This window comes from Pedobacter sp. NJ-S-72 (assembly GCF_053890575.1).
Genome location: NZ_CM132681.1, coordinates 844,388 through 957,987 on the forward strand (window position 1 = coordinate 844,388; position 113,600 = coordinate 957,987).

Consider the following 113,600-nt stretch of genomic DNA (forward strand, 5'->3'; position numbering starts at 1 on the left):
AGGTTACCCAGATAAAAATTGTCTTTCTGTCCAAGCCATTCGGGTAGCATGGTAAATTCATCGGCATAACCGATAAAAGTTCTGCCGGCAAAATCCCCGATCCACATGCTGTCTTGTTTGATGTGAACAGCTCCAATGATTTTGTCATGCCATGAGCCTTCGAACATTAACCTGTCAGGGACTTCCAGACTGCTGGTTTTCCCGGAGTTAATCTTTGATTTGATAAATGAAGATTCTTGCAGCCAGCTGTTGAAGGCATTGAGTGAACCACTGTTAATACTTACATTACTTCCCTCCGGGGATTTTAAGGTAATATTCTGATCAGCGTTTTTGATGTTAACTGTCTGCTTCTTACAGGAAGAAAAGACGATAATGAATAAAAATAAAGTAGAGAATAATTTCATAGAATTAGATGTGGTAAGTGATGTTAAAACCCGGAATATTTATTCCGGGAGTATTTTTTATCTGATAATATCCCAGTCACCAGAATTGGGTGCTCCGGTTTGCAGACCAGCTGTTGTAACAGGTGCACTAAAATAGGCTGGGCTTTGGGCTTTCAAGTAATTGAGTTCTGTCTTTGGAGGCAGATAATTAAACTTCAATTCAACAGAAGTGAGATGATTCGTATTGTATGTGGCCCTGATTGGAGCGACCATGAGTGGGTAGGGGATTCCCTGTGGTGGAAACTGGCCGTATAAATAGGTAAGGCAAATTACTCTGTAGCTAAAATTAATATTTGCCGGAGCGATGATAGGAATGGTATAGTCCTGATCTGCATAGAAGGACAGCAGTGATTTTGCTGTCTTTTTATTACCTATTGACTGAATATCATAAGGCTCAGAAACTTTTGCCCATAATTTTTCTACCGGCACATCAATCCTGAAATTATTATTGATGGTTTTGTTGTCCTTCAAAGATTTCATTTTAAAAGATATCGGTACTCCAGGAGATTGTGCAGAGAAATTCGCTCCTTTTTTAATGTAATCCAGCAATTCGTCGACGGTAAGAATTCTTTTGACAACCTCAGCACCATTCGGACCTATAAAATAGATCTTCATCATAGATTTTTGATCGTAGCTATCTCAGAAGAACTCAGGTCGGAAGTTCCGGAAACCAAACCTCCCAATACCCTGAATGCTTTTGTAAATGTGCTGTTGACCACTTGTCTGTCTTCATCACTTTCAATAGCCAGTATACCGGTAGAGCCATAAGTAACCGTACTAATATAAGCTGGCCAGTAACCGTCAACGGCATTTAAATCCAGGTTCGCATAAAGCTCACCTTGTTCCGGAACATCCATGTCAAGGGAGAAATTCTTTTGTACAAATTTGGCCACAAGCCCTGTTTTTCCGGCTATTTTCATTACACCATTAGTGGATGTTGATCCGGAACCATAGAATAAGGCATTAACTTTTACATTAGAACCAAAGACTGTTCTTAACTCATCGTAATACGTGAATTCCTGAAGGCTGTAGCTATAAGATGCTGTTTGCATACTTGCCATCCCATTGTCCTGAAGCAGCTTACTGTAAAATTGAGTGGCTGCCATATCATTAGGATTAAACGACGTTCCTGATACCACCTTTCCTGGTAATGAAATTGAAGCACTGATGGGTCTTGACTCATAATGGCCCAGACGTTCAGATAATGGAGTCATGTCTAAAGAGGAAATCGTGTTTCCCCTGATCAGGTTCCCCAGGTAAAAATTGTCTTTTTGTCCAAGCCATTCAGGTAGCATAGTAAATTCATCAGCATAACCAATAAATGATCTGCCGGCAAAATCACCAAGCCACATGCTGTCTTTCTGGATATGGACAGCACCAATTATTTTGTCTTTCCAGGAGCCACCAGACATAAGTTTGTCGGGTATCTCACTGGTTTTGCCAGAGTTTAAATGTGATTTTACAGCAGATGAGCCCTGAAGCCAGTTGCTAAATGTAGTTATAGACGCGTTAGTAATGCTCACATTACTTCCTTCCGGAGACTTTAATAAAGCCTTTTGATTATTGTCTTTCATAACTACGGCTTCCTTTCTACAGGAAGCCGCGATTATTAAAAACATTAACAGAGTAGTTAATCGTTTCATTAATTTCTAGTTAGGCATATTAATATTCACCTTAAACAAAGAGTAATCCTGTAATCTTCTCAATCTGAAACTGATCGGATAACCTGGATTATCGGCAGAAAAATCACCTAAAGAAGTTACATAGGTAATAAATGAATTATATCCATCTATGGCCATTGGGCTTCCAGAATTTGGTCCGCCAACTAAAAATAAGGTAATTGTAGACTCCTGGATCAGATGCTTTTCATATTCCGTCATTGTCTCCGTAGTTTTCTTGAAAATTTTACTCGTTACTTTAGTAAAAGCCTTATTTGTTTCTTCCATATTCAGATTCGTTTCTACCGACAGAATACCCTTCTGGCCATATGAAATAGAGTTGATATACAATGGGTCCTGACCTCCGGCGATTAATGTGGCAAGATCGGTTACCCCAATCAATTCTGTTTTTTGAGGCAACGGCATATCAACAGTGAAATTTTCAATCTGGAAACTGGCTACAAAACCAAACTTCTTCTTTTTGATCGTAGTCACATTATGCATCAGACTTGAAGAAGAAGAAGAAAAGAGGCCTCTTACACTTAAGTTGTAACCAAAATCTTTTCTTAGCTCATCATAATCATAAAACGGTCTGTAGGTATATGCGAACGCTCCGATCTGAGTATTTTGAAAACTATTTCTCCTTAAGATATTCTGTAAAGTCTGTCTGAAAGAAGACATTCTTGGCGTATTAATCACGTCTCCAGTGTTTGTCCCAGGAAATGAACAGCTGATTCTGATCGGTAATTTCTGGTAGCCGTTCAGGCCCCAGAACTGTGCCGAATCTGTGAGCAGTTTACCTGAGAGTACATTACCCAGGTAAACTATATCAGCGTTATTATCCATCACTGTGAAATCAGAAGACTCAACAAAACCATTGGTTTGACGCGATCCAGCATCTTTGTTTACTGAATTTTGACCAGCTGTCAGGGATTCATTTTTTTTTTTTGCATCCATATATACTGATCATCAGCAAAGTACAGACACTCAATGAAAAGATCCTCATTCTGCTTAATTGAGATACATTCATGTTTTCTAATGTTTAATTAATTTGCAAGATTAATTTTGAAAATTGTTTTAAACAAAGCGAAGTTTTTCAAGTTTCTCATTCTGAATGAAATTGGTCCTCCATAGCTTTCACTTGTTACTGAAGCACCAGCTAAGATTGCATTTTTGAATGCTTCATAACCATTTACTGTAGCAGTATAAGCCTGCCCCGGGCCAAATTTCATATAAATAGTAATTTTAGCTTTATCCAGTAATGCTTTCTGAGCACTTGTTACATTAATATCAGATTTTACAATACCAATATTTAAACCTGCTTTAAAAGCCACGTTAAAATCCTGATATGACGCATCAGTTTCAGCCATAAACATCCCGAATCTACCATAGGTTACAGAGTTTACGTATACTGGCGCATACTCATCCATCACTGCGTTAGCATCAGCAGGACTGATTAACTCAGTTTTTTTTTGTAATGACATATCTACAGTAAAGTTTTCCTGAACAAATTTCGCGATAACCCCGGTACGTGATTTAATTTTTGTTCCACCACCGTTAACACCGATACTTACAATTTTACCTATGTCTACGTTCGCACCGAATGTATATTTAAGTTCATTGTAATCAGTGAACTCACTTGAAGTGTAAGAAAAACTGTTGATTTGAGGAACAGTACCTTGTCTGGCAACTACCTGACCTACAAAATCACGCATGGTAACAATATCGGGGTTTTCGATTACTCCGCCAACGTTAGTACCAGGGATAGAAAGACTGGCTCTGATTGGTAAAGCATCATAATCTCTCACACTTAATGGGTTAAATAAATAACCGTTTACGATAGATTTACTGTTGAAAATTGCACCTGGGTAGGCAAGGTCCCAGTTCTCGTTTGAAACCATAACATCATCAGTTTCTACAAATAGTGTTTTTCCGCCACCGCTTGTCCATGCGCTGTCTCTTACAATTCCGCTGCTGGTTTTCTGGCTGTTCATTAACTGGTTGAAATTAAGCAGAGAACCTTTTCCTATTTCAACCAAAGGATTTGGGATAACTTTTCTGTCCTGGAACACACTTAATTGAGCGTCTTTAGACTGATTAGTTTGGTCATCAGAAGCAATTTTTGCTTCTTTTTTACAGGACACGGCAAGTCCGATTACTACAATAGAGAGTAAATTTAGTTTTTTCACTTTAGATAGATTTTATGGTTTTTGAATAATTAAAATTCTTTAGAAATTTGTCACTTGAATAAGCACTGCTTAGTTCAAATGCTATTGGAACTCCATGGTCTTCATAGTTAAATGTTCCGCTATTGACAAAATTGGATGGTGGATTAGTGATATCTGTAAAAGTCTTGATTGTTGCTAAAGCATTACCTGAACTTTTGAGTAATTGAGCTTGGTTTTCAGGGCTATATCCCCTGAGGTAAGTATGTATTTTTGCTGTATTTAATGTTTTCAGCTCATCATCAGAGACCGGCTTGTTGTTTTCAGTGATATTAAGGATGATTTTATTCATTTCCCGCCAGCCCAGTTTAGAGTCAATTGTCATGATCGAGATCTTACCATAGGTAATACTATTGACAAAACCACTTTCATCACTCTTAAGTATATCAAGATTGTATGGCTGCTGGAAAAAGTTCTTCTCACCAGATGTGATGCGCAATGTGAATGTTTCTTTCCTGTTATAATAAACTAATCCATTTTCTACTTTTCCTAAATCATCATTACCGATCTTAAACAAATCCAGTATAGTTGAATTTTCAAAAAAAAAAATAATTTCAATTCATTGTAATTAGAAAATGGATAGTGTTCGTAACGTGAGAAACCAAAGAGACTGGGCTTAGCGCCCTGTAAATATTCCCTTACAAGGCTATCCATACCCGCCAGATTATTGACTGGTACATCCAACCTGATATGCGGAGCATTAAAATTATAGGCATTTGTCGTAACTAAACTGAGCGGATTTCTTTTGAATTTTGTATACCCCTTAAATGCTCCCTTATTTTCTATAAAGTGTCTTCCGTCAATAGGAGAGCCAAGGTAAAGATCCTTATAATCACCATTAATCGGGTATGAAAACTCTGAATCGAAGCTTTTTCTGATGATAAAGTCTGATATTTTATCTTTAGCCCAAATGGTATCTGTTATGTAGTAACCCGACGCAGCCGCCATGCTTTGAAATTGGTAATCTTTATAATCTTTTTTTGTGATTATTTCCGGGGCCGGAGGGTTAGGAGCTGGTGTTTTTTTTTTTTGCAGGAGATAAAGCAAAAAGCGAATAGAATGACCAAATAGTGACGGGGAATAGCTATAAAGTTACTTTTAAACATAGTAACTAGAAATAAAGTTGAAGTATGAGGACATTTTTTAGCGAATAAATACTTAGGGTTAACTTTTGTTTTTTATTTTTTCAAAATTAATGCTTTGTAATTAATTTATAAATTTTTTACGTGAACGTTGTTATTCGCTAGGTGAAATTAGAGTTGGGGGGAGGGAAAACGACGAATGCTTATTTAGATAAATTCAAAATAAGAAAATAAATATAGTTAAAAAAAAAAAGGACTTCCCTGATTTTAACAGGAAACGTCCTCTTTACTATGCCTTTAATCAATAAACTTAGTTCTTCTTTACGGGGCTTTCCTGGGGAATAATGGCTAATAATGTTTCATAATAGCGGAGAAATGCTTCGGGATAGTTGTTGAGAAATAAATAGGGCTCAATAAGTTCTAACTCCATCAAATGGAATACACCGTTTACAATCAGGCCATCCACTCTTGCGTACAGACACCCAGCTGCAAACTTTTTTACATACGCTTGTGCAGTTAAAATATAGTCCCGGGTGTTCTTTTCTGTAGCCCGGATTGTTCCTCCATGATAATGTTGTACCCGGAAATCACCTTCACCCGGTAATTTAAGTACGCTATGACTAAACTCACCACCCAAAAATATATAAGATAATTCGCCGTTCTGAATCTCTTTCATATAAGGCTGAACTGAACGATATAGCTTTCTACTTGTAGAAGTGCGTCAACAACATTTTGACTGGTAGCAATATCTTCTTTAGTTAATATTAATGTGTTTTTGGCACCCGCACTCACGCAGGGTTTGATAATTAGTTTTTCTACTGCTAAGCTATCAAAGAAAACCCGCAATGGTGAAGTTGATCCTTGTTCGAGAAACAGGGAAGGTATAATTTTAAGACCAGCATCTGCAATTTCCTTTAAATAATGTTTATCACTATTCCACCGAATAATATCATATGGATTTAATAAGCTTACGCCCAATGCTTCCAGCTTATTGAGCCAGGTATTAAAGTCTGCAAAATGATCGTGATAGTCCCAGGGAGTTTTAAGTATGGCTAAATCATAATTTCCCCAGTTAACTTCCGGATCGTTCCAAATCACACTTTCGATATGAAGTCCTTTAGCTAATAAAAAATCCAGTAGACTAGTATGTTCATCCTTATCGGTGCCAGCCGTATATTTTTTTCCTGTGTATGGTAACTAATTAATGCAATGTTCATGATATTTTTCTGTTAATAGCCTTTTGATAATACAAAAATGCTGTTATATTGGTACACATAAAAGATCCATTTTTATTATAATAATAGTACCATTATTAATAATCTAAACATGCCAAAATCATCTCCCGACATATTACTTACATTTCTCAAACTGGATATTCATTCGAAAAAACCGTTATACATTCAATTGTACAACGAAATCAGGGATGCTGTACATCAGGGAATGTTAAAATATGGAGACAGGATGCCGTCAACAAGAGCATTGGGAAAGTATCTTGGTATCTCCAGAAATATTGTGATTCTGGCTTTTGAACAGTTGATCCTTGAGGGATATCTGATCAGTAAAACGGGAGCGGGGACTTTCATTTGCGAAGAAATTGAATTGGCAAATAAAAGTACGCGTCAAAAGACATTAGCGATAGCTGAAGAAAAGAAAGAGCATACCGGGTTTAATCCACATATAATTTGCCGGGACATGGGAAATATCTGATCAATGATGACCGGATAGAGCCCATAAAAGCTTTCCAGACCTCAATACCTTCTTTTGAACATTTTCCTTTTGCCATCTGGTCAAGAATTGCTGCAGATATTTACCGGAATATTCATTTGCTGCATTTGGGGTATGATGACATTCAGGGGCATCTGCCGTTAAGAGAAGTGCTGGCAGATCATTTACGAATTAACAGGTCTATTGACTGCAAGGCCGACCAGCTGGTCATTGTTAATGGCTCCAGGCAGGGCATGCATCTTCTTGCCGAAATGTTCTTGAAAAAAGGTGATCAGTGCTGGATGGAGGATCCTGGATATGCATCTGCAAAATGTGCCTTTGAGCGTTTTGGTGGTGTACTTTGTCCTATACCTATAGGTAATAAGGGGCTGGATATTGATTATGCACTGAAAAATTATCCCTCTGCAAAGATTGCTTATGTGACACCTTCTCATCAATATCCTTTGGGTATAACGATGCCGCCGCTGGCAGAACGGATCAGGTTATTACAGCATGCTAAAAAGAAGGGAATGCTGATTATTGAAGATGATTATGATAGTGAATTCAGGTATAATGGCAGGCCACTTCCTGCATTGAGAGGGCTTGACAACAGCGGGCATGTAATTTATCTGGGTACTTTTAGCAAGATCTTATTTCCAGCACTTCGCATTGGCTATGTCGTTATGCCAACTGCCGAAATGGCCCGGCAACTTTCCTTTATCAAGATGATTACTGACCGGCAGAATCCTGGTATAGATCAGGCAATATTATGTGAATTTATTCGCTCAGGGCATTTTGCGAGACATCTGAGACGGATGCGCCTCCTTTACAAAAAAAATCAGGACTACCTTGTTTTTTTGCTGAAAAAATATCTGGGGGATCATATTATCATTAATGCCGGAGATGCCGGAATGCATTTTGTAGTAAGTTTCGTTAAAGACTGCCATGCAGAAGCAGTAAAAAAACAGCGGGATTCCAAGGTATTATTCTAATTCCAATTGAGGAATTAGCTATACACTTCAAACATAAAAATAGTTTTCTACTGGGTTTTACCGGCTTTACAAATCAGGAGATGGAAAGGGCTGTCCATCTCCTGAAAGAGATTATTTTTTTTCAGTAGCATATTTGTCACTGAATTTTTTATCCAGTTGTTTATGCAGGTTATCAAGATTAATATCTCTTCCCTGGATAAAAGCCTGTTCAACTTTATTAGTTTTCATGTCTAAGGCATCACCAGCAGAGATGAAAAAAGTAGCATCTTTTCCGGCTTCAATACTGCCTGTAATTTTATCTACACCCATTGCTTTTGCTGCATTCAATGTAATGGTAGATAATGCTTTTTCTTTATCCAGTCCCCAGGCAGTAACTGTGCCCGCCATAAAAGGCAAATTACGCTGTTGCCAGTACCCATCGATACTTAACACAACATTCAAACCGGCATTAGCCAGAATAGCTGCGTTTTTGTAAGGCATATTCACATCATCATCATTGTTATTTGGCAGTGCATGTGGCTGTTTAACCACTACCGTAATGTTGTTTTCTTTTAAAAAGCCGATTGCTAAATAAGCTTCATCAGCACCCGTAATTACTGGAGTAATCCCGAATTTCTTTGCAAAGTTAACAGCGGCAGTGATATCTTTCTGACTATCAGCCTCAATAAATAGCTTTTCTGTACCTGAGAAAACTGATTTCATAGCTTCGAAACGAGTGTTTATGACTTCTGGTTTTCCCATTTCTGAGTAGGCTTTAGCCTCGGCAAAGAAAGATGTTAATTGATTAATAGCTGACTGGTTACGTTCTGTAAGCACTTCTGGTGAAGTTTGCGCTCTGCCAAAACCTCTGAAACGAGGAGTAGCGGGCCAGCTCATATGCATGGCATCATCAGTTTTAATTGCTGCATCTTCCCAGTTCCATGCATCTAACTGCACCACTGATGAACTGCCAGAAATTGTTCCGCCTTGTGGTGTCGGCTGCGCCATAGTAAGTACACCATTACTGCGCAATGTTGCAGGTACTTTTGAATCTGTATTGTAAGCTACAATTGAGCGGATGTGTGAATTATAATCACCAATTTCTGAAAAATCGAGCGTAGCTTTTACGGCCTCAATCTCTGTTAACCCTAAATTTGTTGCAGTGGCAATAAAACCCGGGTAAATATGTTTTCCGCTGGCATTAATACGCATGAAATCATCTTGTGGAACTTGTCCGCCAGCTATTACCGAAATGATTTTTCCATTCCCGAAAAGGATAGTCCCGTTATCAATAATTGTCCCATCTCCAATATGGATTGTAGCACCTGTAATGGCTATGGTTTTGCTTTGTTTTTTTGCGGGTGAGATGTTAGCTTGCGCAAAGGATATCAGGCATGATGCCGATAGGGTCAGGCTAAGTAGATATGTTTTTAGGTTAGTGTGCATGTTCTGATTCGTTTAATTCTGCTGAATAATCTTCTAAAGTTTCACAATTGTAAAGACGGGGAGAATTTCCCAGTGGACGTTGTGTACTGGAACCACTGCTTTTGCTGTCTAACATTTTCTGAATTAAACGGGCTTTTTCCGTTTGCTGAGCTTTGATCTGCTGTGCATCTTTATCAATATCCCAATAGGCAACACCATCCACAAAAGTTTTCTCTGCTTTTGCATAAATAGAAAGCGGGTCGGCTGACCAGATCACTACGTCTGCATCTTTACCTGCTTTTAAACTACCAACTTTATCAGCTATATGAAGCATTTTTGCCGGGTTCAGGGTGACAAATTTAAAGGCATCTTCTTCAGGAACATTACCATATAAAACTGCTTTTCCTGCTTCTTGATTTAAGTGACGAGCCATTTCTGCATCGTCAGAATTGAAAGCTGTTGTAATACCTACATTATGCATGATCTTGCCATTGTAAGGAATTGCTTCTGCAACTTCGTTTTTGTAAGCCCACCAATCTGAGAAAGTTGAACCTGCAATACCATGAGCTTTCATTTTGTCGGCAACTTTTATAACCTTCTAAAATATGTGTGAATGTATTGATCTTGAAACCAAGACTATCAGCAACATGAATTAACATGTTGATTTCACTTTGCACGTAGGAGTGACAGGTGATGAAGCGTTTATTCTTCAAAATTTCTACCACTGCATCTAATTCTAAATCACGGCGAACGTTATTTCCTTTTACTGCAATAGCTTTTTCATATTCTTTTGCACGGGTAAATTCATCAACAAATGTCTGTTCAACACCCATACGTGTTACCGGAAAACGTGCACCAGAACCGAAATTACTTTGTTTAACATTTTCACCCAATGCAAATTTGATAAAGCCGTCTGCACCAGCGAACTTTAATTCTTCGGGTGCTTTGCCCCAGCGTAGTTTGATGAGTTGAGACTGGCCGCCAATTGGGTTTGCTGAACCATGTAAAATATGTGAGGTTGTCACACCACCTGCCAGCTGTCGATAAATATTCACGTCTTCTGAATTGATAATATCTGCGATGCGAACTTCTGCCGAAACAGATTGTGCGCCCTCGTTAATACCACCAGAACCAGCAATGTGCGAGTGTTCATCAATGATACCTGCGGTTACATGTTTGCCTGTCGCGTCAATAACTTTTGCATTGCCTGCGGATAGGTTTTTACCAACTGCTTTGATTTTTCCGTTCTCCAGCAGGACATCTGCATTTGGTAATATGCCTTCCTTTTCATTCGTCCAGACTGTGGCGTTTTTAATCAGAACGCTTTCTTGTTTAGGTATTTCTGCATTTCCGAAAGCACCAAATGGATAAACCAGCGTACCCATTGCTAAACTGGTTTTTGGCTCTTCTTTTTTAGGTGTTTCTTTTGCAGTTTCTTTATAAGCAGCAGTAAATCTTCCGGATGTTCCATCAGGAAGTATTGCATCCCCTTTGATTAATAAAGGGGATGCAGCTGTTAAATATCCGCTTAAACGAATATTTCCTTTAGGGTTTTTCTTTAAATTGAAGTTGATGTTTATCCAGTCACCATTTTTCTGGTAAAAGTAGCGGTAGCTTTCACACTGTCAACGCCGGTTCTTTCAATTGCTGCTACTGAACCGCCTGATGTACCAGTGATTTTTAAGGTTAACGGACCAACGCCATCAACATTTAAATTGTAAAGGCCACGTATATCGGCAACATCTATTTTGTTGACGATAAAGCGTTTTCCCTGTACCCAGTTTTCGAAGATGATATTGCCATTTTTAAACAGGTTTTCAGAAGAGATCAAAAAGTTGGCTATTTTGCCTTTTTCCAGTGAACCAACTTTATCGCTGATACCAAGGAGTGAAGCTGGAATTTCAGTAACTGCTGATAAAGCTTGTTTTTCAGTGAGGCCGTTTTCAATTGCACTTCGGATATTAGTCCAGAAATCGCGTGTGTTCTCTAAACCGAAAGAGGTGAGTGCAAATTTAATTCCTGCTTTTTCTAATGCAGCTGCATTGGCAGGTGCCATTTCCCAGGCTTTCATTTGAGCTAAGGTTATGTTCTCTGGCTTCTGCCGGATCTTCTACATCATAGGCTTTAGGGAAAGTTAAGGGAATGATCAGGCTTGCTCCGGTAGCTTTAACTTCGTTAATGCGCTGATATTCGTCGCCATTAGACTTGATGATATATTGTTTGCCAAATTCTTTACCAATTTTATCGGCACGAAGGATATTGGCCCAGCCATCAGCTTCAAAAATCTGAGGGATACTTTGCTGCTTTGCAAATTCTTCCAACGAGATGTTGTACTCGTCTTTTTGTTTACCATACCATTGTGAATCATAATAGGTTTGACGTAACAGCGCGATTGAACCCATTAATGAGGTCGGATAATCGTTTGATGAGGTACCTTTGTTGAAGGAGTAATTTGCAGCGGTCTGATCTTTCAGAAATACATTGTTATCCGCACTTTCATTCAACGTTACCGCTGCTGAAATTCCACGTGCAATTCCATCACGGCTAATTACGTTTACACTTCCGAAACCTGCTTTTCGCAAATCATCATCGCTTTTTTGCTGTCAATAGAGAAGATATTTTTTACCTGGATTTCTGGTCTGATAGCTTCATTCCATCCGTACGCACCTTTTTTGGTAGATACAAAAACAGACTGACGGGCTGCGCGGGGTTGAGCAGCAGTTTCAGCTAAACCATAACTTGAAAAAGCATCAATTAATGAAGGATAAATGAACTTTCCTTTTAAGTCGATGACGACATAGCCTTTTGGTACAGTTAAGCCTGAGCCGACAGCTTGTATCAGCTGGCCTTTTACTAATAATGTAGCGTTGGATAGGGTTTGGCTGGAATTAACTACAATTGTTGCATTGGTAAAGGCAAACATACCTGGTCTGGTGTCAAAAGAGCCGTTAACAGGGTAGGTGGTTTGCTGTGCAAATAGAATTGTAGTAGAAAATACCAGCACAATGGCAAGTAAAGTTTTCTTCATAATAGGTTCAAGGGTTAATTTATCTAAAACTAAAACAAATTAGTATAGAAGTACTTTGATAAACTATTTTTTACAATGAAAATTACATGTGTTTTTATTGATATGCTAAAAAAAGCTCAAGTTCAAAAATGACTAGTTCAGGATCAACTTAGCCTACATAGCGTATTTCGTGATTGATTTCGGGCTGGCGCATCTTCATGTAAGTCTGCCGGGTTGGGGCGTGAGGTTGCCCAGGCTTTGACAGAAGCTGCACATCAGACCTGCCCGTATTCTAAAGCCATCAAAGGTAATATTGATGTAGTCATTAACCTTATCTAAAAACCGTATAGCCCGTCGTATTTATCAGACAGGCTATTAATTCTGGACTGTTTTAAAATAAACTGTTCCTTTTTTGAATGCTAAATAACAATCTTTAATCGGATTTTAGTAAATTGATATTCCTGATTTTTATAAATTAATACAATTAAAAGATGAAACTTATATATTATGGACACTCGTGTTTCTCCGTAATTGCAGGCGGCAAGCACATTCTATTTGATCCCTTTATTTCGGGAAATGAATTAGCGAAAGACATTAGAATAGAGGAGGTTAAAGCTGATTATATTTTTGTCTCTCATGGTCATTTTGATCATATGCTCGATGTGGTCGCTATTGCAAACCGGACAGGCGCAAAGGTATTAGGTATTTGGGAGTTGTACGAATACTTTAAAAAACAGGGAGTTAAAAATGTACATCCGATAAATCCTGGAGGCAAAGCTACTTTCGATTTCGGAACGGTGAGATCTGTTATCGGACAACATTCAAGTAGCTTTCCGGATGGCAGTTATGCTGGTGTGGCTTGTGGATTCGTTTTAGATACCGCAGATGGTAATTTTTATTATAGTGGTGATACCGGTCTTACTTTAGATATGACATTAATCCCAAGATGGATTGATCTTGATTTTGCTGTATTTCCGATAGGTGATTTGCTAACTATGGGAGTAGAGGATGCGATTGAGGCGGCGCAATTTGTTAAGGTAGATAAAGTGGTTGGGGTACATTATGATACATTCGGATTAATTAAAATTGATGATAAACGTGATGCGATAATTGAATTTGAAAAATCAGATTTGACATTGTGTTTGCCTGAAATAGGTGAAAGCATTGATGTATAATTCTTAATTATAACGATATTATGTTTATATTTATTTATGAAAGTTTCCAGCAATGATCCGTTTGATTTAAATCTTTGTATAAGAGGGTTAGGTGTATTAACCACTTATATGCATTCTCATATTTATGAATTCGTTTACTACATGACCTTTAAAAGGTCGATGAAATCATATGCTAAGGATTTTAAGCATGCATGGGAACAATATATCGCTGATAATGAATTTTTTGAAAAAATAGAAGACCCTTTTGTTCAGAATTTTCTTAAAACCCAGAACACACTCGTTGAGTTTAAACTGGAGCTGATTCGAAGATTCGGGATAGATGAGGATGACGATTTGGAGAATGAAATGTTTATTGCGCAGGCAGAACGTTTCAGGCCGTATTTGATGAGGCATAAACGTTCTAAGAGTTATAAAAAATTAACGCTCTATTATGAGAGAACTTTAGAGGGGATTATCGAATGTCTATATCTTTATGCCAGCGCTGTAACTGTACAGAGTTATAAGATTCCTTTGGTATTCAAAAGGCAGTTTCGATTGGAAGATAAAGCCTGGGGAAGGCTACTGAACCAGGACGATAATAGTGTTGAGTTAATAACGGAACTGATTACTGAATTAAAAAAGGATCTGGTTAGTCTGAAAGTGTTGATGATCGTTAAGCCGAAGAGGAAAAAATCAGTGTAATATATTTATTATTTAATGATGAAAGTAATATCAGTAAGGGAAAATCCAGAATATAAAGATCGGGCTATAGCGTACTTGCAAAAAATCTGGGAAGAAATGCCTCCGGTTATATATGAGGATTGTGTCAGTCATTGCATCGTTGCAAAAAGTGATTTGCCTCAATGGTATCTGCTGGAAAACGAAGGAGAAATAATGGGCTGTGCCGGACTTGTTCCAAATGATTTTATTAGCAGAATGGAATGGATTTGTATCCCTGGGTTTGTGCAGTATTTGTTGATGAAAGATACAGAGGGAATTCTTATGGTTCCTTGTTACTTGAAAAAGCGAAAGCTGATACTAAGAAGGCCGGATTTCAGCAGATGTATCTTTGTACTGATCATATCGGGTATTATGAGCGATATGGGTTTAAATATATAGGGCAGGGGTATCATCCCTGGGAAGAAGAATCAAGGATTTATGGGGTAGAAGTATAAATTTTTTAATTCATAATGAGGCGTTTAAACGTCTCATGCATATTATAATTTGTAAAAACCCTCTTTTTTCGTACTTTTGTCGCGGAGAGTTGGCAGAGTGGTCGATTGCGGCAGTCTTGAAAACTGTTGACTTGTTAAAGGGTCCGCGGGTTCGAATCCCCCATTCTCCGCCAAACAAAAATGCTACCCTCTTCGGGTGGCATTTTTTGTTTTAAACCGGCCTGAGCTCTTCAGCTCAAGGGCCAGATTAAAAACAAAAAATTCCAGCGCGCAGCGACAGCATTTTTGATTGAGGCCTCCCCCCACAGGGATCAGCGAGCTAATCCCTCTAATTCAATTTCAGTCTTAAATACCGCTATAGCCTTCCCTTTTATCTTTATTAATACAGGTAAATCATTTTCAATCTCAACGCTAACACCTATTACCCCGGGTCTATTTATTTTCTCCCCTTGTTTACCATTGAATCCGAAGGTATTTCCCTTAAAATCAACGATTTTATTCTGTATCAGATATCCCCCTAAGGGTCCGTTTGCATTACCTGTAACCGGGTCTTCATTTATTCCAATTGCCGGTGCAAACATTCTCCCATATGTTAATACGTCATCATCATCTGAGTCAAATGTGAACACAAAATACCCATTGCAATTGATCTGTTTACTTAGTGTAATCAAACTACTATAATCTGGATTCAAATTGTTGAGTTTTTCTCTGCTTTTTATCCCTATCATAACTTTTGAATGCCCAGTAGAAGCGATCTGAACCGGGCATCTTTCATCAGTATCATCATAACCTAGCCCTAATGCAGCTAATATTTGTTGCGTCGTCGTCGTATCAAATGCAGGACTAAGTTCAAATTTACCCTGGGTCATTATGACTTGGTAATCCTCATTTTCCTTCACTATCTCGAAAGGAAGTGTACCAACCTTGGTTTTTATATCTTAAAATACAAGAATTCAAATTGTGTTCAATAGCTTTTGCGTACATCGCGGCAATTGTAGCGTGCCCACAAATCGGAACTTCTGATGTTGGCGTAAAATATCTGATTAAGCCGTCAGAATCATTGTCATCAGGAGAGAAAAGAAAAGCCGTCTCAGAATTGTTTAATTCTTTTGCGATCTGTTGCATTTGAGTATCATTTAATCCGTCGGCATTTACAACTACTCCTGCCGGATTTCCACTAAATCTCTCTTTTGTAAAAGCATCTATTTGATATATTTTAAAAGTTTTCATAATTGCTTCGGGTTTATTGTGAGCTTTTGTCACTATAGATATTTTGCTTATGGTGCATAAACTAATCAAATTTTAAATATATCCAATTTTATACTCAGGATAGTGATACTTGAATATTTTATCAGCTTATTAACGGTTAACCCTATTCTCTTCTTCACTTTTTTTATCTTCTTTAGCCTTATAAGTTGATCGCCCAAAATTATAAGTAAGACTAAAAACAAGGCGCCTTGTACCATTGTCATGGTAAAAATCATTATCAATAATCTTCTTCTCTCTAAAAATAAGTCTTTGTCGCCCTTTATTAAACACATCCTGTACAGACAATTTGGAACTGAGCCTGCTATTTAACCATGACCTCTGCAAGCCAAGATCAAAAGTATAGACAGGAGCAATGATGTAAAGACTGTTGCCGCCTCTGGATTGATAATAATAGCTAAGGTCAACAAGCCATTTCCTTAAGGTGAAGACCTGACTGCCATTCAATATATAGTTAAAGACAGGTATCTTGTAAGTCTGACCTAAATAGGGCATAAGCTCCCTGTTGTAATATAACCCCAGGCTGTTGTTCATTCGCCACCACTCATTAATAGTAATCGGTGAACTCGCCACAATATTTGCAAAACCCCTGTAAAGCGAATTAGTACCCATATAAGCAAGTATATTAGTGACCGGGTCATATTCCGGGTAGCGTACCATTGGGTCATTTTCACGTCCTGCATTGATTGATATATTTAAAGCTTTTTTACTGTAAGACAGGGAGAAAAGGTTAGTTGTTGAAGGCTGGAGATAAGGATTTCCGATCCAGTAATTGCGCGGGCTGAAGTAGAAACGGAAAGGGTTCAGTGCATTGAATGTCGGTCTGGTTAGTCTTCTGCTATAACTGAAGCTAACCTGTTGATCCTTTGCGACTTCATAAGTCAGGCTGGCACTGGGCAGCCATTTCAGATAACTTCTTTCAGTTAAGGTACCTTCCGTAATCGAATTTGCCAGAGTACGTGTATGTTCTGCTCTAAGACTGAGGCTATAAGAGAATTTTCCAGAAAACTTTAAATAAGATAAGTAACCAGCAGCAATATATTCCTGATAGTTGAAGAGATTGCTGCGTTTAGGATCGAGGTTAAAGGATTCGTTCCCAAGCGTATCATAACGTAAATTATTAGCAGTAGACGTATAAGCGTATTTACCTCCCAGTTCCAGTTTTCCAGAATTCAGATCCTGAATATAATCTGCCTGTGCGGAACGGATCACGATATTGTTCCTGGATTTGGTTTTCCAATAGTTCACAAGCACATTACTGAGTTGATTAGTATTTTGGATGTCTTCGGTCTGGCGGTTATCGATCTGTGCTATTGCAGTGAGAATATGGAATTCTCTGGTTTTGAACTGTGCATCATAATTAATTCCACCTGAGTAGTTATGCTGCTTTGGAAAGCCATTGTTGTTGCTTTGCAGGATAGATAAGGTGTTGTTCAAATCATTAGTTTTAGTGGTCAGCAGATTGCCAATCATTGCATTTCTGTTAATCTGATAAGTCGAAGAAATGCTTCCAGGCTTTGTCCCTTTTTAGGTTCAAAGGCTATTCGTGCCTGAATATTATAGTTTTTCTGAGCAGTAATAGTGCGGGTATCGGTAATCATGGCATTGGTATTGGCCAGATACTGTAATGCATGGTACTTATAATAGGTACTGCCTATAGTTTGGCCAAGACTTAACCCATAAAGGAATCGCTCAGTTTTATAACCCAGTGCCAGATTATTGTCAAGCAAGCTGTTGTTATTCTGCTGGAAACGCAGGTTATAGGTGCCTTTTAACCCCATAGATTGGCTGCGTTTTAGTTTGACATCAATGATTCCCTTGTATTGGCCATCATACTTGGAAGAAGGCTGGCTGATCATTTCGATAGATTCCACCATGTCCGGCGAAAGGCTGTTCAGGTAAGTTTGAATCTCATCTCCATTCATATTGACTGGTCTGCCATCCACGAAAAGTGTTGGGCTCGAACCATTTCCAAGCAGCATTGTTCCATCCGGGTTACCTGTAGCCCCGGAAGCTTTCTGAACACATCCATCAGGTTAGCTGTAGATTTAAAGAAGGTATTACCAGCAATACCAATATTGATCTGGCCATTTCTGGTGGCAAAAGCGGGTGTCCCTCCATTAATAGTTACAGTTTGTAATAAGTTGGGATCTTCGGTCATGCCCATATTCCCAAGGTCCATTACCTTCATACTATCTGCGTTAATGGTAAATTTCATCTGGATTTTTTGATATCCTATCAGGCTGGCTGTTAATGTGTATCTGCCATTTGGAATTTGCCTGAATTCGAAATTTCCCGATGTATCGGTACTTAAGTATCTGATGCCGGATGGATTGACTTGTCCGGCAAGTGCAAGGTTCGCAAAAGGAATACTCTGGCTGGTTCCGGCATCGGAAATTCTGCCTTTAATAACCTGAGCCTTTGAGGTCAGCGTTATCAATAAACAGAGGTATAACAGGAATGTGGTTCTCATCTTCTGGATAATTTTTAATAATATCCAAAACTAGCAGAGAAGATAATTGAGGGGGAGGGGAAACTGAGATTTCGGAGTTCGGATTTATAAATCCGTACAGATTTGAGTACTTGGGGCAGCTTCCAGTTGTTCTCTGTAAAGCGTTGGTGTGGTACCTTTATGCTTTTTGAATGCTTCGTAGAAAGTAGATTTCGAGTTGAAGCCAACTTCATAACCAATCTCCTCCAGCTTGATGGACTTGTTGTCAGCAATCAAACAACATGCCTCATTAATGCGGAATTCATTGACATAGCCAGCAAAGTTTTTGCCCATATTATCGTTGAGCAATTGGGAAAGCTGGTGTCCGGAGATATTGATTATTTTGGCAAGGTCATTCAGTTTAAGGTCTGCGTTTTTATAGAGCCGTTGCTCCATCATGAGTTGCTGGAGCTTTGCGCTCAAGCTAATCACCCGGTGGTCGGTGATTTTTTTATTCGCATACCGTTCCAGTTCTTCATTGCCACCAAGAAATGTAGTGCCAGACTTTTGTCCGTTAACAAAAAAAAAGTGGGATATTCAGGTAAAGCAGGAGAGAGAAGAAAACTGCGCCACTGATGTATACACCACCCGAAGAAGTCATGAAGACGATCATATAGGTGATCAGGATAATCGTATTTCCGGCAAAAATTGATAGTATCGGTTTTTCGTGGGAGGAAAGCGTTTCACCCGGTGAAAAGAGTTTGGCAATCATATCCCTCATCAGCCACCCGGTCAGTATAAAATAAGCCGCCCATTGCCCATAAATAATATGTACAATATAATGGTTCCAATCCCACGGATGGGTTTGATAAGGAACAATCACACCAATAGTCACGATAGCGGCAATCCATGTGATGTAAGTATATTTCCAGCTGGCCGGAGTCTTTTGGATATTCTTTAGGGCAGCCTTAGTAAAATAATAAAGGGACGGCCCGATTAAAAAACAACCCGAAAGACCGATCTGCAAGTAGATCCGTGGAATATCCGGATGAAAATAAGATAGGGTTTCTTACTTACCGATCCTTAAGCTTAGTGCAAGCAGCAGCAGCCCTAAAAAATAGGATGCTGACGATTTTAACTTCTTGAAGAACAGTAGGTATAAACTGAGTGCAAAGCCATTGAATGCACCAAGGGCACTAAAAAAAAAAAAAATAAGATTTGCTGGCCTATGCTCATCTAGTAAAAATAATAATATTATACCTTTATTAGCATATTAAATGCTCCGTAAATCAAATTTAATACACTACTGATTTATAAAACTCCCACAATATACACTTTTGGAAACCTCATCACTCATGACATCTTTAAAGGCTATAAATACTTCATAAGTTCTATCGTACGTTTCAATAGGAATAGAATCGAGACAGAAAGTATCTTTTAATTCGTCTCTGCGTGCACCACTGTAATTGGCATGGAAATGTTTATAATCCCTATTATATAACAGGATAATTACCCTGTCGTTTGGAGAGCCGATACCTGTTTGATCTTTGCTCCAGGTGAAATTAAAAGTGTTGTTTGCTAGTGTAACCGTTACATTTTCAGGTTTGACCAGCTCTCCGTCTGCAACCAATATCTTATCCCAGTTGATCTCTTGCTCAGGAAATTCTCCTTTAATGGCATTTTTCATGTTGACAGACTTAGCAGCATTGTGCGCAGACATATCCTGACCTGCAACTATTTGCTTGAAACCTACCTGAAGAAAAGGGGCAACCACATTTAAAAATGGACTCAATACTTTCATTTTATTGGCCTGAGCTTGCTGCGGGACAGTTCTGACTGCTTTTTTACGGCCTTTTTTTGGTTTAGACCTTGCGCAAACCTTATTCTTCCATTGATAAATCACAATGTTTCCGATTTTTCCTCTGATACCTGCTAATACGGTGCCTTCTTGTAAAATTGCCATAATTATATCTGGTTTTTGGTATTACCAATATAGTTAAAACAATAACAATAAGTGTCGTTTTAAATTTTTATTTGAAAAATAATTTACAACAAGTTTAATGTTTGTTCGGTAAAAATTGAATGATGATGCCTTTAGTGCCTGTGAATGGTCTCTGAATGATGTCTGAACAAGGTGGTTTCAACGTGCTTGTTCTCAGTTAGTTGTAGCTGTCTGGTTTGAAGTGTTTTTTGCCATTTAATCAACTGTTTTCAGAGCGGTTTTGGGGATGCTTCTATTTGAATTATATCTGCTTCTATTTTCTTTCAAGTGATATAATCTGTTGTTTGTAAAATTCTATTAACTTACGGTTCAATAGAACATATAATATCAAAACACGCTAATTCATGATAAATTCTAACCTGAAACGAACCTGTTTATTCATCTTTTTTCTAACATGTTTCTTCTCAGAGGGTTTTGGCCAAATCAATTCCAATATCACTTTGAGAGGAATCATTAATAGTGTGAATAACGAGGCTATTGACGGTGCAACTTTGTTTTTAAAGGATGGTCATATCGGACAAGTAGTTAAACAGGGACTGAGCAGTAAGGACGGAACATTTTCTTTTGCTGCCGTTGCAGGGAGCTATGTCGTTTCAGTAAGTTATTTAGGTTCGCTCTCTTATCAGAGTGATCTGTTGAAATTATCGGGCGATATGGATTTAGGCATTATTAAAATTGAAACAACTGCCCGTAGTTTAAAAGAGGTTGTTATTCAGAGCTCCAGCAACAAGCCTCTTGTTAAAATTGAAGGTAGAAAAATGATTTATAATGTCCAGAAAAGCATAGCCGTACAAGGCGTTAGTGCATTAGAGGCACTAAAAAGGACTCCAGGTATCCTAGTGAACCAGGATAATTCAATTACGCTGAATGGAGCAAGCGGTGCGCTGGTCATGATCAATGGCAGGCAAACCTATTTACAGGCGGCAGAGCTGGCACAACTGCTGAAATCTATGTCTGCCTCTGACTTAAAATCTATTGAAGTTATTAAAACCCCATCTGCCGAATATGATGCTTCCGGTACTGGCGGTATTGTTAATCTTGTGCTTCAAAAGTCAATTGCAGAGGGTTTCAATGGCAGTATTAACAATGGAATCGCTTATGGTCTCACACTTAAGCAAAATACCAATCTGAATCTTAACTATCGAAAAGGAAAAGTTAATCTGTTTGGAAGTTACAATCATAATTTTGGACATTATGCTATGGACTATGATAATGACAGGACAACAAATGGAAAGATTTATCTGAACGCGAATCATGATGTAGATAAACGCCACAGTATGGGATCAACTTTGGGTGCAGATTATGCCATCGATACTACCAAAACGATTGGAGTTGTAATGAATGGCAATTTTTCAAGTGGGGGTGGTTTGATTACCCCGATGACAAATATCTATGATCAGCCAACAGGCAAGCTCTTGCAGACGTTAAAAAGCCAGAGCAGCTATCCTGATCAGAGGGCTAACAGGTATAATGCCAATCTGAATTACCGGTATAAAAGTAACAATAATAAAACACTGGATATAGATGCGGACTATGGGATCTTTGATGCAGCTACAAAAAATCTGAGCACGAATACTTTTTATTCACCCAGTGGTGAGTTTCAGTCTTCTAACAATTTCCTTGTCGCCAATAGCAGAGCTATTAAAATGTATGCAGTTAAAGCTGATTATGGCTTCGCGATTGGGAAGGGCAGGATGGTAACAGGTGCAAAATTCTCTGATATAAATGCTGATAATGTATTTAATCAGTATGATGCGAATGGCAGTGTTCCTATACTTGATATCAACCTATCGAATACCTTCAAATATCAGGAACAAATAACAGCAGGGTATTTGAAATATGAGACCGCGATTAATGATGAACTCAACTTCGATGTCGGGGTAAGGTTGGAAAATACACATTCCAGAGGAGACCTACAGCCAAGGGAAGGTAGTAGTCAGTCACCAGAATTAGTAGTTAGAAATTATTTGAATATCTTTCCAACGGCTGCGATCACTTATAAAACCAGGCAATCTGGTACTTATAATTTAAGTTTTGCCCGCCGCATTGACCGCCCTGCCTATAATGATCTGAATCCATTTTCATATCCTGTAGATGAACTCTCTTATTGGAAAGGAAATCCATTTCTTCAACCTCAATATGCGAATACGATAGCCCTGCAATATAGCTTGAAAAGTACAACGATATCAGTAAGTTATACACGTACAAGCGATCTAAGTAATGGGATAACAGAGGTTTTGGAGGGAAACAGGATTATTATGGTTCCCAGAAATATTGGGTTTCAGAATAATCTTAATCTGACGATTACACAGCAGATCACCCTGGCTAAATGGTGGGAAATGAGCCTGACTGGTATAGGGTATCGATTGGAAAATAAAGTTGGAACCACGGAATATGGAAATTATAGCCGCAGGCGTTTTGCAGGTACAATTAATATCCAGCAAAGCTTTAAGCTGCCAGGAGATATTACTGCTGAGGCTGTAGGTGTAATTAACTCGAAAAATATAAGTGGTTTAAATACTTATATAAAAAGTAACTCGCAGATCGACCTTGGTTTGCAAAAAAGAATTTAATGAATGATAAAACACTGAGATTAGCTGTTTCTGATATTTTGAGGACAAACAAAATAAATACAGACACGCAACTGAATAATTTACTGCTACATACAACGTATGCAGGGGAGACCCGTCAGATACGACTAAATTTCACCTATCGGTTTGGGAATAATAAGATCAAAACAAAAGATAGCCGCGAGTCGGGATTGCAAAATGAATCGCAACGATTATAATTAGTAATATTAAATTATACTTTAAAAAAAAATAGTTGACCTCCCCCCGAAAAACCAGACTACTGAAAAATCGAAAAAATCCGGGCAGTCTTTTTAATAAAAATGGGTGTAGATAGAAATGTAAGTTTATAACTTATGATTTGATTAAAAAATCGATCAGAACACCTATAAGTATTGCTGATATAGAAAATGTAATCATACCTAATAGATAGGCCGTCATTGCTTTAAAGTAGTTTGCCGCTTTATTTTTATCAAAAAATTGTCCAATTGCCCAGACACAATATAGTTAGCTATCACTCCGGAAATTTTCATCAGATTTATTTTTGTCAATCCCTCAAGAATTGCAAAAACAGAAAATATCAGCATTCCCATTCCCATCACGAAACATAATAGAATTAATAATTCAAAAAAATTGTACTCGTACTTTTTGAAAAATAGTTTTAGCCAAAAGGCAATAAATACGCCCATTATAATATTTCCATACCCATAATGATTTTGGATCCAATTGAAAATTAAAGTCGTTGTAGAATTTTCAGAACTCTCATAATTAACATAGCCTTGTTCAATATGAAAGAAGTGACTTATTAACGTGTAGATTAATGAAGCTACGATTATAAATATAATTGGTTTTACAAGTTTGCTTCTGTCTTTGTCGATAAATTCTCTTACGTTTTGTCCGGGTCTGATTACCAACTCTTTTATAGTTAACAGGATGCCTTTTTCAAAATGTAAGACGTGTTCAATTTCATGCTTAACGTAATGACCATCAATTCTTTTTATTTTTGCAGGCTGTCCACAATTGGAACAGTATTTTCCTGTTAATTCATTAGTACAGTAGATACAATTAGTCATTTTTTTTTGATTTCTGAGGCGTTTTTTTTTTTAGTTATAGTAGCATGTAGTGTTTTTGGGATTTTCGAAATTTTAAATTTTCCTGCAACATTGATTTGCTTCGCTAAATATATTGAAAAATTACTAAGTCCGCATAAGGCTTGTCGCGATAAAAGGTGATTTATTTAACGTAATTTAGTAGATGACTGGTTATTGTGTTCTTACTGCGTACAAAATGTAGCCGCTTTTCTGGTTAGTAATAGTCAGGTTACGGTTAGCAATGATCAGCACACCATTCAATTTACTCCAATAAAACCAAACACCAGATTTATGCTATTGCTGGAGGAAATTATAGCCGGTACGTGCTATCAATGATGATTAATAAATAGTACCAGTTACGTCCCTGCATTTGGCTGCTAATTATTGTGTTCAAAGGCTCAGAATTAAAAGAATAAGCTAAGCTATTGTTTTTTTTTATGTTTGATATATCAACTATATTCGTATCAAATAAATTTATATGACTCCAAAAAAAAAAACCCAACCGGAACTGTACTTTATACCATAGAACAGACCATTAAAGAGTATAGGAAAATTTGTCAAAAAAATATAGGAAGGATTGTAAGTGATATTACAGTTGACCAGTGTTTAGTCCTTATAATTCTTAATGAAAACTCTGATTTTTCCCAGAAGGAAATAGCAGAACTGGTCTTTAAAGACAATGCATCAGTTACAAGGATCATTGAGCTCATGGTAAAAAATCATTATCTGACAAGAGATGTGCATGAATCAGACAGAAGAAAATTCAATCTTAAGATCACAGAAAAAGGAAAAACAACAATTGACTTACTGACTCCTGTAATTAAGCAGAACCGCAAAACTGCTCTCGATGGATTATCTGCCAATGAAATTGAGTTACTTGATAAAATCCTTTGTAAAATAATCTCAAATTGTAGAATCTCATAGAATGAAAAGGATTATTATTATAACTTTAATATTATTGTTAGCATCAATTTCTGTGTACTCACAGAAAGAACCGGCTAAACAAGCAGAAAATGTTCTTAATGAATCAGACAAAAAAGAAATTATCGACTCGATTACTAAGAAACTGGAAGAGTTTTATATCAGACCAAATTCTATAGGGAAAATAAAGAAGGGGTTCGATGAAAATTATAAAAAAGGGATCTATAAAAATATATCTATTCCAAATGAATTTGCGTCTAAGCTCACAACAGATCTTTTAGAAATCAGCAAAGATTTGCATTTCAATGTAATATATGACAAGCAGTGGGTAGATAATCAGCAAAAAAGTAAAGATCAGGGAGTGCAGAAAGGAATTAAAGCACAAGAATTAGTTGAGGCAAAGAGAAAGAACTTTGGTTTTCAGCAAGCCCGCATATTGGAGGGTAATATTGGTTATTTAGAATTTAATTATTTTCATGATCCTGCTGAAGGAAGTGAAACTGCAGCATCAATAATGCAATTTTTAAGTAATACAGATGCTTTAATTATAGATCTGCGTAAAAATAATGGAGGAGCAATGGAGATGGGGCAATTTATCAGCAGTTATCTTTTTTCGGGCAAGGACCTGCCTCTCTATAAATATTACTACTATGAAAGTGGCAGAAAAAAAATTGATCGGGAAATGTGGCTGCTACCCTCTGTGCCGGGTAAACGATTAGATAAGATTGATGTTTATATATTAACAAGTGGCGCCACTTTTTCTGCTGCTGAATGGATGAGTTATTCTCTTCAAAACCTGAAACGGGTTACGATTGTAGGTGAACAAACGGCAGGTGGGGCTCATCCAGTTGATCGAAAAATATTAACGCGGGGGTTTTGTATAAATATACCTATTGGAGAAGTGAAAGATCCGATTACGAAAATAGATTTTGAAGGACGCGGGGTCACTCCAGATGTCTTATGTAAAAGCGAGGAGGCAGTAAATATCGCTCATGTCTTAGCTTTGCAAAAACTGTCTATGAAAAATAAGGATTCATTAAATGGTATTGATTGGATTATTCCTGTTGTGAAGAACAGACAAAAACCTGCTATTATAGATAGTACAATTTTAAAATCGTACCAGGGTAAATATGGGAAAGGTGAACTGCTATACGAAAATCATAATCTGTATTACAAATGGAACAAGGCTGTCAGCTTTTTACTTACTCCTTTGCAAAAAGATTTATTTCTCCTTGATGGAATTGACGATTTCCGGATTAAAGTAATTTCAGAGAAAAACTCAGTAATAGGGATTAAACGAATGTATCAGAATGGACAAGAAAGAATGGCTCTGAAAGAATAATTTCAGTTGCGTTGTTTGTATGTATAACGTCCTTGTTTCCAGCATTATTGTGCGTAGAAAAATATAGTTAAAAAACGATGTTTTGATACGTTATAACTTATATTTTTGGCTTTAGACATCTAAAAAAAGCCATCTTATGACACCTGAAAACAAACTAAATACAGTAAAAAAAACACACACTTTATATATAGTTTTCAGGAGATCGGCAGATCAGATTTACTTGCCGCAGGAGGTAAGGGTGCTAATCTGGGTGAACTATCCAGGATCAATGGGATACAAGTGCCGGATGGCTTTTGCGTGACTACAGAAGCTTATAAAAAGATAACTAAACATAATCAGGAACTTAGTAGCTTGTTGGATAAATTGACAGGTTTTAAAGCTGAAGATAGGGCAGGTATTAGCGAAATCAGCGCAAAAATCCGTATGATCATTGAGCGCATTCCTATTTCTAAAGACATCGCAAAAGAGATTGTTGATTATCTCACAAAGTTCGGTGAAAAACATGCTTTTGCTGTACGGTCAAGTGCTACTGCGGAAGACTTGCCCAGCGCATCCTTTGCAGGTCAGCAGGACACGTATTTGAACATTATAGGAAAAGAAGGAATTCTAAAGTATATCAGTAAATGCTGGGCTTCACTATTTACCGAGAGGGCAGTAGTTTACCGTATTCAAAATGGCTTCGACCATCGTAAAGTCCAACTATCTGTAGTGGTTCAGCAAATGGTTTTTGCGGAGGCGGCAGGGATCTTGTTTACCGCTGATCCGGTCACTTCTAATAGAAAAGTACTATCTATTGATGCTAGCTTCGGCCTTGGTGAGGCCATGGTTTCCGGTCTGGTAAATACTGATCTGTATAAAGTGCTTAAAGGCAAGGTTATCGATAAGAAGATATCCACCAAGAAATTAGCTATTTATGCTTTAAAAGACGGTGGTACCAAAGAACAGGAGATTGAACCCGAGAATCAGAATAAGCAAGTGTTGACGGACAGGCAGATTTTACAAATGGAGCAGATAGGCAGAAAGATTGAAGAACATTTTGGTAGTCCGCAGGACATTGAATGGTGTTTGGCAAATGATAAGTTTTATATTGTCCAGAGCAGGCCAATTACTGCATTATATCCGATCCCGAAAAAGGATGATCAGGAAAACCACGTCTATGTCTCTGTGGGGCATCAACAAATGATGATGACCGATGCCATGAAACCATTGGGAATATCATTATGGCAGTTAACTGCTGCCCGGCCTATGTTTAAAGCCGGCGGAAGGTTATTTGTGGATATCGCAAAAAACCTGGCTTCACCTGCTGGCAGAAAACTGATCATAGATCTGGTCGGTGAACATGACCCGCTCATCAAAGACGCATTAATAGCCATCATTGCACGAGAAGATTTTATAAAACCAGTACCTGAAGACAAAGAAGAATTTAGCCCGATTAAAAGCAGTATAGGTAAATCGACCGCAGATATTTTAGCTCAGATCAAAGATGATCCAGCGATCGTTTCTGAGCTGATCAAGCATAATGAGACATTAATAGCAGAGTTGAAACATAACATTCAAACAAAGTCGGGCCCGGACTTATTTGATTTTATCCTGGAAGATGGCCAGCAGTCCAAAATGAGCTTGTTTGCCCCGCAAAATATGAGTGCAATTATAGCTTCTATGGATGCTTTATCATGGATCAATAGATGAAACATGAAGGATTGGTTAGGTGAAAAAAATGCAGCAGATACACTTGCCCAATCAGTACCTAACAATATTACTTCAGAAATGGGGTTGGAGTTATTGGATGTTGCAGATGTGATTCGTCCTTACCCGGAAATTATTGAATATTTAGAAGATGTAAAAGATGATGATTTTCTGGATGATCTGGCTAAGTTTGATGGTGGAAAGGAAACCCGGGACGCTATTTATGCTTATCTGGACAAATATGGAATGCGATGTGCAGGAGAGATAGACATTACTAAAACGCGTTGGAGTGAAAAACCGGCTATACTTGTTCCGATGATTCTCAGTAACATCAAAAATCATAAACCTGGTGCCAGCAATCAGAAATTTGAGCAAGGGAGACAGGAGGCTTTGAAAAAGGAAGAAGAATTATTAGATCGATTAAAGCAATTATCTGATGGTGAACAAAAAGCCTGGGAGACCAAACAAATGATCAGTCTGCTCAGGAATTTCGCCGGTTATCGGGAATATCCGAAATACGGGATAGTTAACCGCTTCTTTGTTTATAAACTTGCTTTATTGAAAGAGGCCGGACGCCTGGTACAAGCTGGTATTATTCAGGACAAGGAAGATGTCTACTATCTGACCTTTGAAGAACTGCGCGAAGTTGTGCGCACAAATAAACTGGATTACCAGGTCATCAGCAAAGCAAAAGATGAACATAAATTATATGAAAAACTAAATCCGCCACGTGTGATCACGTCTGATGGTGAAATTATTACAGGTAAGTACAAACGAGAAAATCTTCCGGCTGGCGCAATAGTAGGTTTGGCTGTTTCTTCCGGAATTATAGAAGGACGGGCGCGTGTGATTTTAAACATGGAAGATGCTGATCTGGAAGAAGGAGATATATTAGTTACCTCTTTTACTGATCCCGGCTGGACAACATTGTTTGTATCCATAAAGGGGTTAGTGACCGAAGTTGGCGGGCTGATGACTCATGGAGCGGTTATCGCACGTGAATATGGTTTACCAGCAGTTGTAGGAGTGGAGAATGCGACCAGACTGATCAAAGATGGACAACAGATCCGGGTGAATGGAACGGATGGATATATAGAAATACTATAAATCTGTATGACATTCACCTGGTCTGTTAGTAGCTTTATTTTGTTGGCAAACAATCTCAAAGGAAGATATGATCAAGATCATAAGAAAAGCTATTCATGCTCATTTGAAGGTCGGTCAGTCGTGAATAGATTTGACCATAATTTAAATGATTTCATTATGAAAAAAGTATGGATACTAGCGCTTTTAGTAAGCGTGACATTGACAGGTTTTGCGCAGCAAAAAGGAGAGTGGCGCATACGGTTACGTGGAACAGTAGTTGCCCCTGATGCTAGTGCAGTTATCAGTACAATAGGCGGGTCGGCAGATATAAGTACAACGTTTATTCCTGAATTGGATTTTACTTATTTTTTAACTAAAAATTTCTCGGCAAATTTAATCCTGGCTACAACCCGTCATCAGATAACGGCGACAGAAACTGCTTTGGGGGATGTGAATGTTGGCAAAGTATGGCTATTACCACCAACTTTAACATTTTTGTACCATGTACCAGTTGCAAAAGGTATTTTACCATACTTAGGTGCCGGCATTAACTATACCATATTTTATGGTGCTAAAAATGGCCCTGCAATTGCTAAAACTAATTATGAAAATAAATTTGCTTTCGCTGCGCAGGTTGGTAGTGATTTTGATATTGGCAAAAACTTATTCCTGAATATTGATGTGAAGAAAATCTGGCTAAGAACAGATGCTACAGTAACTACCTTACCGGGCGTTGCCGGTGGTGCAACTGTAATTGCAAACACAAAAATAGATCCATGGCTATTTAGTTTTGGTGTGGGAAAAAGATTTTAGTATTGAACGTGCAGGAAAAGAGTTGTTAATTCTGGCTTTTGGCTACAACAATTAGTGATTTGGTTATTTTTTCAATTGCGTTGATCCTGAACTTTGTATCAGACAAAAAAAAAAATTATGAACATCGTACTTACAGGTTCCATTGGAAACATCGGAAAACCCCTTACCCGGGCTTTGATAAAAAAAGGTCATAACGTAACAGTCATCAGTAGTAATGCGGAGCGACAGCCAGCAATTGAAGCGCTCGGTGCTCAGGCTGCGATTGGATCGATGCAGGATGCTTCTTTTCTGACCAAAACTTTTCAAGACGCAGATATCGTATATGTCATGGAAACGCTCGATGCTGCTGGCGGTGATGTGTCTGATAAGGAAGTTGATTTTATTGGTGTCATTAGCCAGATTGGCGATAATTACAGGCAGGCTATCGAACAATCAGGGGTGAAAAAGGTAATTCATCTCAGCAGCATTGGCGCACACATGGATAAAGGTAATGGCTTTCTGGTATTTCATCATAATGTAGAGCATATATTGAAGCAGTTACCTGCTGATGTGTCCATTAAAACTTTGCGCCCGGTAGGCTTCTATACCAACATGCTTTCCTTCATTCCAACAATCAAAAACAAAGGTGCTATTATCTCAAACTACGGCGGTGATCAAAAGGAACCGTGGGTTTCTCCTCTGGACATTGCTGTGGTGATTGCAGAAGAAATCGAACAGCCTTTTGAGGGAAGAACTATCCGTTATGTCGCCAGTGACGAGGTATCACCTAATGAAATTGCTCAGGCACTTGGACTGGCGATCGGAAAGCCTGACTTGCAATGGAAGATCATTTCGGATGATCAGCTTTTAAACTCCTGGTTAAGTGTGGGGTTTAATCCTCAGATTGCTCAGGGATTTGTAGAAATGCAAGCCAATCAGGGCACTGGTAAATTGTATGAAGACTATTACCGCAATCAGCCAGTTTTAGGCAAAGTTAAACTGGCCGAATTTGCAAAAGACTTTGCCGCAGTTTACCAGCAGGAAGAATAAATTTATTATTCAGGGGCTTTAACCTGCTTAACGTCTTCCTCTTTGATAAATAAAAATGGTTTTGTTCCACTTTCAAACGGATTTTCAAAACCGTCGATATCACCGGATGAATTCATATGGAATTGCAGATTAATATCAGTATACCCTGTAGTGGTATCCACTCCTTTTTTAGGATCTTTCTTAAATAATTCAAAAATGTCATAATTCGAATGCCTTAACCAAAATTTGCGGACACTTGTCTTTGCAAATAGAGAATCATTCTCCATATAGACCTTCATAGTACCATAGGCGGGATGAGTATAGCTTCCTGCAAAATCCGCTAAAGGATGTGTGGAAGGATTATGCTGAGCTGCTATTGTTTTTTTGTTTTCCTTAGCACTGGCCAGGTCTGCTTTATCCTGGTCATTTTTAGTTTTAATATTCCAGTCCTGATACTTAAGGTTAAGTAGTCTGTCAGTGATTATATTTTTCACTATCATCGGAACCTTTGAACTATTCTGATTACTTAGTACGACAATGCCTAAGCTATCTGCTGGAAAAAAAGAAGAAATAGCCGAAAACCCATCAATATTACCACCATGTTCTACTCGGTAATGTCCCTTATAAGAATCCACAAACCAGCCGAATCCGTAGTTTCCGAAGTAGATGTCCGGAGATTCTTTCCCTGGTAAAGCCCCTTCAACAATAGCTTGTGAACTAATGGCCTGGTTGCGGAAGTCTTTAGGAATAATTTCTTTGCCTTCGTATTTTCCGTTATTGATCCAGGCGGTCATCCATTTCGCCATATCATACACATTACTATTAATAGAACCGGCAGGTGACATACCGTCAATATTGTAATAATCCAATTTGTCTAATGTATTATCCGGTTTCACTCCGTAACCGGCAGCAATCTCTCCACTTTTTAACAGCTCAGGTATGCTGGTATTTGAATGGGTCATTCCTAGTGGTATAAAAAGTTTCTCTTTAACATTGTCACTCCAGCTTTTACCCGTTAATTTCTGTATTAGAGCACCCTGCGCCATAAACATAAAGTTATTATATTGCCATTTTTCTCTTAATCCGGCATTGGGTTCCATATATATTTAATACGCTGTATAAGACTGTCTGTAGATGAAGTATTAAATAAATACCAGGACATATCAAATCTGGCCAGCCCTGTCCGGTGACTCATCATATCACGAAGATTAACCTGGCTGGTCATCGTCTCATTATAAAACTTTAATCCTGGGAGGTAATTAATTACAGGCTGGTCAATATTTATTTTCCCTTCTTTTTGCAACTTGCCAATCAATGTTGTCGTAAATGACTTTGTACAAGAGCCTATTGCAAATACTGTATTTGGCGTAACTGGCAGCTTGTTGGCTGCATCCCGGTAACCAAAACCTTTGGCATAAATCACTTTTTGTTTTTCTGTACAACAGCAACAGCAAAACCTGCTGCGTGCCAGGTTTTAAGCACTCGCTGGAAAGTAGTGTCTAACCCGTTAAAAAGGTTATCTGGCCTATCAACTGATTGCTGGGCTATGGCGTTTAACGATACTATTACTAGTAAAGTAGTAATAATTCTTAGTTTCATGGTGAGCTTAATTGAATAAACCTTATAAATATAAGATATACTTTATGGGATTTTTGTAGTTTGGAAAATAAAGTAAATGCCCAAAGTGTTTATTTGATTCAGGATTAAAACAATCATAAGATCCAGTGTGAAAAATAATTACAGAATTTAGGTGATATTTGAAGTTATATAAGCACATACTATTAAAATATAGTAGTTATGGATCTAAAGCCAGATAAAGAAAAAATACGAAACGACCATGAAACTTTACTCATGTCACTGTATCAGGATGCTTTTCCTCTTGTGGCAAGTCATGTGAAGAAAATGGGAGGCTCGTTCGATGAAGCTAAAGATATTTTTCAGGATGCCCTGATCATTTATTATGAGAAAGTTCAGCATACAGGGAAAACACTTCAGTACACTGAAAAAGCATATCTTTTTGGCATTGCAAAATTCCTTTGGAATAAACGGTATAAAGTGGCCAGTAAACAATTTTCTCTTGATCTCAATAATGATCTTGATGCTGTTGATTCCGTCTATGAAGAGATCTCTTCATCCAGATTGATCCACTTACTGCAAACAGCAGGTCAGAAATGTCTGCAACTGCTAAGCGCTTTTTATTATGAAAGACTGAATATGGAAACCCTTGCAGAGCGATTTGGATTTTCAGGCCCAAGATCAGCAACAGTTCAGAAATTTAAATGTCTGGAGAAAATAAAAGAAACTGTAAAAGAAAAATCGTTAAGTTATGAAGACATCATGGAATGAGCTGCTCCTGATTGAAGATTATCTTTTATCAGTTGGAAAAGAAGCAGATAGCATCCTGCTTGAAGCCCGTATTATATTAGAACCAGATTTAAAGGACAGTATTTTCTGGCAGGAAAAAACGTACAGTCTGATCCGGCAATACGGAAGACAGCAGCTGAGAAAAGAAATAGAACAAGTGCATGAAAAGTTGTTTACAGCTCCGGAACACTATTCTTTCAGGCAAAAAATCATGCAGCTTTTCGGTAAAAACCTTTCGCTTTCGCATTAATTGAAAAAAAACAACTATATCTCTCTATTCAGGAGAGCAGGGAAACTTATGCCTGAAATTTAAAAAAAAAAAAAAACACACAGAATATGAACAAGAACGAATTTCGCAATTATGCAGTAAAACATCATCGTATCAATAGTTTATACGTAGATGGTTATATCAACCGGATCTCATCTAATACAGGCCCAATTGCTATGACGCCTTATATAACTGAAGAACGGCAATTAAATGTGGCACAGATGGATGTGTTTTCAAGATTGATGATGGACAGAATCATCTTTTTGGGGGAGCCTGTTGATGACAGGAGTGCTAATGTTATACAGGCACAATTACTCTTTTTACAGTCCGCTGATGCACAGAAAGATATCCAGTTATATGTTAATTGTCCTGGTGGTGGAGTATATGCCGGGTTTGGGATTTATGATACCATGCAGTTTATATCGCCGGATGTGGCTACAATTTGTACCGGGGTTGCTTTGTCTATGGGCTCTGTATTGCTGTGCGCTGGCGCTGAGGGCAAACGTTCAGCGTTGAAACATTCAAGGGTGATGATTCATCAGGCCAGCGGCGGTGCACAGGGGACGGCTATGGATATGGATATCAGTATAAAGGAAGTACTAAAAGTTCAAACCGAATTATACCATATTATTGCGAAACATAGCGGTCAGAGTTATGATAAGATCAACGAAATTGCTGCCCGTGATTACTGGATGACGGCAGCTGAGGCTAAACAATTTGGTATGATTGATGAGGTATTGGATTAGTCTATTTACTGTTTTGATTGGCCCAATCCCTGAATTGACCTATTGCTTTGCTTAACACTCCAGCAGACCCTTTAAATTTACCTGATCCTTCAGGTAAATTTCCTTTGCCATACCACTCATAAAAACCTTTGTTTTTTACTACGCGATCTATCATAGGACGAACTTCTTCATATGCTTCTTTTACGAAACCATTTGCAATGAGTTGCTGGACCATTCTCGCACCAAACCAGGTCCAGTCGCCACCATTTTGATAGTTATACGGTCTGGACATTCCTCCGGTAAAAAATCCTTCGGGATAGGTAGGGTATAAGGTCAGGCCAATACCAGGCATACCAGAACGCTTTACATTTTCTACCATTTTCTTGTTGACTGTGGCAATTTCTTCTTTAGAAAGTAAGCCTGCCTCTATTGCAACCGCGGTGCCACCGTGATAGAAGATAGTGTTTTCGTCGAAGCCGGCTGGGATAGGGGATTTGCCAGGATAAATATGTGGAATGAATTTCTGGTTTTTTGTGTCCCAAAGATGTTTTCTTACATTCTTATAAATCCCTTTTTTTAATCGGGTCCATTGCTCGGCTTTATGTTTGTCTGGTACAACATCTGCTAAATATTGCAGCGCAATAATGAACATGGCGTTATCATAAACATCGATAGCTTCGTTAGACAGTTCGTTCCAATCACAGCCAAAGGTGTCGTGTGGTTGAACATCACCCCAGTCTGCCGTCATTGCTCCCCAAAGTAAACCGTATTGCTTGTTGTAACGTTCGAGCAATAGGTAATCAATCATTTTCTCTATTCTGGTCAGCACGGTTAAACCGGCTATTTTTTCATTGAGCAGGCCAGTATCTCCGTTTTTTTTTTTTTAATATATTTTCCTACCAACTGGATAAGTGACGTTTCCTGATCAGTTTCAACAGTGTTTTTAAATCCTACATGACCCGGGGCTGCACTGGAGTAATATGGCGTATCATCATTCCATGTAAAGTCTTTTTTTAGCACATAGCCATCTACCATCTCATTGTTCTCTTGCTGGAGGGCGAAGAAGAGTAGGATTGCTCCCCGGACATCTTCTTTCGAACGCACATCTAAAGAGGTTTCAATCAATGTATTAAAGTCTCGTGCCCAGATCTGAGAGTAACCACTTCCAGCATTGAAGCCTTCTTTAATTACATCTCTTGCCAGATTGTCGACGATAGTTAACGAAGAGTCAGCAAGGATTTGAGCGGCTAATTCCTTATTTTGGGCCTTTCCCTGAGTAGTACAGGCGGTCACCAAAAAGGCAGAGTATAGGATATAAATGGAATATTTTCTCATGTTTAATTAAATGTCCAGTTGTTTTTGTAGTTGTATTTTATCAGAAGCTGATCCGATCATGATGGTAAATGTGCTGCGGGTTTCAAATACTTTTTTCATGTCCATATCAATGATGGACAGGTCATCTGCTGTTAGTACAAATTCTACTGATTTTGATGCTCCCGCTTTGAGTTTAATACGTTCAAAATGCTTCAATTGACTGATAGGCTGAGCTGTTGAAGCAAACTGATTTTTTAAGTATAGCTGGGCTACTTCGTCTCCATCATATGGTCCGGTATTTTGTAAGATGAAGGACACCCGATAAGTTCCTTTGGTTGTTTCTTTGCTGATGTTCAGGTCATGATAAGCAAAAGTCGTATAGCTTTTTCCGTAACCAAACGCATAGCGTGGAGTTGCTTCTTCTTCGACATAACGAGGTCGAGCGGGCTTTTTCTATTGTAATGAACAGGGATTTGTCCAACACTTCTCGGTACGGAAATAGGGAGTCTCCCAGCGGGATTATAATCTCCAAATAATATATCTGCAACTGCTGAACCACCCTCCTGACCGGGGTACCAGGCGCAAAGCAGTGCATCCGAATTTTCGGCAGCCCAGTTCATGTTCAGCGGCCGGCCTTGTATATAGATGATAACAAGAGGTTTCCCCGTCTTTTTTAATGCCTTTAATAAATCCATTTGCTTACCAAGCAGGTCTAATGTGGAGCGGTCAAATCCTTCGCCACTCTCCATATCTCCTACAGTTTTATCTGTTGCAATTGCAGCTCCTGTTGTAGCGTATGCTGTCTTGAAATCCCGGGCACTGGAGCCACCTGCTACTGCGATGACCACATCGGCTTCTTGTGCAGCTGCGATGGCCTGAGGGATGGTATTTTCTGTGGTGTCACGAATGGAACATCCTTTAACATAACTTACTTGCGAGGCAGATAGTTTGGCGCGAATTCCCTGTAATATAGTGATCACATCTCCTTCAGCTTGTGGGGCTGTATAATCACCCAGCATATTGTATACATTGTCTGCATTAGGGCCTACAACAGCAACCCTGATTCCCTTTTTCAATGGGAGAATGTTATTCTTGTTTTCCAATAGAATGATAGATTCTTTGGCAACCTGACGGGAAAGTAAGATTTGTTCTTGCGTTTTAATTCCCTTTTTAGCTTTTTGGGGATTTACAAATGGATGTTCAAATAACCCCATCCCGAACTTTAGACGGAGTACTCTTGATACTGCGGTATCAATAAAACGTTCCTCAATTCTTCCTTTTTCAACAGCTGCGATCAGGTTGGGATAAGCATTTCCTCCGAGATCCGCATCTAAACCAGCTTTGAGTGCCAGGATAGCAGCTTCGGTGTAATCCCGCGCGATGCGATGACTTCCCTTTATACCTTCTATACTTCCTAAGTCAGATACTGTAAAACCTTTGAATCCCCATTCTTTAATTAAAATATCCGTCAATAAGAAACTATTGGAACTACAGGGGATGCCATCTATGGAATTATAAGCGGCCATAATTGATTTCGCTCCGGCATTTACAGCTGACTGAAAAGGAGGGAGGTAATACTCACGAAGTTCCCGCTCGCCAACGCTGGCAGCCGCTCCGTTGTGTCCTCCTTCCGGAATTGCATAGGCTACAAAATGTTTGAGTGTGGCTATTGTGCTAAATGGATTAGAAAGCTTTCCTCCTCCCAGGCCTTTGATGATGGAAGCAGCAAGCGTACCGGTTAATACAGGGTCTTCACCATAACTTTCTTCCACACGTGACCAACGAGGATCACGTGATAAGTCCAATACAGGACCATAGCTAATGTGGCCTCCTTGCAAACGCACTTCTTTTGATACACATTCCGACATCTTTTCCAATAATGATGGGTTCCAGGTGGAAGCTTGACCAATACCAGTTGGAAATACGGTGGTGCCAATCGCCATATGGCCATGAGGTGCCTCTTCTGCCAAAAATATCGGAATACCAAGACGTGTGTTTTTTAGTATATATTGCTGTAACTCATTCGCTGCTTTGGCTGCCATCTCGGGGTTAAGACCAGTGGTCAGGGTTTTTTGTGTCCATGGATCGGCCCTGAATGTTGCCCAGAGCATCCCAATCTGTTTTTCAGCAACAATGTCCTTGAATTTTTGAGATACTTTAACCTTATTTCCTTGTCGTTCGTACATTTCCCATCCCAGGGGACTTAAAAGTTGACCTACTTTCTCTTTGAGCGTCATTCTTTTAATTAAATCCTGAGTTCTTAATGCTATAGATTGACTGGCGTCTTTGTAGAGCGGTTGCTGGCAATAAGAACTCACAGGTAATGAAAGAAAAGTACAGCAGGTCAATATTGTAAGTCTATTCATCATTTGATTTCTAATTATATGTACATACAAGTATAGTGAAATTTAAATATTACCTTATGATAATTAAATTTATTCCTGTAGATCAGTGGGACTAAAGCTTCTAATTGCTTGTTTTTTAATGTATTTTGGATTGTTAAGAATTTAAAATATATTTGGTGATTATGTATGTACATTTTGATGGTCTCCATTTTGTGTTCGCCGTTTCTTTAGTAAAACCAAAACCTTAAATCATGATGAAAAGGATTGTTTTCCTCTTATTAGTTAGTATTCAAGCGACCTTCCTTTATGCACAGAAAGAAGATGGACCAGTTCAGTATGTGAAGCCAAACATCGGGTCTGCGCATAGCCGGTACTTTTTCTATACCCCCGCAGCAGTTCCTTTTGGTATGGCCAAATTAGCACCCAGCACGAATGGAAGTGAAGGCAATCCATCGGGATGGGAAGCCGTAGGATATGACGATCGCCATAGTTCCATAGAGGGCTTCGCAAATTTTCATGAGTTTCAGATTGGCGGGGTAGTATTTGCACCAACAGTAGGGAAACTGAAAACATTTCCTGTAAGTAAGAAGGAGGAGAAAAATTCAGGATATAGATCTTCTTTTGATAAGTCTGACGAATATGCTACTGCTGGATATTATCGGGTGCTTTTAAAAGATTATAATATTAAAGCAGAGCTTACCGCTACTGAGAGGGTTGGTTTTCATCAATATACTTTTCCAGAAACAGATGATGCCAATGTTATATTTGATATTGGGCATAAAATGGGCGAGAGCGGACCGGTGCTCGATGCAAAAGTGACTTATGATCATGGTCATGTATGGGGCTACGTGGTCACCAAACCTGTATATGTTCAGAAATATCAGGAAACAGCAAATGTGACCATGTATTTTTATGCAGTGCTTGATAAAATACCCACCTCTTATGGTGTATTTAGGGACAGTACACAGTTTAATGGACTCAAGACCATTCAGGGAAAGGGCGCTGGAATATATTTGAAGTTTAAAACAAAAAAAGGTGAGCAAATTGGAATTAAAACAGGTCTTTCTTATACTTCTGTAGACAATGCAAAACTCAATTTGACGAAGGAAGCTTCAGGATTAACTTTTGCAAAAGCAAAAGCTAATGCTATTCAAAATTGGAATAAGTCATTGGGCAGAATTGAAGTAAAAGGTGGACTGGAACAAGATCGTATTAAGTTTTATACGGGGCTCTTTCATGCGCTTTTAGGCAGAGGCCTGGCAAGTGATGTGAATGGTGCATATCCTAAAAATGATGGGGGAATAGGGCAGATTCCACTACTAAAAAATGGTAAGCCGCAATATCAGCATTACAATACAGATGCCATTTGGGGTGCGTTCTGGAACCTGACTCAATTATGGGCCATTGCCTATCCTGAATACTATAACGACTGGGTACAAAGTCAATTACTGGTTTATAAGGATGCAGGCTGGCTTGGTGATGGTATTGCCACTAGTAAATACGTATCTGGTGTTGGAACGAATTTTACAGGACTGGCGATTGCAGCGGCCTATAATGCAGGAATTCGGAATTATGATGTTCCTCTTGCCTATCAAGCTGTACGAAAAAATGAATTGGAGGCTAAAGACCGGATTCCCGGTGCTGGAAAGCTGGATGTTGGTGTTTTTGTGGAGAAGGGTTATTCACCATATGTGAAGGATCAGACTGGTAGCCCGGAGTTAAATACCGAAGGCTCTCCTTTTGGGGCTTCTCATACCCTGGAATATTCTTTTTCTGCCTCTGCAGCGGCAACTTTCGCTAAGTCTCTTCACAAAACAAAGGATTATAAACAGTTGACTAAACTCTCAGAAGGTTGGAAGTTACTATATGATCCCACTACAAAATTCATCAGACCTAAGGATAGTAAGGGGATGTTTTTAGATAAGTTTAATCCTTTTGAACCCTGGAAAGGCTTTCAGGAGGGTAATGCCTGGCAGTATACATTTTATGTACCTCATGCGCCAGAGCAGTTGGTGGGCTTGATTGGAAAGGAGACTTTTAGCAGTCGACTGGATAGTATTTTTACCATTTCGCAGAAAAATTCATTTGGTGGGGGAACGCAGATTGATGCGTTTGCCGGGATTCAGGGCTTGTATAATCATGGGAATCAACCAAATTTACATGTTTCCTGGTTATTCCATTATGCAGGAAGGCCAGATCTGAGCCAAAAATGGGTTAGGGCAATTTGTAATGAATTTTATGGTACTGATGGTATACATGGTTATGGATATGGTCAGGATGAGGATCAAGGGCAGCTGGGCGCATGGTATGTATTGTCTTCAATGGGGCTCTTTGATGTAAAAGGACTAACGGGACCTGATCCTTCTTTTCTAATAGGAGCGCCATTGTTTGAGACGGTGAGGATTAAACTTCCTAAGGAGATACGGAAAAATGAGTTCCTGATTAAAGTTCGTGAACAGCATCCAGATCATTTTTATATTCAGCGTGGAAGGTTTAATGGAAAGCAGGTGAATGAGTTGTCACTTAAATTTGAGGATTTAGTTAAGGGTGGGGTACTTGAGTTAGTACTTGGCAACCAACCTAAATAGGGAGCTTTATTGGTTTATCCATGCTTTTCTTAACGAAAGCTGATCGATCGAAGGATTCTTAATTTCGACAACAGTCTTCGCTGATTCATTGTAATCAAGTCCTACCTTTAGTAAACTCTCTTTTAAAGGAATTGGTCGTCCTGTTTCAACGTAATTATTAAAAAACTGACGAATCTCAGGGAATGTCAGTGCTGTAATTACGTTAAACAAGTCTTCATCTTTAAAAGGTTTTTCAGGACCATATTTTTTAATCAGCATCTGCATTAATTCTTGTGTCCCAATATTTCCATTGGAAAGTTCTCTTAAGCGAATATCAAGACATAAACCTAGCAAAGCCCCTTTTTGGTAAAAATTCATATACTGGTCCTGCATTTTGATGGCATTAGTACTGATCTCAGTCATAGACAGTCTATTATTAAATCCGTCCATACCCTTAATTTTTCCTTCAATATTTTTAAGAAACTCCTGCATGTTAATCATATGTTGCTTTATGGGCATATGTATGGTAGCATATTCGGTCATACCTTCATAAAGCCAAAGATGTTTGGACAGTATAGGATTAAGGAAATTGAAATTCTGTACTTCCTCAGAATGGATACTGAGTGGAGTTAATATATGAAAAAATTCGTGTGAAGCGACACCTATTAAGGCATCAGGAAGTTTATCTAAAGTTTTCGAACCATACAAGCACATTGTCGAATTGCTGTGCTCAAGGCCATCAGCCATCAGCCCTTTTGGGATTTTTTCGTGGTAAATCAGAAATGCATATTTATTAACGGGCAATTTACCTCCAAGGTATACTTGCTGATTTTTTAAAATTGTTTCTATTTTGGTGGCCAGAGTTTTTGAATAGGATCGATTCTCCTTTGAATAAAAAGAAACAAGGACATTTGTATTCCCAATTTTTATCCACGTGGTATCAGGTACGCAATAAAGTACAGGCGCATCGACCAGGTGACGGTAATCTTTTGCTGAAACAATATCTGTTGTATCGTTTTTACTGATATAGTCCAAAGCTGACGAGGGATAGAATTCTCTGTTCTTTTTTACCGTAACAATGTAGCCTCTATTTTTAATCTCATCGAAATAGCCTACCAGAGAATTATAATTAATTACAAAGACACTATCTTTTTTATACATACTTTCGGGAGATTTTGCACTTTGAATATTTTGCATCAGATACTCCCAGCCACCTGATACCTCATAGGTTATTTTAACAATATTCTTTAAGTTAGGTACGATCCATGTATTTGTATCTAATCTTTTAACTGCGATATTCTTTCCCTTTTTGTTAAAAGCCCGGAATTCTGAAATATATTGACCAAAGTTCAGTGCGTCATAATAACCAGGAATTAGCTTAGGCATAACAAATTTTCCCTCTTGCAGATTGTTTTTAGGTGGGGAAAAAGAAACATGTATTTTGTTGTTTTTTTCGTTAATTAAGTTGATTTCGTATTGATAACTATTGATTAGAGATTGTGCCGGTAGTCTCGATGATGAAAATACCAAGCATTGCAACGAGTAGGAGGAACTTATTCATTGTCTTAATTTCTATTGTTTAAAGACTGATTTACTTTTTTAGTATAAAAAGGAATGATTATTTTCAATGTAAGTAAAATACATAATAAGAAAGCTAAATCAAATATTATTGCCAAACTCTATAAAAAGAGTAATTGGATTTTACTGAGCTAGGTAAAAGGAACAATTGCTGGAGCTTGATATAATAATAGGTCTGGACTTTGCGTTTATAACAAACGTATGTTCGTTAAAAAGAAAGAATTTATAGATTTGATTAAACTTGTCATCTTTACGGCTTTTATTATATCTGTTGTCTTTATTACGTCCTGCCCTATAAAAACAGCAATATGGTCGTTAATAACTAATGAGGATTCAATCTCATTAATAAAGGACATAAATACTGATGTAACAGTTTCTGCAAATCCAGAACCGGTAATCTGTAGTCCAGCTTTTTTTATTGAAAAACATAGTTCTGAAAGTTATTCGAGCTCTTTAGAGAACCCTTCTCTTCTGCTCTGGTAGTTTTTGGTTTTTGGTCTTTTTCGATAAGAACTTCCCTATTAAGGCACTACCGGACTATCACTAAATGTATTCGTTTACAATTTAGACACTCCTTATTTATAAGGTTTTGTTCATTCCTTTTATGATCCTTATTCATAAATAGTTACGTTGCTATCCAATTAGCACATTGTCTAAAAATTATTGAAATGTTGAACTTCATAAAGTAAATGTTATGCTTAAAATTATTTTTTTCTCAGAATACAAAATATAACCTAAATGCATATGCCGTTAGTAGAATCCTAATTGGTGTGTTTTTCTTAATAACAGGTCTTAATAAATTATTTAATCCTGTCTTTCAGGCCTCGATGTTAAAGACTATTACCGGAATAGGTTTTCCGCACCCTCAATTTATAGCAAATTTTACTGCTGCAAATGAAGCATTTTTCGGGTTACTTTTAGCAATAGGCCTTTTTACAAGATTCAGTGCTATTGTTTTTTAAATATAATTTTATTTACAGCGTTATTCTCGTTCGATATACCAAATCACATACCGAAGGAACTTGAGCCTTTTACCTGGTATAGTTATTTTATGTACTTACCTCAGGTCTTGTATATTTTATTTCTATTTAACGCCATTTTTATTGGCGGAGGGCCGATAAGTATTGATGATAGATTATCTAAGGAAAAATAGGTGTAAATTGTGTTTGTTAAATGATATAACTATGTTAAAATATGCCATACCCATATTAGCTTCATTAAATGAAGAAGAAACTGTTAAGTTTTATACTGAAAAACTAGGGTTCACTTTCCATTCGAGCTGGGATGGATATTTAATATTCAGTCGCGACGGGGTTAATATTCATTTATGGCCTGCTGAAGATCCGGAGATTGCCAAATCAACTGGATGTTATGTAAATGTGACTGAAGTCGATAAACTGTATGCAGAGTTAAAAGCAAAAGGGGTTATCCATCCTAATGGGGGCCTGGAAAATATGCCCATGGGAAATGGCAGCAGTTCAGTGTTCTCGATAATAACGGTAATATTATCAATTTTGGGGAAGATATATCGGGACGAGGCATGTAGGAGTTGCCGCCTTAGCTTAGACATTAATTTATTTTAAGCTAAGGTAACAACTCCCTTTTTTGAAAAACATGTTGTTAAATAACAGTTCCACCCTTTAGCTGGAAGTCTTTCTTAGCACGTTCATATCTTTCTAAATCTATCGGCTTAGAAGCGTACTCAATAATACTTGATTTAAAACCTAAATCTAACGCATCATTAGCTGTGTAGTACACACAGTAATCGGCAGCCACTCCGCAGACGGCTACCTCTGTAACTCCTCTTCCCTTAAGGTAATCGGCCATGCCTGTTGATTTCTTTCTGCCATTATCAAAAAAACCGCTGTAAGTATCAATTTCTTTATCCATCCCTTTTCTAAAAATAGCCTCAATAGCATTCGTTGAAAGTTCTGGAACAAATTCTGCGCCCTTTGTTTCCCTGTATACAAATGCTCTGGCCATAGCACCTGATTTAATCCGTTTAATGATATTTCTTCAAACGGTGTTTTATTGGGGTGGGAAGTATAGAAACTTTTATGACCTCCTGGATGCCAATCTTGTGTGGCTACTACCAGATCATATTTTGACTGTAATTGGTTAATAGTCTGGACGATTTCATCACCATGGTTAACGGCTAAAGTGCCCCCTGGTAAAAAATCGTGCTGTACATCGATAATAATTAAAGCATTCATAAATAAGGGTTAAATGTTGTTAATTTAAAGAATACAGGGCATTAGACTTAAATTTTTGTTTTAAAATAGTCACTTACTTTTGACACCTTTTCTACCCAGGCACCCGAATTGGACTGTAAAACGTATTCACTCATTCCCACCTCATTTGCTTTGGGAGCCCAATCATAGGTATAACCCAAACGCGTCCAGGGGTAATGGTAATCTGCTGTAGCTGATAATGCCCGATAATAGGCAAAAACAATATAATTGTTAAACCATGAGGTGAAAGTTCCGGGATTATTATTGCTTAGTGCAGCACCAGTTCTTGTCGTTGTGATAACTGGGTTGCCCGCTGGCCTATACAAACGTTCTGGGTTTACCCAAATCTCGGCGATATGCGTATTGCTTAGTTTATTAGCAGGGGGCAGGCCCAGCAACTGACAGATACGCATTGTTGTATCACTTGTTGCAGAGAAAGAAGAACCTATGCGTGCTTTCATTTGTTGTGGGATGAATAGCCACGATTCACCCCATGAAGTGGTGATTGAATCACCAACCGGATAGCTAGATGGATAACGCATATAGCTAGCCAGCAAAACATGCGGCTTACCATTAATTGTTTTCCATTTCAAAGAAGTGTTTGCAGGAGTTAATGCCCATAATGTATCAATTATCTCAGAACTATCAGCAACCATTGCATCCAGTATGGCATTTTGATACAACTGGTTCATCGAAAGTACAGGCGGTTCTGGCTTTGATGGAGTAACATGTCTTTTTTACACCCAACAAGTGTACCAAGTATAAGTAAAGTACATAACAATAAATGAGAGTAGTTAATTGTGTTTTTTTTCATAGAATTTAAATTATGTTTAAAAATTGAATTTTAAAGATAATGTAAAAATATATTTATGTTTTAATGTGAAAATTTTGACTTATAAATATGTATTTCTAATTTTTAACGAAAAAACCGGTTTGTTTTGGTGTATGTGTTGAAATTAACTATTCTTACACAGTGGAAATTGTATTTATTCAAGTTGTTCATCTTTTCATATAAAACCCGATGATTAAGAATAACGGTTAGTTAAGGACGTAATGAATAAATAATATTGCGTTGTTCATTCGTATATTAGTGGTAAAAATCATTTATCTAAAAAGAAAAACCGGCTGCGGGGCTCAACACCTGAGCAAAACGCCCTTAATTAAAAACAATGAAAAAATACCTGTTCCTCTTTTTGTGTTTCATGCTTGTAAAGACCGCTAATGCTGATCTTCCTTTTTACCTGGGTTAGGATTTACCAAATTATTTGAGAATGACAGTACGATACAGTCCGTTTCAAAGAATGGAATTACACAGGCTCCCTTTATTATTTACCTTAGTTCTGATCATAGCATTGGTGAAAAAGCAACAATGATTTCTGCTCTGGCCAGCTATTTTGAATGGAAAGACGATGCAACTGAGGAATATTTTACCACCTATACAAAAGCATATAAACTGTTCATTGAAGGTAAATACAAAACAGCAATTGAAGATCCTAAAGTGCCTGCCGAATCGCGTTTTCTCTATTGCCTGCTGACGGACTTTGGTACTTCCGATCCCTCAAAAGAAAAATACAAAGCCCTAGCCAGGGAATTACCACAAAGCCTTACTGTACAATCTGTAATGGTTATTGCTTATGCATATGATATTCTATATAATGACAAAAAGCAATATGCGCTCCTCAGGGATCTGGAGGAGAATTATGTGAAACCTTACCGCACAAAATTATACTCAACTTAACAGAGATATTCCGTTGGGTGTGGCTGAGGATTGTGTGTTTGACTTCCTGCCTTACACAGAAAATTGTGAGGGTAAACTTGCCTGCTTGTGTGATATCAATAACAAAGAAGGATTGCCCTCCTGTCTAAGTGAGCTTAGCAATAACTATCTGAACAAAATAGAAAACAAAGAAAGCCTTCCGCACATGGCTACCAGAAGCGACTGGGATGAGCTGAAACCATTGGCTATGCAATGGATCAAAGCAGAAGGAGTAATCATTGATGGTTTGAAACTCACAGTACTTGAAAAGGAGGCATTACGCTTTCTTCTTATCTCCCAAACCTATAACCTTTTGTGCAACTTTAACGCATTAGCCACTTATTCGGGTTATGGCCTTAATAATAAAATTAAAGAAAATGCGGCCGCCTGTAAAAACGAGGGGAACTGTATATAAAAAAAAATAGAGCTGGCGCAAAAAAATGAGATTGAGAAAGCGGGAACAAAAGCAGACCAGCTGATAAAATCCAGTGAACAGCAAATGCTTTTTTCGCAATTAATATCCAAAGGGACGGGAGGAGAGCCTGGAGCTGCTGCTGCCAGCGTTAGCGGGGATGATGATATTTATTTTGAAGATAATGTATTGCAGCTCCGCACGATCCTCTATTATTATATGCTACATGCTGATAAAATAATGGAAATCTATTAACTGCCAACTAAAAATAGATGTTGTTGGCTTTTGTTCGGTTAGATTCTCCATGAGAATATCCTCCAATGAGGACTAGCTCATTGCTATAGATGATCTATGTGGGGGGAATGCATTGCAACACACAGGCCGTTTGATTCCATACTATTTTGACCAGCATTGTAATTTATGAGATTTATGGAATAATCGGAATTATTTAAAGGTAATTTATGAATGGTCAAGTTCTCATGGAATAGCTAGTCAAGGTATTTCGGAATGAATTGATCAGCAGATAAGGAATCTCCATTATGACTACTAACACCTCGGAATTAACCGTTGTACAATTTAAAAAACATAAAGTGGCATATACTGTTGCTGCTGTCGTGACATTGGCATTAGGAGGCATGTTTTATTTCGTCTTTAAAGATGATGTAAGTGTTTCCCTGGCTTGGTTTTTCCTGACTTCAGCGATACTCTTATCCGCCTATTGCATCTGGAATGCATTTAGTAATGCAGTAGTGTTGGAGCTGAATCCTGATGGTATTAAGTATAAGCATCATTTCTATAGCTGGAATAGATTACGCAGCTACGCAATCCGAGAGGAAGAAGATGAGGGTGGTTCGTTTAACTATTTGGTGTTGAACCTGAAAAATGCTGATTTTCCCCTGGAGATCCAGTTGGACTGGATCAATGATCAGAAATCAGTAGCGGAGAATATGGCTATTTTCGCTAAAGCTTTCGAAATAGAATTTGAAGGGGTGCTGAAAAAGAAGTAAGAGTTGTTCAAACAGGGACTCACGTATAAGGGGGGTAGTTTTAGAACACCATCAGTCAATCTGGAAATAGATCGTAAGTTGTTGATAATCAAAGAAAAATGGCTGATATTTTTGGGGCAACCCTTTGATGTTTTAGAAGTAGTACTTTCTGGCGGAGAGTGGGGGATCGGTATCCACGGTTAAAATTCCGCTTTAATATGGTGTCAAAGAGGTTTGTAATTGGCTACTCACTGAATCACTCACCTTATATTTGTACGATTTAACTGCAAATGCTATACGGTAAATAATGTTTTACATTTTACTAATTAAAGGAAATTTTTTATAAGTCTCTTTGCAGTTCGACTCCAGTTAGGGGTACTTAATATTCTATGAACTTCTAAATTCTTTGTTCTTCTTAAGGACTGATAATATTTAAGTAATTCCCTTTGCTATTTCTTTAGGCAGACGTACCAAAAGAATAATTAAACAAAATATAGTATTGGCAATTGCTGTAGCCTTGACACTGGCTATATTAAACTTTATTGGTGGAAAGATCAATTTGTCTCAGGGGGGGCTAACGGAACTAAATTCATTTAATCGGCGTTTAATAATGATTTCCACTTCAATTTAACCACAATTTTTCCATTCACTGAAGAAACAGGGGTAGTAGTCAATTCAAGCAGATCTCCATTTAGTTTAGCGAATCTTATCTGTTTACTGCCAATCCAGTTTGGAAACAAACTGCCCAGCACCGTATGTACAATTTTGCCAGGCTCAATTTCCTCGTATCTGCCAAAATAGGCGATATATTCTTGGAAAGCATGGTATGTTTCCAGTGTGGTACCTTCATTATATCCTTCAGCTATAAAAAGTTTGCGATCTTTTGAACTCAGCTGCGCATTCATATAACCATTTTTATCATACATAAGAATGCCATTAACCTCTTTTCCCAGGATGAATATTGATTCACCATTTTCATTTTCATAAGCTGCGGAAATAAGAACCCATGTACCAATGAGCTGACTTTTAACAAATTCTTTCATCATTTATTTTATTGATAATAAGTTGGTTGTTGAATTTATTTGTTCCTGAATCAGAGAAATGATAAATTCCTCATCATTTTCAATAAAGCGATGCCCCCCTGGTCTGCCAATAATTTTTAAGGGTAGTGAACTCTCTATTTGCCAGCTCTTAGCATCTGTTATTCTTATCAGCTGATCAAGTTCACCAAATATAGATGTGATCGGTATAGCTAATAAATCCTGTTCTTCATATTGATAGTTATGCAATAAATGAAGATCGCTTCGTAGTAGTTTAATTGATAAGTCCTGTAATTCCTTATTCATATTTAGATAAGGGAATTTCTCGATCAGTTTGGCCTTACTAATAGTTGGTTTCACACCTTTCTCTTTATAAAATAGTGGAGAGTAGCTAGAAGAGAAAAATAGTTGATGCGGTAACAATGTGTCTTTTTTTCTTAAGAGACGGGTTGTTTCAAACGCAAATAGTGCACCCATACTGTGTCCGTAAAATGCATAAGGCCTGTCGAGCAGAGGTGTTATTTTTTGAACAATCTGTTGTAGTAAGTGATTAAAAAATTTTTTTGTATTCTTCATCCCAACCTAACCCACGCCCAGGTAATTCTATCGCTATTACCTCAATGCTATCACCTGCTGATTGCTCCCAGTTCTGAAACATGGAGCTACTGCCACCCGCATCATGAAAGCAGAACAGGCGATGGTGCGCGCTCGGCTTAGGGATATTATTAATCAGTAATGAGGATGATTCAGAAATGGGAAGAGCTGGATCAATGATTGTCTGATTTGTTAGGAAATTATATAATATTAACGCCTGCTCATGGATACCCGATTCTACTAAAAATAGCTTTGCTGGCAGGGTTGTTTTTAAATTCTTTTCCAGCTGCCCTTTTAACCAAACAACCATCAAAGAATCCACTCCCAGCTCTTTCATACTCATTTCAGCATTGATATGAGCAATAGAAACCTTGGTAACCTGTGAAATAAGTTGAATAAATAATTGTTCAAGCAGCTGCCTTTTTCCATCTTCTTGTGGAATTTCCTGTAAACGTTCGGAGAAATGCCTTTCTGGTTTCAAAAGAGTGTTTTTTACAGTTGAAATTGAATTTTTGTCCTTCTTTTTGTACGCCAAAATCTCGTCTGAATTGTCCTCCAGTTCATATAGCTCTTTTTGAAAAGGATAAGAAGGTACTTCCACTCTTGGTATTTTATCCAGCTGATAAACATTTTTCCAAGAAATCTCCAGCCCCAGAGCGTGCAATTCTGACAAGTTATTATACATCGCATCCAGTACTGGTTTATCCCGGTAAAAGGAATTGACAAGATTAACTGTAGTATCGCTGTTACTGGCACATTCAGCTATTGCATTTGATAAAATAGGATGAGGGCTGACTTCAATGAAAATATTACAGCCATCTTTAATTAACTGGGTAATAACATCAGCAAACTGTACTGGATTTCTAAGATTAGCAGCCCAATAATCATTATTCAGCTGTTCAGCTTCAAGAAGTCCGACTTGTACAGTGGAGAAAAAAGAGGTGTGGGCATTTTTCCAGGTTGTAAATCCCGAAGTGCAATCTTGAATTCTGTTAGTATAGCATCCATCTGTTGACTATGGGATGCTACATCTACTTTTACTCGTCGGCAAAATATTTCCGCTGCTTCCAGTTCTTTGATCAATTTATTAATTTCAATTGAAGGTCCTGAAAGGACAGTAGAACATGGGCTATTTATGGCCGCAATTGAAATATCCGGATAATTAAGCAGGATTGTTTCCGCTTTAGTCAAGGGTAATTCTGTGACTAGCATACCTGAATTCTGTCCACTAAGACCTTGCATTAAACCGCTTCGTGTACATATAATTTTAGCAGCATCCTCCAAAGTGAGCATCCCAGATAAATGGGTTGCAGCAATTTCACCCATACTATGACCTACTACTATATCAGGCACTACTCCCCAAGATTTCCAAAGTTTAGCAATAGCAACTTCAATAGCAAAGAGAATAGGTTGTATAATATCGATACGCTCTGCCTCATTTGTTTCTGGTTTAGTTAGTAATTCTATTAAAGACCAATTCTTATAGGGTTTAAATGCTTTGTCACAGGCTATAATTGTTTCTTTGAATACTGGTTCTTTCAAAAAAAGCTCTTTTCCCATACCTAACCATTGAGAACCCTGGCCGGGAAATACCATCACTATTTTATTTTTTATTTTATCTAAAGCTTTAAATGGTTTATTAAGTTGGAGGAAATTTTCCAGAGCGCCGAGCATTTCTGTCTTATTCCCTGTTGAAAATAATTGTCTTTTATTGAAGTTGTTGTTTAATAAGCTGGATGCAAGGCATATGTCTTGAAAATTCCGTTCAGACCCCAACTCAAATGCTTGTATGTAAAGCCTGCAATAAGCCTCCAATGCAGGAACTGTTTTTGCGGAAATGGGTAAGAAATAGCGTTCATAATTATGAGGTGTATCGACAACCGATTTTTTTTTTTTTTTTTTGTTTATAAGATTCAAGTATGCAATGTGCATTTGTTCCTCCCCATCCAAAAGAAATTAACCCCAGCTTTAAGTGTCTCATTTCCTTTAGTTGGCCATGGGGTCAAAGTCGTTTGAACATGAAGATTTATCTTTTCGAAATCTATCCTTTTATTTGGTTTATCAAAATTAAGATGCGGAGGTAATAGTTTATTTTCAAATGAGAGTATTACCTTAATTAAGCCTGCAATTCCAGCGCCTCCTTCCAGATGACCAATATTTGTTTTTACGGAACCGATATGCAATTTCTGTTTTCTATTCTGGTTGAAGAAATTACCAATAGCATTTGCTTCCATTGGATCACCTAATGGAGTACCACTACCGTGTGCTTCAACATAATGTACTTGATTGGGACTAATTCCGCTTGATTTATATGCATTTTCCAATAACCTCAGCTGACCTGAAACGTTTGTTGCTGGAAGGCTTCTGTTATAGCCATTGTTATTTACAGCAGACCCGCGAACAACCGCCAGAATTTTATTTCCATCTTTGAGTGCATCGTCGAGTCTTTTGAGCAACAACATCCCACCACCACCTTCTCCACGGGCAAATCCATCGGCTTTTTGATCGAATGTACTGCATTTCCCAGATGGAGACAAAGCCCCTAATTTGGCAAGCATTGAAAAAAGGTCAGGATCCAGAAGATGATTTGCGCCACCTACAAAAGCTGAATCAATACTTCTATCGTGCAGACTCTGACAGGCAAGATGCAACGCGACCAATGAACTGGAGCAACCTGTATCTACCAGCATACTATTGCCTGTAAAACCGAAAAAGAAAGAAATTCGGCTAGGTATAATGCCAGATGCGCGGCCCATTGCTGAATATGAAGTTTCCTCCGCTTTTTTGTGCTTTCGTAAATGCTCAAACTCATTGCATGTGCTACCAATAAATACCCCTGCATTAGTACCTGTTATTTCTTTTAAATTTATTCCTGAATTCTCAATTGTTTCCCAGGCCAGTTCCAGCATTAGTTTTTGTGAAGGACCCATTTCGACTGCTTCGGTTGGTGATATTTGAAAAAAAGTGCGTCAAAATTATAAATCTGATCAACCAAACCAGCTTTAAGGTGTTCTTGCATTCTTGCTGTTATCTCATCAATAAGGCCATCCTGCAAATTCCACCGTTCTTTTGTTATCGGTGAAATGGCACTTTTTCCATCACTCAATAATTTCCAGAAGGAAGGAAGATCTGGTGCTTGTGGAAAACGGCAGGCCATGCCCACAATAGCAATGGGCTCTTTAATAAAAGATGATTGTGCTGAGTGAGTAGATTTTACCATGATCGAGAAAATAAGTAAAATTGATTGTGTAATAATTACACAAAGTTATTGCTTGGGATTACATTAAAATGTATTCATTCCGTTCAGTTAAAATATTTAACTGGTAACATTTGTCTGAACGCTTTGTGCAGTGTTTTTTAAGGTTGTTTGTTCATTTTGATTTTATAATGAACAGATAAACAGGTGTTTGGTTGTTTAGAATTCAACTCTTATGTCGATAATTTTTTTTAGTTGGATGTGTTTTACTGTTACTTTTGTCTATGAATTTAATTATACTTGAATAAATAAAGTGTGATTAATTATCTTGATCCGTATACTAATATATAATCATGCAAAGACGACACTTCTTAAAACTTTCGCTAACCACCACGGCAACGGAGCAGGATTTGTTTGGCAGGAAGAGTGTGCCAGTTGATTTTTGCACCAGGCTCGAATACTACGTTTCCCTACATTTGTCCAGCTTTTCTGATAAGGTGCAAGTATTTGGTTTGTCACCAGTTCCTGGGCATAATTGTTATTTTTGGTTAGGGCATCGACCATAATTCTTCTTTCGGCACCATATCAATAATCTCAAATTGCTCCATTGGGCGATCATCTGGCGTTTCCAAAGCTTTGTTCAGCAAATTTACTGCTGCCTCAATGTCTGATACAGGTGCTCCATAGCCAAAAATAGCCGCACGGAGACAGCTACTTTTTTTTTAATACTAATTCCAAATATTCACAATAAACTCATTATAATTAAATTTTGAAAAGAAAGCTTCTCAAAATAGGCGATAAATAACTTTGAATAATAAATGAAAAAACAGGAGATTGCACCTTAAACACCTTGAAACATGAATAGAAAGATAACCAGTGGCCCTATCAGGGATAAGGAAAGAACTAAGCGTAAACTTATGAATGCGGTTAGAGCCATTCTGAAGAAAGAAGGTTTTACTGGCTTAAATGTTAGCAAGGTAGCGACGAAAGCGAACCTTGACCGGAAACTTATTTACGATTACTATGGCAGTATGGAAGGTTTGGTAAAGGAATATCTGAACAGCCGCGACTTTTTTACAGTAAACATTGACCAGACAAAGGAGATCGTGGAAAAAAGCAGAAGTGATCTTGGAAAAGAAATGGTATGTAATTTATTGGAGAATCAGCTTAATTCTCTTATTGCCGATGAAGAGTTGCGCAGGATTATAAGCTGGGGTATTTGTGAAAGCTCAAAATCCTTAGAAGAATTAAACGAGAAGCGTGAGCTTTTGGGTGAACAGTTTTTTACTGAAATTACAGACGAATATTTTAAAGGTAAAGATAAAAATATTAGACCAGTTGCAGCGCTGTTGATTGGTGGTATTTATTATATAACTTTAATTGCCCACACGAATAATGGTCTCATATGCGGAGTCGATATTCGGAAAAAAGATGCGCAGGAAGAGATAAAGAAGACCCTTAAACAGATTATTGAATGGACATACTCTTGAAATTGTAAAATACCTTCTTTAAAAGATTCTTTAAAATTGTAGCAATGCAATTTCAAACTCGCCATTGCTATATTTTTGTAGGTCGGAAGACCTGTCGTGTATAAACATAAAGTATCAGGCTCTTTGTTTTATATGTGTGTTTATTCCAATAGTTATACTACCGGTACTGTGGTATACCTTGATCTTACACATCTCACGACTCTTATTAAGTAAACAGCTCAACGTTATCAGTTTCCAGGTGAGATCTGAGAGATATAGACAATGGCTGAGTTTAGCTATTGCCTGAATAATAAAATCTACTTTTATTATTGCCCCCGTTAAGCATGTCTGAAAAAATATAACTACCTACTGGATCAAAGCATCGAATGACGGCTTTGTCCAAAATAGGACTTTCTTCTCAAAGGAATGATCTTTTATGAGGTTAATGATTATCTATTATTTTTGAAATTTGAAAATAGGCTGTTGTATTCAATTCTAAATATTGATGTCCTAACCGTGTCACTAGAATTGATTTATAATCAAAATCCGATTTTGAGGAGGTACGAGAGGGAGGTATGAAACTGGAAAATTCAAGTTTAAAGTATGAAGGTCCAAAACTGATATTCGTAGTAAAGAAATTGTAGATACTTGTTTACCTCTAATGAGGTCTTCTTTGGGAATATACTCCAATGAGGATTAGCTCGCTGCGCTCGCTGATCCCTGAGGGGGAGGCCTCAATCAAAAATGCTGTCGCTGCGCTCCTGGCGATTTTTTGTTTTTAATCTGGCCCTTAAGCTGAAGAGCTCAGGCCGATTTAAAACAAAAAATGCCACCCGAATAGGGTAGCATTTTTGTTTGGCGGAGAGTGGGGGATTCGAACCCGCGGACCCTTTGACAAGTCAACAGTTTTCAAGACTGCCGCAATCGACCACTCTGCCAACTCTCCGCGACAAAAGTACAAATACCTCTTGATTCTGCAAACAATGATGTTGATTTTTTAACAAAAAATTGATAACTAGTTAAAACAGAGATAGAAAAAATTCTGTTTATCGATTTTAATAGCCTTTTAAGGCGTTTTTTTGAACAGATTAAAGGGCTGTTTGATGATCCTTACACTCCTTTTCGTCAGATCCATGCTCGCATTTAACTCAAAACCTATCAAAAGTATCAGCGAATTGAGGTATAACCAGATCATAATTACAATTAATGTACCAATAGAACCGTATACTTTGTTGTAAGAACCGAAGTGATTGATGTAAAAAGAGAATCCCCAGATGGTCAGAAAGGCAAGGATATAGTTGCCAGCCAGGATCCCGGACTAAAAAATCTCCATTTTTTTTTTGTATTGGCAGGGCCATAACGGTAAAGAATAGAGATGGTCACAAAATATAGTATACCTAATAATGCCCATCTGGAAACATCTATGATATAAACAATGAAGTGACCCTTGATGTGTAATCCTTTGTTAATGTAGTTTAATGCGATTTCACCGACTGTCATCGCGCCAATCGTTATGATTAAAGATACTGCGAGTACAAAGGTCAGGACTAAAGCAATAAGACGCTGTTTAAGCCATGTTCTGGTCTCGACTATTAATGATGACTTGTTGAAGGCATTCATCAGGCTGTGCATTCCGTTGGTGGCAAAAAAAACGGACAGGATGATACCAAAGGAAAGCAATTTTCCATTTTGGATTTTAATGATCTCTGATAAGGTCGCTTCAAAAGCTTTATATGCCTGTGCAGGAAGTATCAGCTGCAAAAGAACCATCAGCTGATCCTGGAAGCCGATACGTTTAGGGATAAAGGGGATTAGTGTAAAAAGGAAGATAATCCCGGGAAAAATAGCCAGCATAAAAGTATAGGCAAGCGATGATGCTTTATTCACTAAAGAATCCTTGCCCAGCTCCTTAAAAAAAAAGGAAGCCACTGTATAGAGTGGGATGGGGCTAAAACCAGGCAGTACATAAACTTTTGTCCAGTCTATAAATAAAGAATATAGCCTAATCCTTAAAAGTTGTCTGTGTACCCAGTTCATTTATTCATAATATTGTGCTATCCTTTCCAGAAAATAATCTGGTGGTGCGCACGGTTTCTTTTTGACCATATCGAAGAATACTAATATAGTAGATCCAATATTAATCAATTCTTCTTTTTCATTAAATAGTTCATAATCAAATGACATACGAACACCCGGTAATTCTTTTATTGAAGTCTTTATCGTAATCTCCTGATCGTAAAATGCAGGCTTGATAAATTTACATTTAAGTTCAAGCAGGGGTAACATTACACCGTTCTTCCATTTTACCATAGGTCATTCCTAAGCTGCGCAGCATTTCTACGCGGCCAACTTCATAGTATTGAGCATAGTTTCCATTGTAAACATATCCCATCTGATCAGTCTCACTGTATCTAACCCTGATCTTTGTGCTGTGTGTATACATAGCCTATTTGAAGATATTACGCTTATCTAATGCTGCTCTGTATGCTTTTGCATTCACTTCATGCTGAGCTTTAGTTTCTGCGAAAGCATGGTAGCCTGAGAAATCAGCTTTAGCACACATGTATATATAGTTGTTGTGCTCGTGGTTTAAAACAGCATCGATTGCATTGATACTTGGCATCATAATCGGCCCCGGAGGCAAGCCAGCATATTTATAAGTGTTGTATTTAGAGTCTACACGTAATAACGGGCCTGTTACTCTTTTTACTGTAAAATCACCATTTGCGAAAATCACAGTTGGATCTGCCTGTAATAGAATTCCTTTGTTTAAACGGTTAAGATATAATCCGGCAATAATAGAAGGCATTTCTTTGTCATATAATGCTTCTCCATCAACTATTGAAGCCAGAATAGTTACCTGCTGAGGACTTAAATTTAATGCAGCTGCTTTTTGCTTACGTTCTGCCGTCCAGAATTTATCATACTCTTTCTGCATTCTGCTAAAGAACTCAAGCGGGGTAGTATTCCAGTACATCTCGTAAGTATTAGGGATGAACATCGTATAGCTATTGTCAACAGTGAAACCGTATTTTTCTACCAATGCAGCCGAATCCAATACCTTTAAGAAGGTGATCGAGTCTGCTTCCAGGCTTTTTGAAAGATAGGCAGCAAATTCTTCTTTTTTACGGATGTTATGAAATTTCAATTTAACAGGTTCTTGATTACCAGCCTTGATCAAATTGATCAGACTGCGGTTATTCATTCCTTTAGCCAGTTTATAGCGCCCTGGTTTTAAACGTTGTTCCAAATCCATTTTTGCTGCCGCCTGGCTAAAACTTCCAACGTCAGTCAGCATGTCTTTACTTTTGATTTCCTTGTACAGGTCATCTATAGTAGCGCCAGTTTTGATATACAGATATTGCTCTTTACCTGTAATATTAGGTGCAAAGTAAACTTTATATAGTTTCAGACCGTAAAATGCACCTGCAACAAGCAGGATTAAGATTGCAGCCCATACAATTTTAGTGCTCTTTTTGATTTCTTTAGTGGTTTCAGTAGTCATAGAATTTGGAATTCTGATTTTTCGCTTATTTCTTGTTAGATAGAGTAATGTTTACCGGCGTTCCGATTTTAACTTTTGACAGTGTATCTGAAAGTGCAGGGCTTTGTGCAACAATAACGGCATTTGCAGTGTCAGTAATACTTCCCTCATAAGTTATTGTTCCAAGTTTAAGATTTGAGCCTCTCAGAGAGAAAGCAGCCTCATCCTTTGTGAAACCTAACAGCGCAGGAATCTCTACGTCTTCGTTCCCCTGACCATTACCCAGTAATAAATCTATTTTAGACCCTTGGGGATAACATCACCTGGTTTGATACTTGATCCACCAAAAGATACTTCTAATACAACGTCTCTGCTGACGTCAGCTTTATATACGGTGTCACCAATTTTTAATCCAAAGCTGGCAATGATTGCCTGTGCTTCTATGAAAGATTTAAATTTAACATCAGGAAACTTAACATTAGGAGCCTGTGCAGTATTTATAGTCAGATAAATCGTTCTATTATCTTTTACAAAAGTATTGGCTTCCGGGTCCTGATCAATTACTGTCCCTGGAGGCATATCCATAATATATACAGAGTCTACTTCATAACGTAAACCTAAAGCCTCTAATTTTGATACGGCCTGGTTAAAAGACAATCCTTTTACCGCAGGTACATTTAATCCCTGCCCATGTTTGGTATAATAGCGAAGGCTGAAAAAAGCGACAAACAGGAGTACTGCCACAGTGGCGATGGCAGCGAATAGGTTGTTTCTGAATGATTTAGTTTGTAAGTATGATATGAATTTTGCCATTTATTTATTTTGTGTGCGTAGTATTTGGCTCAAATTTAGACTAAAAATATATTTTATCGGAATTTAAATGAGATCTGAATAAACTATTTTAATATTTTTGAGCGATATCTGAAAGCATAAAGGCTTCATTGCCGTTTAAAAATATATAATAGATGAAAAAAGTAATAGCGTTAATAACTGGTGGTACAACTGGTGAATGGGTGATTTCTGTGAAAAGTGCCGCGACTATCGCACATAATCTTGATCCGGATAAATTTGATGTTTATAAAATCATGCTGACACAACAGGGATGGTTCTATGAGCCCGTAGATTCTGTCAGGATTGAAGTAGACCGTAATGATTTTTCGGTACTTTATAATGGCAGAAAGATAACATTTGATGGCGTTTTTATTGCTATCCACGGTGCTCCGGGTGAAGATGGAAAACTACAGGGATATTTTGATATGCTGGGCTTACCATATACAACCTGCGATGCGTTAACTTCTGCGGTTACCATGAAATAAAGGTTATACCAAAGCAATTGTACAGGACATCCCAAATTTGCATATCGCTAAATCGGTACAGATCTTTAAAAATACACCTTATAACCTGTCTGATGTTAAGAACGCACTGACCTTGCCTTATTTTGTGAAACCGAATAATGGTGGCAGTAGTATCGGTATGAGCAAAGTGAAAAATCAATATGATTTGCAAACAGCAATTGATAAAGCTTTTAAAGAGGATACTCAGATTCTGATTGAAGAATTTATTGAAGGACGGGAATTCACAGTAGGAGTGGTTAAGCTGGACGGTAAAATCACTGTTCTGCCTGCTACAGAAGTTGAAACTGCTAAAGAATTTTTTGATTTTGAAGCCAAATATACTCCTGGAGTAGCTGTTGAAACTACACCTGCACCTCTGCGTCCGGAAACGCGTAAACGTGTAGAAGAGATTGCAACGGCAGTTTATGCTAAATTAAATTGCAGGGGAGTAGTCAGGATAGATTTTATTCTACAGGGTGACGAGGGAGATTTCTGCTTTATTGAAATTAACACTATCCCAGGACAAACAGTTACCAGTTTTATTCCTCAGCAGGTTGCTGCATTTGGTCTGAAACTCAATGACTTTTATACGAAACTGATTAAAGAGACTATTGGTTAAAATTGATAAATGTATATTCAGTATTTAACAGACCGTAATTTTAAAACCACCTCTTACAAAAAGGGAGAGGTGGTTTATGAGCCTGGACAGCATCCTAAATATGTTTACTTTATCAAAAGTGGAGAAGTCAGAATGGCGACTGTTAACCAGGATGGACGTGAATTTATACAGGGGGTCTTTAAATCGAAGCAGCATTTCGGGGAACCGGCATTGCTTTTAGACCGCCCTTATTTAGCCTATACGATCGCTTCGCGAGATACCGAAATTATCCTGCTGGATAGAGCTGCGTTTCTGGAAATGATCGAAGACAACAGATCTTTTAGTATGGATCTGATCATGACGATGAGCAAAAGGCTATTTTAAATCAAATCTATGATGCTCGAAGAGCTGGCTAATGAACAGGCAGAACACCGGTTGTATACACTGATCAACTATCTCTGTCAGGATTTAGAGAACGGTGCCACATTGAACATGACCAGGCAAACACTGGCAGATATGAGTGGTTTAAGAGTCGAAACAGTGATCAGATCAATCAAAAAAACTGGCTGCAAGCGGAGAGGTCAAAAATTAATCCGAGGTAAGATTGTTAAAACAACATATGATATAGATCATAAATTGGATGTATTATAATGATTAGATTTGTATATTAATTATTACGAATAAAATTAACGTTATGGTCCCTATTACAAAGCTAGAAGCTGTCATCCAGTGTAAATGCCCCAGATGCAGACAGGGTAACATTTTTACAGGTAAAATGTATTCTTTTTCTTTTAAAGGACAGATTACTAATGAGTTTTGTCCACATTGCAATCTGCGTTTCGAAAGAGAGCCCGGATTTTTTTTATGTCGCCATGTTTATTAGTTATGCAATGAATGTAGCAGAAATGATTAGTGCAAGTGTAGCTACTTATGTTTTTGGTTTAGCACTTGTCTATGATAATTTATGGTACTATGTTGGTATCCTGCTATTGACAGTATTTATCTGTTCTCCATTTAATTACCGCTATTCAAGGGTAATGCTTTTACATTGGTTAACACCGGGTTTAGGTTATATCCCGGGCAGCGGTGATGAGCCGGGTAACTTCATTAAACCTGCATAGTTTTCCAGCGTCCTCTTTTAAATAAGATGTAGGAAGCAATAGCGATTCCTGTTTCGGCAACCGGGATCGCTATAAATACGCCATCCGGCCCTAAGCTAAAATGTTTCGCTAAGATGTATGCCAGCGGGATCTGAAATATCCAGAAACCGAAGAAGTTAATCATAGTCGGAGTTGCGGTGTCCCCTGCACCATTAAAAGTACTGGTCATCACCATGCCAACACCGTAAAATAAGAATCCCATACTCATTATATTCAATCCTTTGGCAGCAATGCTCCGGATCAATACGTCGTCCGTAAAGAAAGAGATGAAATAATGGCCGGCCAGAAGACAGAGCACCATAGCGATTCCCATATAAATCAGAATATATTTTGTTGTCTGCCATACGGAGTCTTCCGCACGTTTAAGATTCTTTGCGCCCAGATTTTGTCCCACTAATGTGGATGCGGCGCCACTTAGACCCCAGGCTGGAAGCATAAAGAACATCATTAACCTGATTGCGGTCTGATAACCAGCAGAACCGTGATCTCCACCAGTTGTTGCAACAAGCTGTGCCAGGAAAATCCAGCTGCAGGAAGCAATGACAAATTGGAAAACAGCCGGTACCGCAATTTTTAATAATGCAGCGATTTGTTTGAAATTGGGGTAGAAGTAGCTTAGTCTGATCTTTAACTGTCCTTTTCCATTAACCATCTGATATACCTGGTAGCATACACCTGTTCCCCGGCCTATTGTGGTAGCCATGGCTGCACCTGTTAATCCGAAAGAGGGGTATAGGGCCAAATCCATTGATTAATACCGGGCATAAAATGATATTGACCAGATTAGCAACCCATAGACTTTTCATGGCAATAGCTGCATTTCCTGCGCCTCTGAAAATCCCGTTAATCAGGAATAGTAAAACGATGATTGTACTGCCGCACATCATAATTTGTATGAAAGGAGTACCTGCTGTTGCTGTTGATGCCGAAGCGCCCATCAGCATGAGAATTTCACGGGCATAAAAGAAACCGGTAATACTCAGGACCAGGTTAAATACAACGGCAACCAGAATAGCCTGCATACCAGCTTTTGCAGCTGCAACGGGATCTTTCTCTCCAATTCTTCTGGCGACAATTGCTGTAGCGGCCATACTCATTCCAACGGCAAGTGAATAGATAATGGCCAGCACAGATTCTGTCAGACCAACTGTCTGTATCGCTTCACTGCTATTCTGGAGATGTCCTACAAAGTAAAGGTCTACTAATGCAAAGACTGATTCCATGATCATTTCCAGCATCATTGGAATAGCCAGCAACAAAACAGCTCTGCGCATACTGCCCTGAGTAAAATCAAGTTCTTTCCCTTGAACAGCTTGTTTAAGTAAGTCGAAGATCCGGCTAGTCTTGCTAGCGGCGCTGTTTTGTTGTGTTGTCATGTAATTTATTATCCTATGCAATAATAGGTTATTTAATGTAAATAAATTATATAATATAAGTTATTTTTACACACTGTATGCTTTAATCATCTCCTCACTTACTTTACATCCTTTTCCGGTAGCTGTGTCAATTAATACGTAATCAAACCATCCGTCAGAGGCTATTTTACCTGTACGCACGTTTTCGATTTCGAATTGTACCCGGCAGCCTTTTTCATTGATCGTTAGTATTCCTGTTCTTATTTTTAGCTGATCTCCTAAAATCAATGGTCTTTTATAGTCTACATGTGCAGTTCGTACCACCCATCCAAAACCACTTTTAAGGAATTCTTCCATCGGCATTTTGTAGAAATTGTTCCATCTGATCGTAACGGGCAGCTAATACATAATCAAAATATTTACTGTTATGTACATGATTAAACATGTCTATATCATCCGGTCTTACCTTTAGCGCTGTCTCAAATATACTATATTCAGTCTTTTCCATCCTGCAAAAGTAAAGTTTGAGGGCTTGTTATTGAAATATTTTATCCAGATATGTGTTTATCCTGAAAACTTACACTATCTTTGCGCGTAATTAATTAATCAATATACACTTTAGTATAATTCAAGCAATGTATTTAAGTAAAGAAGTAAAAGCCGACATTTTCAAAAAACACGGCGAAGTAGAATCTAACACAGGATCTGCAGAAGGACAAGTAGCGTTATTCACTTACCGTATCGCGCACTTAACAGAACACTTGAAGAAAAATCGTAAAGATTTCTCTACTCAATTGTCTCTTCAAAAATTAGTAGGTAAACGCCGTGGTATTTTGGCTTACCTGTTTAAAAAAGATATCAATCGTTACCGTGCTATTTATCAAAGCTTTAGGGCTAAGAGATATTATCAAACCATTAGGTTCGAGAGATAGCAAATAAGCGTTAAAATATCAAGAAAAGCCATTCTAAAGGATGGCTTTTTTACTTTGAGAAATAAAATAATTATATATAAATCTGGTGTGTCCAAAGAGGAAAACACACCGCAACAATTTGTAAATGAATGTAATAAAAAAATCGTTCGATCTTGGAGATGGAAGAACCATCGAAATTGAAACAGGAAAATTAGCTAAACAGGCTGATGGATCCGTTGTGGTAAGAATGGGTGACACAATGTTATTAGCGACTGTAGTTTCTTCAGTAGGTGCTAAAGCTGGTGTTGACTTTTTACCTTTATCTGTAGATTACCAGGAGAAATATGCGGCTGCAGGTCGTATTCCAGGTGGTTTCTTACGTCGTGAGGCAAGATTATCAGACTATGAGGTTTTAATCTCCCGTTTGGTTGACCGTGCTTTACGTCCAATGTTCCCTGAAGTTATCACTCTGATACTCAGGTAATGATCACTTTGATTTCTTCTGATAAAAATATAATGCCAGATTCATTGGCTGGTTTAGCTGCTTCAGCTGCCATCGCTGTTTCTGATATTCCTTTTAACGGACCAATCTCTGAAGTTCGTGTTGCTAAAATTGATGGTCAATTAGTGATCAATCCATATGTTAGCGATTTAGAGCGTGCTACTTTAGAATTCTTAGTAGCTGGTACTGAAAATGACATCGTAATGGTAGAAGGTGAAGCTGATGAGATTTCTGAAGAAGAAATGGTTGAAGCTATCGAATTCGCACACAAAGCGATCGTTGTTCAGGTTAAAGTTCAAAAGGAACTTGCTGAAGCAGTAGGTAAAACTAAAAAACGTGAATATTCACATGAAGACAGTAACCCGGAATTAAAAGAGCAGGTTTATGCTGCTACTTATGATCAGGTATATGCTGTAGCTAAAAGCCAGACTGCTAAACATGAGCGTACTGAGAAATTGCTGATCTTAGCTGGTTTCGTAGTAACTCTTGGTGAAGAAGTTGATGCTGTAACTAGTTTCTTAGCTAAAAAATATTTCCATGATGTACAATACGATGCTATCCGTAACCTTGTTTTAGACGAAGGTATGCGTTTAGATGGTCGTGATGTACGTACTGTACGTCCTATCTGGAGTGAAGTAAGTTACTTACCATCTGCTCACGGTTCTGCAGTATTCACACGTGGTGAAACTCAATCATTAACTACGGTTACTTTAGGTTCTAAAGATGATGAGCAAATGATTGACGGTGCTTTCGTCAATGGATACAACAAATTCTTATTGCACTACAATTTTCCAGGATTCTCTACAGGTGAAGTTCGCCCGAACAGAGGTGCCGGACGTCGTGAAATTGGTCATGGTCATTTGGCTATGCGTTCATTAAGAAAAGTATTACCAGGATTAGAAGAAAACCCATACACAATCCGTATCGTTTCTGATATTCTTGAATCTAACGGTTCTTCTTCAATGGCAACTGTTTGTGCTGGTACATTAGCATTAATGGATGCAGGTATTAAAATCAAAGCTCCGGTATCGGGTATTGCAATGGGATTAATCACTGATGAGAAAACTGGTAAATATGCAATCCTTACTGACATCCTTGGTGATGAAGATCACTTAGGTGATATGGACTTCAAAGTGACTGGTACTGAAAAAGGTATCGTTGCTTGTCAAATGGACTTAAAAATCAATGGTTTGAAATGGGAAGTTTTAACAGCTGCCCTGAAACAAGCTAACGAGGCACGTTTACACATCTTAAATGAGATGGCTAAAACGATCTCTGCTCCACGTGAAGATTACAAGGATCACGCTCCTCGTATCGTTTCTTTAAGTATTGACAAGGAATTCATAGGTGCTGTAATCGGCCCAGGCGGTAAAATTATTCAGGAAATGCAACGTGAAACTGGCGCATCTATCTCTATCGAAGAGGTTGGTAACAAAGGTATCGTTGAAATCTTCGCGGATAATAAAGCTGCAATTGATGCTGCTGTTAAACGTATTAACGCAATCGCTGCTAAACCAGACATAGGTGCTACTTATGATGGTAAAGTAAAATCTATCATGCCGTTTGGTGCTTTCGTTGAGATCATGCCAGGTAAAGATGGTTTACTTCACATTTCTGAAATTGCATGGGAACGTTTAGAAACTATGGATGGCGTTCTTAAAGAAGGTGACAAAATCCAGGTTAAATTATTAGACATCGACAAACAAGGTAAAATGAAACTTTCAAGAAAAGCTTTATTGCCTCGTCCACCGAAACCAGAAGGTGTTGAAACTAAGCCAGCTTAGTTCTCCTCTGAATAAAAAAAAAAAACGCCTCACGAGATAAATCGTGAGGCGTTTTTTTTATGGTTGAAATCTAAGCTATTCGTGTTTTAATGAATCTATTGGAGCAGCTTTGGCTACTTTAACGGATTGTATGCTTACGGTTAGGATAGCTATAATTGAGGATAAGCCAATTGCTATAGCAAAAGGGAGAACTGTTATCCCTACATTGAATTCAAACGCTGATAACCATTTACTAATAACAATATAGGCAAGGGGAAATGCAATCAGGTTGGCGATAGCTACCAGTTTAATGAAGTCTTTGTTGAGAAGGGTTAAGATATTCAGGGTACTTGCACCTAAAACTTTGCGGATACTGATTTCTTTTTTTCTTTGTTCTGCCATGAACAGGGCAAGTCCGAGTAAACCTAAGCAGGAGATAAATATTGCAAAACCGCCAAACCAGTTTGATAGAATCCCTAATAACCGTTCATCTTGAAATTTTTGCGCAAAATTATCATCCACAAAAACTCTGTCTACCGGGAAGCTAGGGTTTAGTGATTTAACAATCTCATCAATCTGTGCTGCTGAAGTAGTTACACTTTGTGCAGGATTCAGACTAGCAATGATATACTTGACGCCTTCTATTTGATTGGTGATAAACATAGGAGCGGCATTTTTGTATGGTGATTCCATCACAAAATCTTTCTTTCATTACGCCTATGATGGTATAAGGTTTGTCGAAAATATTTATGGTTTTGCCTAGGGGATCTTTAAATCCCATTACTTTTACTGCGGCCTGGTTGATGACAATACTTGTAGAATCGGCGGTAAATCTGGAAGAATACTCTCTGCCGGACACCATGCCGGAACCCAGGGTTTTAGCAAAGTCTTCACCTGCATCACGGTTATTGAACAAGATGTCCTCATTAGGGTTTTTGCCCGGCCATGAAACACTAAACGTATTGTTGCCACCTTCATTTATACTTCTGCTAAAATAAGTCACATTGGTTACCGATCCACTTTTAATTAGCCGTTCTTTCAACAGGGCTAATTTTTCTTTACCTATAAGGTTGCCCTGTATGGGTATTTGGACCAGGTTTGCTTTGTTATAGCCGACTGGTTTGTTTTTGATGTAGTTGAGTTGCTGATAGATAACGGCTGTACAAATGATCAGACAAGCTGCAAATACGAATTGAAAGATAACTAAAATCTTTCTTATTGAAAGTGAAGAGCTGCCGGCTGTACTGAAACCCTTTAATACTTTAACAGGTTCAAAAGAGGAGAGATAGAAAGCTGGATAGCTTCCCGCAATAAAACCGGTTAATGCAGTTAACCCAATCAAAACTGACCAGAAAGTCCAATCCTGGTATCTGATGATCAATTCAATATTTAATAGCGAATTAAAATAGGGTAGGGTGAGTTCCATTAAAGTAAAGGCCACCAGCATCGCCATAAAAGAAAGTAAAACAGACTCCAGCATAAACTGACCAATCAAAGCTCCTCTTGATGAGCCAATGGCTTTTCTTACACCAACTTCTTTTGCTCTTTTCTCTGACCTGGCGGTTGAGAGGTTCATAAAGTTTACACAGGCAATCAAGAGGATACAAACGGCCAGAATGATAAAAATCCTGAGCTGATCTATCTTACCTCCAACCGATTTTCCGTTCTCGAAGTTATCGTATAAGTGCCATTTTGTTAAAGGGTGCAGCAAGGCCTGATTGGTGGCATCTTTTATATGATTTTTATAAATTGTTCTGATCTGGTTATTGGCCTGATCAAAAAAAGTATTGCTTTGAAGCTGAACTACGGTTAAACACATATTATTTCCCCAATTTATTTGTTTTGAAAAGGGATTTTGTTTTACAAACAGCGACCATGGCATCAGGTATTCGAATTGAATGCTGCTGTTTTTTGGGACATCTTGAATTACTGCTTCAACCTTTAAAACCTCTCTGCTTTCTAATTTGACCATTTTGTTGATGGGGTCATCATCTCCAAAGAGATTTTTGGCCATGGTTTCAGTTAAAATTACTGAATTAACATTAGTTAAAGCTGTATTGGGATTTCCTTTAATAGTTTTATAATCAAATATTTTGAGAAATGACGGATCTGTATAAATAGCTTTCTTTTTGAAATTCTTTTCTCCATTACTTATGAGTTGTTCTTGCGGGTAAGTGGAGTGAGAAGTATAAGCTACCCTGATATTTTATTTTTTACCTCATCAGCCATTCCGTTCGGTGTCCAGGCCCAGCTAAAAGTTTGTGTACTGGTTTCGGCATTGTTATAGACAACATAAGTTTTTATCATGATTAGTGAACTGTCTGTCATAACTCCATTCGTAAGCTACATAGAGCAGTAATATCATACAGCTCGCTAATCCGATTGCCAGACCACCTATATTGATTAAGGTATATCCTTTGTTTTTCCAAAGGCTGCGTAATGCTATTTTGAGGTCAAGTTTAAACATGTATTTGAGGTTAATATTTGTTTTATGCCAGAAGCTAAACATATGCCATTACCTTTTTTGTTGATTTTTGATAATTTAAACCGCGATCTTGGCCTAAAGTAAAATTTAAATCGTTCGAAAACGAACAGCTGGTGTACAATACCGGACTCTTGTTCTAATATTTCTATAGATAAAATTAAAGTAATCATTTGTAATGAATGCGTATGCAAAAAAAAAAACCGTCTCCTGCTGTTACTCAGGATACGGTTTTCTTAGCGTTTTTTTAGAAAATATTATAGGTCAGATTTTCCGGACTCTCTAACTTCTAATACCAATCTCCCCATATACTCTGACTCTAGAAATTTCGAATAAACAGTTTAACTGTGGCCACCCGAACTCATGGGCTCAAGGGATAACGTAATGCAAATTATAATATAAAAATATATTAATTAACGATTTGGTAACATTCAGGAAATTTTCCTGAATGTTACCAAATCATAGTTTAAATATTTTGTTTGTGACTTGTCATGTCTTTGTCACGGAATATTATTCCGTCTTAAATAATTGGAATTTCTCCGTTTATATTATGGCGTTTGTATTTGCAAATTACATTCAATACACCTTTTATCTCCTTAAGTCTGCGGGATGAACGGGTTTTTTTTTTTTATATTTACTTCCATAAAAATACTACAATTAGAACCCATGAAACACCTGATTGCCCCCTCTGTACTTTCTGCTGATTTTGCCAATTTACAACGTGATATATAGAAATGATTAATTCTAGCGATGCGGATTGGTTTCACGTAGATATCATGGATGGCGTATTTGTCCCTAATATTTCTTTTGGTTTCCCGGTGATAGAAGCTATTAAAAGATATGCTAAGAAACCTCTGGATGTGCATTTGATGATTGTAAATCCTGATCAGTACATCGAGCAGTTTGTAACCGCAGGCGCGAATATGATTACAGTACATTATGAAGCTTGTATACACTTAAACAAAACTATTCAGGCGATCCATAAAACAGGGGCGAAGGCATGTGTTGCATTAAATCCGCATACACCTGTAGAACTGTTAATTGATATCCTTCCGGTACTGGATATGGTATTGGTTATGTCTGTTAATCCTGGTTTCGGCGGGCAGCAGTTTATTCCAAATACACTGTTGAAAATCAGAAGACTCAAAGCGATGGCAGCCCAGGTAAATCCGGGATTGCTGATCGAAGTAGACGGAGGGGTGAGCATCAATAATTTAGGTGACTTACTAGCTGCTGGTGCTGATGTTTTTGTTGCCGGAAATGCTATTTTCGGCGCTGAATCTCCTTTAGAAATGATCACAGCAATGAAGCGTGAATCGGCATCTTCCATTAGTACTATATAAAACCTATGACTTTAATGGTTATTTCAAAAAACCAAATATTATTTGGATAAAACAATTACATTTACAATAATTAATTAGCATATAAAATGAGACATAATTTTGGAGCAGGTCCCTGTATTTTACCTCAGGAAGTGTTTAGACAGGCGTCGCAAGCCGTTTTAGATTTTAAAGATGGATTATCTATTTTAGAGATTTCCCATCGTACACCAGAGTTCGAGGCCGTATTAGCTGAAGCTGTTAAGTTGGTTAAAGAGTTGTTAAATGTACCAGAAGGATACTCTGTTTTATTTTTACAGGGAGGTGCAAGTTTGCAGTTTGCTATGGTTCCAATGAACCTGTTAAGCGAAGGACAGACAGCTGCTTACCTTGAGACAGGTGTGTGGGCAAATAAGGCTATTAAAGAAGTGAAAAACTTTGGTACTGCCAATGTTGTAGCTTCCTCGAAGGACGCTAACTTCAATTACGTTCCTAAAGGTTATTCAATTCCTGCTGACAGTGCTTATTTCCACTGTACCTCGAATAACACGATTTATGGAACTGAAATGTTCAGCCTGCCTGAGACGAAAGTGCCAATCGTATGTGATATGTCATCTGATATTATGAGCAGAGTGATTGACGTTTCAAAATATGATCTGATCTATGCTGGTTCACAAAAAAATATTGGCCCTGCTGGTTCAGTTTTGGTAATCGTTAAGGATGAGATTTTAGGTAAAACTACAAATAAGATCCCTTCTATGTTAGATTACAAAGTGCATATCGAAGGTGGTTCAATGTATAATACACCTCCTGTTTTTGCAATTTATGTAGCGATGTTAAATCTGAGATGGTTAAAATCTAAAGGTGGAGTTGCTGATATTGAAAAAGAGAACAAAGCTAAAGCACATGCTTTATATACTGAAATCGACAGAAATCCTTTATTTAAAGGGACTGCTGCAGTAGAAGACCGTTCAAGAATGAATATCTGTTTTGTAATGGAAGATCCTGAATTGGAAAAACCATTCCTGAAATTCGTAGAAGAAAATGATATCGAAGGACTTAAAGGACATAGAAGTGTCGGTGGATTCAGAGCTTCTATTTACAATGCTTTACCAATTACAAGTGTACACAGACTAGTGGAATTGATGCAGGTTTTTGCAGAGAAACACCAAAAATAAAATTTAATGATTAAGATACTTGCAAACGACGGGATTGATCCTATCGGAAAACGATTATTAGAAGAAGCCGGTTTTATTGTAGATACAGAAACTGTTGCTCAGGATAAACTGATTGAAGCGCTGCAAAATTATGACGCGATTACAGTAAGAAGTGCAACGAAAGTTCGTAAGGATGTAATTGATGCATGCCCTAATTTGAAATTGATTGCAGAGTGGAGGAGTAGGATGGATAATATCGATGTAGACTATGCAAGGGAGCAAGGTCGTGCGGTTGTCAATACACCGGCGGCATCCTCTTTATCAGTTGCAGAACTGGTATTTGCGCATTTGTTTACAGGTATCCGTTTTTTACAGGATGCTAATCGTAAAATGCCTGTTGAAGGAGCTACCAATTTCAACAAACTGAAAAAAGATTATGCTAAAGGTACTGAGCTTAGAGGTAAAACTTTAGGAATCATAGGTTTTGGCAGAATAGGAAGAGAAACAGCTACTTTGGCTTTAGGCCTCGGTATGAATGTACTTGCTTATGATCTTTATCCGTTTGATGGTAAATTAACATTGAAGTTTCAAGGTGATTTAAAGCTGGATATTCCTGTTAAGACTGTAAGCCTGGAAGAAGTTATCAAAAATAGTGATTTCATTACTTTACATACGCCTTTCGCTGACCGTCCGATATTAGGTGCAGCTGAATTCGATCTGATGAAACCAGGTGTTGGCGTAGTCAACTGCTCAAGAGGTGGTACTATTGATGAACAAGCATTAATTAATGCATTAGATAGTGCTAAAGTTGCCTTTGCTGGTTTGGATGTGTTTGATAATGAGCCTACTCCATTGGAAGCGATTTTAAAGCACCCTAAGATCTCGTTAACGCCGCATATTGGCGCTGCAACGAACGAAGCACAGGAGCGTATCGGTGAAGAATTAGCTTCATTGATTATCGCGCATTTTAAAAAATAATAAGATACCATCATGTGTTTCACATGATAGCTTCATTACCATTAAAAAAACAATAATTATATTGATGAAAATAAGAAAATAAGTTAAATGGTTTGGGATTTGATTATATTCGGTCCCAAACCAAATAACACCTATTTCATGCCTTTAGTAAAGCCATTTTCAGCGCTTATTCCTGCTGCACATTTGCAGTCCTCGGTGGTTACACGACCACTTGAATATTATAGTACAGGCGAGGCGAAATTAATTGCCTCAGAAAATAATTACAGTTCCTTCATTTAATCAATCCGGCATTGGATCATGCTTATCTGCGTGATATGAATCAGGATTTGATCTTCCGTAAGATTGCTGAAAACTTTGATACTTTCGTGAATGGTAAGGTCCTGGTTCCTGTGAACCGGTCTTGTTATTATATTTATCAGGTGACTTGTAATGGGTTTACACAGACAGGTTTATGGACTTTAAGTGATGTTCAAAGTTATCTGGATGGCAGCATTAAAAAACATGAGCTAACGGTAGAAAGAAGAGAGCGGCAGCTGGCAGAATACTTGCATAATACCGGGCTGGATGCTAACCCGGTACTGATTACTTATCATCCTGTGGAAGCAATCGAATTGATTACGCAGAAGTATGTAAAGGAGTTGCCAGTGATTGATTTTGTCTTTACTGATCTGACCGGACATAAAGTATGGTTAATAGATGATCAGGCTGATATAGATTTGATTACTAGTGAAATAGGAAACATAGAATCTGTTTATATCGCAGATGGTCATCATCGGGCAGCAGCCATGTCAAAAATGGACTTCTTCTCTACTGTATTTATGAATACTGATGAGATCAGGGTATTGCAGTTCAACAGGCTAGTAAGAGATCTTAACGGATTAAATGCTAAAGATTTTCTATCCAGCCTTGAAGGTGTTTTTACGATTGAAAAATCTGATCTGCCAGTTGATCCTGATCAATTACATCAAATAGGGATGTACCTTGATTTTCAGTGGTATATTTTATATCCAAAACCACATGTATTTGATGAGAATGATCCGGTAGAATTACTGGATGTAAGTATTTTGCAAAATCAACTATTAGGACCTGTTTTAGGGATTGATGATCCGCGTACCAATGCAAGAATCACTTTTGAAGGAGGAACTACACCTTTAAAGGAAATTCAGACCATGGTTGATAACAGTCTATATGCAGTTGCATTTACATTGTTTGCTGTTTCAGTTGAGCAGATTATCAATGTAGCGGATGCAAATAAGACGATGCCGCCAAAAATCTACGTGGATAGAACCTAAGTTTCTGGTCGGGATACTGACTAATTATTGTGCTCGTCATGAAGATTAAGAACCTGTTAAACAGGTTCTAATTTTTTTTGCGTGACCTGGTGTAAAAGAAGATACCAGCTGCAATAACAATCAATATAGCGAAGATAATGGTATAAGTCTCCGTTTTTTCTTTCGCTGCCACGTCTATTGTTTTTGCTTTCAGTTCTTCATTCTGGTCCTGCAATTTCTTTATCGTATGCATATAAGCTTCAATCCGCTTTGCGGTATTGCCGGCATTGGTTTGTACCTGCTGTACTTCCTGATCTTTATAGTTCATCAGCACTTTTAATTCCCTGAAAATATTATTGTCGTTCAGAATGATACCGCGTAAAATCTCATTGGAGTTTTTAAGGTCATTTTTTGTCTGTAAGCCGAAAATTCCGGTTCTTGCGCTAAGACTTAAATCGTATTGCCCGAATTTAGCACTTCGCTCTGCGAGTAAGGCGTTTTTTTTAAGCGCTGTACCTGGTAAGCTGAAGTGTCATTTTGTGCGGCTAACGCGCTAATAGAGGTGCTTAAGCAAATAAATAAAAGGAGAGATCTAATCATAATAATTTATTTTAGTGGATAAAGCAAAATCTATGCCTTATCCTGATTCAGAAAAGGAATTTATACAGATTGTATGGGGGTAGGGAAAGATCAGGGATGAAACTGAATACGGACGATGTCGCCAAGATGCAGGCCTAGCAGGCCACTTGCTTTACCTTTGTTAATTGCTATTTCCAAATGATTGCTAATTCCAAAGAGACATAGCTTTTCTCCTTCGGAAACTTCGTTATAATGCCAGCTTAATTGGGTAATGGTCTCGCTCTTTCGGAAAAATAGCGTGAAATCCCGGTTACGCTGAATTTTGGTGAACAATTCTTTAGTGATATTGGTAATCACATTACAGAAAGTATCGATATAAATTACACTTCCTCTGATCATATCTTTCTCAATAACCGGGTCAGCAGCAGCATCTTTTCTTCAATATTTGCTGTTGGTAATCCAATATCTTTCAGCTTTCCGCCTTTGGCAAGATGAATGGCAGCTTTAACAAAAATATCAACCAATGGGAAGTGCAGATACTTTAAATCCTGCATAATATTCAGCTCAACAACCTCATCAGGTTTCCCGTCAAACAGCAAAGAAAAAATTCCATTATCTGCACCAACAAAATAATGATCGTGATATTTTAACCCGATATATTTTGTGTTTTCACTGAACACTGAATCTATACCTATCAGATGCACAGTGCCTTTAGGGAAATAGTGGTAAACATTCTTTAAAACAAAGGCTGCGTAAGAAATATTGAAGGATGGAACTTCGTGGGTTATATCAACAATAGTAGCTGTAGGCAAGATCGTCAGGATACTGCCTTTCAGTGCAGCCTGATAAAAATCTTTGGATCCTAAATCTGTTGTTAAAGTGATAATGGCCATTAAAAATTGAATATTTATTCTTATTCTTGCGTATGCGGTAAAGCGCTACAAATATTCAACTTTTATATCAAAATATACACTCCTATCTAAAAAACAATATTTTGAACGAACTTAAACTAACATTAGAAACAGTAGATCCGGTACAATTCTGGGGTGCGAACAACGAGCATTACGAGTTGATCAAACACGCATTTCCTAAACTGAAAGTTGTTGCCAGAGGCAATGAAGTTAAGGTGTTAGGTGATGAAGGTGAGCAAAAACTCTTTGAAAAGAAGTTCGGTAAACTCGTTGGACATCTTGAACAATATGGTTCATTAAGTCCGGGGGATATTGAATCAATTTTGGCGTTTAAATATAACGCAGATTCTTATGGTGCTGATGCTGCACCAGAAAAAGTGAATGGCGGCGGCGGCGGAGAAGTCATTGTATTCGGGAATAACGGTATGATGATCAAAGCCAGAACTGCTAATCAGCGCAGAATGGTTGACAGTATTCTGAAGAACGATGTACTTTTTGCGATCGGCCCTGCCGGTACAGGAAAAACTTACACCGCAGTAGCACTTGCTGTCAGAGCATTGAAAAATAAAGAGATTAAAAGAATTATCCTGACCAGACCTGCTGTAGAGGCGGGGGAGAGCTTAGGCTTTTTACCTGGTGATTTGAAAGAGAAAGTAGATCCTTATCTTCGTCCGTTATATGACGCGCTTGATGATATGATCCCGGCAGAAAAGCTGAAACTATATCTGGAGAACAGAACTATCGAAATTGCACCTCTGGCATTTATGCGCGGGCGTACTTTAGATAATTGTTTTGTAATTTTGGACGAAGCACAAAATTCTACAGATTTGCAGCTTAAAATGTTCTTAACACGTATGGGGCCTTCTGCGAAATTTATCGTAACGGGTGATGTTACACAGATCGATTTGCCTAAGAAACAAATGTCAGGACTGCATAATGCTTTGCGTATTCTGGATGACATTCCTGGTATTGAGATTATTTATCTTACAGGAGAGGATGTCGTGAGACATAAGCTGGTGAAAAGGATATTGAAGGCATACGGAGATATACAGTAATTTATAAACAATAATTGATGTGATCCATCAACAACATGAAAGCAATTAAAGAAACAAATTTTAATTTTCCTAAACAGAGTAGTTTTTACAAGGGTAAGGTGCGTGATGTATACACTATTGATCATCGTTTGATGGCCATGGTGGTAACTGATAGAATTTCTGCATTTGATGTGGTTTTGCCAGAGGCTATTCCTTTCAAAGGTCAGGTATTGAATCAGATTGGTGCTAAGTTTTTAAAGGCAACAGCCGATATCGTTCAGAACTGGGTGATCGCTGTACCTGATGAAATGGTGACTATTGGCCGGATCTGTGAGCCTTTTAAAGTAGAAATGGTAATCAGGGGATATCTTGCCGGTCATGCCTGGAGAGAGTATAGTGAGGGTAAAAGAAGTGTATGTGGTGTAGCTCTTCCTGATGGTTTAAAGGAAAATGATAAATTGCCTCAGCCGATCATCACGCCTACAACAAAAGCGTCTGTAGGACATGATGAAGATATTTCAAGAGCAGATATTTTAGCAAAAGGAATTGTTTCCATTGTTGATTACGATCAATTAGAGAATTACACTTATGCTTTGTATAAAAGAGGAACAGAAATGGCTGCTGAACGCGGTTTGATCCTTGTCGATACGAAGTATGAATTTGGTAAATCTGGTGATGAAATCTATTTGATTGATGAAATTCATACACCTGATTCTTCGCGTTATTTTTATGCTGAAGGATATGAAGCCCGTCAGGCAGAAAATACTCCTCAGAAACAACTTTCAAAAGAGTTTGTACGCAAATGGTTAATTGAAAATGGTTTCCAGGGTAAAGACGGACAGGTAGTTCCGTTGATGACGCCTGAAATCATAGCTTCTATTTCTGAGCGCTATATTGAGCTTTATGAGCAGATCACTGGTGATCAGTTTGTGAAGAATGAGCAGGATGATATTGTGACAGAATTGAAGAAGAAATTGAGAAGAATGTTTTTTGGGAAGCCTGAACACACTTTTATCAAATTAAATAGTTAATTTGTTATATTAAAAAAGGGGGATGTTATGAAATTTTCAGTAGATAAACACGAAAAGTATGTCGCATTGAGACTTGATGAGATCAAGCTTACTGCTGATAATACGCCCAGATTGAAATCTGAATTCATTTTATTGAACGCTGAAGGATATTGTAATATCGTTCTGGATCTATCAATGGTGAACGATTGTGACGATTCGCAGGATCTTAGCTGCCTTCTGGTAGGAGACAGACTCTGTAAAAAGGCTAATGGATTGTTCATTGTGACCGGGGTTAGTGAATGTATTTCCAAGCTCCTGGAGATGTCATCAATTGACCAGTCACTTCACATTGTAAGCAACCTGGATGAAGCGGAAGACTTGATCTTTATGGAAGAAATAGAGAAGGAATTACTAGGGAGCTTTGATCAGAAAAATTAATGAAGTTTGAGGTTACCATTTTAGGAAGTAGCTCAGCTACTCCTGTTTTTAATAGAAATCCAACAGCACAACTTTTAAATTGTAAAGATAAGTTTTATCTGATTGACTGCGGCGAGGGTACTCAGCAGCAGTTAATCAGATTTGGTTTCAAAGCCAGTAAAATCGATGCAGCTTTTATCAGTCATCTTCATGGTGATCATTATTTTGGTTTAGTGGGTTTACTCTCCACAATGAACCTTAATGGTCGTATTAAGCCTTTCCAGATCTTTGCTCCGGCAGCTTTAATGGAAATCCTGGAGATTCAGTTCAGATATTCTGAAACGAACCTGAGATTTGAAATTGAGTTTTGCCCGATTGTGGCGGACGAGCCAAGGGTCATTTTTCAGAATCAGGATATGACTGTGGAAACGATTGTACTGAATCACAGGATTCCTTGTACTGGGTTTAAGTTCACGGAAAAAAAACGTTTACGCAAGGTTTTGGTGGATAAGCTGGAAGAGGATAATATTCCGGCTGAGTACTATCAGTTGTTGAAGAAGGGTATGGACTTGACTTTGCCTGGTGGACAAATTGTGCTGAATACGGATTATACGATTGATTCTGATACACCGAAAAGTTATTGCTACTGCTCGGATACGATGGCGGATGGCAGTTATCTGGAGAGTATCAGAGGATGTACGATGTTGTACCATGAAGCGACTTTTATGGACGATTTGCTGGAAAGAGCAAATGTCACACATCATACGACGGCTTTACAGGCTGGTATGGTAGCGAAAGAGGTTGGGGCTGGGAAGTTGCTGATCGGACACTTTTCTTCGAGATATAAGACGTTGTTACCGCTGTTAGAGGAGGCACAAGGGGTTTTTGGGAATACGGAGTTAGCTTTAGAGGGGATTACATTCACCATAGGTTCATCCACCGTTTAGCGAATTCTTCGGTAAAATAAAGAAGGGTACTAGTTTTCTGACCGCGTTCATGAAGAATGAACAATGTCAGAAAACTAGTACCCTTCTTTATTTTTATCCAAAAAATTTTAAAGGTTCCTTCATTTGGGCATGATGCAGATTTGAGTTACTTGTTTTAAGGATAGTTAGTTTCTTAAGTTACTTTTTTGATTGATCAGAACCTTATCCCTGCACCATTCTACTGTCACGGTATTTGAATGCTCCAGCCAATAATTTTGCGGCTATATACATCAATAATGGCAAACATATTCATGAATCCCCGGGGCACAAATATGGCATCTAGTATTAGATTTTTGCTAAAAGAAAAATTATTTTAAGATAAATTTGCGAAACCGAAAAGTTGCATATATATTTGCAACCAATTGGTTTCTTAATTAATATTTTAAACAAATGAGACGAGATATATTTCAAGCTATTGCGGATCCAACCAGACGGGCTATTATAGCTTTAATAGCAATACAGGCAATGACACCTAATGCCATAGCCGAAAACTTTAATACAACTCGACAAGCAGTATCAAAACATTTACGCATTCTCACAGAATGTGATCTTGTAAAACAAGAATATCAAGGTAGGGAAATTTACTACTACACTCTTGAAATTGAAAAAATGAAAGAAATAGATAAATGGCTAGACCAATACCGAAAAATTTGGGAGAGCCGATTTGATCAATTAGACAATGTATTATTAACACTTAAAAAACAGAAAAGATGAACAATTTACTATTTGATTTTACCGTTGACAAGGCGAAAAAAACGGTATTTGTAAACAAAGAATTTGATGCTGATCTATCGCTGGTATGGGATGCTTTTACCAAACAAGAAATCCTTGATCAATGGTGGGCACCTAAACCTTGGTTGTCGAAAACAAAAGTGATGAATTTTGAACCTGGTGGACAAAGATTTTACGCAATGGTAAGCCCTGAGGGAGATGAGCATTGGTCGCTTCAGCAATATACTTCTGTTAATCCAAAAACTAACTTTAAATATTTGAATTCATTTGCCGACAAAGATGCAAATCCTGAATTGCCAGGTTCTGATTGGGATCTTAGTTTCAGTGAAGAAAATGGGAGGACAAGTGAGTATTACAATTAAAAATGATTCAATAGAACGCATGGAAAAAATGATTGAGATGGGTTTCCAGGGAGGATTTACTATGACATTAAATTATCTGGACGAATTATTGGCTACATTATCTAAAAAATAATTTACGTTTTCAAAACTTTTATCAAAACAAAAAGCAGGTTAAAAAACTCAAACCGCATATTAACAAAAGAGTTCCAAGTGAAAAATGGAATTTCGACCAGCAGGATCACAAGATTCATTATCAAAAACAAAACCCTGCAAATCAAATGATTGCAGGGTTTTGTTTTTGAGTTTTAACTCATTGACAATTTCCAGCATAAGTTTTAGAGGATTGTTTTCTTTCCCAAAGAGATTGGCATCCCAGTTAGTCCCGGCTATTTCTTTATTTTTTGACATTTCGATTAGCCAGTTCTCCAGAAAAGCAGTCAGGGATATTTTAGTTGGTGTGTAGTGTTACCCCTTCTGCAATTTAATAAAGGATATTTTCCGGTTAATAATATATGCTAAATATTTCATAAGCTAAAACAATCAGTACGTAATTCCGTTAATTTAAGATGCCAAATACCTCTCCCTATAAAAACGATATTCCGAATATTCCAATTTTGCAGTGGGTTTCCAGACTATCATACCTCATGGATGAACAATTCCGGATTCCCGGCACAAAATATAGATTTGGTTTAGACCCCATACTTAATCTTATTCCTTTTGCAGGTGATATTACTGGATTTGCTGTTTCAGGTGGATTAGTATTGGCCATGGCCAGTAAAGGACTGACTAGTAAAATTGTAGTCCTGATGTGTCTCAATATTTTACTTGACACCACAATAGGGGCAATCCCCGGTATTGGTCAGATCTGGGATTTCTTCTTTAAATCAAATACCCGCAACATGCGCCTGATGCAAGAGTATTATCAAGAAGGTAAACATCAGGGAAGCGGAAAGAGCACTATTATTCTCGCATTGGTAATTCTATTCCTGATCTTTATTTTACTTATTGGAATGCTGTGGGCTTTAGCCACTTGGATGATCAGCTGGTTTTAAATATTATCCAGAGAGCCGTCAATAAGTAATTAACTAAAGCACTGTCAATAAAACAAACATTATCTAAAAAGGCGCTATCAAATAACTATCTTCTAATCGCACCAACTAAGACCACCATCCAAATTGGAGGAACTAAATAAAAAAGGTGTACTAGTTTCCTGACATTGGCCATTCTTCATGGGCGCGGTCAGAAAACTAGTACACCTTTTTTATTTATTACTTGTCTTTCTTCGAACCTCCTCCAAATACCGAGAAGTGTACGTAACGTTTTGGATTAGCTTTCAGATCAATTATCAGATTGTCCAGATTTTTAGAGGCATTGTTCAGGTTATCGTACATCTTAGTATCGTTAACAAGTAAACCTAAGGTTCCTTTGCCATCGTTTACTTTGCTTACGATTCCCTGTAAATCTGCTACGGCCTTATTTGCATTATCTATAGTTTGTTTGAAATTTGCAGCAGCAACCTGATCAGTGATCTTATTGATATTGCTCAATATAGCGTTGATCTTCTCATTGTTGTTTTTCAGATTACCTGAGATAGACTCTGCATTCGCTAAAATTGCTGCGATTCTTTTGCTCTCCGTACCAACCAATCCGTCAACCTTTTTTGAGGTACCTTCCAGCGATGCTAATGTACCAGCTATACTGTTGAAACTCTTATTTACATTTTTTTGGAAATCAGGATTCAGGATTGAATTTACACTGGTCAGGATAGAATCCATTTTACCGATAATCAACTCTGCTTTCTTTTGAACCGGCTGAACAGTTTCCATCAGGTTCTTTTCTACATTCGAATTTAATGTATCACCATCCTGAGCATAATCCTTACCAGAACCCAAAGACATTACAATCGCTTTACTTCCCAATAAATCAGTGCTTTCCAGTTTTGCAATACTTGTTTTAGGAATGTCATACTTGCCTTTGATCTTTAGGGTAGCCAAAATTGTTGTTCCGTTAGGCTGTAAAACAAGTTTGTCTACACGGCCGATCTGAAAACCATTAATCAGTACGGGTTTAGATATAGCCAGGCCATCCACACGTGTGTATCTGGCATATAATAACGTTTCGCTTGAGAATAGAGAGTTGCCTTTCAGGAAGTTATACCCAATAATTAATGCGGCGATAGAAAAGGCTGCTAATATGCCTACTTTGGTTTCGTTTGTTATTTTCACTTAGAATCTTTTTAACTTAATTTACTTCTGTTTCTTTCTTGTAGGTCTTTACAGCTTTGAAAATTGCATTCACAATTTCTGACTGTCCACGTGCAGAATTTATATAATCTTCCTCAGCAGGATTGGAAATAAATCCAATCTCTGTTAATACAGCAGGCTGGCCGCATCGTTGTAAGATTAAAATTCCCTGTTCTTTAACACCCCTGTTAAATCTCTTATTATCACGGGTGTAATTGTTTTGTATTAACCGCGCTAATTTTAAACTCTTATCTCTGTATATATTTTTAAACAAAGATAGTATAATAAATGTTTCAGGATCCTTTGGATCATAACCATCATAATTTTTTTTATAATCCTTTTCCAGGCTTATATCTGCATTTTCCCGCAGTGCACCATCTTGCTCATTTAAGCGGTGACTACCTGCTACAAAAGTTTCAGCACCATTAGTAGATTTGTTCTTTACATACCCATACTTAGGCGTTTTCTTTCCGCGATGGGTAGTATAGCCAGTTACAACACGCCTGTCAGGCATTGAATTACAGTGAATGGAAATAAACAAATCGGCCTTTGCTGCGGTAGCAATTTCCGGTCTGCGGTATAGGGATACATCAACATCAGTTTTCCTGGTATAAACTATTTTCACTTCAGGCATGTCTTCTTCAAACTTCCTGCCTAATTTTAAAGCAACCTGCAGTGTTACGTTTTTCTCTAAAGAATAACTTCCTGCTGCCCCGGGTTTGTCCCCGCCATGCCCGGCATCAATAACAATTGTCTTTACTTTATATCCCTGAGATAAGGCAGCTTTTGAACTGATTAATAAAAATATAGCGCATAAGAATACATTTCTCTTCAATCTCATTTAAATCTTTTTGTTTAATGATCTGGCACCTGTTTTAATTTATAAAGATAAACAGGCACTATTATCCGTTAATTATAGCTTATTTGCGCACAAAGATAGTATAATATAATTTTTAGTACAGAATTGATGCCAGGTGTTTGAAAATGTTTAACAGAGGGCTACAGCATCCAATGTAATACTGAGCTTTTATATTGAAATTTATAGGGCCGATTTTAATTATTTATATTGTTCAAAATGCTGTTAATCTTATGATTATGGCACTGTTGGGAAATATTTTGAAGCAAAATTGCATTTGCACCCGGCAATGCTATATTTTTCGCTAATTTTGGACGTTTTGGGTTAAAACACTTTGCATTTACTACATTCACACAAGAATTTGAAATTTTTACGAACTATCCTCTTACTGAATACTATCGTTTTACTGGTATCATCAGCCGGTCACTCTGCTTTTGCCATAGAAAATTTCTCCGCAAGGCAGATATTACAGCAGGATACTACAAAAAAAAATATAACTAAAGTTAAGCCTGATGCAGGGGCTAAAGTTCCGGGACTGCAACTTCAGGATACTTCAAAAAGGGATACAACTAAAATTAAAAATGGTGCAGGTGGCAGCTTAGATGCAAAAAAACCTGGTGTCAAAGAGGAAGATGGTAAAATAGAATATTCGGCAGTCGACTCTACAAAATATAGTAAGGACAGAAGCATTATTTATTTGTACGGAAAAGCAAGGGTTATTTATCAGTCTTTTGAACTGGATGCTGATTTTATTACCTATAATTCTAAAACCAATACCATTTTTGCAAGCGGCAGAAAAGATAACAAAGGCAAATATCTTGGTAAACCTATTTTTAAGATGGATAAGCAGGGATCTTCGGTTGCAGATTCACTCTTTTATAATACCAAATCAGGAAAAGGAACTGTTTTTAATACCTTTACTTACTGAACAGGAGGGAGGCTTTTTCTCCGGGGGGCAAAGTAAAAGACAACCTGACAATGAAATCCATGTGAAAGGGGTAACTTATAGTACTTGTAATCTTCCCCATCCCCATTTTGGAATCTATATCACTAAAGGTATTGTTACAGATAAACAGATTATTACAGGCCCTGTGTATCTTAAAATTGAAGATATACCATTGCCTTTAGGTTTACCATTTGCTTTTTTTCCAAAGCCAAATAAACGTAATTCCGGGATCATCATGCCGAGTGTTGGTGATGATTTTACCAGGGGGTTCTTTTTTAGAGATGGGGGATACTACCTGAACCTGAATGATTACTGGGACGCAAAATTCCTGGGAACAATTTATACCAGGGGTTCATATGGCTTATCAGTGACTTCAAACTATGTAAAACGTTATAAATATAACGGAAGCATAAAAGTAGATTATGCTAATAATCGTTATGGTCTGGAAGGTACTCCGGAATATTCGCCAAGAAAAGATTACAGTATACAGTGGGTGCATTCACAAAATGCCAATGCACATCCGGGAACGAATTTTGGAGCGAGTGTGAATATCAAAACCAGTGGATATAATGTAAATACGGCAGCGGGTAACACTTACAATTTCAATCAGATCACAGAGAATGCATTGTCATCCAGTATAAGTTATGGAAAAACAATGGCTGATGGGAAAGTTACTTTCTCGGCGGCTGCCAGACATAATCAGAATACAAGATCTAAAACGGTAGATATTACTTTACCGGATATTGCGTTAGGTGTACAGACTTTTAGCCCTTTTGATTCAAAGAACAGGCTTGGTGAACAAAAATGGTATCAGAAGATAACAGTAGGTTACTCTATGGTGGCTTCTAACTCGATCTCAACCTCAGATAGTATTCTCTTTACCAAAAAGGCTCTGGATAGATTGAAAAATGGTTTCAGTCATACTATTCCAGTCAGTGTCAACTTTACCGCATTAAAATATTTCAACTTTAACGCCGAGGAGGAACCTACCTGGAAAAATGGCAATTCCAATCTGTCAGACAGACTGCTATCAGAGGAATTGTACAAAATGGTATTGTGCAGCCATATAAGACAGTTATTGATACTGTTCAGGGATTTAACCGTTCTGGTGAATACAGTATCAATATGGGGCTTTCAACCAAGGTCTACAACACTTTGCAATTTAAGAAAATGGGTAATCTAAAGGCATTACGTTTAGTCATGACGCCTAGTGCGAATTTTAGTTATCGTCCTGATTTCTCTGATCCTTCAAAAGGGAATTATAAGGAGTTACTATACCAGGATGGGACAAATGTCTGGGATGATACTTATAAAAGGAACAAACGCTATTCTATCCACGATGGAACCTTATTTGGCGGTCCCGGAGAAGGAAGAAATGCCAGTATCAGTTTTGGATTGGATAACACGCTGGAAGCAAAGGTGTTTTCGAGAAAGGACACTACAGGTACAGGAATGAAGAAAATCCCAATTATTCAGGGTTTAGCATTTAATGGTTCCTATAACTTCCTTGCACCTTCATTTAAGCTTTCTGATTTGAGTTTTAGCGGCCGTTCACAGTTCACCGATAAATTTGGTATTACTTATGACGGTTCATTTACTCCTTATGCAGTAAGAGATAGTAATTATAGAGGTCAGTTTATTGATAAGATATTAGTTGACAGATATGTACTTCCGAGGTTGACCAGGTTCAGTCTTTCGTTTGGCTATAGTTTAAATGCTGATGCCTTTAAAAAGCGTAATGAAAATCTGGATAAAACAACCAAAAAAGTTCAGCAGAATGGGATGACGCCAGAACAGGCGGCGCAATTAGCTGAGGTCAGCAGTGATCCTAATGCATTTGTTGATTTTAAAATCCCATGGAACTTTACCTTCTCTTATCGTTTAGACTATAGTAAACAACGGAACGGATTAAACCCAACCATGACCAATGTAATCAATGGGAATGGAGATTTTAACCTTACTCCCAAATGGAAGTCCAGTTTACTTCCGGATATGATATTAGTAACCAGACTTTAGCACCTACGTCATTTGCTATTTATCGGGATTTACACTGTTGGGATATGAGTATCAACTGGATTCCGCTTGGTACCTACAGAAGTTATAATTTAACAATCAGGGTGAAGGCATCAATCCTTCAGGATTTGAAATTGAGCAAACAACAAGCTTATTACACACGTTTTTAACGAATTTTTATGTTAGCTGAGATTATTACAATAGGCGATGAAATACTGATCGGTCAAATTGTGGATACTAATTCTGCATGGATGGCTAAACAACTGAATGCTGCTGGTATTAAAGTCAAACAGATCACTTCTGTTTCGGATGATGCAGATCATATTATAGAGGCGCTGGGTCAGGCAGAAAAAAGAGCTGAAATTATTTTAATAACCGGTGGGCTGGGGCCTACCAAAGATGATATTACAAAATACACTTTGGCTAAATACTTTAACATGGGCATGCGTCGTGACCCTGAAGTACTGGCACACGTAGAAGAGATTTTCAGACGGTTTAACCGCCCGATGATAGAGTCGAATAACAAGCAGGCTGACGTCCCTGATGGTTGTACTGTTATTCAGAATAAGAATGGAACCGCACCATGTATGTGGTTTGATCATAATGGAACAATCATTGTTTCGATGCCGGGAGTCCCATTTGAAATGATGTACCTGATGGACGATGAAATTATTCCGAGACTCAAAAATGCTTTTGAATTACCTTTCATTTACCATAAAACTATACTTACTGCGAATTTGGGTGAATCCTTTTTAGCACAGCAGATTGAAGAAATCGAAGATAGTTTACCGCCTTCGATTAAATTGGCTTATTTGCCAAAGCTTGGACAGGTAAGATTGAGATTAAGTACTTCAGGAACTGACGAAGCCCGGTTAAAAGCTGATGTAGAAGTCTACGCACAGCAAATTATTGAGAAGATCAAACCATATATAGTTGCCGAAGATGATATTGCTATTGAGAAAGCCATCCTCAATATAATGGATGAAAAGGGACTTACCCTTTCGACAGCAGAAAGTTGTACAGGAGGATATATAGCACAACTGATTACGCAGCATGCAGGCTGTTCCTCGGTTTTTGCGGGAGGTGCAGTAGCTTATTCTTATGAGCTTAAAGAATCTGTTTTAGGTGTGAAAGCCGATACTTTGGCAAAATATGGAGCAGTTAGTGAGCAAACGGTAAAAGAAATGGCTTCCGGTGCGATTACTAATTTTAAAACAGATTATAGTGTGGCAGTAAGTGGCATCGCCGGACCAGATGGCGGAACAGTTGATAAACCAGTCGGAACTGTCTGGATAGCAGTCGCAAACAAGAATGGAGTGGTTGCTAAACTATTCAGTTTTGGAAGCAAAAGAGCCCAGAATATAGAGCGTTCAGCTATAGCTGCATTAACAATGATTTTGAATCAGCTGAAAGAAGATAGCAATTAACTGCAAAAAAGCCTTACTTTTGTATCCGATAGAAAATACCAAATTTACTGTAAACTAAATGGCACAATACGAATTATTATTACCTAAAATGGGAGAAAGTGTTGCAGAAGCAACCGTCATCAAATGGTTAAAGCAACCTGGTGATATGATCAGTTTGGATGATACCCTGTTAGAAATCGCGACAGATAAAGTGGATTCAGAGGTTCCATCGCCGGTGGCTGGAAAACTGATTAAACAATTATATAAAGAAGATGAAGTTGTTCAGGTTGGAGCTGTAATTGCACTGATTGAAACGGATGCTGCTGAAGGTAAATCTGTAGAAACAGAAGAAAAACAAGTTGTTGCTGCACCAGCCCCGGTTGCTGAGGCATCGGCAAGTATTCCAGGAACAGAGCAACTGAATGATAAACCCGTAAGTTCAGGAAATACAACTGAATCAGATCGTTTTTATTCTCCTCTGGTAAAAAGTATAGCTGCTCAGGAGCAGATTAGTGTAACAGAGCTTGATCAGATTACTGGCAGTGGTGCAGATGGGCCGTTTGACTAAAGATGATTTATTAAACTATATCCAGAATGGCCGTAAAAGCACTGGCGCAGTATTAGCTAATCGTGTTCAGAGTCAGCCAGCTGTAGAAACTCCTGTAAATAATACCTCAGCACCAGTTGCAGCGGCAAAATCGACCAATGCTCAGCCAGTAGTTAGTGTGAGCGGTGCTGATGAAATCATTGAAATGGACCGCATGGGTAAAATCATTGCTGACCACATGGTAATGAGTAAACAAACCTCTGCTCACGTAACTTCATTTGTTGAGGCTGACGTAACCAATATGGTGTTATGGAGAGATAAAGTAAAGAAGAACTTCGAAAAAAGAGAGAACGAAAAGATCACTTTTACGCCAATCTTTATTGAAGCTGTAACAAAAGCAATCAAAGACTTCCCAATGATCAACGTTTCTGTTAACGGGACTAAAATCATCAAGAAGAAAGATATAAACATCGGTATGGCTGCGGCATTGCCAAGTGGAAACCTGATTGTTCCGGTTATCAAAAATGCAGATCAGCTAAACCTGGTAGGGTTGACTAAATCAGTAAATGATCTGGCAAACCGTGCACGTGGCTCTAAACTGAAACCAGACGAAACTCAGGGTGGTACTTTCACCTTAACCAATGTTGGTTCTTTTGGAAACGTAATGGGAACACCAATTATCAACCAGCCGCAGGTAGCAATTCTTGCAGTAGGGGCAATTAAGAAAAAGCCAGCAGTTTTAGAAACAGAATACGGAGATGTAATCGCTATCCGTCATATGATGTTCCTTTCCCTGTCCTATGACCACAGGGTGGTGAATGGTGCACTAGGAGGTACATTTGTACGTCGTGTAGCTGACTACCTTGAAAATTGGGATATTAACAGAGAGATCTAATTCTTGAACTAGAATAATAACAAAATGGGTATCCGGTTTCGGGTACCCATTTTTTATGTTATTACTGAGCCATTTTTATGCTCAAAACTGGATCCATCTGTTTGATGTCTATATGTGGCTCAGTCTGAAATACTGTCCGTCAATATATAATTCAGGGTCTATTACTCTTGGTTTTAACTTGAAATTAGCGGCATTGTAACCATCAAAATCATCCAATCTTCTTATTGCTTCAATACCATGTTTCCCATAGCTATTTGCTTCAACTAATCCCAATAACCTAATATCATCCTTCTCAAAATCCTTTTTTGCGATTACCTTTTCAGTCAGCAGATATTTAAGTATCTCCGTCAGCTTCTCGTTTGCATAAAGATGCTCTTTCTTACCAAAATACTCCTTATTCAGAATCGCATACATCTTTGTAAACCATTGGGCGGAACTAACCGACGTCATCATAATCCTTCCATCATGAACAATGAGCTTTGATATAAAACCCTGGACGTCTTCTAAACTAATGAAACCAGCATAGAATAAATCCCTCACTGCATAATCAATCCTATCGGCACAAAGGTTAGGGAGAAGTTGCTCCAGAATATTAAAATCCTTTTCAAGTAGATCCTTCAATCCGTATCCATATCTTTCTAATATCGCCGGGATTTCCGATTCAATTAATATCCTTTGATAAATTTCCTCATGATAATCCTCTTCCGGATGTTCAAAAATATAATCAATAACATGAGAAAACGCAGTATGGGAAACATCGTGCAGTAATCCCGCTATCTGTTCTATTTCAGTTCCTCCTAAGAGTTTTATTAGTAACATTACCCCAACAGAATGCTCATACCTTGTCAGCGTTAATTCCGGATTAACCAAAAATATTCCGCCGCCCTGATGTATCCCTTTAAGCCTTTGCATAGGTTTACTACTGATTAACTCATCAATAAGTTTAGAAACACTAAATCTGCCGTATAAACTATCTATTATTATCATAACAATTCGCGGTCAATTTACATAAATAAAAATTTCCCCGCCTGCTATGTTTCTTTACTATGAACAATTCATTAAGTTTTGGAAACCTCATCAAACTTTAACTTAAATCACTGATATTTAAGTCATCTATTCATCAATAAATAAACATTAAACAAAAACCTTATGAAACACATTAAAATTTTATTTGTCTTATTAACCTTCGGTATCCTATTTTCATCCTTCACAAAGAACAGTACTGTTCCGGCATTTGTAAACACAATACAAGGAAGAACAGTAAACACAACAAACAGTACTACAAAAAAAGCCTTTGCAACTGTTCCACAAAAAGCCTATACAGTGGCCGACTACGTTGCTAAAAACGGAAGAGCTCCACAAGGATATGTTGGTGGTACAGTTTTCCAAAACCGTGAAGGTTTATTACCGCAAGGTACAGCCTACAAAGAATATGATGTAAACCCAAAAGTAAGCGGTCAGAACAGGGGAGCGGAGCGCATTGTAATTGGCAGTGACGGAAGCCGTTATTACACGGGAGATCACTATGCGAGCTTCACTAAATTCTAAACAAAGAACACTAAACCATAAAAAAGGAGGCTGACCATAGATGAGGGCACTGAAAAAGTTCCTCTTTAATGGGTAACATTCTAAAGCGATTAAGTAAAACATGATTTTTACTTAATCGCTTTTTTTATTGGCTATGGAATCGTGAGTAATACCTGCGGATGAACTGGCGCTAAAAAAGGGCGATAACTGGTCTGATAGCCCGTTTCCTTTCGGTTTTACAGACTTAGGTGGTTAATTTGATGATTCTCTTTAAATTAACAGTGAATATGGCGATTGCTCCCTGCATCTGCATATTTGTAATGCCATGGGATGTCGCCCGTCCATAACCATGTACATTTTTTAACTCACTATTTTTCGCTTCGATTTTATATCGATGTTTGGCCTTTTCTTTAAAGTAATCTGTTTGCTGGAAAGCTTGTTGCTCCTGATGTATGGTTGATTTTATAGTTACTGCATAAGTTTTTGCCTTAGCTCCAGGTTTATAACACCCCTGTTTTAATGGACAGGTCTTACATTTTTCAACGTCAAAATAGTAAGTGTACGATTGATTTTGACCAATATTCTTCTTCCCCTGCCGCGCGCTTTTCGGATGGCCATGTGTCCGGCGGGACATACAAACATATCAGCATCTTTATTATAATCGAACTTGTCTTCTTCCTTTCTAAACCCCTGGGTTATTGAAGGGTTCAGCTTTGCTACTATCTTTATGTTCTGATCGTCGTTGTCTTTCAGTATAAGGTTTTCCTTACCGGAATAAGCTGAATCACCGATTATCGTATCTACCTCGATTCCATTATCCTGACTTATTTCCAATAGCATTGGCAGTTCAGGGCCATCACCTTTTTCACCAGAGGTGACCACTGCAGCTGTAATGATGCGTTCCTCTGTCATGGCCAGGTGGGTCTTGTAGCCAAAGAATTTGCTGTCAGCTGATTTATGACCGGTTCTGGCATCCGTATCTTTAGAGAGCGTATAGTTTTCCTGTGTATCTTCCACAGTCTCTTTCAATAGATTTAACTTCTCTTTGATCGCTGGAATTGAACTTAATGTATGATCTGATTCAATAGCTTTTCAAGCTCCTTACAGTAAGCCAATTCCTTTTCCAGCTCAGCCGAATCGTTCTTTTTCGGCATGCGCTCTTTCATGTGTTCATCTATACTGTAAACCGCTTTTCGCAACAACTTTGAGCGTTCTCTCAGCACCTCAAGTACGGAATATGGATTTGATCTGGACAGAGAATGGGTAGCATCAACAATAATAGATCTGGACTTAATAATACCCTTTTCAAGGGCTATAGCGACCGTTTTTCCGATCAGCAGGTTCAATAAATCTGTATCCTTCAAACGGAGCTTTCGGAACTTAGTCAATGAACTGGAATTGATAACTTCATCCTCAGGAGCCATGTCAAGGAAATATTTGAAGGACATATCGTAGCGCGAGCGCTCAACCACATCAACGTCCGAAACAGTATAGATTGTTTTCAACAACAGGTATTTGAACATGCGCACGGGACTTTCCGCCATACGCCCATTATTTGAACAGTATTTGTCCAGCAGTTCTTCGTAGAGAAAAGGTGAAATCTATCAGTTCGCTGATCTTGCGAAGCAGATTGTCCTTGGGAATGATCAGGTCATATAACCTCGAAAAGGAACTGAACTGAAGTTCTTGTTGTTGAGCTAACATCTAAAAGCATTTCTAAATCGAACTTTAAGATAAAAAAAAGCGAGCAGTAAACCTTAGTTTTTCTGCTCGCTTTTTAACCTTTAAATCTAAAGGACTTTTTCAGTGCCCTCCCATAGATCAGCCTCCTTTTTTTTGCTTATAACCCATATCCCATATCTCATAACCCATTGCCAATTCTTGTTTCCGGGCAAATATCTTAACTTTACGACCATCATTGATAATCATTCAACAGTGCATAACAAACTAAGGGAACATATAGAGAAGATCATACCACTTAGTGATGATGAATTTACATTTGTGAGTACTCATTTTACCATTAAAAAGTTTAAGAAACATCAGTTTCTTGTTCAGGAAGGTGAAGCTGTAAAGTATTCTTACTTTGTGTTTCCGGGCTTTTAAAACTTGTGCATACAGATAGTACAGGCAAGCAGCGCATTGTTTCTTTTGCTATGGAAGACTGGTGGGAAAGTGATTATTACGCCTTTTATACTCAGACTAGGGCAACATTATCACTAGAATGCCTTGAAGATACCGAGGTCTTGTGTATAACGTTTGCAGATTACAAAAAGCTATGCGATGGTCTCCAAAAGATAGAACGTTTTTTTCTTGAGAAATCAAACTTTGGATTTATCGGGGCACAGCGGCGTATCATATCGTGGTTAACATCTAACTCTAAAGAGCGGTATGAGCAGCTCCTTAAACAATATCCCTCACTTATACAGCGCGTACCCAAAAGCGTTCTGGCTGCCTATCTGGGTGTTTCCCGCGAAACCCTTAGCCGGTTATCTCCCTAGTGTGACATACCTCACATGATAATCGTGAGATATGTCAAGAGTCAATTCCAGGTGTTATCAGCAAATTGCGGTGTAAATAATTTTGTACGCAATCATCATGAAAAAAGCAGCAAAACTGTTAGCATTAGCATTAATAACTAGTGCACCAGTACTCGCACAAACTCAAAGCACTCATCAAATGGAAAAAAGAATCACTAATCCCTGGCAATGGCAGGATCAGCGTAGTTATGTACAGGCTGTTGAAGTAAAAAACGTAGCAAGTACACTATACATTTCGGGGCAGACCGCTATAAGTGCCGATGGAATATCAAGTAACGAAGACATGAAATCCCAGTTAATTCAGGCTATACAGAACCTGGAAAAAGTAATCGGCGATGCTGGTTTTGAAAACAAAGGAATTGTCCGGTTAAATATCTATACCACTTCGACAGCAGAGCTCTGGCCTAACTTCCATATTTTGCAGGAATGGATAGCTAAGTACGGCATTAAGCAGGCAGTCACCTTATTAGAAGTAAAAAGCCTTTTCGAAACTTTAAAAGTTGAACTGGAAGCTACGGTTGTGAAATAACCTGAGGCAACTGTTTTGAAATAATCAGTCTCGTCATTAGGTTTTTCTAACCAGTTTTTCTTTTTTTTCTTTCTTTCTTTCTTTCTTCGCAACCCAATCCTTAACCTCCCTGTATGTACGAGGAAACGGTTAGAGAAAAAAAAAAAACGCTTGCTGGTTTTCTGACATTGTTCATTCTTCATGAACGCGGTCAGAAAACCAGCAAGCGTTTTTTTCTTTCCGATTACAAGAGCCCGAGGGAGTCTAGTTGAACAGGACTTCTTCTCCAGCTATAACCTCTATCTGTTTATCCGTATAAGTGAATCTTCCTGTGTGCGCCACAAAAACATCCTTCTGAACAAGCAGATCCTTATTCGCCAGTAATGATTTCAAACTTACACTACCGATCACATATTTGAAATCGTTCCTTGAAAATCTCTCTACAATATTCTCAATTTTCAATTTCTCGACCGTATACTCATGCGTATATCTCAAATAGATTTCAATATTTACATTATCAGTGTGGATCAACCCATTTTTCTGATGAACTTTTTTTTATACTCATATCTGTATCCATATCTCAACGCAGCGATATCAGATAATACAGCAGCACCAGTAGGGTGGCCGCCAGCGCCTTTTCCAAAGAAGAATTGTTTATCCGCAAAAGCAGCCTGAACAGTAACCCCATTGTACTCATTCTCTACATTAAACAAGAAATCATCAGACTTCACAAATTTAGGCAGTACGTAAGTTACTACCTGTTTCGTACTTATCTTACGCGCAGTAGGCACAAGTTTAATCTTATAATTCTTTTCTCTAGCATATTGAATATCCTGTTCCGACAGATTCTGGATACCAATATTCAAGATCTTGTCAGGATTAATAAACAACCCATAAGCATGAGCAGTAGCGATAGCCAGTTTAAACTTAGGATCATAACCACCAACATCCATGATCGGGTCAGTTTCTGCAAAACCAAGATCTTGTGCTTGTTTCAATGCCACATCATAAGGCATATTCTCATTGAATATTTTAGATAAAATATAGTTAGAAGAACCATTGAATATGCCACTTATTCCATGCAGAAGCTCATTATCATAATACTCCTCCAGGTTTCTGATGATTGGAATACTACCACATACTGCACCCTCATAAAGCAATGATGCACCATATGTAGCTTGTAATTCCACCAATTCTTCCAGATGATTCGCGATCATTTTCTTGTTAGCAGAAACTACATGTTTTCCACTAATCAATGCTTTTTTAGCAATAACAAATGCCGCATCCGCATCATCTATCAATTCAACGATTGTATTGATCTCAGGATTATTCAGAATCTCATCATGATCCGTGGTGAAAAGTCCAGCGTCCAGACTACGTTTTTTGTCAGGATTTTTAATCGCTATTTTAATGATTTCCAGGTTTAGATCCTGGCCACGGATGATGTCATGTAGTCCCTGTCCCACAACTCCAAAACCGAATATTCCAATTTTAAGTTTCTTACTCATTTATGCTGTTTTATGCAGTTTAACAATTTTTTTATTTACACTTCCTTTAGAAAGTTGCCTATTATATTAGTAAGTATATCTGTTTCAATTAAAAAGCCATCATGGCCATAAGCCGAATTGATGCTGTGGAATTCTGCTCCGGGAATATGCTTCCCTAAGAACTCCTGTTCCACTAAAGGAAATAGGAAATCATTTTCAATTCCGATAACCAGTGTATTAGATTTAATCGAATTTAAAGCATCAACAACACTTTTCCTTCCTCTGCCCACATTGTGGCTGTCCATTGCTTTGCTTAAATACCAATAGCTATAGGCATTGTATCTTTTGCAAAGTTTTTCTCCCTGGTAATTCTGGTAAGAAGAAGCGCGGAAGCCATCCGTTTTATCATTTACACTTTCCAGTTGAGTGGCACCATAAGCCTCATAAGTACGGTAAGAAAGCAATGCGATACTTCTTGCCACTTTTAACCCTTTAATTCCGCCATCAGGTTTTTGCGCATAAAAACTTCTGTCAGCAGTAATCGCAAGGCGTTGACTCTCATTAAAAGCAAGCAATTCCCCATGGGGAGTGAAAAGCATTAGTAGCTACCAGGATCAGGTTTTCGATTTTGCTTCCATCAATAATAGCCCATTCAGAAGCTTGCTGGCCGCCTAATGATCCTCCAATCAGTACTTTTATCTTTTGAATTTCCAGATGTTCGGCAAGAAGCTGATGTCCGTGAACCATGTCTCTGATGGTAAACTCAGGGAAAGACAAGTAATACGGATTTCCTGTTACCGGATTAATGCTCAGTGGATTGGTACTGCCATAATGAGAACCAATAACAGTTGCACAGATAATGAAATGATCTTCGGGGTTAAATAAGTTTTTTTCTCCAAATAAACCCTTCCACCAATCTAATACGTCCGCATTTGCAGTTAAAGCATGGCATGCCCAGATGACATTATCTTTATTGGCATTTAGCTTTCCAAAAGTCTGATAGCTAATTTGTAACCCACGCAATTTCTTTCCGTTTTCCAGTTTAAATTGCTTTGGGTGGTTATATATGTGTGTTGTTGATGACATTCTTTTTTCTAGCTGTTTTTATTCTTAAAGCGATTTTCCGGATGATAATTTTTCAAAAGCCTGTTCAAAGTCTGCTTTAATATCGTCGATATGTTCAATTCCTACAGATACTCTTAATAATTGCGGAGTGATACCGGCAGCAGCCTGTTCTTCTTCACTTAATTGCTGATGCGTAGTTGCTGAAGGTTGTATAATTAATGTTTTTGCGTCACCTACATTGGCAAGGTGACTAACCAGCTGAAGTTCGTTTACAAATTGAACGGCTTGTTCTTTACCCCCGTGTAACTCAAATGAAAGCACAGCGCCAAATCCATTTTTAAGATATTTCTTTGCATTTTGATGATAAGGGCTGCTTTCAAGACCAGGATAAAAAACCTTTTTGACTGCCTCATGATTTTCAAGCCATGTAGCCAGCGCAAGCGTGTTGTCAACGTGTCTTTGTACACGTAATGATAAAGTTTCCAATCCCTGGATAAGCAGGAAGGAGTTGAAAGGAGAGATGGCAGGGCCGAAATCTCTTAACCCTTCTACTCTGGCGCGGATAATAAACTGGATATTTCCAAAATCACTGCCAATACCAAATACATCATTAAAGACAAGGCCATGGTAACCTTCAGAAGGGGAGGTGAACTGTTTGAATTTACCATTTCCCCAGTTATAGTTTCCGCCATCAATAATTACTCCGCCAATACTTGTTCCATGTCCGCCGATCCATTTAGTTGCAGATTGAACCACTATATGTGCGCCATGCTCAAGAGGTTTGAATAAATAACCTGCTGCACCGAAAGTATTGTCAACGATTAATGGCAGATCATATTTTTGTGCGATTAAAGACAGTTTTTCAAAATCGGGGATACTGAATGATGGATTTCCAATGCTCTCCAGGTAAATCGCTTTGGTGTTTTTGTCTATTTTGGCTTCAAAGTCTTGTGTGTCATCGCTTTCGGCAAATCTTACTTCTATTCCTAAACGTTTGAAAGCAACTTTAAAAACTGGTTATAGCTACCACCATACAGATGAGGAGAAGAAACAAAGTTGTCACCTGCTTCCAGTATATTATTTAATGCGATAAATTGAGCAGCCTGTCCCGAAGCAACCGCTAAACCAGCAACACCACCTTCCAGTGCAGCTACACGTTTCTCGAAAACGTCGGTTGTGGGGTTCATTAAACGGGTATAAATATTGCCAAATTCTTTTAGAGCGAACAGGTTTGCGCCATGTTCTGCACTTTTAAATCCGTAAGAAGTAGTTTGGTAAATTGGTACGGCTCTTGAACCAGTTGTTGGGTCAATTTCCTGACCTGCATGAAGTTGTAATGTTTCGAATCTATAATTTGCTGACATGATTTCGCTGATTTAAAGATGATAAATGGACTTTATAGACAGATACGGGGTTTTATGCTATTGCAAAATCCGTATAAGGGATTGCATACCTCTGAAAAAAGGCCTTCCGGTTGAAATAAAACTAATTTTACGTGGAAGATTGTTGTTGTTAGCCGATGCAACAACACATACATGCAATAATTTGCAGGTGTTTAATCGTGTAAGAAACAGGTTCGCCTGATTGTGATGGTTGGTGATTTGTTTTCATTTTGTCTTAATTTATCTTTCCAGAAAACACTATGTTAACTGGTCAGGAATTGGCACCTTCTCCATTTGGGAGGGTTGCCAGTGGGTCACGGAGCCTGTCTCTCGCCACTTCTTTATAAATCAAACCCAGATTGTGGGTTGACTTGAATAGCTTTCACTATATAATTACAAATGTAGAGCTTTTGTCTCTAATCTCAAAATAATATTCTGAAAAATAATTAAGATTCTGTTTGTAAGTAACTTAAAATGAATATTGTACCCTGTTAAAATGTGGTTTAGCATGTTTTTTTAGGCTAAAGCCTGCTCCAGATCAGCAATAAGGTCATCAATATGTTCTAGTCCAACAGATATCCGAATTAAATTCTGTGGGGTTTTAGTGTCCGGGCCTTCTACCGAAGCGCGGTGTTCAATTAAACTCTCTACACCACCAAGGCTCGTTGCCTGGGCAAATAGTTTGACCTTATTGACTACTTTTCTCGCATCCCCCCTGACCAATACAGATAACATACCGGAAAATCCACCCATTTGTTTTTTTGCGATTTCATGCTGAGGATGAGAAGGGAGTCCGGGGTAAAATACAGCCTCTACTTTTGAGTGTGCAGATAAATATTTTGCAAGTGCCATACCATTTGCTGCATGTCCCCGCATTCTGTATGGTAAGGTCTTGATACTTCTTAATAACAGGAAGCAATCAAAAGGAGAGGGTACCGCGCCGCCAGTTTGCTGAATATTTCTGATTCTTTCCCATAATTCATCCTGAACAGCAGTGACTAAAATACCACCCAGCACATCACTGTGGCCGCCAATATATTTAGTAGAAGAATGCATGACAAGATCTGCGCCATGCAGAATAGGATTTTGGAAACAAGGAGAAGCGAAAGTACTGTCACAGGCAAAGGTTAATTGATGCTTTTTAGCTATTTCAGAAACAGCAGATAAATCTGTAACCTTTAATAATGGATTAGAAGGTGTTTCAACCCATATCATTACTGTGTTGCTTTTGATATGTTTTTCTATTTCACTGACCACAGTAAGATCAATAAAATCTATGCTCAGTATTCCCTCAAAAATTGACTGCAATTGTTTTTTGAAACCCCAGTACATATCATCAGGTGCAATAATATGGCTACCCGGAGGTAAGGCCTGAAAAACAGTCATTCCGGCTGTATTTCCAGAAGAAAAAGCACATGCATCTGCACCTTTTTCCAGATCAGCCATTACTTTTTCCAGTGCAGAACGGTTAGGGTTGCTGACACGGCTATACATATGTCCGCCAGGGTAGCTACCATTTTCATCCCTGAAAAATGTAGTTGAGAGGCTAATTGGCGGGGTTACATCCCCTGTGGCACTGTGGGTTAGATTTCCGGCATGTATAGCAATCGTTTCTGTCTGCATAGAATTTAGGTTTTTGGCGTTTTTTGGCAGGATTTATGTAAGCTGTTTTCGAAAATACAAGATATGAAAAGAATATTAGTTATAGCGGCCATTTTATGTAGTTCATTGATGGTTTTACAAGGCTGTTCACCTAAGGGTGGTGCAGGTGCTACCTTGAAAAGAGGAAATGTGTCTGGAAATTGGGTGTTAAACGACATTACATTTGATGGTGTACCAGCTATGAATGTAAAATCTCTTTTTAACGAAGCTTCTTACAAATGTTTTATTGGTAGTACATGGAAATTAACCAATAGCGGAAATGGATCATACCTGCTTCCGGGAACTGCTGATTGTCCAACAAAAACACAAAGCATTTTTTGGTCAGTGAGTACAGCAGATCAAACTTTCCAATTCAAAAAACTGTATGAAGGAGATAAAGCTAAGAATGTAACTGAAGGTTACAGACTGATTTTATCGCAGGCTACAGGAGATAATCTGGTATTAAAATCACCTGTTGATTATGGAAAAAATCCAGCTTATATTATATTGAACTTTACAAAAGCGATGAAATAAGACTTTACATCAAACAAACACCAGCTGAGCTGCCTCTCCCAAACAAGAGGCAGCTTTTTTATGATGTATAATCAAGTTCTGCAGCTTGTTTTTAATTTTTATCTTTGCAGCTGAAATAGATGTTATGATAGAATACGTGTCGCTGGTTGATAAGGAGGATAATGAAATAGGTATTATGGAGAAACTGAGTGCACATCAGCTGGGCTTACTTCATCGTGCAATTTCTGTCTTTATTTTCAATGATAAAAATGAATTCCTGCTACAAAAACGCGCGACCGGAAAATATCATACTCCTTCGTTATGGACTAATACCTGCTGTTCTCATCCCAGGCCAGCGGAAGTGCTGATCGATGCTGCACACCGAAGGTTAAAGGAGGAAATGAATATTGCCTGTGATTTATCACATCAGTTTAGTTTTATTTATAAAGCTGAATTTGAGAATGGATTAACAGAACATGAATTGGATCATTTTTTTTTTTTTGGTACAACAAATCAGTCTCCTGTACCTAATCCGGAAGAAGTAGCTGACTGGAAATATCTCTGCCTGGATGCTATTGAAGAAGATGTTGCTTTGCAGCCCGATCAATACACGGCATGGTTTAAGTTGATGTTGCCGAAAATCAAAGACATTCTGAACAAATAAACTGGTCTTAAGTACCTCTGATAAATAACCCTGATATTTAGCTTTGACACAAAACTGACAGCCTTAAATTATTGTTACGCCTTGTTATGTTGATTTTATCTTACTTTTGACCTATAAATCAATCAAAGATGGATACGACTGCAAAGCTTACTTTTATACTGGACAATGCTGATTTATCTCAGGAACTGAGAGGGATAGCATTAAAAGTTCAGCAAAAAGAAAGGATCACTTTCGATGAAGGTGTTTACTTATATGAACATGCCGAACTGGGTTTTTTGGGCGTTTTGGCAAATTATATCAGAGAACAGAAGCACGGAGACAAGACTTACTTCAACCGGAATTTTCATATCGAACCCACTAATGTTTGCATATATACCTGCAATTTCTGTTCTTATTCCCGTCTGATTAAAAATAAAGAAGACGGTTGGGAAATGAGTGTTGACGGGATGATGGATATCCTGAAAAAAAAAATATGATGATGAACCGGTAACGGAAGTTCACGTCACAGGAGGGGTAGTACCTAAACAAAATCTTGAATTCTATGCTGAGTTCTTTAAAAGAGTAAAAGCACACCGCCCTAGGTTACACATCAAAGCATTAACACCAGTTGAATGTTATTATATCTTCAAAAAGGCTAAATTAAGTCATTATGATGGATTGAAATATTTTAAGGAAGCCGGACTGGATTCTATGCCAGGTGGTGGAGCAGAAATTTTTCATCCGGAAGTAAGAGAGAAAATAGCGAATGATAAATGTACTGCTGAACAATGGCTTGATATTCATGAGCAGGCACATAAACTAGGCTTAAAAACAAATGCTACCATGTTATATGGTCACATTGAAGAATTTAAGCACAGGGTAGACCATATGGAGCGTTTACGTCAGTTACAAGATAAAACAAACGGTTTCCAGGCATTTATTCCACTTAAATTCAGAAATCAGAATAACCAGATGGAACATGTTCCGGAAGTTTCTGTGATTGAAGATTTAAGAAATTATGCCGTAGCCCGTATTTACCTTGATAATTTTGATCATATCAAAGCCTACTGGGCAATGATCAGCCGTCAGACAGCACAGCTTTCTTTAAACTTTGGAGTTGATGATATTGATGGTACGCTCGACGATACGACGAAAATCTACTCTATGGCAGGTGCTGAAGAGCAAACGCCAGGAATGAGTACCCGCGAGCTTGCGAACCTGATTAAACAGGTTAACCGTCAGCCAATAGAAAGAGATACTTTTTATAATGTAGTGACAGATTACACAGATTTTGTTTTTGAAGAAGAGGCTAAACCTCAGTATTATAAGCTCCCGGTTATTAATTAATTAATGGATAAGGAAATATATATCATTCGTCATGGCGAGACGGATTTGAATAAACAAGGAATTATACAGGGCAGAGGGATAGACAGTGATCTTAACGATACTGGAAGAGCTCAGGGCGCTGCTTTTTATCAATTATATAAAGACATCCCTTTTGAAAAGGTTTATACCTCAGTTCTCAAAAGGACACAACAAACTGTTCAGCAGTTTATTGACGCAGGAATTCCCTGGGAAAAACATACAGAGCTTGATGAACTGGCCTGGGGCGAATTTGAAGGTCAGCATACCAGCGAACTGGTTATTGGTGCTTTTAAAGATATCACAGAGAAGTGGCAGTCGGGTGATTATGATGCGCATTTTGCAGGTGGCGAAAGTCCGGCAGATGTAGCTGTCAGATTAAACGGAATTGTTGAAGTTATTAAAAGCAGGACTGCTGAAAAATTGATACTGATCTGTATGCATGGACGTTCATTACGTTTATTAATGTGTTTGCTGACTAATAATAAACCATTATCAGCCATGTATGATTTTCCTCATCAGAATACTGGTCTTTACAGACTTAATCTGACAGGTGATACTTTCACAATTATCGCCCAAAACAATACCGACCATTTAAACGCATAACATTGAATAAGATCAGAATTTCTGCTGTTGCCTATACCAATACCAAGCCTTTTATTTACGGGATCAATCATTCCGGATTAATCAATCAAATAGATTTAAGTTTAGATATCCCTTCGGATTGCGCCGCCAAATTAATTGACGGTACAGTAGATGTAGGTTTAATCCCGGTAGCGGCAATTCCGCATGTACCGAATGCAAACATTATCTCTGATTATTGCATTGGTTCGGTAGGTGCTGTAAATTCAGTATTCATTTTCAGCAATGTCCCTGTAAACGAAATTAAGACCTTACGTTTAGACAGTCATTCGAGAACATCGAATAATTTAGCACGCGTATTGTTAAAGTTTCATTTTAAACAAGAGGTAATTTGTACGACTGATTTGAATGCAATTACCGACGCAATAGTTTTAATTGGCGACAGGACGTTTGGCAAAAAAGATGATTATGCCTTTGCTTATGACATGGGAGAGGAGTGGATGAATTTCACCGGGCTTCCTTTTGTATATGCAGCATGGGTAGCTAATAAAGTTATTCCTGAAGAGTTTATAAATGAGTTCAATGTGGCTTTGAAAACTGGTTTAGCAGCGCGAAAAGAATTGCTCAAAACCCTTCCGGTGAACCCGATTTTTGATCTGGACGATTACCTGATGCACAAGCTGGATTTTGAACTTACAGCTCAGAAAAGAGAGGCTCTATCCCTGTTTTTATCCTATATAGAACAGTTGTAGGTGAAAAATGTTGTAATTCTTACGCCTTATTTTTTCAAAAAAAAACCTAAAGCTAATCCTTAGATAGTATATTTACATTTTTGTAACGTAACATATATTTTGGCTAAAGATAAGACGAAAGAAACACCATTAATGCAGCAGCACAGTGCGATCAAGGCAAAGTATCCTGATGCATTATTATTGTTTAGGGTTGGGGATTTTTATGAGACTTTTGGCGAGGATGCCATTAAAACCTCTCAGATACTTGGTATAGTACTGACCAGGAGGGCGAATGGTGCAGCAGCATATATAGAGCTGGCAGGTTTTCCTCATCATTCATTGGATACCTACCTCTCAAAATTAGTCCGTGCAGGGCAGCGTGTTGCAATTTGCGATCAGCTGGAAGATCCTAAAACGACTAAAACTATTGTTAAACGCGGGGTGACCGAACTGGTTACACCCGGAGTGGCTTATAATGATAATATTATCAGCCAGAAATCTAATAACTACTTAGGGGCTGTATACTTTGATAAGGCTATGATAGGTGTATCATTTGTGGATATATCCACAGGTGAATTCCATGTAGCACAAGGTAATGCGGAATATATAGACAAACTTCTTCAGGGCTTTAAACCTACAGAAGTTATCTTCCAAAAGAGTAAACGTCAGGAATTCTTTGAATTGTTTGGAGATAAGTTCTATACTTTTCCAATGGACGACTGGGCTTTTACGAGCGACTATGCCAATGAAATCTTAAATAAACATTTTGAAGTTACTTCTTTAAAGGGGTTTGGTGTAGATAAAATCCAGACCGGGATAGTTGCTGCGGGTATCGTTCTGCATTATTTAAATGAAACAGAACACAAGAATTTAAAACACATTACTGCGATCTCCCGTTTGGAAGAAGACACCTATATGTGGCTCGACCGTTTTACTGTCCGTAACCTGGAACTGGTGAGTTCGGCGAATGAAAATGCCATGACGCTTTTTAATGTGCTGGATCAGACTTCCACTCCAATGGGGGCCAGAATGCTTCATAAATGGATTGTCATGCCTTTAAAGGAACTGAAACCTATACAGGAACGTTTAGGGACAGTTGAATTTATGGTGGCCCACGAAGGGATGATTGAAGAGTTTTTAACACATGTAAAACTTATCGGCGATCTGGAAAGGCTGATTTCTAAAGTAGGTTTGCAAAAATGTGGTCCAAGAGAATTGAGTCAGCTTAAAAAAGCACTATATCATATTGAAGAAATAAAGGAAACAGCTTTAACAGCTGAAAATCCATATTTAACAAAGCTGGCAGAGCAGCTTGATCCTTGTTTAAGTATACGTGAAACCTTAGAGAAGCAGCTTCAGCAAGATCCTCCTGCATTATTAATTAAAGGGAATGTAATTGCCGACGGTATTGACGAAGAACTGGACAGGCTCCGTAAAATTTCATCAGGCGGTAAGGACTTTTTGGTGGAAATTCAAAAACGTGAGGCCGCAAAGACCGGAATTCCATCTCTGAAAATATCTTTTAATAATGTTTTCGGATACTATCTGGAAGTAACACATACCCACAAGGATAAAGTACCTGCCGAATGGAGTCGTAAACAAACGCTTGTTAATGCAGAAAGGTATATTACTCCTGAACTTAAAGAATACGAAGAACAGATCTTAGGTGCTGCTGAAGATAAAATTCAGCTGATTGAGGTACGTCTTTATGAGGCATTGATCCAGCAGGTAGCTGCTTATATCAGACCAATCCAATTGAATGCCTTTTTGGTTGCCCAGCTTGATGTGCTTTTGTGTTTCGCGCAATTAGCCCTTAAAAATCATTATGTTAAACCTTTAATGAATGCTACAAAAGTATTGGATATTAAAGGTGGAAGACATCCTGTAATTGAAAAACGTTTACCAGTAGGGGAAGAGTATATTACCAATGATGTTTACCTCGATAACGATACACAGCAGCTGATCATTATTACCGGACCCAATATGTCGGGTAAATCGGCAATTCTAAGACAGACTGGTATTATTGTTTTAATGGCGCAAATGGGCTGTTTTGTTCCTGCTAAAGCTGCACATATTGGCTTGGTGGACAAGATCTTTACCCGTGTAGGGGCTTCTGACAATCTTTCTTCCGGAGAAAGTACATTCATGGTAGAAATGAATGAAACAGCGCGTATCCTGAATAATATATCCGATAGAAGCTTGATCCTTCTGGATGAAATTGGTAGAGGTACGAGTACTTATGATGGTATTTCTATTGCATGGGCAATTGCAGAATTTTTGCACACGCATCCTTCAGCAAGGCCTAAAACATTATTCGCCACACATTACCACGAGTTGAATGAACTGGCCGGAACAATGAACCGGATCAGGAATTTCAATGTTTCTGTTAAAGAAGTGGGCAACAAAATTATATTCCTGCGTAAACTGGTGCCCGGTGGCAGCGAGCATAGTTTTGGTATACATGTGGCTAAAATAGCTGGTATGCCACCAAAACTGATTAACAGGGCTAATGAAATCCTTAAAAAGCTGGAAATAGACAGAACAGAAGGCCAGAGTATTAAGGACAGTTTCAAGAAGGTTCAGAATCAGGCTTATCAATTGCATATGTTTGCTGTGGATGACCCGGTTCTGGTGCAGATCAGGGATATGCTGAATAACCTTGATGTCAATGTACTGACTCCTGTAGAAGCTCTATTGAAACTCGATGAGATACAGAGACTAATTAAAAACTAAAAACAGAAATATGATTTTACGCAGTGTACGCGCCTCTCATCTGATCATAGTGTTGGCCGCAATGGCTTTCTTTTCTTCCTGTGGAAGCAGAAAACATGCAGCATATAAAGATACTAGAGGAGCGAAGGCTGCAGAAGTTCTGTCAGAAGTGCAAAATAAATCGCTGTACCGGTTCATTACTGACTGGACAGGGGTTAGATACAGATTGGGAGGACTGGATAAAAGAGGGATAGATTGTTCAGGATTTGCCTTACTTTTGAATAAGGAGATTTATGGAGTAAACTTACCGAGAAGATCCAGAGACCAGGCTGAAGTGATTAAACAGAAAAACATTTCGCAGCTTAAAGAGGGAGATTTAATCTTTTTCTCTTTCGGGGGCAATGGAATTGATCATGTGGGCGTTTATCTTAATCATGGTTACTTTGTTCATGCCTCATACACGTGGTGTGATCGTAGATGATTTGAACCTCCCTGCTTATCAGCGTGTACTGATCAAAGCAGGGCCTGTAAAAGATTAAAATTGATATAAAAAATATAGATGGAAGCCACAAAACACGAAATATCATTTTGGACTAAGTATAAGAAATTCGCTACTACCGAAATATTAATGTATCTTATTATGATAATTGGTATAGGTTTAGGAATTGTTTTCCTGAGTTAAAATGAAATTTACGCTGCCAAAGAAGTAAATTACGTGAAATTGCATTACCCTCTGACCCATTAAAAAACTAATAAAATAGATGAAATTAAATCTAATCCGTCCTCTTGCTTTTTTTGATCTGGAAACTACCGGAGTTAACGTAGGTTCTGATCGTATCGTTGAAATTGCAATTTTAAAAGCTATGCCAGATGGATCTGAGCTGGTAAAAACATTACGCATTCATCCAGAAATGCCAATCCCGTTGCAATCTTCATTGATTCACGGAATTTATGATGAGCATATTGCTGATGCCCCTAAATTTAGAGAAGTAGCTGCGGAAATTGCCGGATTTATTGGTGATGCTGACCTTGCAGGTTATAATTCAAACCGCTTCGATATTCCTGTATTATTGGAAGAATTTCTAAGAGTTGGTGTAGATTTTGACATGACCGGCAGAAAGTTTGTTGATGTACAAAATGTATTCCACCAAATGGAGCAACGTACTTTGCGTGCTGCTTATAAATTCTACTGTGATAAAGATATTATCAATGCACACTCTGCAGAAGCAGATATTAAAGCTACTTATCATGTATTATTAGCACAGCTGGATCGTTATGAAAATGTAGATTTTGAAGATAAACAAGGTAATATCTCTCAGCCAGTTAAAAATGATGTAGACTCGCTTCATGCTTTTACAAACATGAACAAACCTGTTGATTTTGCAGGAAGAATGGTCTTCAACGAAAATGATGAAGAGGTGTTTAATTTCGGAAAACATAAAAACAAGACAGTAGAAATGTATTTGACACTGAGCCTAGTTATTATGCCTGGATGAAACAAGGTGATTTCCCATTATATACAAAGAAAAAACTAGAAGAAATCTGGACACGCTGGAACAAGAAAAAGGAATTAAGCAGAGCTGCTAAAATGCCTTCAGCACCAAGACCAGCGGAACAGGCTAATCCTGTAAAACCTAAGCCTGTAGCAGCACAGCCAAGGCCACAACAAACCGGAGGGCAAGTAAGACAGCCTGCTCCACAGCCTAAAAAAGAGAAACCAGCGGTGAATGTCACGCCTGATATGCTCGAACAATTAAAAATGAAATTCGGAAAATAAACAAATGAAAACCTGCATTATTGTCTGTAATGCAGGTTTTTTACATAAATTCAGCAAATGAAGAAAATAACAATGCTCAGCTTATTTAGTATGATAGGACTGAGCGTTTTTGCACAACAGAGTTTGCCGGTTCCTCCGGAATTTCAGCAGGCCTATACAAAAGGGACAAGAGCCGTGAATGGCAGGCCAGGTTTGAAGTACTGGCAAAATACTGCTGATTATGATCTTAAAGTAGATTTTGATCCGGTATCAGGATTGTTAAAAGGTACTGTCGATGTAATTTATAAGAACCAGAGTCCTGATACGTTGAAGGAAGTTTGGTTTAAGCTATATCCAAATTTGTATAAAGACGGGAGCCCCCGTGCATCTAAGGTTGCTGATAAAGATTTGGGCGAAGGTGTAAAGATTGGTTCATTATCAATTAATGATAAATCGGTTTCGGCTGCTGCGCTGAATATTGACGGAACAAATATGCACACTTCAATTGCTGCATTGGCTCCTGGTAAAAGTATCAAAGTTAAGATTGCCTACGAGTATACACTCAACAAAGGTTCACATAACAGAACTGGTATGGTGGATGAAGGTTCTTATTTTGTTGCTTATTTCTTTCCCCGGATCACTGTTTATGATGATATAGATGGCTGGAACAAGTATCCTTACCTGGGAGACGCCGAATTTTATAACGATTTCTGTACTTTCAAAGCCGCTGTAACGGTTCCTAAAGATTATGTAATCTGGGCAACCGGAGATCTGATGAACGCTAAAAACGTGCTGCAAAAGAAAATCGCTGACAGAATTACGTTAGCTGAACAGGTGGATAGTGTGGTTAACGTAATTAATGATAACGATCTTGCTACGCATACAGTTACTAAAAATCAGGATTTTAACACGTGGAAATTTGAAGCGAAGAATGTGACTGATTTTGTATTTGCTACAAGTAATCACTATTTATGGAAATCCAGCAGTTTGGTAGTTGATCCAAAAACCAGGAGAAGAACCCGTGTAGATGCTGCATTTAATCCAATTCACAAGGATTATTATGAAGTGATAGATTTTGCCCGTAAATCTGTGGAGGCCATGAGTTATAAATTCCCTAAATGGCCATATCCTTATGCGCATGAGACTGTTTTTGATGGTCTTGACCAGATGGAATATCCTATGATGGTCAATGATAATCCTGTTGATAAACGTGAAAATGCGATTACCTTAACTATCCATGAAATTTTTCATACCATGTTTCCTTTTTACATGGGAATCAATGAGACTAAATATGGCTGGATGGATGAGGGATGGGCAACTATAGGGGAGTGGTTAAATTCTCCACTGATCGATTCTACGATGGTTGACTTATATGGTATACAGCCTACAGGATTCAGTTCTGGTACAAAAGATGATACACCTGTTATGACACTTACCCCGGATTTAAAAGGGGCGGGCTCTTTTACAAATTCTTATCCTAAACCTGCTTTAGGTTATTTATTTGTTAAGGATTATTTAGGTGATGAGTTGTTTACCAAAGCATTACATCATTATATTGAGGCTTGGAATGGTAAACATCCTATGCCATTTGACTTCTTCTATAGTATGAATGAAGGAGCTGGGAAGAACATGGATTGGTTCTGGAAACGCTGGTTCTTTGACGAGGGTGAAATTGATCTGGGAATTGTTGCTGCTGCTGATAAACTGATGATGGTTATACTTTTAAAGTAGAAAACAAAAGTCTTAAGCCTTTGCCGGTTGATCTGACATTAACTTATGATGATAATTCTACTGAAAAACTGCATTGGAGCATAGGTGTGTGGGAAAAACCAGTACAGGAGATCTCTATTCCTTTTAAAACGAATAAAAAAATAAAGAAAATCGTGATTGGAAGTACTTATGTACCGGACAAAAACGATTACAATAACATTTTGTCAGTTAAATAAGCTCACCAGAGCGCTGCCAATTATTAACTTTCATCAGGAATCTGCCTGATGAAATCAATATTGCGGGTTAAGCCTTTAAACTTAGTCCGCTTTACTGCCGAATTTTTAAAGATCTGCTTAAATACATCTTCGGTGATATCCAGCCAGTCTTCACGCTTCATCCCCAGTAGATTCTCATTTGGTTTAAATTGTGGTTCTGTATGGGGAACAGAAAATCTGTTCCAGGGACATACATCCTGACAAATATCACAGCCAAACATCCAGTTATCCATTTTATCATCAAAGCTTTTAGGAATTTCTTCTCTTAACTCAATAGTAAGATAGGAGATGCACTTAGTGGCGTCAATAATGAAAGGGGACAGGATCGCATCAGTTGGACAGGCATCAATACATTTGGTACAGGTTCCACAGTGATCAGTGGCAAAGGGTTCATCATATATAAGATCAAGGTCTATGATCAGTTCTGCTAAAAAGAAGAATGATCCGCTTTTTTTTTTACTGATAATATTGCTGTTTTTACCAATCCAGCCTATACCTGCACGTTTCGCCCATGCACGGTCAAGTACGGGAGCAGAATCAACAAAGGCTCTGCCGCTTACCTCGCCTATATTTTCTTCGATGAAATTGAGCAATAAGAAGAGTTTGTCTTTAATGACAGTGTGATAGTCGGCTCCGTAAGCGTATTTGGAGATTTTTGGTGCATCAGGATCACTTTGATGTTCTTCGGGAAAGTAATTGAGTGTAAGGGAAATAACTGATTTTGCATCATCAACAAGAAGTGTCGGATTCAGTCTTTTGTCAAAATGGTTTTCCATATAACTCATTTGACCATGACGGTTATCTTTTAACCACTTTTCAAGTCTGGGTGCTTCTTCTTCTAAAAAGCCTGCCTTGGCTATACCACATTGCATGAAGCCTAGTCTTAAGGCTTCATCTTTGATCAGCTGGCTGTATTTAGAAGGGTTGTTGTACATTTCTGAGTCAAAGGTAAGTATCTGTATCCTCAAATAAAACCAATAAGTTTGTGATATATCAGACATCTGTAAGGCATCTATGTTGGGAGGGGGTTGGAAGGGCGAATCGCCCTTCCAACCCCCTCCCAACATAGATCACTCATAGAGCTTAACTGTTACCAGTTTTTACCCGATGTAATTCAGGTACTGATTTTACTTGATGCTATTTAAACTTTTTGTTGATTGTGTTGTTCTCTAGGTAAACATAACTTGTTGTTCAGCACCTGGTCAATGGTGAAATTTATTCTTTAAGACTAAAACTAAACTGTTAATTATGGAAAATGAAGAACCTCATTTTGAGGAAAATCCCGAAAATAAACCCAGAGAGATAGAAACTGATTACCCGAAACATAAGGAAGATCCGGGGCCATCACCGCAAGCGGTAAATGAATTTGATGATAAAGGAGCAGGGCCGGTAATTAAATGGGGGGTACCCATTATTATAGTACTCCTGCTCATCTATTGGTTATTTTTACGTAAGTAATCGCTGGATTACTTACGTAAAAAAATATTAGTTTATGAACAGAATAACTATTTAAGTAAACGAACCTCGTAAAGGTCTGTACGGCGGTCTTTTAGTATTTTTACAGTACCGAAATGGTGTAATTCATCCAGTAAATGCAGGTCAACATCTACAACAAGCATCATTTCTGTGTTTGGAGTAGTTTCAGCTTTTACTGCATTGGTGGGAAAGGCAAAATCTGAAGGGGTAAATACAGCCGACTGTGCGAATTGTATATCCATATTATTCACTTTTGGTAAGTTACCTACACAACCAGCAATAGCTACGTAACATTCGTTTTCTATGGCTCTGGCCTGTGCACATCTTCTAACCCTGGTATAACCATTTTGAGTATCTGTAAGGAATGGAACAAACAGGATTTGCATTCCCTGGTCAGCATAAATACGGCTTAGTTCGGGGAATTCAACGTCATAACAGATCAGGATTCCAATTTTACCGCAATCGGTATCGAAAACCTGTATTTTGTCACCACCTACCATACCGTAATATTTCAATTCGTTAGGGGTGATATGAATTTTTCTGTACTCTTCTGTTTTTCCGCTTCTGTGACACAAATAGGTTGCGTTGTAAAGTTTATTGTTTTCCAGAATCGGCATACTGCCGGAGATTACGTTTACGTTGTAAGATACAGCGTAGCTTTGGATCTTTTCTACAATTTCGGGGGTTAGTTCTGCGAGCTTGCGCATCGCCTCCATTTCTGGTAAATGATTGTAAGGTTGTAAAAGCGGGGTATTGAAAAGTTCAGGGAACATGATGAAATCGGACTTATAACCGCTCACAGCGTCTACAAAAAACTCCACTTGTTCATAAAAAGCATCCATATCCGGGAAAAGACGCATTTGCCATTGTACGAGTCCTATTCGAATTGTTTTTGCTGAACGGGCCGAAGCATCAACGCCCTGATAATAGATATTATTCCATTCAATCAGTGTGGCAAACTCTTTAGACTCATGGTCTCCGGGAAGATAGTTTTTTAAGACTTTTCTGACGTGGAAATCATTTGATATCTGGAAAGTAAGGGTAGGATCATAGATCTCTTTTGCTTTAACCTTGTCTATATATTGTCTCGGGCTCAGCTTGTCAGCATGTTCGTGATAGCCTGGAATACGGCCGCCGGCGATAATACTTTTTAGATTCAGGCTTTCACAAAGCTCTTTTCTTGCTTCATATAATCTGCGGCCTAATCTTAAGCCTCTGTATTCAGGAGAAACAAAGATCTCAATCCCATATAAAGTATCACCATTAGGGTCATGGGTAGAGAAAGTATAACCACCCGTAATCATTTGATAGGTATGTTTATCACCATACTCATCATAATTTACGATTAAGGCAAGTGAACAGGCCACTACTTTATCGTCTACAGCAATACAGAGCTGGCCTTCGGGAAATAGTTTGAGTAATTTAGCGATGGTCTGTTTACTCCAGATCTGGCCACCAAGGGTATCATATGCCTGCTCCATTGACTCCTTCAGGTCGTCATAATCTTCCAGAGTCAGTTTTCTTGTTTCAATATTCATGTGCGTTATTTTAAAGCCAATTATTGCTTATAAATGGTCAATGAAGACATTTATAAGCAATAAAGAAATGAAGGGTCTAATTTACCTGTTCATATACATAAATGGTGCCTTAAAAGCACATTTCTTAAAATAATTTGCCTGACTGTGCCTGGTATTGTCTTTTAAGATGTTTGTAAGCAGCTTCAGTCACTTCTCTTCCGCGTGAGGTACGCGCATCATATAACCTTCCTGAATCAGGAAAGGCTCATATACTTCTTCAATGGTTCCTTCATCTTCACCAACAGCGGTTGCAATGGTTTTCAGACCAACCGGGCCACCTTTAAACTTATCAATGATTGTAAGCAGGATTTTATTATCCATTTCATCCAGTCCATGTTCATCGACATTTAAAGCTGTTAGCGCATATTTTGCGATAGTCGTATCGATGGTCCCATTTCCTTTGATTTGTGCAAAATCCCTTGTTCTTCTCAGTAGGGCATTAGCAATCCTTGGTGTACCACGGCTGCGGCGTGCGATTTCATAAGCACCTTCTTCCGTGATCGGTGTTTTAAGGATTTCTGATGAACGCAGCACGATAGTTGTCAGCAGTTTTGCATCATAATAAGCCAGTCTGGAGTTAATACCAAACCTAGCGCGAAGCGGAGCTGTTAACAGACCAGAACGTGTAGTAGCGCCAACCAGCGTAAAGGGATTTAGTGTAATCTGAACAGAACGGGCATTAGGCCCGCTCTCCAGCATTATATCAATTTTAAAATCCTCCATAGCAGAATACAAATATTCTTCAACCAGAGGGCTTAAACGGTGTATTTCGTCAATAAAAAGTATATCTCCGGTTTCCAGGTTAGTCAAAAGGCCGGCCAGGTCACCAGGTTTATCGAGTACCGGGCCGGAAGTCACTTTAATCCCTACACTCATTTCGTTGGCGATAATGTAAGAAAGCGTTGTTTTTCCTAATCCCGGAGGGCCGTGAAGCAGTACATGGTCTAAAGGTTCGCCCCGCAGTTTTGCTGCTTTAACGAAGATCTTTAAGTTTTCCATGATTTTTTCCTGACCAGTGAAATCTTCAAAAGCCTGGGGGCGCAAGACCTTCTCTATGTCCCTTTCAATGGGTGACAGGCTTTCTGAAGAGGCATCAAGGTTTTCGTTCATTTTGTAAAGTTAAGATAAAAACTTAGCTGCTGGTTTCGCCTCTTTCACACCATTGGCATAATCGTAGAATCCTTCTCCTGATTTCACCCCTTTTTTGCCAGCCATAACCATGTTCACTAAAAGAGGGCATGGGGCATACTTAGGGTTGCCGAATCCTTTATGTAATACATTCAGGATTGCCATGCAGACATCAAGTCCGATGAAATCTGCCAGTTGCAGCGGGCCCATAGGATGGGCCATACCCAATTTCATCACTGTATCTATTTCTTCAACACCAGCGACACCTTCAAATAAAGTATAAATAGCTTCATTGATCATTGGCATTAGGATGCGGTTAGCTACAAATCCAGGATAATCATTTACTTCAACAGGAGCTTTACCCAGTTTCTCTGATAGACTCATTACCAATGAAGTAGTCTCGTCTGATGTTGCATATCCACGAATCACTTCCACCAATTTCATTACAGGTACAGGGTTCATGAAATGCATTCCGATTACCTTTTCTCCTCTGCTGGTCACAGAAGCAATATGCGTAATGGAGATAGAAGAAGTATTGCTGGCTAATATGGCATCTGGTTTTGCATAAGCATCAAGGTCTCTGAAGATTTTCAGCTTAAGATCAAGGTTTTCAGTAGCAGCCTCAACGATAAGATCCGCTTCGGAAACACCTGATTTCAGATCTGTAAAAGTAGTTATATTCTGTAATGTTTTTGTTTTATTCTGCTCAGTTATTGTTCCTTTAGTTACTTGTCTGTCAAGGTTTTTACTAACTGTACTTAATCCTTTGTTTAATGCTTCCTGATTAATGTCAACCAGATTTACCTGGTATCCAAATTGTGCAAAAGTATGTGCGATACCATTTCCCATGGTACCAGATCCGATTACTGCTATTTTAGTCATTTTATTTATTTAAGGTGCTAGTCTGTTAATTGTCCATACGCCATTGACGCTGGTATAAGTTATCCGGTCATGTAAACGGCTTGGGCGGCCCTGCCAGAACTCTATGTGTTCAGGTTTAAGGATGTATCCTCCCCAATGTTCAGGGCGGGGGACTTCTGTCTCCTGGTAAGTTGTAGTAAGTTCCTGTACACGGTTTTCTAAAATCTCCCTGTTGGGGATGACCGTACTTTGCGGAGAGGCAGTAGCTCCAATCTGGCTTCCTTTAGGGCGGGAATGAAAATAAGCAGAAGAAACCTCTTCTGAGGTCTTAGTTACAATACCTTCGATTCTTACCTGTCTTTCCAGTTCAGGCCAAAAGAACTGCATAGCAGCCTGAGGGTTTTCCTGTAAATTCTGACCTTTTTTACTGTTATAATTGGTAAAAAACACGAAACCATTCTCATCAAATCCCTTTAAAAGTAAAATACGGGACGACGGTTTCCCCGAAATTGAGGCAGTAGCCAGTGTCATTACATTTGGCTCATACAATTTAGCGTCAATTGCATCTTTGAACCATTTTCCAAATTGTGTGATTGGATTTCTGTCGATATCACCCTCTGCAAGTTCAGCAGCGCGGTAATCCTGTCTTAGGTTTTGAATATTTTCTTTGGTCAACTCCTTTCACACAAAAATAGTCTTTAGTTTATTTAAAATTATAAGTAATTTTCCGTTATGATAAGTCGATTAGCACCCTCAGCCGGTAAACTGCTTGTTTCAGAACCATTTTTGAATGATCCCAACTTCTCGCGCTCAGTAGTTTTCCTAACAGAGCACAGTGAACTTGGAACACTTGGTTTTGTGATAAACCAGCCAAGCCTCCTTCTTTTGGGAGACCTCATTCAGGATATTGGCGGACCAGCCTTCCCCGTTTGCTATGGAGGTCCTGTAGCGACCGATACTATCCATTTCATCCACCGATGCCCCGAGAAAATCCC

Annotated in this window: 120 protein-coding genes, 2 tRNA genes, 16 pseudogenes and 1 riboswitch (2 of these 139 running past the window's edge); of the genes and pseudogenes, 65 read left to right on the forward strand and 73 right to left on the reverse strand. The window is 38.2% G+C overall.

Annotated features, from left to right (window positions below; genetic code table 11):
• The 9 genes from ACWYN3_RS05560 to ACWYN3_RS05600 form a co-directional block, all read right to left on the reverse strand.
• Positions 1-404: the start of a thiol-activated cytolysin family protein gene (locus ACWYN3_RS05560; RefSeq protein ID WP_456220246.1), read on the reverse strand. Its footprint begins 1,141 nt before the window's first position; only the first 404 of its 1,545 coding nucleotides appear in the window; its start codon is at positions 402-404; its stop codon lies off the left edge, out of view.
• A gap of 57 nt (positions 405-461) precedes the next feature.
• Positions 462-1,061 carry a thiol-activated cytolysin family protein gene (locus tag ACWYN3_RS05565; protein ID WP_456220247.1) on the reverse strand — a complete coding sequence of 200 codons (600 nt, stop codon included), beginning with the start codon at positions 1,059-1,061 and terminating at the stop codon, positions 462-464.
• Positions 1,058-2,062, reverse strand: coding sequence for a hypothetical protein (locus tag ACWYN3_RS05570; RefSeq protein WP_456220248.1), 1,005 nt, complete (start codon positions 2,060-2,062; stop codon positions 1,058-1,060). The genes ACWYN3_RS05565 and ACWYN3_RS05570 overlap by 4 nt, the downstream gene beginning before the upstream one ends.
• Positions 2,063-2,092: 30 nt before the next feature.
• On the reverse strand, positions 2,093-3,058 hold the full coding sequence (locus tag ACWYN3_RS05575; RefSeq protein ID WP_456220249.1) for a thiol-activated cytolysin family protein: 966 nt from the start codon (positions 3,056-3,058) through the stop codon (positions 2,093-2,095).
• 89 nt (positions 3,059-3,147) lie between these two features.
• Complete coding sequence (locus ACWYN3_RS05580) at positions 3,148-4,290, reverse strand: thiol-activated cytolysin family protein (RefSeq protein WP_456220250.1); 1,143 nt, start codon at positions 4,288-4,290, stop codon at positions 3,148-3,150.
• Between the two features lies 1 nt (position 4,291).
• A complete protein-coding gene (locus ACWYN3_RS05585; protein ID WP_456220251.1) occupies positions 4,292-4,843 on the reverse strand; it encodes a hypothetical protein in 552 nt (183 codons plus the stop codon).
• The gene (locus tag ACWYN3_RS05590; RefSeq protein ID WP_456220252.1) at positions 4,816-5,274 is read right to left on the reverse strand and encodes a hypothetical protein; all 459 of its coding nucleotides are present in this window, start codon (positions 5,272-5,274) and stop codon (positions 4,816-4,818) included. The genes ACWYN3_RS05585 and ACWYN3_RS05590 overlap by 28 nt, the downstream gene beginning before the upstream one ends.
• A 444-nt stretch (positions 5,275-5,718) precedes the next feature.
• Positions 5,719-6,084 (reverse strand): hypothetical protein, encoded by a 366-nt coding sequence (locus tag ACWYN3_RS05595; RefSeq protein WP_456220253.1) that lies wholly within the window; start codon positions 6,082-6,084, stop codon positions 5,719-5,721.
• Entirely contained in the window at positions 6,081-6,506 is a 426-nt protein-coding gene (locus ACWYN3_RS05600; protein ID WP_456220254.1) for a hypothetical protein, read from the reverse strand. Before ACWYN3_RS05600 ends, ACWYN3_RS05595 begins: the two co-directional genes overlap by 4 nt.
• Positions 6,507-6,734: 228 nt before the next feature.
• On the opposite strand from ACWYN3_RS05600, the gene ACWYN3_RS05605 reads away from it, so the two are divergent.
• Positions 6,735-7,115 carry a GntR family transcriptional regulator gene (locus tag ACWYN3_RS05605; protein ID WP_456220255.1) on the forward strand — a complete coding sequence of 127 codons (381 nt, stop codon included), beginning with the start codon at positions 6,735-6,737 and terminating at the stop codon, positions 7,113-7,115.
• Positions 7,091-8,104: an aminotransferase-like domain-containing protein gene (locus ACWYN3_RS05610; RefSeq protein ID WP_456220256.1), complete on the forward strand. Its 1,014-nt coding sequence runs from the start codon at positions 7,091-7,093 to the stop codon at positions 8,102-8,104. The genes ACWYN3_RS05605 and ACWYN3_RS05610 overlap by 25 nt, the downstream gene beginning before the upstream one ends.
• A 111-nt stretch (positions 8,105-8,215) precedes the next feature.
• Here ACWYN3_RS05610 and ACWYN3_RS05615 read toward each other — a convergent pair whose 3' ends face one another.
• From ACWYN3_RS05615 to ACWYN3_RS05640, 6 genes are all read right to left on the reverse strand, one after another.
• Positions 8,216-9,529, reverse strand: a complete 1,314-nt coding sequence (locus ACWYN3_RS05615; protein WP_456220257.1) for an amidohydrolase family protein — start codon at positions 9,527-9,529, stop codon at positions 8,216-8,218.
• On the reverse strand, positions 9,519-9,989 hold the full coding sequence (locus ACWYN3_RS05620) for an amidohydrolase family protein (RefSeq protein ID WP_456220258.1): 471 nt from the start codon (positions 9,987-9,989) through the stop codon (positions 9,519-9,521). The genes ACWYN3_RS05615 and ACWYN3_RS05620 overlap by 11 nt, the downstream gene beginning before the upstream one ends.
• Positions 9,982-10,893 carry a hypothetical protein gene (locus ACWYN3_RS05625; RefSeq protein WP_456220259.1) on the reverse strand — a complete coding sequence of 304 codons (912 nt, stop codon included), beginning with the start codon at positions 10,891-10,893 and terminating at the stop codon, positions 9,982-9,984. The genes ACWYN3_RS05620 and ACWYN3_RS05625 overlap by 8 nt, the downstream gene beginning before the upstream one ends.
• A 191-nt stretch (positions 10,894-11,084) precedes the next feature.
• Positions 11,085-11,579 carry an amidohydrolase family protein gene (locus tag ACWYN3_RS05630; RefSeq protein WP_456220260.1) on the reverse strand — a complete coding sequence of 165 codons (495 nt, stop codon included), beginning with the start codon at positions 11,577-11,579 and terminating at the stop codon, positions 11,085-11,087.
• Complete coding sequence (locus tag ACWYN3_RS05635) at positions 11,521-12,090, reverse strand: hypothetical protein (RefSeq protein ID WP_456220261.1); 570 nt, start codon at positions 12,088-12,090, stop codon at positions 11,521-11,523. The genes ACWYN3_RS05630 and ACWYN3_RS05635 overlap by 59 nt, the downstream gene beginning before the upstream one ends.
• The gene (locus ACWYN3_RS05640) at positions 12,063-12,536 is read right to left on the reverse strand and encodes a hypothetical protein (protein ID WP_456220262.1); all 474 of its coding nucleotides are present in this window, start codon (positions 12,534-12,536) and stop codon (positions 12,063-12,065) included. Before ACWYN3_RS05640 ends, ACWYN3_RS05635 begins: the two co-directional genes overlap by 28 nt.
• A gap of 470 nt (positions 12,537-13,006) precedes the next feature.
• Between ACWYN3_RS05640 and ACWYN3_RS05645 the strand changes: the two genes are divergently transcribed.
• The 4 genes from ACWYN3_RS05645 to ACWYN3_RS05660 all read left to right on the forward strand — a co-directional run bounded on the left by ACWYN3_RS05645 (position 13,007) and on the right by ACWYN3_RS05660 (position 15,017).
• Positions 13,007-13,690: a metal-dependent hydrolase gene (locus ACWYN3_RS05645; protein ID WP_456220263.1), complete on the forward strand. Its 684-nt coding sequence runs from the start codon at positions 13,007-13,009 to the stop codon at positions 13,688-13,690.
• 36 nt (positions 13,691-13,726) lie between these two features.
• Positions 13,727-14,371 (forward strand): hypothetical protein, encoded by a 645-nt coding sequence (locus tag ACWYN3_RS05650; RefSeq protein ID WP_456220264.1) that lies wholly within the window; start codon positions 13,727-13,729, stop codon positions 14,369-14,371.
• A 239-nt stretch (positions 14,372-14,610) separates the two neighbouring features.
• A complete protein-coding gene (locus ACWYN3_RS05655; protein WP_456220265.1) occupies positions 14,611-14,844 on the forward strand; it encodes a GNAT family N-acetyltransferase in 234 nt (77 codons plus the stop codon).
• 83 nt (positions 14,845-14,927) lie between these two features.
• Positions 14,928-15,017, forward strand: a tRNA-Ser gene (locus ACWYN3_RS05660).
• A gap of 138 nt (positions 15,018-15,155) precedes the next feature.
• Here ACWYN3_RS05660 and ACWYN3_RS05665 read toward each other — a convergent pair.
• The 8 genes from ACWYN3_RS05665 to ACWYN3_RS05700 all read right to left on the reverse strand — a co-directional run bounded on the left by ACWYN3_RS05665 (position 15,156) and on the right by ACWYN3_RS05700 (position 20,504).
• Positions 15,156-15,743, reverse strand: coding sequence for a PhzF family phenazine biosynthesis isomerase (locus ACWYN3_RS05665; RefSeq protein WP_456220266.1), 588 nt, complete (start codon positions 15,741-15,743; stop codon positions 15,156-15,158).
• Positions 15,730-16,074, reverse strand: a complete 345-nt coding sequence (locus ACWYN3_RS05670; protein ID WP_456220267.1) for a PhzF family phenazine biosynthesis isomerase — start codon at positions 16,072-16,074, stop codon at positions 15,730-15,732. The genes ACWYN3_RS05665 and ACWYN3_RS05670 overlap by 14 nt, the downstream gene beginning before the upstream one ends.
• Positions 16,075-16,203: 129 nt before the next feature.
• Positions 16,204-17,583: an outer membrane beta-barrel family protein gene (locus ACWYN3_RS05675; RefSeq protein ID WP_456220268.1), complete on the reverse strand. Its 1,380-nt coding sequence runs from the start codon at positions 17,581-17,583 to the stop codon at positions 16,204-16,206.
• Positions 17,580-18,035, reverse strand: a complete 456-nt coding sequence (locus ACWYN3_RS05680; RefSeq protein WP_456220269.1) for a hypothetical protein — start codon at positions 18,033-18,035, stop codon at positions 17,580-17,582. The genes ACWYN3_RS05675 and ACWYN3_RS05680 overlap by 4 nt, the downstream gene beginning before the upstream one ends.
• On the reverse strand, positions 18,032-18,583 hold the full coding sequence (locus ACWYN3_RS05685) for a carboxypeptidase-like regulatory domain-containing protein (protein ID WP_456220270.1): 552 nt from the start codon (positions 18,581-18,583) through the stop codon (positions 18,032-18,034). Before ACWYN3_RS05685 ends, ACWYN3_RS05680 begins: the two co-directional genes overlap by 4 nt.
• A gap of 84 nt (positions 18,584-18,667) precedes the next feature.
• Positions 18,668-19,000, reverse strand: a complete 333-nt coding sequence (locus ACWYN3_RS05690; protein ID WP_456220271.1) for a helix-turn-helix domain-containing protein — start codon at positions 18,998-19,000, stop codon at positions 18,668-18,670.
• Between the two features lie 115 nt (positions 19,001-19,115).
• Positions 19,116-19,568 (reverse strand): hypothetical protein, encoded by a 453-nt coding sequence (locus ACWYN3_RS05695; RefSeq protein WP_456220272.1) that lies wholly within the window; start codon positions 19,566-19,568, stop codon positions 19,116-19,118.
• 276 nt (positions 19,569-19,844) lie between these two features.
• A complete protein-coding gene (locus tag ACWYN3_RS05700; RefSeq protein WP_456220273.1) occupies positions 19,845-20,504 on the reverse strand; it encodes a DUF6266 family protein in 660 nt (219 codons plus the stop codon).
• 479 nt (positions 20,505-20,983) lie between these two features.
• Here ACWYN3_RS05700 and ACWYN3_RS05705 point away from each other — a divergent pair, with 479 nt between their 5' ends.
• Entirely contained in the window at positions 20,984-23,116 is a 2,133-nt protein-coding gene (locus ACWYN3_RS05705; protein ID WP_456220274.1) for an outer membrane beta-barrel protein, read from the forward strand.
• 431 nt (positions 23,117-23,547) lie between these two features.
• Here the strand turns inward: ACWYN3_RS05705 and ACWYN3_RS05710 are convergent, their stop codons facing one another.
• On the reverse strand, positions 23,548-24,183 hold the full coding sequence (locus ACWYN3_RS05710; protein ID WP_456220275.1) for a DUF3667 domain-containing protein: 636 nt from the start codon (positions 24,181-24,183) through the stop codon (positions 23,548-23,550).
• Positions 24,184-24,642: 459 nt separating this feature from the next.
• On the opposite strand from ACWYN3_RS05710, the gene ACWYN3_RS05715 reads away from it, so the two are divergent.
• The 6 genes from ACWYN3_RS05715 to ACWYN3_RS05740 all read left to right on the forward strand — a co-directional run bounded on the left by ACWYN3_RS05715 (position 24,643) and on the right by ACWYN3_RS05740 (position 31,078).
• The gene (locus ACWYN3_RS05715) at positions 24,643-25,125 is read left to right on the forward strand and encodes a MarR family winged helix-turn-helix transcriptional regulator (protein WP_456220276.1); all 483 of its coding nucleotides are present in this window, start codon (positions 24,643-24,645) and stop codon (positions 25,123-25,125) included.
• A 52-nt stretch (positions 25,126-25,177) separates the two neighbouring features.
• Entirely contained in the window at positions 25,178-26,464 is a 1,287-nt protein-coding gene (locus ACWYN3_RS05720; RefSeq protein ID WP_456220277.1) for a S41 family peptidase, read from the forward strand.
• Between the two features lie 201 nt (positions 26,465-26,665).
• The gene (locus tag ACWYN3_RS05725; RefSeq protein WP_456222898.1) at positions 26,666-28,153 is read left to right on the forward strand and encodes a PEP/pyruvate-binding domain-containing protein; all 1,488 of its coding nucleotides are present in this window, start codon (positions 26,666-26,668) and stop codon (positions 28,151-28,153) included.
• 3 nt (positions 28,154-28,156) lie between these two features.
• The gene (locus tag ACWYN3_RS05730) at positions 28,157-29,257 is read left to right on the forward strand and encodes a PEP-utilizing enzyme (protein ID WP_456220278.1); all 1,101 of its coding nucleotides are present in this window, start codon (positions 28,157-28,159) and stop codon (positions 29,255-29,257) included.
• Positions 29,258-29,413: 156 nt separating this feature from the next.
• Positions 29,414-30,049, forward strand: a complete 636-nt coding sequence (locus tag ACWYN3_RS05735; RefSeq protein ID WP_456220279.1) for an OmpW/AlkL family protein — start codon at positions 29,414-29,416, stop codon at positions 30,047-30,049.
• A gap of 117 nt (positions 30,050-30,166) precedes the next feature.
• The gene (locus tag ACWYN3_RS05740) at positions 30,167-31,078 is read left to right on the forward strand and encodes an SDR family oxidoreductase (protein ID WP_456220280.1); all 912 of its coding nucleotides are present in this window, start codon (positions 30,167-30,169) and stop codon (positions 31,076-31,078) included.
• A 5-nt stretch (positions 31,079-31,083) separates the two neighbouring features.
• On the opposite strand, the gene ACWYN3_RS05745 is transcribed toward ACWYN3_RS05740, so the two are convergent.
• From ACWYN3_RS05745 to ACWYN3_RS05755, 3 genes are read right to left on the reverse strand one after another with little or no spacing between them, the layout of a single operon-like run.
• Positions 31,084-32,157: a serine hydrolase gene (locus ACWYN3_RS05745; protein WP_456220281.1), complete on the reverse strand. Its 1,074-nt coding sequence runs from the start codon at positions 32,155-32,157 to the stop codon at positions 31,084-31,086.
• Positions 32,136-32,480 carry a serine hydrolase domain-containing protein gene (locus ACWYN3_RS05750; RefSeq protein ID WP_456220282.1) on the reverse strand — a complete coding sequence of 115 codons (345 nt, stop codon included), beginning with the start codon at positions 32,478-32,480 and terminating at the stop codon, positions 32,136-32,138. Before ACWYN3_RS05750 ends, ACWYN3_RS05745 begins: the two co-directional genes overlap by 22 nt.
• Positions 32,477-32,656: a hypothetical protein gene (locus ACWYN3_RS05755; protein WP_456220283.1), complete on the reverse strand. Its 180-nt coding sequence runs from the start codon at positions 32,654-32,656 to the stop codon at positions 32,477-32,479. Before ACWYN3_RS05755 ends, ACWYN3_RS05750 begins: the two co-directional genes overlap by 4 nt.
• Positions 32,657-32,854: 198 nt before the next feature.
• On the opposite strand from ACWYN3_RS05755, the gene ACWYN3_RS05760 reads away from it, so the two are divergent.
• The 3 genes from ACWYN3_RS05760 (at position 32,855) to ACWYN3_RS05770 (ending at position 34,435) form a co-directional block, all read left to right on the forward strand.
• On the forward strand, positions 32,855-33,403 hold the full coding sequence (locus ACWYN3_RS05760) for an RNA polymerase sigma factor (protein WP_456220284.1): 549 nt from the start codon (positions 32,855-32,857) through the stop codon (positions 33,401-33,403).
• The gene (locus tag ACWYN3_RS05765; RefSeq protein ID WP_456220285.1) at positions 33,384-33,671 is read left to right on the forward strand and encodes a hypothetical protein; all 288 of its coding nucleotides are present in this window, start codon (positions 33,384-33,386) and stop codon (positions 33,669-33,671) included. The genes ACWYN3_RS05760 and ACWYN3_RS05765 overlap by 20 nt, the downstream gene beginning before the upstream one ends.
• Before the next feature lie 86 nt (positions 33,672-33,757).
• Positions 33,758-34,435: an ATP-dependent Clp protease proteolytic subunit gene (locus ACWYN3_RS05770; RefSeq protein ID WP_456220286.1), complete on the forward strand. Its 678-nt coding sequence runs from the start codon at positions 33,758-33,760 to the stop codon at positions 34,433-34,435.
• 1 nt (position 34,436) lies between these two features.
• On the opposite strand, the gene ACWYN3_RS05775 is transcribed toward ACWYN3_RS05770, so the two are convergent.
• From ACWYN3_RS05775 to ACWYN3_RS05790, 4 genes are read right to left on the reverse strand one after another with little or no spacing between them, the layout of a single operon-like run.
• On the reverse strand, positions 34,437-35,222 hold the full coding sequence (locus ACWYN3_RS05775) for a hypothetical protein (protein ID WP_456220287.1): 786 nt from the start codon (positions 35,220-35,222) through the stop codon (positions 34,437-34,439).
• Between the two features lie 32 nt (positions 35,223-35,254).
• Positions 35,255-35,749: a hypothetical protein gene (locus ACWYN3_RS05780; protein ID WP_456220288.1), complete on the reverse strand. Its 495-nt coding sequence runs from the start codon at positions 35,747-35,749 to the stop codon at positions 35,255-35,257.
• 6 nt (positions 35,750-35,755) lie between these two features.
• Entirely contained in the window at positions 35,756-36,046 is a 291-nt protein-coding gene (locus tag ACWYN3_RS05785) for a fibronectin type III-like domain-contianing protein (protein ID WP_456220289.1), read from the reverse strand.
• 35 nt (positions 36,047-36,081) lie between these two features.
• Complete coding sequence (locus ACWYN3_RS05790) at positions 36,082-38,097, reverse strand: glycoside hydrolase family 3 N-terminal domain-containing protein (protein WP_456220290.1); 2,016 nt, start codon at positions 38,095-38,097, stop codon at positions 36,082-36,084.
• A 227-nt stretch (positions 38,098-38,324) separates the two neighbouring features.
• Here ACWYN3_RS05790 and ACWYN3_RS05795 point away from each other — a divergent pair, with 227 nt between their 5' ends.
• Complete coding sequence (locus ACWYN3_RS05795; protein ID WP_456220291.1) at positions 38,325-40,661, forward strand: GH92 family glycosyl hydrolase; 2,337 nt, start codon at positions 38,325-38,327, stop codon at positions 40,659-40,661.
• 6 nt (positions 40,662-40,667) lie between these two features.
• Here ACWYN3_RS05795 and ACWYN3_RS05800 read toward each other — a convergent pair whose 3' ends face one another.
• Complete coding sequence (locus tag ACWYN3_RS05800; protein ID WP_456220292.1) at positions 40,668-42,179, reverse strand: M61 family metallopeptidase; 1,512 nt, start codon at positions 42,177-42,179, stop codon at positions 40,668-40,670.
• Positions 42,180-42,907: 728 nt separating this feature from the next.
• Between ACWYN3_RS05800 and ACWYN3_RS05805 the strand changes: the two genes are divergently transcribed.
• Positions 42,908-43,180, forward strand: a complete 273-nt coding sequence (locus tag ACWYN3_RS05805) for a DoxX family protein (protein ID WP_456220293.1) — start codon at positions 42,908-42,910, stop codon at positions 43,178-43,180.
• A gap of 222 nt (positions 43,181-43,402) precedes the next feature.
• A complete protein-coding gene (locus tag ACWYN3_RS05810) occupies positions 43,403-43,801 on the forward strand; it encodes a glyoxalase superfamily protein (protein WP_456220294.1) in 399 nt (132 codons plus the stop codon).
• Between the two features lie 37 nt (positions 43,802-43,838).
• On the opposite strand, the gene ACWYN3_RS05815 is transcribed toward ACWYN3_RS05810, so the two are convergent.
• Both ACWYN3_RS05815 and ACWYN3_RS05820 read right to left on the reverse strand, forming a co-directional pair.
• Positions 43,839-44,201 (reverse strand): isochorismatase family protein, encoded by a 363-nt coding sequence (locus tag ACWYN3_RS05815; protein ID WP_456220295.1) that lies wholly within the window; start codon positions 44,199-44,201, stop codon positions 43,839-43,841.
• 277 nt (positions 44,202-44,478) lie between these two features.
• Complete coding sequence (locus ACWYN3_RS05820; protein ID WP_456220296.1) at positions 44,479-45,141, reverse strand: hypothetical protein; 663 nt, start codon at positions 45,139-45,141, stop codon at positions 44,479-44,481.
• Positions 45,142-45,818: 677 nt separating this feature from the next.
• Here ACWYN3_RS05820 and ACWYN3_RS05825 point away from each other — a divergent pair.
• The 5 genes from ACWYN3_RS05825 to ACWYN3_RS05845 all read left to right on the forward strand — a co-directional run bounded on the left by ACWYN3_RS05825 (position 45,819) and on the right by ACWYN3_RS05845 (position 47,807).
• A complete protein-coding gene (locus ACWYN3_RS05825; protein ID WP_456220297.1) occupies positions 45,819-46,187 on the forward strand; it encodes a hypothetical protein in 369 nt (122 codons plus the stop codon).
• A 13-nt stretch (positions 46,188-46,200) separates the two neighbouring features.
• Positions 46,201-46,620: a hypothetical protein gene (locus tag ACWYN3_RS05830; protein WP_456220298.1), complete on the forward strand. Its 420-nt coding sequence runs from the start codon at positions 46,201-46,203 to the stop codon at positions 46,618-46,620.
• Between the two features lie 84 nt (positions 46,621-46,704).
• Positions 46,705-46,872 carry a hypothetical protein gene (locus ACWYN3_RS05835; protein ID WP_456220299.1) on the forward strand — a complete coding sequence of 56 codons (168 nt, stop codon included), beginning with the start codon at positions 46,705-46,707 and terminating at the stop codon, positions 46,870-46,872.
• A 284-nt stretch (positions 46,873-47,156) separates the two neighbouring features.
• On the forward strand, positions 47,157-47,624 hold the full coding sequence (locus ACWYN3_RS05840) for a hypothetical protein (RefSeq protein WP_456220300.1): 468 nt from the start codon (positions 47,157-47,159) through the stop codon (positions 47,622-47,624).
• 3 nt (positions 47,625-47,627) lie between these two features.
• The gene (locus ACWYN3_RS05845) at positions 47,628-47,807 is read left to right on the forward strand and encodes a hypothetical protein (RefSeq protein WP_456220301.1); all 180 of its coding nucleotides are present in this window, start codon (positions 47,628-47,630) and stop codon (positions 47,805-47,807) included.
• Between the two features lie 389 nt (positions 47,808-48,196).
• On the opposite strand, the gene ACWYN3_RS05850 is transcribed toward ACWYN3_RS05845, so the two are convergent.
• From ACWYN3_RS05850 to ACWYN3_RS05885, 8 genes and pseudogenes are all read right to left on the reverse strand, one after another.
• Entirely contained in the window at positions 48,197-48,649 is a 453-nt protein-coding gene (locus ACWYN3_RS05850; RefSeq protein WP_456220302.1) for a lipocalin-like domain-containing protein, read from the reverse strand.
• Positions 48,650-49,219, reverse strand: a complete 570-nt coding sequence (locus ACWYN3_RS05855) for a thioesterase II family protein (protein ID WP_456220303.1) — start codon at positions 49,217-49,219, stop codon at positions 48,650-48,652. It abuts the gene before it with no gap.
• Positions 49,194-49,922: an ACP domain-containing protein gene (locus ACWYN3_RS05860; RefSeq protein ID WP_456220304.1), complete on the reverse strand. Its 729-nt coding sequence runs from the start codon at positions 49,920-49,922 to the stop codon at positions 49,194-49,196. Before ACWYN3_RS05860 ends, ACWYN3_RS05855 begins: the two co-directional genes overlap by 26 nt.
• A 24-nt stretch (positions 49,923-49,946) precedes the next feature.
• A pseudogene (locus tag ACWYN3_RS05865) lies at positions 49,947-50,225 on the reverse strand (acyltransferase domain-containing protein); the annotation flags it as partial.
• Positions 50,129-51,169: an acyltransferase domain-containing protein gene (locus tag ACWYN3_RS05870; protein ID WP_456220305.1), complete on the reverse strand. Its 1,041-nt coding sequence runs from the start codon at positions 51,167-51,169 to the stop codon at positions 50,129-50,131. The gene ACWYN3_RS05870 and the pseudogene ACWYN3_RS05865, both read right to left, overlap by 97 nt.
• Complete coding sequence (locus tag ACWYN3_RS05875) at positions 51,151-51,699, reverse strand: beta-ketoacyl [acyl carrier protein] synthase domain-containing protein (protein WP_456222899.1); 549 nt, start codon at positions 51,697-51,699, stop codon at positions 51,151-51,153. Before ACWYN3_RS05875 ends, ACWYN3_RS05870 begins: the two co-directional genes overlap by 19 nt.
• Positions 51,700-51,729: 30 nt before the next feature.
• Positions 51,730-52,457 (reverse strand): annotated as a pseudogene (locus tag ACWYN3_RS05880) (beta-ketoacyl [acyl carrier protein] synthase domain-containing protein); the annotation flags it as partial.
• Between the two features lie 327 nt (positions 52,458-52,784).
• Entirely contained in the window at positions 52,785-52,997 is a 213-nt protein-coding gene (locus ACWYN3_RS05885; protein WP_456220306.1) for a hypothetical protein, read from the reverse strand.
• 293 nt (positions 52,998-53,290) lie between these two features.
• On the opposite strand from ACWYN3_RS05885, the gene ACWYN3_RS05890 reads away from it, so the two are divergent.
• Complete coding sequence (locus ACWYN3_RS05890) at positions 53,291-53,923, forward strand: TetR/AcrR family transcriptional regulator (protein ID WP_456220307.1); 633 nt, start codon at positions 53,291-53,293, stop codon at positions 53,921-53,923.
• Positions 53,924-54,758: 835 nt separating this feature from the next.
• Here ACWYN3_RS05890 and ACWYN3_RS05895 read toward each other — a convergent pair.
• The 8 genes from ACWYN3_RS05895 to ACWYN3_RS05930 form a co-directional block, all read right to left on the reverse strand.
• Positions 54,759-54,848 (reverse strand) — tRNA-Ser (locus ACWYN3_RS05895).
• 120 nt (positions 54,849-54,968) lie between these two features.
• A complete protein-coding gene (locus ACWYN3_RS05900) occupies positions 54,969-55,214 on the reverse strand; it encodes a YhjD/YihY/BrkB family envelope integrity protein (protein WP_456222900.1) in 246 nt (81 codons plus the stop codon).
• Positions 55,181-55,939 (reverse strand): YihY/virulence factor BrkB family protein, encoded by a 759-nt coding sequence (locus ACWYN3_RS05905; protein WP_456220308.1) that lies wholly within the window; start codon positions 55,937-55,939, stop codon positions 55,181-55,183. The genes ACWYN3_RS05900 and ACWYN3_RS05905 overlap by 34 nt, the downstream gene beginning before the upstream one ends.
• On the reverse strand, positions 55,940-56,188 hold the full coding sequence (locus ACWYN3_RS05910) for an acyl-CoA thioesterase (RefSeq protein WP_456220309.1): 249 nt from the start codon (positions 56,186-56,188) through the stop codon (positions 55,940-55,942). It abuts the gene before it with no gap.
• A complete protein-coding gene (locus ACWYN3_RS05915; RefSeq protein ID WP_456220310.1) occupies positions 56,172-56,345 on the reverse strand; it encodes an acyl-CoA thioesterase in 174 nt (57 codons plus the stop codon). Before ACWYN3_RS05915 ends, ACWYN3_RS05910 begins: the two co-directional genes overlap by 17 nt.
• A gap of 3 nt (positions 56,346-56,348) precedes the next feature.
• Positions 56,349-57,407: an endolytic transglycosylase MltG gene (mltG, locus tag ACWYN3_RS05920; protein WP_456220311.1), complete on the reverse strand. Its 1,059-nt coding sequence runs from the start codon at positions 57,405-57,407 to the stop codon at positions 56,349-56,351.
• Between the two features lie 25 nt (positions 57,408-57,432).
• Positions 57,433-57,684 (reverse strand): PASTA domain-containing protein, encoded by a 252-nt coding sequence (locus tag ACWYN3_RS05925; RefSeq protein WP_456222901.1) that lies wholly within the window; start codon positions 57,682-57,684, stop codon positions 57,433-57,435.
• The gene (locus tag ACWYN3_RS05930; protein ID WP_456220312.1) at positions 57,681-58,199 is read right to left on the reverse strand and encodes a PASTA domain-containing protein; all 519 of its coding nucleotides are present in this window, start codon (positions 58,197-58,199) and stop codon (positions 57,681-57,683) included. Before ACWYN3_RS05930 ends, ACWYN3_RS05925 begins: the two co-directional genes overlap by 4 nt.
• Positions 58,200-58,351: 152 nt before the next feature.
• Here ACWYN3_RS05930 and ACWYN3_RS05935 point away from each other — a divergent pair, with 152 nt between their 5' ends.
• The 5 genes from ACWYN3_RS05935 to ACWYN3_RS05955 all read left to right on the forward strand — a co-directional run bounded on the left by ACWYN3_RS05935 (position 58,352) and on the right by ACWYN3_RS05955 (position 60,439).
• Complete coding sequence (locus tag ACWYN3_RS05935) at positions 58,352-58,702, forward strand: hypothetical protein (RefSeq protein WP_456220313.1); 351 nt, start codon at positions 58,352-58,354, stop codon at positions 58,700-58,702.
• Between the two features lie 37 nt (positions 58,703-58,739).
• The gene (locus ACWYN3_RS05940; RefSeq protein ID WP_456220314.1) at positions 58,740-59,339 is read left to right on the forward strand and encodes a D-alanine--D-alanine ligase family protein; all 600 of its coding nucleotides are present in this window, start codon (positions 58,740-58,742) and stop codon (positions 59,337-59,339) included.
• Positions 59,340-59,348: 9 nt separating this feature from the next.
• The gene (locus ACWYN3_RS05945) at positions 59,349-59,702 is read left to right on the forward strand and encodes a Crp/Fnr family transcriptional regulator (RefSeq protein WP_456220315.1); all 354 of its coding nucleotides are present in this window, start codon (positions 59,349-59,351) and stop codon (positions 59,700-59,702) included.
• 9 nt (positions 59,703-59,711) lie between these two features.
• On the forward strand, positions 59,712-59,969 hold the full coding sequence (locus tag ACWYN3_RS05950) for a helix-turn-helix domain-containing protein (protein ID WP_456220316.1): 258 nt from the start codon (positions 59,712-59,714) through the stop codon (positions 59,967-59,969).
• Between the two features lie 158 nt (positions 59,970-60,127).
• Entirely contained in the window at positions 60,128-60,439 is a 312-nt protein-coding gene (locus tag ACWYN3_RS05955; protein WP_456220317.1) for a DUF983 domain-containing protein, read from the forward strand.
• Here ACWYN3_RS05955 and ACWYN3_RS05960 read toward each other — a convergent pair.
• The 4 genes from ACWYN3_RS05960 to ACWYN3_RS05975 all read right to left on the reverse strand — a co-directional run bounded on the left by ACWYN3_RS05960 (position 60,426) and on the right by ACWYN3_RS05975 (position 62,341).
• On the reverse strand, positions 60,426-61,181 hold the full coding sequence (locus tag ACWYN3_RS05960; protein ID WP_456220318.1) for an MATE family efflux transporter: 756 nt from the start codon (positions 61,179-61,181) through the stop codon (positions 60,426-60,428). The two genes, ACWYN3_RS05955 and ACWYN3_RS05960, sit on opposite strands and share 14 nt — an antisense overlap.
• A complete protein-coding gene (locus tag ACWYN3_RS05965; RefSeq protein WP_456220319.1) occupies positions 61,123-61,854 on the reverse strand; it encodes an MATE family efflux transporter in 732 nt (243 codons plus the stop codon). The genes ACWYN3_RS05960 and ACWYN3_RS05965 overlap by 59 nt, the downstream gene beginning before the upstream one ends.
• A gap of 66 nt (positions 61,855-61,920) precedes the next feature.
• Complete coding sequence (locus tag ACWYN3_RS05970) at positions 61,921-62,196, reverse strand: acyl-CoA thioesterase (RefSeq protein ID WP_456220320.1); 276 nt, start codon at positions 62,194-62,196, stop codon at positions 61,921-61,923.
• Positions 62,174-62,341 carry an acyl-CoA thioesterase gene (locus ACWYN3_RS05975; protein ID WP_456220321.1) on the reverse strand — a complete coding sequence of 56 codons (168 nt, stop codon included), beginning with the start codon at positions 62,339-62,341 and terminating at the stop codon, positions 62,174-62,176. The genes ACWYN3_RS05970 and ACWYN3_RS05975 overlap by 23 nt, the downstream gene beginning before the upstream one ends.
• 127 nt (positions 62,342-62,468) lie before the next feature.
• On the opposite strand from ACWYN3_RS05975, the pseudogene rpsO reads away from it, so the two are divergent.
• Positions 62,469-62,772: pseudogene (gene rpsO / locus ACWYN3_RS05980) on the forward strand (30S ribosomal protein S15).
• A gap of 117 nt (positions 62,773-62,889) precedes the next feature.
• Positions 62,890-65,030: pseudogene (gene pnp, locus ACWYN3_RS05985) on the forward strand (polyribonucleotide nucleotidyltransferase).
• A gap of 75 nt (positions 65,031-65,105) precedes the next feature.
• On the opposite strand, the gene ACWYN3_RS05990 reads toward pnp, so the two are convergent.
• The 3 genes from ACWYN3_RS05990 to ACWYN3_RS06000 all read right to left on the reverse strand — a co-directional run bounded on the left by ACWYN3_RS05990 (position 65,106) and on the right by ACWYN3_RS06000 (position 67,476).
• Positions 65,106-65,672: an ABC transporter permease gene (locus ACWYN3_RS05990; protein WP_456220322.1), complete on the reverse strand. Its 567-nt coding sequence runs from the start codon at positions 65,670-65,672 to the stop codon at positions 65,106-65,108.
• Entirely contained in the window at positions 65,626-67,212 is a 1,587-nt protein-coding gene (locus ACWYN3_RS05995) for an ABC transporter permease (protein WP_456222902.1), read from the reverse strand. Before ACWYN3_RS05995 ends, ACWYN3_RS05990 begins: the two co-directional genes overlap by 47 nt.
• 78 nt (positions 67,213-67,290) lie before the next feature.
• A complete protein-coding gene (locus tag ACWYN3_RS06000) occupies positions 67,291-67,476 on the reverse strand; it encodes an ABC transporter permease (protein ID WP_456220323.1) in 186 nt (61 codons plus the stop codon).
• Between the two features lie 681 nt (positions 67,477-68,157).
• Here ACWYN3_RS06000 and rpe point away from each other — a divergent pair.
• The 4 genes and pseudogenes from rpe (at position 68,158) to ACWYN3_RS06020 (ending at position 72,237) form a co-directional block, all read left to right on the forward strand.
• Positions 68,158-68,834 (forward strand): annotated as a pseudogene (gene rpe / locus ACWYN3_RS06005) (ribulose-phosphate 3-epimerase).
• An 86-nt stretch (positions 68,835-68,920) separates the two neighbouring features.
• Positions 68,921-69,988, forward strand: coding sequence for a 3-phosphoserine/phosphohydroxythreonine transaminase (gene serC, locus ACWYN3_RS06010; RefSeq protein ID WP_456220324.1), 1,068 nt, complete (start codon positions 68,921-68,923; stop codon positions 69,986-69,988).
• A 6-nt stretch (positions 69,989-69,994) separates the two neighbouring features.
• Positions 69,995-70,945, forward strand: coding sequence for a D-2-hydroxyacid dehydrogenase (locus ACWYN3_RS06015; protein WP_456220325.1), 951 nt, complete (start codon positions 69,995-69,997; stop codon positions 70,943-70,945).
• A 290-nt stretch (positions 70,946-71,235) separates the two neighbouring features.
• A complete protein-coding gene (locus ACWYN3_RS06020) occupies positions 71,236-72,237 on the forward strand; it encodes a DUF1015 domain-containing protein (protein ID WP_456220326.1) in 1,002 nt (333 codons plus the stop codon).
• 67 nt (positions 72,238-72,304) lie between these two features.
• Here the strand turns inward: ACWYN3_RS06020 and ACWYN3_RS06025 are convergent, their stop codons facing one another.
• Positions 72,305-72,544, reverse strand: a complete 240-nt coding sequence (locus ACWYN3_RS06025) for a hypothetical protein (RefSeq protein ID WP_456220327.1) — start codon at positions 72,542-72,544, stop codon at positions 72,305-72,307.
• A gap of 362 nt (positions 72,545-72,906) precedes the next feature.
• A pseudogene (locus ACWYN3_RS06030) lies at positions 72,907-73,688 on the reverse strand (SAM hydrolase/SAM-dependent halogenase family protein).
• Positions 73,689-73,789: 101 nt separating this feature from the next.
• Here ACWYN3_RS06030 and ACWYN3_RS06035 point away from each other — a divergent pair.
• The 6 genes from ACWYN3_RS06035 to ACWYN3_RS06060 all read left to right on the forward strand — a co-directional run bounded on the left by ACWYN3_RS06035 (position 73,790) and on the right by ACWYN3_RS06060 (position 78,247).
• On the forward strand, positions 73,790-74,761 hold the full coding sequence (locus ACWYN3_RS06035) for a PhoH family protein (protein ID WP_456220328.1): 972 nt from the start codon (positions 73,790-73,792) through the stop codon (positions 74,759-74,761).
• A 35-nt stretch (positions 74,762-74,796) separates the two neighbouring features.
• Positions 74,797-75,771, forward strand: a complete 975-nt coding sequence (locus ACWYN3_RS06040; protein ID WP_456220329.1) for a phosphoribosylaminoimidazolesuccinocarboxamide synthase — start codon at positions 74,797-74,799, stop codon at positions 75,769-75,771.
• 27 nt (positions 75,772-75,798) lie between these two features.
• Positions 75,799-76,188 carry an STAS domain-containing protein gene (locus ACWYN3_RS06045; protein ID WP_456220330.1) on the forward strand — a complete coding sequence of 130 codons (390 nt, stop codon included), beginning with the start codon at positions 75,799-75,801 and terminating at the stop codon, positions 76,186-76,188.
• Positions 76,188-77,114, forward strand: coding sequence for a ribonuclease Z (locus tag ACWYN3_RS06050; protein WP_456220331.1), 927 nt, complete (start codon positions 76,188-76,190; stop codon positions 77,112-77,114). The genes ACWYN3_RS06045 and ACWYN3_RS06050 overlap by 1 nt, the downstream gene beginning before the upstream one ends.
• Positions 77,115-77,543: 429 nt before the next feature.
• Entirely contained in the window at positions 77,544-77,867 is a 324-nt protein-coding gene (locus ACWYN3_RS06055) for an ArsR/SmtB family transcription factor (protein WP_456220332.1), read from the forward strand.
• Complete coding sequence (locus ACWYN3_RS06060; RefSeq protein WP_456220333.1) at positions 77,864-78,247, forward strand: SRPBCC family protein; 384 nt, start codon at positions 77,864-77,866, stop codon at positions 78,245-78,247. Before ACWYN3_RS06055 ends, ACWYN3_RS06060 begins: the two co-directional genes overlap by 4 nt.
• A 171-nt stretch (positions 78,248-78,418) precedes the next feature.
• Here the strand turns inward: ACWYN3_RS06060 and ACWYN3_RS06065 are convergent.
• Positions 78,419-78,679 (reverse strand): annotated as a pseudogene (locus ACWYN3_RS06065) (hypothetical protein); the annotation flags it as partial.
• Positions 78,680-78,792: 113 nt separating this feature from the next.
• Between ACWYN3_RS06065 and ACWYN3_RS06070 the strand changes: the two are divergent.
• Positions 78,793-79,278 carry a DUF4112 domain-containing protein gene (locus ACWYN3_RS06070; RefSeq protein ID WP_456220334.1) on the forward strand — a complete coding sequence of 162 codons (486 nt, stop codon included), beginning with the start codon at positions 78,793-78,795 and terminating at the stop codon, positions 79,276-79,278.
• A gap of 216 nt (positions 79,279-79,494) precedes the next feature.
• Here the strand turns inward: ACWYN3_RS06070 and ACWYN3_RS06075 are convergent, their stop codons facing one another.
• The gene (locus ACWYN3_RS06075; RefSeq protein WP_456220335.1) at positions 79,495-80,451 is read right to left on the reverse strand and encodes an MlaD family protein; all 957 of its coding nucleotides are present in this window, start codon (positions 80,449-80,451) and stop codon (positions 79,495-79,497) included.
• Positions 80,452-80,467: 16 nt separating this feature from the next.
• Positions 80,468-81,310, reverse strand: coding sequence for an N-acetylmuramoyl-L-alanine amidase family protein (locus tag ACWYN3_RS06080; RefSeq protein ID WP_456220336.1), 843 nt, complete (start codon positions 81,308-81,310; stop codon positions 80,468-80,470).
• Positions 81,311-81,686: 376 nt separating this feature from the next.
• Between ACWYN3_RS06080 and ACWYN3_RS06085 the strand changes: the two genes are divergently transcribed.
• From ACWYN3_RS06085 to ACWYN3_RS06110, 6 genes and pseudogenes are all read left to right on the forward strand, one after another.
• The gene (locus ACWYN3_RS06085; RefSeq protein WP_456220337.1) at positions 81,687-82,253 is read left to right on the forward strand and encodes a hypothetical protein; all 567 of its coding nucleotides are present in this window, start codon (positions 81,687-81,689) and stop codon (positions 82,251-82,253) included.
• Positions 82,254-82,416: 163 nt separating this feature from the next.
• Positions 82,417-83,187 (forward strand): annotated as a pseudogene (locus ACWYN3_RS06090) (putative LPS assembly protein LptD); the annotation flags it as partial.
• A 122-nt stretch (positions 83,188-83,309) separates the two neighbouring features.
• Positions 83,310-84,287 (forward strand): putative LPS assembly protein LptD, encoded by a 978-nt coding sequence (locus ACWYN3_RS06095; RefSeq protein WP_456222903.1) that lies wholly within the window; start codon positions 83,310-83,312, stop codon positions 84,285-84,287.
• Between the two features lie 44 nt (positions 84,288-84,331).
• The gene (locus ACWYN3_RS06100; protein ID WP_456220338.1) at positions 84,332-84,454 is read left to right on the forward strand and encodes a hypothetical protein; all 123 of its coding nucleotides are present in this window, start codon (positions 84,332-84,334) and stop codon (positions 84,452-84,454) included.
• A gap of 9 nt (positions 84,455-84,463) precedes the next feature.
• On the forward strand, positions 84,464-85,711 hold the full coding sequence (locus tag ACWYN3_RS06105) for a competence/damage-inducible protein A (RefSeq protein WP_456220339.1): 1,248 nt from the start codon (positions 84,464-84,466) through the stop codon (positions 85,709-85,711).
• A 58-nt stretch (positions 85,712-85,769) separates the two neighbouring features.
• Positions 85,770-87,132 (forward strand): annotated as a pseudogene (locus ACWYN3_RS06110) (dihydrolipoamide acetyltransferase family protein).
• Positions 87,133-87,240: 108 nt separating this feature from the next.
• Here the strand turns inward: ACWYN3_RS06110 and ACWYN3_RS06115 are convergent.
• A complete protein-coding gene (locus ACWYN3_RS06115) occupies positions 87,241-88,119 on the reverse strand; it encodes an HD domain-containing protein (protein WP_456220340.1) in 879 nt (292 codons plus the stop codon).
• Positions 88,120-88,281: 162 nt separating this feature from the next.
• Here ACWYN3_RS06115 and ACWYN3_RS06120 point away from each other — a divergent pair, with 162 nt between their 5' ends.
• Positions 88,282-88,680, forward strand: coding sequence for a ribonuclease domain-containing protein (locus tag ACWYN3_RS06120; RefSeq protein WP_456220341.1), 399 nt, complete (start codon positions 88,282-88,284; stop codon positions 88,678-88,680).
• A 223-nt stretch (positions 88,681-88,903) separates the two neighbouring features.
• On the opposite strand, the pseudogene ACWYN3_RS06125 reads toward ACWYN3_RS06120, so the two are convergent.
• Positions 88,904-90,363, reverse strand: a pseudogene (locus tag ACWYN3_RS06125) (IS1182 family transposase).
• Positions 90,364-90,594: 231 nt separating this feature from the next.
• On the opposite strand from ACWYN3_RS06125, the gene ACWYN3_RS06130 reads away from it, so the two are divergent.
• From ACWYN3_RS06130 to ACWYN3_RS06140, 3 genes are all read left to right on the forward strand, one after another.
• Positions 90,595-90,762 (forward strand): hypothetical protein, encoded by a 168-nt coding sequence (locus tag ACWYN3_RS06130; protein ID WP_456220342.1) that lies wholly within the window; start codon positions 90,595-90,597, stop codon positions 90,760-90,762.
• A 5-nt stretch (positions 90,763-90,767) separates the two neighbouring features.
• Positions 90,768-91,157 carry a Crp/Fnr family transcriptional regulator gene (locus tag ACWYN3_RS06135; RefSeq protein ID WP_456220343.1) on the forward strand — a complete coding sequence of 130 codons (390 nt, stop codon included), beginning with the start codon at positions 90,768-90,770 and terminating at the stop codon, positions 91,155-91,157.
• Positions 91,158-91,254: 97 nt separating this feature from the next.
• Positions 91,255-91,725, forward strand: coding sequence for a RidA family protein (locus ACWYN3_RS06140; RefSeq protein ID WP_456220344.1), 471 nt, complete (start codon positions 91,255-91,257; stop codon positions 91,723-91,725).
• Positions 91,726-91,968: 243 nt separating this feature from the next.
• Here the strand turns inward: ACWYN3_RS06140 and ACWYN3_RS06145 are convergent.
• The 4 genes and pseudogenes from ACWYN3_RS06145 to ACWYN3_RS06160 form a co-directional block, all read right to left on the reverse strand.
• Positions 91,969-93,212, reverse strand: a pseudogene (locus tag ACWYN3_RS06145) (homoserine dehydrogenase).
• Positions 93,213-94,277 (reverse strand): annotated as a pseudogene (locus ACWYN3_RS06150) (homoserine O-acetyltransferase family protein).
• A gap of 24 nt (positions 94,278-94,301) precedes the next feature.
• Positions 94,302-95,620: pseudogene (locus ACWYN3_RS06155) on the reverse strand (O-acetylhomoserine aminocarboxypropyltransferase/cysteine synthase family protein).
• Positions 95,621-95,875: 255 nt separating this feature from the next.
• A riboswitch (SAM riboswitch) is annotated at positions 95,876-95,988 on the reverse strand.
• A gap of 166 nt (positions 95,989-96,154) precedes the next feature.
• Positions 96,155-97,261: a trans-sulfuration enzyme family protein gene (locus ACWYN3_RS06160; protein WP_456220345.1), complete on the reverse strand. Its 1,107-nt coding sequence runs from the start codon at positions 97,259-97,261 to the stop codon at positions 96,155-96,157.
• A 63-nt stretch (positions 97,262-97,324) separates the two neighbouring features.
• On the opposite strand from ACWYN3_RS06160, the gene ACWYN3_RS06165 reads away from it, so the two are divergent.
• The 10 genes and pseudogenes from ACWYN3_RS06165 to ACWYN3_RS06210 all read left to right on the forward strand — a co-directional run bounded on the left by ACWYN3_RS06165 (position 97,325) and on the right by ACWYN3_RS06210 (position 107,524).
• On the forward strand, positions 97,325-97,813 hold the full coding sequence (locus tag ACWYN3_RS06165; protein ID WP_456220346.1) for a hypothetical protein: 489 nt from the start codon (positions 97,325-97,327) through the stop codon (positions 97,811-97,813).
• Between the two features lie 124 nt (positions 97,814-97,937).
• A complete protein-coding gene (idi, locus tag ACWYN3_RS06170) occupies positions 97,938-98,456 on the forward strand; it encodes an isopentenyl-diphosphate Delta-isomerase (RefSeq protein WP_456220347.1) in 519 nt (172 codons plus the stop codon).
• A gap of 128 nt (positions 98,457-98,584) precedes the next feature.
• Positions 98,585-99,782: pseudogene (gene mqnE / locus ACWYN3_RS06175) on the forward strand (aminofutalosine synthase MqnE).
• Between the two features lie 3 nt (positions 99,783-99,785).
• Positions 99,786-100,403 carry a histidine phosphatase family protein gene (locus ACWYN3_RS06180; RefSeq protein ID WP_456220348.1) on the forward strand — a complete coding sequence of 206 codons (618 nt, stop codon included), beginning with the start codon at positions 99,786-99,788 and terminating at the stop codon, positions 100,401-100,403.
• Between the two features lie 2 nt (positions 100,404-100,405).
• Complete coding sequence (locus ACWYN3_RS06185; protein ID WP_456220349.1) at positions 100,406-101,131, forward strand: menaquinone biosynthetic enzyme MqnA/MqnD family protein; 726 nt, start codon at positions 100,406-100,408, stop codon at positions 101,129-101,131.
• A gap of 99 nt (positions 101,132-101,230) precedes the next feature.
• On the forward strand, positions 101,231-103,843 hold the full coding sequence (mutS, locus tag ACWYN3_RS06190; protein ID WP_456220350.1) for a DNA mismatch repair protein MutS: 2,613 nt from the start codon (positions 101,231-101,233) through the stop codon (positions 103,841-103,843).
• A gap of 10 nt (positions 103,844-103,853) precedes the next feature.
• Positions 103,854-104,303, forward strand: a complete 450-nt coding sequence (locus ACWYN3_RS06195) for a C40 family peptidase (protein ID WP_456220351.1) — start codon at positions 103,854-103,856, stop codon at positions 104,301-104,303.
• A 280-nt stretch (positions 104,304-104,583) separates the two neighbouring features.
• Positions 104,584-105,599 (forward strand): annotated as a pseudogene (locus ACWYN3_RS06200) (exonuclease domain-containing protein).
• 57 nt (positions 105,600-105,656) lie between these two features.
• On the forward strand, positions 105,657-107,309 hold the full coding sequence (locus ACWYN3_RS06205) for a M1 family metallopeptidase (protein ID WP_456220352.1): 1,653 nt from the start codon (positions 105,657-105,659) through the stop codon (positions 107,307-107,309).
• 20 nt (positions 107,310-107,329) lie between these two features.
• Entirely contained in the window at positions 107,330-107,524 is a 195-nt protein-coding gene (locus tag ACWYN3_RS06210; RefSeq protein WP_456220353.1) for a hypothetical protein, read from the forward strand.
• A gap of 23 nt (positions 107,525-107,547) precedes the next feature.
• Here ACWYN3_RS06210 and queG read toward each other — a convergent pair whose 3' ends face one another.
• A complete protein-coding gene (gene queG, locus ACWYN3_RS06215) occupies positions 107,548-108,498 on the reverse strand; it encodes a tRNA epoxyqueuosine(34) reductase QueG (RefSeq protein ID WP_456222904.1) in 951 nt (316 codons plus the stop codon).
• Positions 108,499-108,811: 313 nt separating this feature from the next.
• Between queG and ACWYN3_RS06220 the strand changes: the two genes are divergently transcribed.
• Entirely contained in the window at positions 108,812-109,021 is a 210-nt protein-coding gene (locus tag ACWYN3_RS06220) for a hypothetical protein (protein WP_456220354.1), read from the forward strand.
• A 47-nt stretch (positions 109,022-109,068) separates the two neighbouring features.
• On the opposite strand, the gene ACWYN3_RS06225 is transcribed toward ACWYN3_RS06220, so the two are convergent.
• The 4 genes and pseudogenes from ACWYN3_RS06225 to pdxH form a co-directional block, all read right to left on the reverse strand.
• Positions 109,069-110,577, reverse strand: a complete 1,509-nt coding sequence (locus ACWYN3_RS06225) for a GNAT family N-acetyltransferase (RefSeq protein WP_456220355.1) — start codon at positions 110,575-110,577, stop codon at positions 109,069-109,071.
• Between the two features lie 124 nt (positions 110,578-110,701).
• A pseudogene (gene ruvB / locus ACWYN3_RS06230) lies at positions 110,702-111,726 on the reverse strand (Holliday junction branch migration DNA helicase RuvB).
• Between the two features lie 9 nt (positions 111,727-111,735).
• Positions 111,736-112,626, reverse strand: coding sequence for a 3-hydroxybutyryl-CoA dehydrogenase (locus ACWYN3_RS06235; protein ID WP_456220356.1), 891 nt, complete (start codon positions 112,624-112,626; stop codon positions 111,736-111,738).
• Between the two features lie 9 nt (positions 112,627-112,635).
• Entirely contained in the window at positions 112,636-113,280 is a 645-nt protein-coding gene (gene pdxH / locus ACWYN3_RS06240) for a pyridoxamine 5'-phosphate oxidase (RefSeq protein WP_456220357.1), read from the reverse strand.
• A 111-nt stretch (positions 113,281-113,391) separates the two neighbouring features.
• Between pdxH and ACWYN3_RS06245 the strand changes: the two genes are divergently transcribed.
• A protein-coding gene (locus tag ACWYN3_RS06245) for a YqgE/AlgH family protein (RefSeq protein WP_456220358.1) crosses the window boundary here: on the forward strand, positions 113,392-113,600 show its 5' portion. 202 nt of this gene lie beyond the right edge of the window; only the first 209 of its 411 coding nucleotides appear in the window; it begins with the start codon at positions 113,392-113,394; its stop codon lies off the right edge, out of view.

Coding starts and splice junctions, on each gene's coding strand:
- ACWYN3_RS05655 (WP_456220265.1), top strand. CDS start 14,611: ATGGATTTGTATCCCTGGGTTTGTGCAGTATTTGTTGATGAAAGATAC.
- ACWYN3_RS05625 (WP_456220259.1), bottom strand. CDS start 10,893: ATGGGTACGCTGGTTTATCCATTTGGTGCTTTCGGAAATGCAGAAATA.
- ACWYN3_RS05965 (WP_456220319.1), bottom strand. CDS start 61,854: ATGACAACACAACAAAACAGCGCCGCTAGCAAGACTAGCCGGATCTTC.
- ACWYN3_RS05615 (WP_456220257.1), bottom strand. CDS start 9,529: ATGCACACTAACCTAAAAACATATCTACTTAGCCTGACCCTATCGGCA.
- ACWYN3_RS05765 (WP_456220285.1), top strand. CDS start 33,384: ATGAAGACATCATGGAATGAGCTGCTCCTGATTGAAGATTATCTTTTA.
- ACWYN3_RS05790 (WP_456220290.1), bottom strand. CDS start 38,097: ATGATGAATAGACTTACAATATTGACCTGCTGTACTTTTCTTTCATTA.
- ACWYN3_RS06165 (WP_456220346.1), top strand. CDS start 97,325: ATGAAAAGAATATTAGTTATAGCGGCCATTTTATGTAGTTCATTGATG.
- ACWYN3_RS05850 (WP_456220302.1), bottom strand. CDS start 48,649: ATGATGAAAGAATTTGTTAAAAGTCAGCTCATTGGTACATGGGTTCTT.
- ACWYN3_RS05855 (WP_456220303.1), bottom strand. CDS start 49,219: ATGAAGAATACAAAAAAATTTTTTAATCACTTACTACAACAGATTGTT.
- queG (WP_456222904.1), bottom strand. CDS start 108,498: ATGTACAACAACCCTTCTAAATACAGCCAGCTGATCAAAGATGAAGCC.
- ACWYN3_RS05650 (WP_456220264.1), top strand. CDS start 13,727: ATGAAAGTTTCCAGCAATGATCCGTTTGATTTAAATCTTTGTATAAGA.
- ACWYN3_RS05565 (WP_456220247.1), bottom strand. CDS start 1,061: ATGATGAAGATCTATTTTATAGGTCCGAATGGTGCTGAGGTTGTCAAA.
- ACWYN3_RS05935 (WP_456220313.1), top strand. CDS start 58,352: ATGAAAAAAGTAATAGCGTTAATAACTGGTGGTACAACTGGTGAATGG.
- ACWYN3_RS05630 (WP_456220260.1), bottom strand. CDS start 11,579: ATGAAAGCCTGGGAAATGGCACCTGCCAATGCAGCTGCATTAGAAAAA.
- ACWYN3_RS05805 (WP_456220293.1), top strand. CDS start 42,908: ATGTTATGCTTAAAATTATTTTTTTCTCAGAATACAAAATATAACCTA.
- ACWYN3_RS05745 (WP_456220281.1), bottom strand. CDS start 32,157: ATGGAACCCAATGCCGGATTAAGAGAAAAATGGCAATATAATAACTTT.
- ACWYN3_RS06080 (WP_456220336.1), bottom strand. CDS start 81,310: ATGAGATTGAAGAGAAATGTATTCTTATGCGCTATATTTTTATTAATC.
- ACWYN3_RS05595 (WP_456220253.1), bottom strand. CDS start 6,084: ATGAAAGAGATTCAGAACGGCGAATTATCTTATATATTTTTGGGTGGT.
- ACWYN3_RS05945 (WP_456220315.1), top strand. CDS start 59,349: ATGTATATTCAGTATTTAACAGACCGTAATTTTAAAACCACCTCTTAC.
- ACWYN3_RS05710 (WP_456220275.1), bottom strand. CDS start 24,183: ATGACTAATTGTATCTACTGTACTAATGAATTAACAGGAAAATACTGT.
- ACWYN3_RS05930 (WP_456220312.1), bottom strand. CDS start 58,199: ATGGCAAAATTCATATCATACTTACAAACTAAATCATTCAGAAACAAC.
- ACWYN3_RS06100 (WP_456220338.1), top strand. CDS start 84,332: ATGAGTATCAACTGGATTCCGCTTGGTACCTACAGAAGTTATAATTTA.
- ACWYN3_RS05770 (WP_456220286.1), top strand. CDS start 33,758: ATGAACAAGAACGAATTTCGCAATTATGCAGTAAAACATCATCGTATC.
- ACWYN3_RS05870 (WP_456220305.1), bottom strand. CDS start 51,169: ATGCACATTGCATACTTGAATCTTATAAACAAAAAAAAAAAAAAAAAA.
- ACWYN3_RS05700 (WP_456220273.1), bottom strand. CDS start 20,504: ATGGCAATTTTACAAGAAGGCACCGTATTAGCAGGTATCAGAGGAAAA.
- ACWYN3_RS06045 (WP_456220330.1), top strand. CDS start 75,799: ATGAAATTTTCAGTAGATAAACACGAAAAGTATGTCGCATTGAGACTT.
- ACWYN3_RS06120 (WP_456220341.1), top strand. CDS start 88,282: ATGAAACACATTAAAATTTTATTTGTCTTATTAACCTTCGGTATCCTA.
- ACWYN3_RS05740 (WP_456220280.1), top strand. CDS start 30,167: ATGAACATCGTACTTACAGGTTCCATTGGAAACATCGGAAAACCCCTT.
- ACWYN3_RS06160 (WP_456220345.1), bottom strand. CDS start 97,261: ATGCAGACAGAAACGATTGCTATACATGCCGGAAATCTAACCCACAGT.
- ACWYN3_RS05735 (WP_456220279.1), top strand. CDS start 29,414: ATGAAAAAAGTATGGATACTAGCGCTTTTAGTAAGCGTGACATTGACA.
- ACWYN3_RS06225 (WP_456220355.1), bottom strand. CDS start 110,577: ATGAATATTGAAACAAGAAAACTGACTCTGGAAGATTATGACGACCTG.
- ACWYN3_RS06115 (WP_456220340.1), bottom strand. CDS start 88,119: ATGATAATAATAGATAGTTTATACGGCAGATTTAGTGTTTCTAAACTT.
- ACWYN3_RS06180 (WP_456220348.1), top strand. CDS start 99,786: ATGGATAAGGAAATATATATCATTCGTCATGGCGAGACGGATTTGAAT.
- ACWYN3_RS06025 (WP_456220327.1), bottom strand. CDS start 72,544: ATGAACTATAAAGATCAGGAAGTACAGCAGGTACAAACCAATGCCGGC.
- ACWYN3_RS06015 (WP_456220325.1), top strand. CDS start 69,995: ATGATTAAGATACTTGCAAACGACGGGATTGATCCTATCGGAAAACGA.
- ACWYN3_RS05685 (WP_456220270.1), bottom strand. CDS start 18,583: ATGAGAACCACATTCCTGTTATACCTCTGTTTATTGATAACGCTGACC.
- ACWYN3_RS06205 (WP_456220352.1), top strand. CDS start 105,657: ATGAAGAAAATAACAATGCTCAGCTTATTTAGTATGATAGGACTGAGC.
- ACWYN3_RS05730 (WP_456220278.1), top strand. CDS start 28,157: ATGAAGGATTGGTTAGGTGAAAAAAATGCAGCAGATACACTTGCCCAA.
- ACWYN3_RS05640 (WP_456220262.1), bottom strand. CDS start 12,536: ATGAAGAAAACTTTACTTGCCATTGTGCTGGTATTTTCTACTACAATT.
- ACWYN3_RS06220 (WP_456220354.1), top strand. CDS start 108,812: ATGGAAAATGAAGAACCTCATTTTGAGGAAAATCCCGAAAATAAACCC.
- ACWYN3_RS06070 (WP_456220334.1), top strand. CDS start 78,793: ATGCCAAATACCTCTCCCTATAAAAACGATATTCCGAATATTCCAATT.
- ACWYN3_RS05915 (WP_456220310.1), bottom strand. CDS start 56,345: ATGTATACACACAGCACAAAGATCAGGGTTAGATACAGTGAGACTGAT.
- ACWYN3_RS05670 (WP_456220267.1), bottom strand. CDS start 16,074: ATGAAAACTTTTAAAATATATCAAATAGATGCTTTTACAAAAGAGAGA.
- ACWYN3_RS05645 (WP_456220263.1), top strand. CDS start 13,007: ATGAAACTTATATATTATGGACACTCGTGTTTCTCCGTAATTGCAGGC.
- ACWYN3_RS06140 (WP_456220344.1), top strand. CDS start 91,255: ATGAAAAAAGCAGCAAAACTGTTAGCATTAGCATTAATAACTAGTGCA.
- ACWYN3_RS05835 (WP_456220299.1), top strand. CDS start 46,705: ATGCTTTTTTCGCAATTAATATCCAAAGGGACGGGAGGAGAGCCTGGA.
- ACWYN3_RS05815 (WP_456220295.1), bottom strand. CDS start 44,201: ATGGCCAGAGCATTTGTATACAGGGAAACAAAGGGCGCAGAATTTGTT.
- ACWYN3_RS05795 (WP_456220291.1), top strand. CDS start 38,325: ATGATGAAAAGGATTGTTTTCCTCTTATTAGTTAGTATTCAAGCGACC.
- ACWYN3_RS05910 (WP_456220309.1), bottom strand. CDS start 56,188: ATGTTACCCCTGCTTGAACTTAAATGTAAATTTATCAAGCCTGCATTT.
- ACWYN3_RS05780 (WP_456220288.1), bottom strand. CDS start 35,749: ATGAGAAAATATTCCATTTATATCCTATACTCTGCCTTTTTGGTGACC.
- serC (WP_456220324.1), top strand. CDS start 68,921: ATGAGACATAATTTTGGAGCAGGTCCCTGTATTTTACCTCAGGAAGTG.
- ACWYN3_RS05760 (WP_456220284.1), top strand. CDS start 32,855: ATGGATCTAAAGCCAGATAAAGAAAAAATACGAAACGACCATGAAACT.
- idi (WP_456220347.1), top strand. CDS start 97,938: ATGATAGAATACGTGTCGCTGGTTGATAAGGAGGATAATGAAATAGGT.
- ACWYN3_RS05755 (WP_456220283.1), bottom strand. CDS start 32,656: ATGAAACTAAGAATTATTACTACTTTACTAGTAATAGTATCGTTAAAC.
- ACWYN3_RS05990 (WP_456220322.1), bottom strand. CDS start 65,672: ATGTTTATCACCAATCAAATAGAAGGCGTCAAGTATATCATTGCTAGT.
- ACWYN3_RS05890 (WP_456220307.1), top strand. CDS start 53,291: ATGAATAGAAAGATAACCAGTGGCCCTATCAGGGATAAGGAAAGAACT.
- ACWYN3_RS05590 (WP_456220252.1), bottom strand. CDS start 5,274: ATGGCGGCTGCGTCGGGTTACTACATAACAGATACCATTTGGGCTAAA.
- ACWYN3_RS05960 (WP_456220318.1), bottom strand. CDS start 61,181: ATGGCTACCACAATAGGCCGGGGAACAGGTGTATGCTACCAGGTATAT.
- ACWYN3_RS05840 (WP_456220300.1), top strand. CDS start 47,157: ATGACTACTAACACCTCGGAATTAACCGTTGTACAATTTAAAAAACAT.
- ACWYN3_RS05860 (WP_456220304.1), bottom strand. CDS start 49,922: ATGTATAATAACTTGTCAGAATTGCACGCTCTGGGGCTGGAGATTTCT.
- ACWYN3_RS06060 (WP_456220333.1), top strand. CDS start 77,864: ATGAACAATTTACTATTTGATTTTACCGTTGACAAGGCGAAAAAAACG.
- ACWYN3_RS05955 (WP_456220317.1), top strand. CDS start 60,128: ATGAGTTTTGTCCACATTGCAATCTGCGTTTCGAAAGAGAGCCCGGAT.
- mltG (WP_456220311.1), bottom strand. CDS start 57,407: ATGACTACTGAAACCACTAAAGAAATCAAAAAGAGCACTAAAATTGTA.
- ACWYN3_RS05570 (WP_456220248.1), bottom strand. CDS start 2,062: ATGTTTTTAATAATCGCGGCTTCCTGTAGAAAGGAAGCCGTAGTTATG.
- ACWYN3_RS05950 (WP_456220316.1), top strand. CDS start 59,712: ATGATGCTCGAAGAGCTGGCTAATGAACAGGCAGAACACCGGTTGTAT.
- ACWYN3_RS05675 (WP_456220268.1), bottom strand. CDS start 17,583: ATGATTGGCAATCTGCTGACCACTAAAACTAATGATTTGAACAACACC.
- ACWYN3_RS05975 (WP_456220321.1), bottom strand. CDS start 62,341: ATGGAAAAGACTGAATATAGTATATTTGAGACAGCGCTAAAGGTAAGA.
- ACWYN3_RS05820 (WP_456220296.1), bottom strand. CDS start 45,141: ATGAACCAGTTGTATCAAAATGCCATACTGGATGCAATGGTTGCTGAT.
- ACWYN3_RS05605 (WP_456220255.1), top strand. CDS start 6,735: ATGCCAAAATCATCTCCCGACATATTACTTACATTTCTCAAACTGGAT.
- ACWYN3_RS05875 (WP_456222899.1), bottom strand. CDS start 51,699: ATGTTGTTGCTCAAAAGACTCGACGATGCACTCAAAGATGGAAATAAA.
- ACWYN3_RS06195 (WP_456220351.1), top strand. CDS start 103,854: ATGATTTTACGCAGTGTACGCGCCTCTCATCTGATCATAGTGTTGGCC.
- ACWYN3_RS06050 (WP_456220331.1), top strand. CDS start 76,188: ATGAAGTTTGAGGTTACCATTTTAGGAAGTAGCTCAGCTACTCCTGTT.
- ACWYN3_RS06105 (WP_456220339.1), top strand. CDS start 84,464: ATGTTAGCTGAGATTATTACAATAGGCGATGAAATACTGATCGGTCAA.
- ACWYN3_RS05970 (WP_456220320.1), bottom strand. CDS start 62,196: ATGCCGATGGAAGAATTCCTTAAAAGTGGTTTTGGATGGGTGGTACGA.
- ACWYN3_RS06235 (WP_456220356.1), bottom strand. CDS start 112,626: ATGACTAAAATAGCAGTAATCGGATCTGGTACCATGGGAAATGGTATC.
- ACWYN3_RS05885 (WP_456220306.1), bottom strand. CDS start 52,997: ATGGTCGATGCCCTAACCAAAAATAACAATTATGCCCAGGAACTGGTG.
- ACWYN3_RS05575 (WP_456220249.1), bottom strand. CDS start 3,058: ATGGATGCAAAAAAAAAAAATGAATCCCTGACAGCTGGTCAAAATTCA.
- ACWYN3_RS05810 (WP_456220294.1), top strand. CDS start 43,403: ATGTTAAAATATGCCATACCCATATTAGCTTCATTAAATGAAGAAGAA.
- ACWYN3_RS06040 (WP_456220329.1), top strand. CDS start 74,797: ATGAAAGCAATTAAAGAAACAAATTTTAATTTTCCTAAACAGAGTAGT.
- ACWYN3_RS05690 (WP_456220271.1), bottom strand. CDS start 19,000: ATGATGGAGCAACGGCTCTATAAAAACGCAGACCTTAAACTGAATGAC.
- ACWYN3_RS05825 (WP_456220297.1), top strand. CDS start 45,819: ATGATTTCTGCTCTGGCCAGCTATTTTGAATGGAAAGACGATGCAACT.
- ACWYN3_RS05905 (WP_456220308.1), bottom strand. CDS start 55,939: ATGAACTGGGTACACAGACAACTTTTAAGGATTAGGCTATATTCTTTA.
- ACWYN3_RS06000 (WP_456220323.1), bottom strand. CDS start 67,476: ATGTTTAAACTTGACCTCAAAATAGCATTACGCAGCCTTTGGAAAAAC.
- ACWYN3_RS05680 (WP_456220269.1), bottom strand. CDS start 18,035: ATGAATGGAGATGAGATTCAAACTTACCTGAACAGCCTTTCGCCGGAC.
- ACWYN3_RS06055 (WP_456220332.1), top strand. CDS start 77,544: ATGAGACGAGATATATTTCAAGCTATTGCGGATCCAACCAGACGGGCT.
- ACWYN3_RS05775 (WP_456220287.1), bottom strand. CDS start 35,222: ATGATTGATTACCTATTGCTCGAACGTTACAACAAGCAATACGGTTTA.
- ACWYN3_RS05620 (WP_456220258.1), bottom strand. CDS start 9,989: ATGCATAATGTAGGTATTACAACAGCTTTCAATTCTGACGATGCAGAA.